The sequence below is a fragment of the Streptomyces shaanxiensis genome, from assembly GCF_039537145.1.
Lineage (GTDB): Bacteria > Actinomycetota > Actinomycetes > Streptomycetales > Streptomycetaceae > Streptomyces > Streptomyces shaanxiensis.
Genome location: NZ_BAAAZY010000010.1, coordinates 113,400 through 225,682, shown reverse-complemented (window position 1 = coordinate 225,682; position 112,283 = coordinate 113,400). Strand labels below are relative to the sequence as shown.

General features: G+C 71.3%; 103 protein-coding genes, 2 pseudogenes and 1 riboswitch (2 of these 106 cut by a window edge). Of the genes and pseudogenes, 47 read left to right on the top strand and 58 right to left on the bottom strand.

Features of this window, described 5'->3' with window-relative positions; all coding sequences use genetic code 11:
• The 3 genes from ABD932_RS15080 to ABD932_RS15070 form a co-directional block, all read right to left on the bottom strand.
• Window positions 1-197 carry the beginning of a sensor histidine kinase gene (locus tag ABD932_RS15080; protein WP_345012773.1) on the bottom strand. It extends 916 nt beyond the left edge of the window, so only the first 197 of its 1,113 coding nucleotides appear in the window; it begins with the start codon at window positions 195-197; its stop codon lies off the left edge, out of view.
• Entirely contained in the window at window positions 194-889 is a 696-nt protein-coding gene (locus ABD932_RS15075; RefSeq protein ID WP_030043109.1) for a response regulator, read from the bottom strand. The genes ABD932_RS15080 and ABD932_RS15075 overlap by 4 nt, the downstream gene beginning before the upstream one ends.
• 529 nt (window positions 890-1,418) lie before the next feature.
• Window positions 1,419-2,930 carry a short-chain fatty acyl-CoA regulator family protein gene (locus ABD932_RS15070; RefSeq protein WP_345012769.1) on the bottom strand — a complete coding sequence of 504 codons (1,512 nt, stop codon included), beginning with the start codon at window positions 2,928-2,930 and terminating at the stop codon, window positions 1,419-1,421.
• Between the two features lie 269 nt (window positions 2,931-3,199).
• Here ABD932_RS15070 and aceA point away from each other — a divergent pair, with 269 nt between their 5' ends.
• From aceA to metE, 4 genes are all read left to right on the top strand, one after another.
• Window positions 3,200-4,483 (top strand): isocitrate lyase, encoded by a 1,284-nt coding sequence (gene aceA / locus ABD932_RS15065; RefSeq protein ID WP_345012767.1) that lies wholly within the window; start codon window positions 3,200-3,202, stop codon window positions 4,481-4,483.
• A gap of 123 nt (window positions 4,484-4,606) precedes the next feature.
• Window positions 4,607-6,205: a malate synthase A gene (gene aceB / locus ABD932_RS15060; protein ID WP_345012765.1), complete on the top strand. Its 1,599-nt coding sequence runs from the start codon at window positions 4,607-4,609 to the stop codon at window positions 6,203-6,205.
• Window positions 6,202-7,074, top strand: coding sequence for a 3-hydroxybutyryl-CoA dehydrogenase (locus tag ABD932_RS15055; protein WP_345012763.1), 873 nt, complete (start codon window positions 6,202-6,204; stop codon window positions 7,072-7,074). The genes aceB and ABD932_RS15055 overlap by 4 nt, the downstream gene beginning before the upstream one ends.
• Window positions 7,073-7,311: riboswitch (cobalamin riboswitch) on the top strand. (Overlaps the previous gene by 2 nt.)
• Window positions 7,312-7,463: 152 nt before the next feature.
• Window positions 7,464-9,788, top strand: a complete 2,325-nt coding sequence (gene metE, locus ABD932_RS15050; RefSeq protein ID WP_345012761.1) for a 5-methyltetrahydropteroyltriglutamate--homocysteine S-methyltransferase — start codon at window positions 7,464-7,466, stop codon at window positions 9,786-9,788.
• Window positions 9,789-9,838: 50 nt separating this feature from the next.
• On the opposite strand, the gene ABD932_RS15045 is transcribed toward metE, so the two are convergent.
• Both ABD932_RS15045 and ABD932_RS15040 read right to left on the bottom strand, forming a co-directional pair.
• Window positions 9,839-10,042, bottom strand: coding sequence for a hypothetical protein (locus ABD932_RS15045; RefSeq protein WP_345012759.1), 204 nt, complete (start codon window positions 10,040-10,042; stop codon window positions 9,839-9,841).
• Between the two features lie 141 nt (window positions 10,043-10,183).
• Window positions 10,184-11,212: a heme/hemin ABC transporter substrate-binding protein gene (locus ABD932_RS15040; RefSeq protein ID WP_345012757.1), complete on the bottom strand. Its 1,029-nt coding sequence runs from the start codon at window positions 11,210-11,212 to the stop codon at window positions 10,184-10,186.
• Window positions 11,213-11,297: 85 nt separating this feature from the next.
• On the opposite strand from ABD932_RS15040, the gene ABD932_RS15035 reads away from it, so the two are divergent.
• From ABD932_RS15035 to ABD932_RS15020, 4 genes are all read left to right on the top strand, one after another.
• Complete coding sequence (locus ABD932_RS15035; RefSeq protein ID WP_345012755.1) at window positions 11,298-12,083, top strand: hypothetical protein; 786 nt, start codon at window positions 11,298-11,300, stop codon at window positions 12,081-12,083.
• A 38-nt stretch (window positions 12,084-12,121) separates the two neighbouring features.
• On the top strand, window positions 12,122-13,069 hold the full coding sequence (locus ABD932_RS15030) for a hypothetical protein (RefSeq protein WP_345012753.1): 948 nt from the start codon (window positions 12,122-12,124) through the stop codon (window positions 13,067-13,069).
• A gap of 193 nt (window positions 13,070-13,262) precedes the next feature.
• Complete coding sequence (locus tag ABD932_RS15025) at window positions 13,263-13,802, top strand: neocarzinostatin apoprotein domain-containing protein (RefSeq protein ID WP_345012751.1); 540 nt, start codon at window positions 13,263-13,265, stop codon at window positions 13,800-13,802.
• 86 nt (window positions 13,803-13,888) lie between these two features.
• Complete coding sequence (locus ABD932_RS15020; RefSeq protein ID WP_345012749.1) at window positions 13,889-16,480, top strand: immunoglobulin I-set domain protein; 2,592 nt, start codon at window positions 13,889-13,891, stop codon at window positions 16,478-16,480.
• A gap of 60 nt (window positions 16,481-16,540) precedes the next feature.
• Here the strand turns inward: ABD932_RS15020 and ABD932_RS15015 are convergent, their stop codons facing one another.
• The 4 genes from ABD932_RS15015 to ABD932_RS15000 all read right to left on the bottom strand — a co-directional run bounded on the left by ABD932_RS15015 (window position 16,541) and on the right by ABD932_RS15000 (window position 23,012).
• Window positions 16,541-17,266, bottom strand: a complete 726-nt coding sequence (locus ABD932_RS15015; RefSeq protein ID WP_345012747.1) for a class I SAM-dependent methyltransferase — start codon at window positions 17,264-17,266, stop codon at window positions 16,541-16,543.
• 153 nt (window positions 17,267-17,419) lie between these two features.
• Window positions 17,420-19,861: an ATP-binding SpoIIE family protein phosphatase gene (locus tag ABD932_RS15010; RefSeq protein ID WP_345012745.1), complete on the bottom strand. Its 2,442-nt coding sequence runs from the start codon at window positions 19,859-19,861 to the stop codon at window positions 17,420-17,422.
• 176 nt (window positions 19,862-20,037) lie between these two features.
• Window positions 20,038-22,422 carry an MFS transporter gene (locus ABD932_RS15005; RefSeq protein ID WP_345012742.1) on the bottom strand — a complete coding sequence of 795 codons (2,385 nt, stop codon included), beginning with the start codon at window positions 22,420-22,422 and terminating at the stop codon, window positions 20,038-20,040.
• Window positions 22,423-22,568: 146 nt separating this feature from the next.
• On the bottom strand, window positions 22,569-23,012 hold the full coding sequence (locus tag ABD932_RS15000) for an SRPBCC family protein (protein ID WP_345012740.1): 444 nt from the start codon (window positions 23,010-23,012) through the stop codon (window positions 22,569-22,571).
• 192 nt (window positions 23,013-23,204) lie between these two features.
• Here ABD932_RS15000 and ABD932_RS14995 point away from each other — a divergent pair, with 192 nt between their 5' ends.
• From ABD932_RS14995 to ABD932_RS14980, 4 genes are all read left to right on the top strand, one after another.
• On the top strand, window positions 23,205-24,242 hold the full coding sequence (locus ABD932_RS14995; RefSeq protein ID WP_345012738.1) for an Rv2578c family radical SAM protein: 1,038 nt from the start codon (window positions 23,205-23,207) through the stop codon (window positions 24,240-24,242).
• Window positions 24,243-24,377: 135 nt separating this feature from the next.
• Window positions 24,378-25,955 carry an alpha/beta hydrolase gene (locus ABD932_RS14990; RefSeq protein ID WP_345012736.1) on the top strand — a complete coding sequence of 526 codons (1,578 nt, stop codon included), beginning with the start codon at window positions 24,378-24,380 and terminating at the stop codon, window positions 25,953-25,955.
• Window positions 25,956-26,008: 53 nt separating this feature from the next.
• Complete coding sequence (locus ABD932_RS14985; RefSeq protein ID WP_345012734.1) at window positions 26,009-26,425, top strand: RidA family protein; 417 nt, start codon at window positions 26,009-26,011, stop codon at window positions 26,423-26,425.
• Window positions 26,426-26,465: 40 nt separating this feature from the next.
• Complete coding sequence (locus tag ABD932_RS14980) at window positions 26,466-26,999, top strand: GNAT family N-acetyltransferase (RefSeq protein WP_345012732.1); 534 nt, start codon at window positions 26,466-26,468, stop codon at window positions 26,997-26,999.
• 4 nt (window positions 27,000-27,003) lie between these two features.
• Here the strand turns inward: ABD932_RS14980 and ABD932_RS14975 are convergent, their stop codons facing one another.
• Complete coding sequence (locus ABD932_RS14975; protein ID WP_345012730.1) at window positions 27,004-27,579, bottom strand: adenylosuccinate lyase; 576 nt, start codon at window positions 27,577-27,579, stop codon at window positions 27,004-27,006.
• Window positions 27,580-27,979: 400 nt separating this feature from the next.
• On the opposite strand from ABD932_RS14975, the gene ABD932_RS14970 reads away from it, so the two are divergent.
• The 11 genes from ABD932_RS14970 (at window position 27,980) to pssA (ending at window position 40,157) form a co-directional block, all read left to right on the top strand.
• The gene (locus ABD932_RS14970; RefSeq protein WP_345012728.1) at window positions 27,980-29,785 is read left to right on the top strand and encodes a 3-hydroxyacyl-CoA dehydrogenase family protein; all 1,806 of its coding nucleotides are present in this window, start codon (window positions 27,980-27,982) and stop codon (window positions 29,783-29,785) included.
• A 136-nt stretch (window positions 29,786-29,921) separates the two neighbouring features.
• Complete coding sequence (locus ABD932_RS14965; RefSeq protein WP_345012726.1) at window positions 29,922-30,734, top strand: TetR family transcriptional regulator; 813 nt, start codon at window positions 29,922-29,924, stop codon at window positions 30,732-30,734.
• Window positions 30,735-30,833: 99 nt separating this feature from the next.
• Window positions 30,834-31,052, top strand: coding sequence for a hypothetical protein (locus ABD932_RS14960; RefSeq protein ID WP_126396297.1), 219 nt, complete (start codon window positions 30,834-30,836; stop codon window positions 31,050-31,052).
• A gap of 772 nt (window positions 31,053-31,824) precedes the next feature.
• Entirely contained in the window at window positions 31,825-32,028 is a 204-nt protein-coding gene (locus ABD932_RS14955) for a helix-turn-helix domain-containing protein (RefSeq protein WP_345012724.1), read from the top strand.
• Between the two features lie 331 nt (window positions 32,029-32,359).
• The gene (gene ccrA / locus ABD932_RS14950) at window positions 32,360-33,703 is read left to right on the top strand and encodes a crotonyl-CoA carboxylase/reductase (RefSeq protein WP_126396296.1); all 1,344 of its coding nucleotides are present in this window, start codon (window positions 32,360-32,362) and stop codon (window positions 33,701-33,703) included.
• 31 nt (window positions 33,704-33,734) lie between these two features.
• Complete coding sequence (locus ABD932_RS14945) at window positions 33,735-35,783, top strand: protein meaA (RefSeq protein ID WP_345012722.1); 2,049 nt, start codon at window positions 33,735-33,737, stop codon at window positions 35,781-35,783.
• Window positions 35,780-36,745 (top strand): HpcH/HpaI aldolase/citrate lyase family protein, encoded by a 966-nt coding sequence (locus ABD932_RS14940; RefSeq protein WP_099932428.1) that lies wholly within the window; start codon window positions 35,780-35,782, stop codon window positions 36,743-36,745. The genes ABD932_RS14945 and ABD932_RS14940 overlap by 4 nt, the downstream gene beginning before the upstream one ends.
• Before the next feature lie 4 nt (window positions 36,746-36,749).
• Window positions 36,750-37,277, top strand: coding sequence for a MaoC family dehydratase (locus tag ABD932_RS14935; RefSeq protein WP_345012718.1), 528 nt, complete (start codon window positions 36,750-36,752; stop codon window positions 37,275-37,277).
• Window positions 37,278-37,280: 3 nt separating this feature from the next.
• Window positions 37,281-38,486, top strand: a complete 1,206-nt coding sequence (locus ABD932_RS14930; protein ID WP_345012716.1) for an acyl-CoA dehydrogenase family protein — start codon at window positions 37,281-37,283, stop codon at window positions 38,484-38,486.
• A gap of 170 nt (window positions 38,487-38,656) precedes the next feature.
• A complete protein-coding gene (locus ABD932_RS14925) occupies window positions 38,657-39,316 on the top strand; it encodes a phosphatidylserine decarboxylase (protein ID WP_003996602.1) in 660 nt (219 codons plus the stop codon).
• 22 nt (window positions 39,317-39,338) lie between these two features.
• Window positions 39,339-40,157: a CDP-diacylglycerol--serine O-phosphatidyltransferase gene (gene pssA / locus ABD932_RS14920; protein ID WP_345014403.1), complete on the top strand. Its 819-nt coding sequence runs from the start codon at window positions 39,339-39,341 to the stop codon at window positions 40,155-40,157.
• Between the two features lie 280 nt (window positions 40,158-40,437).
• Here the strand turns inward: pssA and ABD932_RS14915 are convergent, their stop codons facing one another.
• The gene (locus ABD932_RS14915) at window positions 40,438-41,589 is read right to left on the bottom strand and encodes a glycerate kinase (RefSeq protein WP_345012711.1); all 1,152 of its coding nucleotides are present in this window, start codon (window positions 41,587-41,589) and stop codon (window positions 40,438-40,440) included.
• 211 nt (window positions 41,590-41,800) lie between these two features.
• On the opposite strand from ABD932_RS14915, the gene ABD932_RS14910 reads away from it, so the two are divergent.
• The 3 genes from ABD932_RS14910 (at window position 41,801) to ABD932_RS14900 (ending at window position 44,397) form a co-directional block, all read left to right on the top strand.
• Window positions 41,801-42,880: an ADP-ribosylglycohydrolase family protein gene (locus ABD932_RS14910; RefSeq protein ID WP_345012710.1), complete on the top strand. Its 1,080-nt coding sequence runs from the start codon at window positions 41,801-41,803 to the stop codon at window positions 42,878-42,880.
• Between the two features lie 224 nt (window positions 42,881-43,104).
• Window positions 43,105-43,599, top strand: a complete 495-nt coding sequence (locus ABD932_RS14905; RefSeq protein WP_345012709.1) for an NUDIX domain-containing protein — start codon at window positions 43,105-43,107, stop codon at window positions 43,597-43,599.
• 54 nt (window positions 43,600-43,653) lie between these two features.
• Entirely contained in the window at window positions 43,654-44,397 is a 744-nt protein-coding gene (locus ABD932_RS14900) for an SIR2 family NAD-dependent protein deacylase (protein ID WP_345012708.1), read from the top strand.
• A gap of 12 nt (window positions 44,398-44,409) precedes the next feature.
• Here the strand turns inward: ABD932_RS14900 and ABD932_RS14895 are convergent, their stop codons facing one another.
• The 4 genes from ABD932_RS14895 to ABD932_RS14880 form a co-directional block, all read right to left on the bottom strand.
• Window positions 44,410-45,648 (bottom strand): cytochrome P450, encoded by a 1,239-nt coding sequence (locus ABD932_RS14895; protein ID WP_345012707.1) that lies wholly within the window; start codon window positions 45,646-45,648, stop codon window positions 44,410-44,412.
• A gap of 32 nt (window positions 45,649-45,680) precedes the next feature.
• Complete coding sequence (locus ABD932_RS14890; protein ID WP_345012706.1) at window positions 45,681-47,072, bottom strand: NAD(P)/FAD-dependent oxidoreductase; 1,392 nt, start codon at window positions 47,070-47,072, stop codon at window positions 45,681-45,683.
• Window positions 47,062-47,289: a ferredoxin gene (locus tag ABD932_RS14885; RefSeq protein WP_126396279.1), complete on the bottom strand. Its 228-nt coding sequence runs from the start codon at window positions 47,287-47,289 to the stop codon at window positions 47,062-47,064. The genes ABD932_RS14890 and ABD932_RS14885 overlap by 11 nt, the downstream gene beginning before the upstream one ends.
• Window positions 47,290-47,397: 108 nt before the next feature.
• Window positions 47,398-48,036, bottom strand: coding sequence for a hypothetical protein (locus ABD932_RS14880; RefSeq protein ID WP_345012703.1), 639 nt, complete (start codon window positions 48,034-48,036; stop codon window positions 47,398-47,400).
• Between the two features lie 157 nt (window positions 48,037-48,193).
• Here ABD932_RS14880 and ABD932_RS14875 point away from each other — a divergent pair, with 157 nt between their 5' ends.
• The gene (locus tag ABD932_RS14875; protein WP_345012701.1) at window positions 48,194-48,565 is read left to right on the top strand and encodes a VOC family protein; all 372 of its coding nucleotides are present in this window, start codon (window positions 48,194-48,196) and stop codon (window positions 48,563-48,565) included.
• Window positions 48,566-48,629: 64 nt separating this feature from the next.
• Here ABD932_RS14875 and ABD932_RS14870 read toward each other — a convergent pair whose 3' ends face one another.
• Both ABD932_RS14870 and ABD932_RS14865 read right to left on the bottom strand, forming a co-directional pair.
• Window positions 48,630-49,112, bottom strand: a complete 483-nt coding sequence (locus ABD932_RS14870; RefSeq protein WP_345012699.1) for a methylated-DNA--[protein]-cysteine S-methyltransferase — start codon at window positions 49,110-49,112, stop codon at window positions 48,630-48,632.
• A gap of 9 nt (window positions 49,113-49,121) precedes the next feature.
• On the bottom strand, window positions 49,122-50,591 hold the full coding sequence (locus tag ABD932_RS14865) for an AlkA N-terminal domain-containing protein (RefSeq protein ID WP_345014401.1): 1,470 nt from the start codon (window positions 50,589-50,591) through the stop codon (window positions 49,122-49,124).
• Window positions 50,592-50,759: 168 nt separating this feature from the next.
• Here ABD932_RS14865 and ABD932_RS14860 point away from each other — a divergent pair, with 168 nt between their 5' ends.
• Window positions 50,760-51,122 (top strand): ArsR/SmtB family transcription factor, encoded by a 363-nt coding sequence (locus tag ABD932_RS14860; protein ID WP_345012697.1) that lies wholly within the window; start codon window positions 50,760-50,762, stop codon window positions 51,120-51,122.
• Window positions 51,123-51,161: 39 nt separating this feature from the next.
• Here the strand turns inward: ABD932_RS14860 and ABD932_RS14855 are convergent, their stop codons facing one another.
• The 3 genes from ABD932_RS14855 to ABD932_RS14845 all read right to left on the bottom strand — a co-directional run bounded on the left by ABD932_RS14855 (window position 51,162) and on the right by ABD932_RS14845 (window position 53,851).
• Window positions 51,162-51,623 carry a hypothetical protein gene (locus ABD932_RS14855; protein WP_345012695.1) on the bottom strand — a complete coding sequence of 154 codons (462 nt, stop codon included), beginning with the start codon at window positions 51,621-51,623 and terminating at the stop codon, window positions 51,162-51,164.
• A gap of 88 nt (window positions 51,624-51,711) precedes the next feature.
• Window positions 51,712-53,241 carry an FAD-dependent monooxygenase gene (locus ABD932_RS14850; RefSeq protein WP_345012693.1) on the bottom strand — a complete coding sequence of 510 codons (1,530 nt, stop codon included), beginning with the start codon at window positions 53,239-53,241 and terminating at the stop codon, window positions 51,712-51,714.
• A 166-nt stretch (window positions 53,242-53,407) separates the two neighbouring features.
• Window positions 53,408-53,851, bottom strand: a complete 444-nt coding sequence (locus ABD932_RS14845; RefSeq protein WP_345012691.1) for a DUF6223 family protein — start codon at window positions 53,849-53,851, stop codon at window positions 53,408-53,410.
• Window positions 53,852-54,140: 289 nt separating this feature from the next.
• Here ABD932_RS14845 and ABD932_RS14840 point away from each other — a divergent pair, with 289 nt between their 5' ends.
• Entirely contained in the window at window positions 54,141-55,280 is a 1,140-nt protein-coding gene (locus ABD932_RS14840; RefSeq protein WP_425587463.1) for a sensor histidine kinase, read from the top strand.
• Window positions 55,277-55,945 carry a response regulator gene (locus ABD932_RS14835; protein WP_345012689.1) on the top strand — a complete coding sequence of 223 codons (669 nt, stop codon included), beginning with the start codon at window positions 55,277-55,279 and terminating at the stop codon, window positions 55,943-55,945. Before ABD932_RS14840 ends, ABD932_RS14835 begins: the two co-directional genes overlap by 4 nt.
• Here ABD932_RS14835 and ABD932_RS14830 read toward each other — a convergent pair.
• On the bottom strand, window positions 55,909-57,063 hold the full coding sequence (locus ABD932_RS14830; RefSeq protein ID WP_345012687.1) for an acyltransferase family protein: 1,155 nt from the start codon (window positions 57,061-57,063) through the stop codon (window positions 55,909-55,911). The genes ABD932_RS14835 and ABD932_RS14830 overlap by 37 nt on opposite strands.
• A 181-nt stretch (window positions 57,064-57,244) precedes the next feature.
• Between ABD932_RS14830 and ABD932_RS14825 the strand changes: the two genes are divergently transcribed.
• Window positions 57,245-57,700 (top strand): tellurite resistance TerB family protein, encoded by a 456-nt coding sequence (locus tag ABD932_RS14825; RefSeq protein ID WP_345012685.1) that lies wholly within the window; start codon window positions 57,245-57,247, stop codon window positions 57,698-57,700.
• A gap of 37 nt (window positions 57,701-57,737) precedes the next feature.
• Here the strand turns inward: ABD932_RS14825 and ABD932_RS14820 are convergent, their stop codons facing one another.
• Together ABD932_RS14820 and ABD932_RS14815 are read right to left on the bottom strand one after the other, a co-directional pair.
• Entirely contained in the window at window positions 57,738-58,670 is a 933-nt protein-coding gene (locus ABD932_RS14820) for a M56 family metallopeptidase (protein ID WP_345012683.1), read from the bottom strand.
• A 6-nt stretch (window positions 58,671-58,676) separates the two neighbouring features.
• Window positions 58,677-59,066 carry a BlaI/MecI/CopY family transcriptional regulator gene (locus ABD932_RS14815; protein WP_345012681.1) on the bottom strand — a complete coding sequence of 130 codons (390 nt, stop codon included), beginning with the start codon at window positions 59,064-59,066 and terminating at the stop codon, window positions 58,677-58,679.
• Between the two features lie 112 nt (window positions 59,067-59,178).
• Between ABD932_RS14815 and ABD932_RS14810 the strand changes: the two genes are divergently transcribed.
• From ABD932_RS14810 to ABD932_RS14800, 3 genes are all read left to right on the top strand, one after another.
• Window positions 59,179-59,409, top strand: a complete 231-nt coding sequence (locus tag ABD932_RS14810) for a twin-arginine translocase TatA/TatE family subunit (RefSeq protein WP_345012679.1) — start codon at window positions 59,179-59,181, stop codon at window positions 59,407-59,409.
• Between the two features lie 70 nt (window positions 59,410-59,479).
• Window positions 59,480-60,091, top strand: a complete 612-nt coding sequence (locus ABD932_RS14805) for an HAD family hydrolase (RefSeq protein ID WP_345012677.1) — start codon at window positions 59,480-59,482, stop codon at window positions 60,089-60,091.
• A 144-nt stretch (window positions 60,092-60,235) separates the two neighbouring features.
• Complete coding sequence (locus tag ABD932_RS14800) at window positions 60,236-61,141, top strand: amidohydrolase family protein (protein WP_345012674.1); 906 nt, start codon at window positions 60,236-60,238, stop codon at window positions 61,139-61,141.
• A gap of 56 nt (window positions 61,142-61,197) precedes the next feature.
• Here ABD932_RS14800 and ABD932_RS14795 read toward each other — a convergent pair whose 3' ends face one another.
• The 9 genes from ABD932_RS14795 to ABD932_RS14755 form a co-directional block, all read right to left on the bottom strand.
• Complete coding sequence (locus tag ABD932_RS14795; RefSeq protein ID WP_345012672.1) at window positions 61,198-61,707, bottom strand: O-acetyl-ADP-ribose deacetylase; 510 nt, start codon at window positions 61,705-61,707, stop codon at window positions 61,198-61,200.
• Between the two features lie 77 nt (window positions 61,708-61,784).
• Window positions 61,785-62,972, bottom strand: a complete 1,188-nt coding sequence (locus tag ABD932_RS14790) for a cytochrome P450 (RefSeq protein WP_345012670.1) — start codon at window positions 62,970-62,972, stop codon at window positions 61,785-61,787.
• Window positions 62,969-64,357: an alkaline phosphatase family protein gene (locus ABD932_RS14785; protein WP_345012668.1), complete on the bottom strand. Its 1,389-nt coding sequence runs from the start codon at window positions 64,355-64,357 to the stop codon at window positions 62,969-62,971. The genes ABD932_RS14790 and ABD932_RS14785 overlap by 4 nt, the downstream gene beginning before the upstream one ends.
• Entirely contained in the window at window positions 64,354-65,511 is a 1,158-nt protein-coding gene (gene eboE, locus ABD932_RS14780) for a metabolite traffic protein EboE (protein ID WP_345012666.1), read from the bottom strand. Before eboE ends, ABD932_RS14785 begins: the two co-directional genes overlap by 4 nt.
• Window positions 65,512-65,518: 7 nt before the next feature.
• Window positions 65,519-66,373: a TatD family hydrolase gene (locus ABD932_RS14775; RefSeq protein ID WP_345012664.1), complete on the bottom strand. Its 855-nt coding sequence runs from the start codon at window positions 66,371-66,373 to the stop codon at window positions 65,519-65,521.
• 2 nt (window positions 66,374-66,375) lie between these two features.
• Window positions 66,376-67,065: an EboA domain-containing protein gene (locus ABD932_RS14770; RefSeq protein WP_345012662.1), complete on the bottom strand. Its 690-nt coding sequence runs from the start codon at window positions 67,063-67,065 to the stop codon at window positions 66,376-66,378.
• 95 nt (window positions 67,066-67,160) lie between these two features.
• Window positions 67,161-68,057 carry a sugar phosphate isomerase/epimerase family protein gene (locus ABD932_RS14765; protein WP_345012660.1) on the bottom strand — a complete coding sequence of 299 codons (897 nt, stop codon included), beginning with the start codon at window positions 68,055-68,057 and terminating at the stop codon, window positions 67,161-67,163.
• Between the two features lie 32 nt (window positions 68,058-68,089).
• Complete coding sequence (locus tag ABD932_RS14760; protein WP_345012658.1) at window positions 68,090-69,154, bottom strand: SCO3242 family prenyltransferase; 1,065 nt, start codon at window positions 69,152-69,154, stop codon at window positions 68,090-68,092.
• 130 nt (window positions 69,155-69,284) lie between these two features.
• Window positions 69,285-70,697, bottom strand: coding sequence for a phytoene desaturase family protein (locus tag ABD932_RS14755; RefSeq protein ID WP_345012656.1), 1,413 nt, complete (start codon window positions 70,695-70,697; stop codon window positions 69,285-69,287).
• 97 nt (window positions 70,698-70,794) lie between these two features.
• Between ABD932_RS14755 and ABD932_RS14750 the strand changes: the two genes are divergently transcribed.
• The gene (locus ABD932_RS14750) at window positions 70,795-71,397 is read left to right on the top strand and encodes a hypothetical protein (protein ID WP_345012654.1); all 603 of its coding nucleotides are present in this window, start codon (window positions 70,795-70,797) and stop codon (window positions 71,395-71,397) included.
• Here the strand turns inward: ABD932_RS14750 and ABD932_RS14745 are convergent.
• The 6 genes and pseudogenes from ABD932_RS14745 to ABD932_RS14715 form a co-directional block, all read right to left on the bottom strand.
• Window positions 71,333-72,178 (bottom strand): inositol monophosphatase family protein, encoded by an 846-nt coding sequence (locus ABD932_RS14745; protein ID WP_345012652.1) that lies wholly within the window; start codon window positions 72,176-72,178, stop codon window positions 71,333-71,335. The genes ABD932_RS14750 and ABD932_RS14745 overlap by 65 nt on opposite strands.
• 117 nt (window positions 72,179-72,295) lie before the next feature.
• A complete protein-coding gene (locus ABD932_RS14740) occupies window positions 72,296-74,122 on the bottom strand; it encodes a gamma-glutamyltransferase family protein (RefSeq protein ID WP_345012650.1) in 1,827 nt (608 codons plus the stop codon).
• Between the two features lie 49 nt (window positions 74,123-74,171).
• Window positions 74,172-74,429 (bottom strand): annotated as a pseudogene (locus ABD932_RS14735) (site-specific integrase); the annotation flags it as partial.
• Between the two features lie 184 nt (window positions 74,430-74,613).
• A complete protein-coding gene (locus ABD932_RS14730) occupies window positions 74,614-74,904 on the bottom strand; it encodes a hypothetical protein (RefSeq protein ID WP_345012646.1) in 291 nt (96 codons plus the stop codon).
• An 80-nt stretch (window positions 74,905-74,984) separates the two neighbouring features.
• Window positions 74,985-75,455 carry a class I SAM-dependent methyltransferase gene (locus ABD932_RS14725; RefSeq protein WP_345012644.1) on the bottom strand — a complete coding sequence of 157 codons (471 nt, stop codon included), beginning with the start codon at window positions 75,453-75,455 and terminating at the stop codon, window positions 74,985-74,987.
• A 605-nt stretch (window positions 75,456-76,060) separates the two neighbouring features.
• A complete protein-coding gene (locus tag ABD932_RS14715; RefSeq protein ID WP_345012642.1) occupies window positions 76,061-76,873 on the bottom strand; it encodes an SDR family NAD(P)-dependent oxidoreductase in 813 nt (270 codons plus the stop codon).
• Between the two features lie 226 nt (window positions 76,874-77,099).
• Between ABD932_RS14715 and ABD932_RS14710 the strand changes: the two genes are divergently transcribed.
• The 3 genes from ABD932_RS14710 (at window position 77,100) to ABD932_RS14700 (ending at window position 79,321) form a co-directional block, all read left to right on the top strand.
• Window positions 77,100-77,384 (top strand): hypothetical protein, encoded by a 285-nt coding sequence (locus ABD932_RS14710; protein WP_345012640.1) that lies wholly within the window; start codon window positions 77,100-77,102, stop codon window positions 77,382-77,384.
• A gap of 994 nt (window positions 77,385-78,378) precedes the next feature.
• Window positions 78,379-78,951, top strand: a complete 573-nt coding sequence (locus tag ABD932_RS14705) for a YceI family protein (protein ID WP_345012638.1) — start codon at window positions 78,379-78,381, stop codon at window positions 78,949-78,951.
• Window positions 78,952-79,039: 88 nt separating this feature from the next.
• Window positions 79,040-79,321 carry a hypothetical protein gene (locus ABD932_RS14700; RefSeq protein ID WP_345012636.1) on the top strand — a complete coding sequence of 94 codons (282 nt, stop codon included), beginning with the start codon at window positions 79,040-79,042 and terminating at the stop codon, window positions 79,319-79,321.
• Between the two features lie 443 nt (window positions 79,322-79,764).
• Here ABD932_RS14700 and ABD932_RS14695 read toward each other — a convergent pair whose 3' ends face one another.
• A complete protein-coding gene (locus ABD932_RS14695) occupies window positions 79,765-80,004 on the bottom strand; it encodes a hypothetical protein (protein WP_345012634.1) in 240 nt (79 codons plus the stop codon).
• Window positions 80,005-80,053: 49 nt separating this feature from the next.
• A pseudogene (locus tag ABD932_RS14690) lies at window positions 80,054-80,230 on the bottom strand (dsRBD fold-containing protein); the annotation flags it as partial.
• A 177-nt stretch (window positions 80,231-80,407) separates the two neighbouring features.
• Here ABD932_RS14690 and ABD932_RS14685 point away from each other — a divergent pair.
• Window positions 80,408-81,433 (top strand): 6-phosphofructokinase, encoded by a 1,026-nt coding sequence (locus tag ABD932_RS14685; RefSeq protein ID WP_345012632.1) that lies wholly within the window; start codon window positions 80,408-80,410, stop codon window positions 81,431-81,433.
• 512 nt (window positions 81,434-81,945) lie between these two features.
• On the opposite strand, the gene ABD932_RS14680 is transcribed toward ABD932_RS14685, so the two are convergent.
• The 4 genes from ABD932_RS14680 to ABD932_RS14665 all read right to left on the bottom strand — a co-directional run bounded on the left by ABD932_RS14680 (window position 81,946) and on the right by ABD932_RS14665 (window position 84,895).
• Window positions 81,946-82,671, bottom strand: coding sequence for a GntR family transcriptional regulator (locus tag ABD932_RS14680; RefSeq protein WP_345012630.1), 726 nt, complete (start codon window positions 82,669-82,671; stop codon window positions 81,946-81,948).
• Window positions 82,672-82,724: 53 nt separating this feature from the next.
• The gene (locus ABD932_RS14675) at window positions 82,725-82,886 is read right to left on the bottom strand and encodes a hypothetical protein (protein WP_345012628.1); all 162 of its coding nucleotides are present in this window, start codon (window positions 82,884-82,886) and stop codon (window positions 82,725-82,727) included.
• Window positions 82,887-83,009: 123 nt separating this feature from the next.
• Window positions 83,010-83,699 carry a response regulator gene (locus ABD932_RS14670; protein WP_345012626.1) on the bottom strand — a complete coding sequence of 230 codons (690 nt, stop codon included), beginning with the start codon at window positions 83,697-83,699 and terminating at the stop codon, window positions 83,010-83,012.
• A 53-nt stretch (window positions 83,700-83,752) separates the two neighbouring features.
• Window positions 83,753-84,895, bottom strand: coding sequence for a sensor histidine kinase (locus tag ABD932_RS14665; protein ID WP_345012624.1), 1,143 nt, complete (start codon window positions 84,893-84,895; stop codon window positions 83,753-83,755).
• A gap of 167 nt (window positions 84,896-85,062) precedes the next feature.
• Between ABD932_RS14665 and ABD932_RS14660 the strand changes: the two genes are divergently transcribed.
• Both ABD932_RS14660 and ABD932_RS14655 read left to right on the top strand, forming a co-directional pair.
• On the top strand, window positions 85,063-86,070 hold the full coding sequence (locus ABD932_RS14660; RefSeq protein WP_345012622.1) for a carboxymuconolactone decarboxylase family protein: 1,008 nt from the start codon (window positions 85,063-85,065) through the stop codon (window positions 86,068-86,070).
• A gap of 150 nt (window positions 86,071-86,220) precedes the next feature.
• Window positions 86,221-86,889: a hypothetical protein gene (locus tag ABD932_RS14655; RefSeq protein ID WP_345012620.1), complete on the top strand. Its 669-nt coding sequence runs from the start codon at window positions 86,221-86,223 to the stop codon at window positions 86,887-86,889.
• A gap of 31 nt (window positions 86,890-86,920) precedes the next feature.
• Here ABD932_RS14655 and ABD932_RS14650 read toward each other — a convergent pair whose 3' ends face one another.
• The 9 genes from ABD932_RS14650 to ABD932_RS14610 all read right to left on the bottom strand — a co-directional run bounded on the left by ABD932_RS14650 (window position 86,921) and on the right by ABD932_RS14610 (window position 98,062).
• A complete protein-coding gene (locus tag ABD932_RS14650) occupies window positions 86,921-88,468 on the bottom strand; it encodes an NCS1 family nucleobase:cation symporter-1 (RefSeq protein WP_345012618.1) in 1,548 nt (515 codons plus the stop codon).
• Window positions 88,469-88,604: 136 nt separating this feature from the next.
• Window positions 88,605-89,627, bottom strand: a complete 1,023-nt coding sequence (locus ABD932_RS14645; RefSeq protein ID WP_345012616.1) for a TIGR03842 family LLM class F420-dependent oxidoreductase — start codon at window positions 89,625-89,627, stop codon at window positions 88,605-88,607.
• 11 nt (window positions 89,628-89,638) lie between these two features.
• Window positions 89,639-91,042, bottom strand: coding sequence for a dihydropyrimidinase (gene hydA, locus ABD932_RS14640; RefSeq protein WP_345012614.1), 1,404 nt, complete (start codon window positions 91,040-91,042; stop codon window positions 89,639-89,641).
• 96 nt (window positions 91,043-91,138) lie between these two features.
• Window positions 91,139-91,981: a nitrilase-related carbon-nitrogen hydrolase gene (locus tag ABD932_RS14635; protein WP_345012612.1), complete on the bottom strand. Its 843-nt coding sequence runs from the start codon at window positions 91,979-91,981 to the stop codon at window positions 91,139-91,141.
• A gap of 155 nt (window positions 91,982-92,136) precedes the next feature.
• Window positions 92,137-93,729, bottom strand: coding sequence for a PucR family transcriptional regulator (locus tag ABD932_RS14630; RefSeq protein ID WP_345012610.1), 1,593 nt, complete (start codon window positions 93,727-93,729; stop codon window positions 92,137-92,139).
• A 30-nt stretch (window positions 93,730-93,759) separates the two neighbouring features.
• Window positions 93,760-95,043: an aspartate aminotransferase family protein gene (locus ABD932_RS14625; protein ID WP_345012608.1), complete on the bottom strand. Its 1,284-nt coding sequence runs from the start codon at window positions 95,041-95,043 to the stop codon at window positions 93,760-93,762.
• Window positions 95,040-95,882 carry a nitrilase-related carbon-nitrogen hydrolase gene (locus ABD932_RS14620; RefSeq protein ID WP_345012606.1) on the bottom strand — a complete coding sequence of 281 codons (843 nt, stop codon included), beginning with the start codon at window positions 95,880-95,882 and terminating at the stop codon, window positions 95,040-95,042. Before ABD932_RS14620 ends, ABD932_RS14625 begins: the two co-directional genes overlap by 4 nt.
• A 191-nt stretch (window positions 95,883-96,073) precedes the next feature.
• Window positions 96,074-97,669, bottom strand: a complete 1,596-nt coding sequence (locus ABD932_RS14615; protein WP_345012604.1) for a hypothetical protein — start codon at window positions 97,667-97,669, stop codon at window positions 96,074-96,076.
• 132 nt (window positions 97,670-97,801) lie between these two features.
• On the bottom strand, window positions 97,802-98,062 hold the full coding sequence (locus tag ABD932_RS14610) for a helix-turn-helix domain-containing protein (protein WP_345012602.1): 261 nt from the start codon (window positions 98,060-98,062) through the stop codon (window positions 97,802-97,804).
• 32 nt (window positions 98,063-98,094) lie between these two features.
• Between ABD932_RS14610 and map the strand changes: the two genes are divergently transcribed.
• The 3 genes from map to ABD932_RS14595 all read left to right on the top strand — a co-directional run bounded on the left by map (window position 98,095) and on the right by ABD932_RS14595 (window position 102,429).
• On the top strand, window positions 98,095-98,862 hold the full coding sequence (map, locus tag ABD932_RS14605) for a type I methionyl aminopeptidase (RefSeq protein WP_345012600.1): 768 nt from the start codon (window positions 98,095-98,097) through the stop codon (window positions 98,860-98,862).
• Window positions 98,863-98,919: 57 nt separating this feature from the next.
• Window positions 98,920-99,699, top strand: coding sequence for a sporulation protein (locus tag ABD932_RS14600; RefSeq protein WP_345012598.1), 780 nt, complete (start codon window positions 98,920-98,922; stop codon window positions 99,697-99,699).
• 174 nt (window positions 99,700-99,873) lie between these two features.
• Window positions 99,874-102,429 carry an ATP-dependent Clp protease ATP-binding subunit gene (locus ABD932_RS14595; RefSeq protein WP_345012596.1) on the top strand — a complete coding sequence of 852 codons (2,556 nt, stop codon included), beginning with the start codon at window positions 99,874-99,876 and terminating at the stop codon, window positions 102,427-102,429.
• Window positions 102,430-102,447: 18 nt separating this feature from the next.
• Here ABD932_RS14595 and ggt read toward each other — a convergent pair whose 3' ends face one another.
• Window positions 102,448-104,247, bottom strand: coding sequence for a gamma-glutamyltransferase (gene ggt, locus ABD932_RS14590; RefSeq protein WP_345012594.1), 1,800 nt, complete (start codon window positions 104,245-104,247; stop codon window positions 102,448-102,450).
• A gap of 142 nt (window positions 104,248-104,389) precedes the next feature.
• Between ggt and ABD932_RS14585 the strand changes: the two genes are divergently transcribed.
• Window positions 104,390-105,148, top strand: coding sequence for a hypothetical protein (locus tag ABD932_RS14585; protein ID WP_345012592.1), 759 nt, complete (start codon window positions 104,390-104,392; stop codon window positions 105,146-105,148).
• A gap of 116 nt (window positions 105,149-105,264) precedes the next feature.
• On the top strand, window positions 105,265-106,833 hold the full coding sequence (locus ABD932_RS14580) for a CocE/NonD family hydrolase (RefSeq protein WP_345012590.1): 1,569 nt from the start codon (window positions 105,265-105,267) through the stop codon (window positions 106,831-106,833).
• Window positions 106,834-107,173: 340 nt separating this feature from the next.
• Here ABD932_RS14580 and ABD932_RS14575 read toward each other — a convergent pair whose 3' ends face one another.
• Window positions 107,174-107,581, bottom strand: coding sequence for a DUF6278 family protein (locus ABD932_RS14575; protein WP_345012588.1), 408 nt, complete (start codon window positions 107,579-107,581; stop codon window positions 107,174-107,176).
• 282 nt (window positions 107,582-107,863) lie between these two features.
• On the opposite strand from ABD932_RS14575, the gene ABD932_RS14570 reads away from it, so the two are divergent.
• Complete coding sequence (locus ABD932_RS14570; protein ID WP_345012586.1) at window positions 107,864-109,630, top strand: SGNH/GDSL hydrolase family protein; 1,767 nt, start codon at window positions 107,864-107,866, stop codon at window positions 109,628-109,630.
• Between the two features lie 103 nt (window positions 109,631-109,733).
• On the opposite strand, the gene ABD932_RS14565 is transcribed toward ABD932_RS14570, so the two are convergent.
• The 3 genes in view from ABD932_RS14565 to pcaDC are tightly spaced (at most 56 nt apart) and all read right to left on the bottom strand, a layout consistent with a single transcriptional unit that may run on beyond the window.
• Complete coding sequence (locus tag ABD932_RS14565) at window positions 109,734-110,513, bottom strand: exodeoxyribonuclease III (RefSeq protein ID WP_345012584.1); 780 nt, start codon at window positions 110,511-110,513, stop codon at window positions 109,734-109,736.
• Window positions 110,514-110,569: 56 nt separating this feature from the next.
• Window positions 110,570-111,205: an MBL fold metallo-hydrolase gene (locus ABD932_RS14560; protein ID WP_345012582.1), complete on the bottom strand. Its 636-nt coding sequence runs from the start codon at window positions 111,203-111,205 to the stop codon at window positions 110,570-110,572.
• A 44-nt stretch (window positions 111,206-111,249) separates the two neighbouring features.
• Window positions 111,250-112,283 carry the 3' portion of a bifunctional 3-oxoadipate enol-lactonase/4-carboxymuconolactone decarboxylase PcaDC gene (gene pcaDC / locus ABD932_RS14555; RefSeq protein ID WP_345012580.1) on the bottom strand. 268 nt of this gene lie beyond the right edge of the window, so only the last 1,034 of its 1,302 coding nucleotides appear in the window; its start codon lies off the right edge, out of view; its stop codon occupies window positions 111,250-111,252.

The window sequence follows — 112,283 nt, the reverse complement described above, 5'->3', positions numbered from 1 at the left end:
AGGGTGAGCAGGAAGACGCCGAGTGGGAACCTGCGCCGGAACGCCAACGCGGCGCAGCCGACCGCGGCCAGCGTGACCTCAAGACGCGTGTGCTCCCACATGTCCACCACCAGCACATCCACGGCCGCCACCGCCACCAGGACGATGTCGACGACCGGCGCGGGAACCCGCTGCCACACGGCACGTGCACGGCTCATCGGCCGGCCTCCGACCGCGGGCGCTCGTCGAGCAGCCCGGCCCGCTGCGCCAGCAGCGCGGCCTGCACCCGGCTCGTCACCCGCAGCTTCGTGAGGATCGCGCTGACGTGGTCCTTCACCGTGCCCGCCCCCAGATGGATGCGCGCCCCGATGTCGGCGTTCGACAGTCCCTCCGCCACCAGGACGAGGACGTCGCGCTCCCGCGCGGTGAGCAGCCGGACCCGCGCGGCCTCCTCGTCGACGGCCGCCTCGGTGCCGGGGTGGCTGTGCAGCAGCGTCCGCGACGCCTTGGGCGACAGCACCACACCGCCCGCGACCAGGGTCCGCACCAGGTGGGCAAGCTGCTCCGGCTCCGTGTCCTTGAGCAGGAAGCCGGCCGCGCCGGAGTTCAGCGCGGTCAGGATGTACTCGTCGGCGTCGAACGTGGTCAGCATCGCCACCACCGGCGGATCCGGCATCGTCCGCAGCTCGCGCAGGACGGTGAGCCCGTCGACGTCCGGCATCCGGATGTCCAGCAGCACCACGTCCGGCCGCTCCCGCCGGACGGCCTCCACCGCGTGGCCGCCGCTCGCGGTCGCGACGACCTCGATGTCCTCGGACGCGCCCAGAATGAGTTCGAAGCCCGAGCGGACCAGTGCCTCGTCGTCGACCACCACTACCCGGATCACGCGCTCCGCCTCACCTTCGTTCATGCCGTCCGGCCCATGTCGACTAGACCCTAAAGCCACGTAGAGCTCTTGCGGCCCGGCGAGCGGCAGCTCCAGCCACACGGCGGGGTAGCACCCACCACTCGGCAGGGACACGGCAGCCTTCTGCCGGATAGTCCATGATCGGCCCGACGGGCAGGGATCGGCGGCGGGCGAGCATGCCTCTCTTGAGGGGTGTGCGGCCGCCGCCGAGCCCTGCCGGTTCTGGTGCCAGGTCCCGTCGGTAGAACCAAGCCCGCCCGCTCGTGCACACCGGATCACGTCACGCATGACCCGCCCAGTCCGGACCGTCCCGCCATGTCTGTCGGTCCTTTCCGGACCGTATCCGGTACGGGCCGTTTTCGCGTCCCAGCTCGGACCGCACCCCATTCGGGCGGCCCCCGTACCCAGCGGCCGACCGGGCAGAGCCGCCTACTCGAAGGTCCCTGGGCAGCACTTCTGAATCCTCGCGTCCAACCAGCGTCCAGAATCCGGCCCAAGGACTCGTACACGCCACCCGCGGGAACCTGCCCGGTCATCCGGGCCCGTCGTGCTCCACCGGATAGGGCACGAACGTACTGCTGTTCTGGTCGATCCGCAGTGGACGCCCGAGCGGTGGTGCGGCCCGCTGGGGGCAGTCGAGGCGCTCGCAGACCCGGCAGCCCATGCCGATCGGGGTGGCCGCGGAGGCGTTGGCGAGGTCCAGGCCCTCGGAGTAGACGAGGCGATGGGCGTGGCGGACCTCGCAGCCCAGCCCGATGGCGTACGTCCGGCCGGGCTCGCCCCAGCCGCCGCGGTGCCGGGTGACCGCGCGGGCCGTCCACAAGTACCGCTGCCCGTCCGGCATTTCGGCGATCTGGACGTGGATCCGGCCGGGCGCCGCGAACGCCTCGTAGACGTTCCACAGCGGGCAGGTGCCGCCCGCCCGGGAGAAGTGGAACCCGGTGGCCGACTGCCGCTTGGACATGTTCCCGGCCCGGTCCACCCGCACGAAGGAGAAGGGCACACCGCGCAGCCGGGGCCGCTGCAGGGTGCTCAGGCGGTGGCAGACGGTCTCGTAGCCGAGGCCGTAGCGGTCGGTGAGGCGGTCGATGTCGTAGCGCACCTCCTCGGCCGCCGTGTGGAAGGCGGTGTACGGCAGGATCAGCGCGGCGGCGAAGTAGTGGGCGATGCCGATGCGGGCCAGGGCGTGGGCGGTCGAGCCGGGCGGGAAGTCCTCGGCGGCCTGGCGGTCGAGGTCGTCGCCGTATTCGAGCAGGGCCAGTTGGGTCGCCATGCGGAAGGCTCTCTGGCCGGGGCGCAGGCGGGTGGACAGGTGGAGGGTGCGGGTCGTCGCGTCGTAGTGGTGGAGGCGGGCGTCGGCGTCCTGGGGGTGCGGGCGGGCGCCGGTGTCGTGGGGGTCGGGTCGGGCGCCCGCGTCGCGGGGGTGCGGTCGGAGTCCGGCGGGGTGGAGGTGGTCGCCGGTTCCGGTGGCGAGGCGGACGTCGTGGGCGTCGGCCAGTCTCGTCGCGAGGGCGCCGACGACCTCGCCCGGGCGGATGCCGATCTCGCCGGCGAGGCGTTCGGCCGCGAGGTCGGTCTCGTGCAGGTAGTTCTGGCGACGGTAGAAGAAGTCCCGGATCTCCTCGTGCGGTGAGGACGCGGAGCCCGGATCGCCTTCGCGGCCGTCCGCCGCTCCGGCGAGCCGCTCGGACAACCGCTGGTTACGGCGGCCCAGTTCGAGCAGGACCTGTGCCACGGCGGGCATACGCGAGGCCAGTTCGGCCAGGTCGGACAGCGCCACCCGGGATTCGGCGAGCTCCCCCGCGAGCGCCTCGCGCAGGTCGGCGACCAGGCGCGTCGTGTCGCGCTCGGAGAAGAAGCCGGGGTCGACGCCGAAGGCCTCGGTCAGGCGCAGCAGGACCGGGACGGTGAGCGGGCGGGAGTCGTGCTCCATCTGGTTCAGATAGCTGGGCGAGATGCCGAGGACGCGGGCCAGCTCGGCCTGGCTCATCCGGCGTTCCTCGCGCAGCCGCCGCAGGCGGGGCCCCGCGTACGTCTTGCTCACCGCGTGCTCCTCCTGTCCGGGTGCCGATCAGCGTACGCGAACCGATCCGCCGCGCACCCTTCGCAAAGTTGGCAAAAGGCGGGCGGAAGATTCGCAGAAGTTGGCAAGCGGCCATGGTTGATGGCACTCAGTGCCAGTGCCAGAGTTTCGGTGCAGCCCGCCGAACACCGGCGATTACCGGCAAACACCGCCACGCTCCCCCTGGGTGGCGGGCGGGCCGCGCCCACAGGCAGACACGCAGTGCCATCTCTGAGGAGACGATGACAGTCATGGCAGAAGCGAGCACGCAGGCGGCCGAGGAACTCGCCCGGCGCTGGGCCACCGACCCGCGCTGGCAGGGCATCGAGCGCACGTACACCGCCGAGGACGTCGTACGGCTCTCCGGCAGCGTCCGCGAGGAGCACACCCTGGCCCGGCGCGGCGCCGAGCGGCTGTGGCGGCAACTCCATGAGCGGGACTACGTCCACGCCCTCGGGGCGCTCACCGGCGGCCAGGCCGTCCAGCAGGTCAAGGCCGGGCTCCAGGCCATCTACCTGTCCGGCTGGCAGGTCGCCGCCGACGCCAACCAGGCCGGGCACACCTACCCCGACCAGAGCCTGTACCCGGCCAACTCCGTTCCCCAGGTGGTCCGTCGGATCAACAACGCGCTGCTGCGCGCCGACCAGATCGCCACCGCCGAGGGCGCGGGTGACACCACGGACTGGCTCGCGCCGATCGTCGCCGACGCCGAGGCCGGGTTCGGCGGCCCGCTGAACGCCTTCGAGCTGACCAAGGCGATGATCGCGGCGGGGGCCGCCGGCATCCACTACGAGGACCAGCTCGCCTCGGAGAAGAAGTGCGGTCACCTCGGCGGCAAGGTCCTGGTGCCGACCTCGCAGCACATCCGGACCCTCAACGCGGCCCGGCTCGCGGCCGACATCGCCGATGTGCCGACGGTGGTCATCGCCCGTACGGACGCCCTCGCCGCCAACCTGCTGACCAGTGATGTCGACGAGCGCGACGCCGAGTTCGTCACCGGCGAGCGGACGGCCGAGGGCTTCTACCGGGTGCGGAACGGGATGGCGCCGGTGATCGCCCGGGGCCTTGCGTACGCGCCCTACGCCGACCTCATCTGGGTCGAGACCGGGACGCCGGATCTCGCGCAGGCGCGGGAGTTCGCCGAGGCGATCCATGCCGAGCATCCGGACCAGATGCTGGCGTACAACTGCTCGCCGTCCTTCAACTGGAAGGCCGCGCTGGACGACGACCAGATCGCCAAGTTCCAGCGGGAGTTGGGGGCGATGGGGTATCGGTTCCAGTTCATCACGCTGGCCGGGTTCCACTCCCTGAACCACGGCATGTTCGACCTTGCGCGTGGCTATGCCGAGCACGGGATGACCGCGTATGTCGATCTGCAGGAGCGGGAGTTCGCCGCGCAGGCGCAGGGGTTCACTGCGGTGCGGCATCAGCGGGAGGTTGGTACAGGGTACTTCGACCTGGTGTCGACCGCTGTCAACCCCGCCTCCTCGACGACCGCGCTCGCCGGGTCCACCGAGGAAGAGCAGTTCCACTAGGTCCGGTTCGTTGTCTGCGGGTGCGTGGGGGCTGATCGCGACCACCCGGCGGTGGCCGAACATTCGACACAGCCCCGCGCCCCTTGAGGGCGATGCCCTGAACGTCCCAGTCAGGAGAAGCCGATGTCCACCACTGCTCTGACCCACCACGTCCGCGTCCTCGCCGCCCCCGGGCACCGGCACGACGAGATCCTCACCTCCGCTGCCCTGGACTTCGTCGGCCGACTGGCCGCCGCCTTCGGGGAACGTCGTCGGGAACTCCTCAAGGAGCGTCGCCGACAGGCCCTGCGCCTGGCCAGTGGCTCCCCGCTCGACTTCCCCATGGTCACCTCGGCCATGCGCGCCGACCCGACGTGGCGAGTGGCGCCGCCGGCGCCCGGTCTCGCCGACCGGCGGGTGGAGATCACCGGCCCGCCCGAGCGCCGTATGACCGTCAACGCCCTCAACTCGGGCGCCAAGGTCTGGCTGGCGGACTTCGAGGACGCCACCGCGCCCACTTGGGACAACATCGTCTCCGGTCAGCTCAATCTGCTCGACGCCATCGAGCGCCGGATCGACTTCACCACCCCCGAAGGCAAGGAGTACCGGCTCGGTGACCCCGACCGGCTCGCGACCGTCGTCGTCCGCCCCCGCGGCTGGCATCTCGACGAGGAGCACCTGGAGTTCGACGGGCGGCCCGTGCCCGCCGCCCTCGTCGACTTCGGGCTGTACTTCTTCCACTGTGCCCGGCGCCAGATCGACGCCGGCCGCGGCCCGTACTTCTACCTGCCGAAGCTGGAGAACCGCTACGAGGCCCGGCTGTGGAACGACATCTTCGTCACCGCGCAGGAACTCCTCGGCCTCCCGCGCGGCACGGTCCGCGCGACCGTCCTCATCGAGACGATCACCGCCGCGTTCGAGATGGAGGAGATCCTCTACGAGCTGCGCGAGCACAGCTCCGGTCTCAACGCGGGCCGCTGGGACTACCTGTTCAGCCTGATCAAGACCTTCGGCCACCGCACCGACTTCCTGCTGCCGGACCGGGCGAAGGTGACGATGACCGCCCCCTTCATGCGGGCGTACACCGAACTGCTCGTCCGTACCTGCCACAAGCGGGGCGCCCACGCGATCGGCGGTATGGCCGCGCAGGTGCCGAGCCGGGAGCCGGACGCGCAGGAGGCGGCGCTGGCCAAGGTGCGGCTGGACAAGGAGCGGGAGGCGGAGGACGGCTTCGACGGATCGTGGGTGGCCCACCCCGGGCTGGTGCCCGTGTGCCGCGAGGTGTTCGACGGTGTCCTCGGCGAGCGACCGCACCAGATCGACCGTACGCGCGACGACGTGGACGTCAGCGCCGCCGACCTGCTGTCGGTGCGCCGGATCGGCGGTCCGCCGTCGCCCGAGGGCGTGCGCGCCGGCATCGCCGTCGCCCTGCGCTACTTCGCGGCATGGCTGCGCGGGCAGGGCGCCGTGGCTCTGTACGGCCTGATGGAGGACGCGGCCACCGCCGAGATCGCCCGGGTGCAGCTCTGGCAGTGGCTGCGGCACCGGGTGATCGACCGGGAGACGGTGCTGCGGCTGCTCGACGACGAACTCGTGGCGCTGGGCGCCGAGTACCCGTGGGCGCCCCTCGATGACATCCGTGCGCTCTTCGAACGCAACGCCCTGGTGGGCGAGTTGCCGCTGTTCTTCACGCCGGACGCGTACACCCGGCACCTCGTGCGGCGGACGGAGGCCGGGGCATGAGCGGGGGCATCAGGCGGGTGGGGGTCGTCGGAGGCGGGCAGATGGGCGCCGGCATCGCCGAGGTCTGTGCGCGGGCCGGGCTCGACACGGTCGTGTGCGAGGCCGACGCCACCGCCGCCCGCGCCGCCGGTGAGCGCGTGGCCGCCTCGCTGGACCGTGCCGTGCGGCGGGGCAAGCTGGAAGCGGCCGCAGCGCGGGACGCCTTGGAACGGCTGGTCTTCACGGGTGAGTTGGCGGATCTGGCCGACCGGCAGCTGGTCGTCGAGGCCGTCATCGAGAACGCCGACGCCAAGCTGGAGGTGTTCGCCACGCTGGACAAGATCGTCGAGGATCCGGCGGCCGTGCTGGCGACGAACACCTCCTCCCTTCCCGTGATGCGGCTCGGCATGGCCACGAACCGCGCCGACCGGGTCGTGGGCCTGCACTTCTTCAACCCGGTGCCCGTGCTGCCGCTGGTGGAGGTGGTGACCACCCTCCACACGGCGACGGAGACGGTCACCGCCGTGGAGGCCTTCGCCACCGGGGTACTCGGCAAGACGGTCGTCCGCTCCCGGGACCGCGCGGGTTTCGTCGTCAACGCGCTGCTCGTCCCGTATCTGCTGGCGGCGATCCGCATGGCTGAGTCCGGCTTCGCCACCGCCGCCGACATCGACGCCGGCATGGAGCTGGGCTGCGCCCACCCCATGGGGCCGCTGAAGCTGGCGGACCTGATCGGCCTCGACACCGTCGCCTCGATCGCCGAGTCGCTCTACGACGAGTTCCGGGAACCCCTCTACGCCCCTCCCCCGCTGCTCCAGCGGATGGTGGAGGCAGGGCTGCTGGGCCGTAAGACCGGGCGGGGGTTTCACATGTACAGCCGGGACACTTAGAGTTGCCGGTGCAGCTGGTTCGCCCCGTCAGCCAGGCGGGACGCGTCGTAAGAGGGAACCCGGTGGGAATCCGGGACTGCCCCGCAGCGGTGAGTGGGAACGACCGCCGTCATACGCACTGGGTCCGATGTACCGGGCCTGGGAAGCGACGGCCAGTAGGTGTCCGTGTCCCGTACGAGTTCGTACGCCATGGATGTGCCCGCGAGTCCGAAGACCTGCCAACTGCCCGTGCGCGGACGGATCCGCGCGCGGAATCCCGGTGACCTCGAGGGCGGGTCGGCGTGCGCACCGAACGGGCGGCCATGGGTCGTTGCCGTCCGGTCCGGCACCCTTCGCGCTCTCGTCCCGTCCCCGGGATCTCAGGGATTCATCTCGCGAAGGAGATCTCCGTGACCAGCAAGTCCGCAGCCGCGGCAGCACGGACCACCGTGTACGGCTACCCCCGCCAGGGCCCGAACCGGGAACTGAAGAAGGCGATCGAGGGCTACTGGAAGGGCCGCGTCACCGCCGACGGGCTCCGGTCCACCGCTGCCGGCCTGCGCCGGGCCAACTGGCGGCAGCTGGCCGAGGCCGGCATCGACGAGGTCCCCACCGGTGACTTCTCGTACTACGACCACGTCCTCGACACGACCGTCATGGTCGGCGCCGTCCCCGACCGGCACCGGGACGCCGTCGCCGCCGACCCGATCGACGGGTACTTCGCGATGGCACGCGGCACCAGGGACGTCGCGCCGCTGGAGATGACGAAGTGGTTCGACACCAATTATCACTATCTGGTGCCGGAGTTGGGCCCGGAGACGGTGTTCGCGGCCGACTCCGCCAAGCAGGTCGCCGAGTTCGAGGAGGCCGCGGGTCTGGGGCTGGGGCTGACCGCCCGGCCGGTCCTGGTCGGGCCGGTTACCTACCTGCTGCTCGCCAAGCCCGCACCCGGCGTCGCCGCGGACTTCGAGCCGCTCACTCTGCTGGACCGCCTCCTGCCGGTGTACGCCGAGGTCCTCGCCGACCTGCGCGCGGCCGGCGCCGAGTGGGTGCAGCTCGACGAGCCCGCCCTGGTCCAGGACCGCACCCCGGCCGAGCTGAACGCCGCCGCCCGCGCCTACCGTGAGCTCGGCGACCTCACCGACCGGCCGAAGCTGCTGGTCGCCTCGTACTTCGACCGGCTCGGCGAGGCGCCGCCGGTGCTGGCCAAGGCTCCGGTCGAGGGGCTGGCGCTGGACTTCACGGAGTCCGCGGCCGCCAATCTGGAGGCGCTCGCGGCCGTCGGCGGACTGCCCGGCAAGCGGCTGGTCGCCGGTGTGGTGTCCGGCCGCAACATCTGGGTCAACGACCTGTCGAAGTCGCTCGCCACCCTCGGCACCCTGCTGGGCCTGGCCGACCGGGTCGACGTGTCGGCGTCCTGCTCGCTGCTCCATGTGCCGCTCGACGCGTCCGCCGAGCGGGACATCGAACCGCAGATCCTGCGCTGGCTCGCCTTCGCGAAGCAGAAGACGCGGGAGGTCGCGACCCTCGCCAAGGGCCTCGCCCAGGGCACCGACACCATCGCGGCCGAACTCGCCGCCAACCGCGCCGACCTGGCCTCCCGCGCGGGCTCTCCGGTCACCCGCAATCCGGACGTCCGGGCTCGCGCCACCGCCGTCACCGGGGCCGACGCGCGCCGCTCCCAGCCGTACGCCGAGCGGGCCGCCGCGCAGCGCGCCCACCTCGGTCTGCCGCTGCTGCCGACCACCACCATCGGCTCCTTCCCGCAGACCGGCGAACTGCGCACCGCACGGGCGGACCTGAGGGCGGGGCGCATCGACACGGCCGGCTACGAGGAGCGGATCAAGGCCGAGATCCGCGAGGTGATCGCCTTCCAGGAGAAGGCCGGGCTCGACGTCCTGGTGCATGGCGAGGCCGAACGCAACGACATGGTCCAGTACTTCGCCGAGCAGCTGACCGGCTACCTCGCCACCCAGCACGGCTGGGTGCAGTCCTACGGCACCCGTTACGTGCGCCCGCCGATCCTGGCCGGCGACATCTCCCGGCCCGCGCCGATGACCGTGCGCTGGACGTCGTACGCCCAGTCCCTGACCTCCCGCCCGGTCAAGGGCATGCTCACCGGCCCGGTCACCATGCTCGCCTGGTCGTTCGTCCGCGACGACCAGCCGCTCGCCGACACCGCCCGCCAGGTCGCGCTCGCGCTCCGGGACGAGGTCAACGACCTTGAGGCGGCCGGGACCTCGGTCATCCAGGTCGACGAGCCCGCCCTGCGGGAGACCCTGCCCCTGCGCGCCGCGGACCGTCCGGGCTATCTGGCCTGGGCCACCGAGGCGTTCCGGCTCACGACCGGCGGGGTACGCCCGGACACCCAGGTCCACACGCACATGTGCTACGCCGAGTTCGGCGACATCGTCCGGGCCATCGACGATCTCGACGCCGACGTCATCAGCCTGGAGGCCGCCCGCTCCCATATGCAGGTCGCCCGCGAGCTGGCCGCCCACGGCTATCCGCGCGAGGCGGGGCCGGGTGTCTACGACATCCACTCGCCGCGCGTGCCGGGCCGGGAGGAGGCGGCCGAGCTGCTGCGCACCGGGCTGAGGGCCATCCCCGCCGAGCGGCTGTGGGTCAACCCCGACTGCGGTCTGAAGACCCGTGGCTGGCCCGAGACCCGCGCCTCGCTGGAGAACCTGGTCGCCGCGGCCCGTACGGTGCGCGGCGAGCTGTCCCCGTCCTGACCGACGGCCGGCCGGGGGGCGGGCCGAAGTGCGGGCCGCCCCCGGCCGGTTCAGGTCGCCGTCGCGGCTGCCGCCGCCTTCCCGGCCACGCGGCCGGAGAAGAGGCAGCCACCGAGGAAGGTGCCCTCCAGGGAGCGGTAGCCGTGGACGCCGCCTCCGCCGAACCCGGCGACCTCGCCGGCCGCGAGCACGCCGCCGGCGACGGTCAGGGCACGGCGGCGGGTGATCGCGTCCGGGGGCGACGGGTTCTCCATGGGCTGCCTTCCGGGGAAATGCGCTCCGGGGTTGGTGCGCAAGGGACGGGAGACGCAAGAGTTGCCGCTGCGAGAGCGGGGGTTACCGACGGTAGCCCAGGGGGAGTCGGGGTCGCCAGATGCTGCAACTGTGAACTTTTCTCACGTTTGATGGATGCGATCCACCAGGATGTCGATCACCAACGACGTCCGCGGCCCGTACCCCAGCAGCACCCCGTCCTCCATGTCGACGACCCGGCGGTTCATCCCCGCCGGCGTCTGACCGATCCCGGGAATGCCGACCAGGCCGTCGACACCGCCGACCGACTCCAGCCCCTTGGTCATCATCAGGATCACGTCCGGCTGCGCCCGCACCAGGGCCTCACTGGTGATCGGCGTGAACGGCTTGTCCAGCCCGGCCTCCTTGCCCGCGTCCACCGCCCCCGCGGCCTCGATGAGCGAGTCGGCGCCCGAGCCCTTGCCGCCGATCAGATAGACGGCCGCGCTGCCGCGCATGTACAGGAAGGCGACCTTGGGCTTGCTGCCCTTGGGCACGGCGGCGCGGGCGGCGGCGAGTTCGTCGTTCATGCGCTCGTTGAGGGCCTTGCCCGCCTCGGGGACGCCGAGCGCCTCGGCGATGCGCGTGGTGCGGGTGGTGACATCGGCGAGTTCGGCGGCCGGGTCGAGGACGACGACGGGGACGCCGGCGTCACGGATCTGGTCGATGGCCTCCTTGGGCCCGGTGTCGGTGTCGGCCAGGACGACCGTCGGACGCAGCGAGAGCACGCTCTCCGCGCTCACGTCGTGCGCCTTGGTGACCTGCGGTAGCTTCTCCGCCTCGGCGAAGGTGGCGGTGATGTCCCGGCCGACGACATGGTCGCCGAGGCCCAGCGTGAACACGATCTCGGCGACACCGCCGTTGAGCGGCAGGATGCGGGAGGCGTCCTCGACGGTCACCTCGCGGCCGTCGGAGGAGTCGACGGTGACCGGCAACTCCGGGGTGGGCGACTCGCCTTGGAGCGGCACGAGGGTGTTCTTCGCGAGCTGCTTCTCGGCCGCGGCGGCGCGTTGGCTCGCGGAGGCGGCGGCCGGGGCCGAGCCGTCCGACGCGCTCCCGCCCCCACCACAGGCGCCCGTGAGCAGCGCGAGCGTCAGACCAAGGACGGCGAGGCGTCTCCGGGATACGCGCATGGGTTTCCTTTCGTCTCTCCTGGCATACAGCTGGGGCAATACTTTAGGTTAGGCTTCCCTTAGTTGCTTCTGGTGGGGGTGTTCCATGGCGTGGGCAAGTGGCCTGCACCGTAAGGGAGTTGGACCGATACTCGGGTTCGCGGGCGCGGCAGCCCTGCTGCTTTCGGCCGCCGGCCCCGCCTCGGCGGCGGGCGGCTCGGCGACGGGCCCCGAGGGCCAGAAACTCACCGTCTCCAAGTCCTCGGGACTCGACGCGGGCGGCGAGACGGTGACCGTGACCGGCTCGGGCTACAACACCGAGAAGGGCATCTACGTCGCCTTCTGCGTGGACAACGGTGCCGGAAAGACCCCCACGCCCTGCGTGGGCGGAGTGGACATGTCCGGCGAGTCCGGGGCGTCCGCGTGGATCTCCTCCAACCCGCCGTCGTACGGCGAGGGGTTGGCGAAACCGTACAAGGGCAGCGGCCACAAGGGCTCGTTCAGCGTGCGGCTCACCGTGCGCGCCAAGGACGCGAACACCGACTGCACCAAGTCCGGCGTGAAATGCGCCGTCATCACCCGCAACGACCACACCCGGGGCGGCGACCAGAGCCAGACCGTCAGGATCCCGGTGACCTTCGGCGGCAGCGGCGCGGGCACGTCGAGCGGCGACGGCGCCACGGCCACGCCTGCCGCGACGGCCGGCGCGAGCACGACCGGCGGTGGCGGCACGGGCAGTTCGGGCGACGGCACCGAGAAGGCGTCCGACGGGCCGCTCGCCACCACCGGCTCCATCGCCCTGACGGCCGGAGCGACGGCGGCGGGACTGGTCGCGGCCGGAACCGGAGCCTGGCTGTGGGCCCGCAGGCGGCGAGCGGCGAACGCGGCCTGACCCGCACCCGACCTCACACTCCGGAAGGAGACCTGAAGATGGCGAAGAGACCCGGCGCCGCCTCCGTGACGGGCGGCGCGCTCCTCGCGCTGCTGTGTCCGGGCGTCGCGACCGCACAGGACGGGGACGCGTTCGCGCGCGAGGTGTCCGGCGGATACGCGAGCTGGAACATCGCGTCCGCCGAGCTCGACGACCGGGGCGTCGCGCTCGACCTGGCCGAACCCGCCGTACGAGGTTCCGCGGACCGCGCCTGGTTCCCGGCGACCGGCGGCGGCGCGGCCCCCGAAACCGGCGACGCGGACGTCGAGTTGGGCGGCTCGGCCTTGTTGGCCTCCTCCGCCGCCACCCGGCCACTGCCCCTCGGCGGGCTGCGGCTGCACCTCGACGGCGACGCGGGCGCCCTCTACGCACGTACGGCCGTCGACGGCAGGTCCCGCGAACTCGCCCTGGCCGACGTACGGTCCGGCGCCGCACCCGTCGTACGGACGAGTGGTGTGACCTGGACCGGCCTGCGGGCATCGCTCACACAGGACGGGGCGGCACTGCTGTCCGAGTGGAGCGGAGCGGATTTCACGGCAGGGGACGCGTTCGGGGTGCTGGACCTGACGGTGGGGACCGGCGGCGAAACGGCCGAAGCCGCACCGGAAGAGACACCGCGCCCGACCCCCACCGCCCCGAAGGAGAAACCCGCGGCGGCCACGCCCCGACAGGCGTCGACGCCCCCTTCCGCCGCCGTCACTCGCACCACCCTCGCCCCCGGCACCGAACAGCGGGTCACCGGCGCGGGATTCGAGCCCGGCGAGGTCGTCCTGGTCGCGATCGACGACGACACCCGGTACCAGGCAGTGGCCGACGAGGCGGGGCGGATCTCCCGCACGTTCCCGGTGTACGACACCGCCACCGAGGGCGCGCACACCGTCGAGCTCTCCACGGTGACCGGGGAACGCAGGGCTGTCGCGGACTTCGGCGTGCGAGCGCGGGCGTAGCACATGCGTAACGAGGAGCGGGCGGCACGGCCCGCTCCTCGGCATGCCCAAATCCCTTGCGACGTACGGATGTTGGGCCTTTGCGCTCCGTTGACAAACACTCGAAGTTCGTACTTAGGTTTGCCTTACCTAACCCCCCGCTGGCGTCTCGCCCACATCGAGACGCCACACCGAGAAAGGTGAACAGCTCACCATGAGACCCGTTCCCTCCGCCCGTACCGCCGCCCGCGCCGCTCTCGCCGTGACCGCCTCCGCCGCCCTGACCCTGGGCCTGGCCACCTCGGCCTCCGCAGCCACCTCGACCCGCACGGTCACCGACGGCGGCACGACCTACAACCTGTCGCTGACCTCCCCCGCCACGGCCACCGCAGCGGGCCAGGTCGTCACCGTCTCCGGCTCCGGCTACAACACCGGCCAGGGCATCTACGTCGGCCTGTGCGTGGTCGACGGGGCGCAGGGCGCCAACAAGCCCACCCCGTGTCTGGGCGGCCAGGACGAGGACGGCTCCACCGGTGCCTCGCACTGGGTCAACAACACCTTCGGCGGCCTGTTCGCCAACAGCTCCAAGTTCGGCACGGGCGGCACCTTCAGCGTGCAGATCTACGTCAAGGCCACCCTCGACGACGGCAGCGTCTGCGGCCAGACCGTCGAGTGCGCCGTGGTGACGCGGGCGGACCACTTCGACAGCGAGGACCGCAAGTACGACGTCCACGTCCCGATCGCCTTCCAGTAAGCGCCCGTCAGGCCGGGCCCACACCGTCGGGCCCGGCCCTCGGTATCCCCGGGGTGCCGGGCGCACCCGACCAGTGAGGACCCCCCATGACCGACGAACCCAGACCGCCGTCCGAGGCCCGACGCCGGCTCGGACGCCCCGCGGCACTCCTCGGCGCCGCCGCGCTCGTGGCCGCGGCCGTCACGCTCGGCTCCACCGCGCAGGCCTCCGACACACCGAAGACGGCCCTCGGCAAGGACGGCCAGAAGCTCACGGTCTCCGCCTCCGCGAACCTCGACCCGGACGGCGAGACCCTCCGCGTCACCGGCGAGGGCTACGACGACACCAAGGGCATCTACGTCGCCGTCTGCAAGGACAACGGCGACAACCGCATCCCCACCCCGTGCCTCGGCGGTGCCGACCAGAGCGGCAGCAGCGGCTCCTCGGTGTGGATCATCCCCAAGGACGCGCCGGACGAGGGCGCGGGGACGGTCGCGATCCCGTGGGGCGACGGAGGTACCTTCGACGTCGAGCTGAAGGTCAAGGCGAAGGACACCGGGCTCGACTGCTTCCAGGTCGCCTGCTCGGTCGTCACCCGCGTCGACCACAACGGCACCGGCGACCGCTCCCAGGACGTCCGGATCCCGATCACCTTCGAGGGCCAGGACCCCGGTGACGGGGGCGGCGACGGCGTGGACGTCCCGCCGGGCACCGTCAGCTATGTGCGGTCGGCCGAGTTCAGCACCGCCGGCCGCCCCCTGGATCTCTTGCTGCACCCCGGCTCCGGGAAGCTGTACGTCGGTTCGGACAACATCGTCGACACCGCGGACATCGCCGAGCAGGGCCTGTACGCCCTCGACCCGAAGGACGGCAGGCTCCTCAGCCACATCGCCCAGGCCCCCGGGGCCGGCGGCACCATGGCCAACCGGGTGGTCCGGCAGATCGTCGCGCCCCTGTCCGGCGACGGGGTCGTCTTCCACTTCCCGCTGCGCGGCATCGGCACCGCCAAGGACGGCGACAGCGCCGCCGGCGGCGTGTGGCTCACGGGCGCCACGGTCACCGGCACCGGGCCTGGCACCCAGGCCTCCACCACCCTGGTCGCCCAGGGCGCCGCCCTCTCCGAGATCGAGACGGCCACCGGCACCGTCCGGCGCACCACCACCGTCGAGGGCGGCAGCCTGCTCGCCGTGGACTCCGCACGCGGCGCCGCCTGGTCCGTCGGCACCGCCGAGGGCAAGAAGGTGCTGCGCCGGATCGACACCGGCTCCTTCCAGGTCACCGCCACGGCCGAACTCCCCGCCGACGGCTCGGTCTTCTTCGTGGAGGCGGACCCGGCCACCGGCAACGTCTGGCTGAGCAGCGGGGACACGGTGCTCGTCTTCGACAAGGACGCCAAGCCGGTGGCCACCCTGACGGGTAAGGACCGGCCTCAGGCTGCGGCCTTCGACAAGACCTCCGGGCGGGCCTTCGTCCTCCGCGAGGACTACGGCACCGCCGACGAGGGCGCGGACAACAACGGCTCCCTGCAGATCCTCGACAGCGCGACCTTCGAGCAGACGGCCGAGCCCGTCGCGCTGCCCGGCAGTCGCGCGGTCAACGGCTACGCGGGCATCGCCGTCGCACCGGGCGCCGGCTCCGTGTACGTCACCAAGCAGGCGGAGAGCAAGGTCCTCAAGCTCGACGTCCGGGTCTCCCCCAAGGTCACCCAGTCCCCCACCGACCGGACCGCGGCCCCGGGCGACGAGGTCACCTTCGTCGCGGCCGCCGAGGGCACCCCGGAGCCGACCGTGCGCTGGCAGGTCAGCCCGGACGGCGGCCAGACCTGGTCAGCCGTCGAGGGCGCGACGAAGAACGCGTACACCTTCACCGCGAAGGCGGGCCAGGACGGTTACGAGTACCGCGCCGAGTTCACCAACTCCGCGGGCACGACCCGGACTTCACCGATCACGCTGACCGTGAAGGCGGCCTCCGGTGACGGCGGCAACGAGGGCGGCGACGGCGAGGACACCGAGCCGTCCGGCTCCAAGACCGTCACCGGCCCGAACGGCCAGAAACTCACCGTCACCCCGGTCAACAACCTCGCCACCGCGGACCAGGCCCTGAAGATCACCGGCTCCGGCTACGACACGAAGAAGGGCGTCTACGTCGCTCTCTGCGTCGACAACGGCGCCGGTGAACTGCCCACGCCGTGCATCGGCGGCGTCGACATGACCGGCGGCTCGCACTCCTCGGCGTGGATCTCCTCCAACCCGCCCGACTACGGCGAGGACCTGGCGATCCCGTACGGCGACGGCGGCACCTTCGAGGTCGAGCTGACCGTCGACGCCAAGGACGAGTACACCGACTGCTTCAAGGCCAAGTGCGTCCTGGCCACCCGCAACGACCACACCCTCTCCGGCGACCGCTCCCAGGACGTCAAGGTCCCGGTCAGCTTCGTCGGCCAGGACCCGGTGGACACGGACGACGGCACCGGCGGCACGGGCGGGAACGGCGACTCCGCCGGTACGGGCACCACGGGCGGCAGCACCGGCGGCACCGGGACAGGGTCCACCACGGGCGGATCCGGCGACACCGGCACGTCCACCGCGGGCGGCAGCCTCGCCTCCACCGGCGTCACCGTGTTCTCCGTCGCCGCGATCGCGGCGGCGCTGCTCGCCACCGGCTGGGTGGCGTACCGCAGGGGCCGTACCGTCAACTGATCGCGGCACAGAGCGAGTTCACTCTCCGGCGCGCACGGACGCGCCGGAGGGCAGCCGCGATCAGGCCGTCCGGCCCGCCACCACCCATTTCGACGGCAGCTCGATCCGCGCACCGTCCGGCCCGTACTCCGTGGTGATCAGCGGCAGTTCGCCGCTCGCGAGGACGGTGAGCCCGGCCGCGCGCAGATACTCGGGCACCGCCGCGTCGGCCACCTCGCCGGGGGCGATGCCGTGCCGGAAGATGGGCGCGAGCTTGGGCGGCGGGCCCGCCGGGCTCTGGGCGAGGCCGACGAGGACGGGCTTGGCGGACTCGGAGAGTTCGACGAGGAAGGCCCGGCCGCGCTCACCGACCAGCGTGGCGATCCCGTTCACCATCTGCTGCCGGTCGTCGGGCTCGGCCTGGTGCAGCACGCCCCGCATATAGACGTTGGCGTCGCCTAGTTCGGCGTGCAGCGTCTCGGCCTCGGTCTTCTCCACGGCGTCGAACAGCCGGTACGCCGCCTGCCCGGCCGGGTCGGCGCGCCGGGCGTGGTCGAGGGCCGCGGCGGACAGGTCGGCGCCGACGACGCGCGTGAAGTGGTCGGCGAGGAAGCGGGTCTGGGTGCCGTTGCCGCAGCCCAGGTCCACCATCGGCAGGCCCGGCTCGGTCAGGTGCGCCTCGAAGAGGGTGAGATGGCGGCCCGCGGTCAGGTCCGGTGCCGCGTCCCAGAACACCGCCCCCTGTTCGTCGGAGGCTTCACGCCAGAAGCCCTCCCAGGCCTCCCGGTACCGACTCGTCACGCTCATGACCGACTCCCCAGGGTACGACGCCGACCCGCCGCGAAGTGACGGGCGAGTACGGTTTATCGCGGGCCGGTGACGGCTACAAGCGCGCGGCGCATTCCTTCACTCCGCATTCGAGACCCGTGCGCCGTCGTACCCCCTCGGGGGCACCAGGGATCAGCGTCGCGGGAGCGTGAGTTCGAACCGGACGGTCTTCCCGGCGCTCGTACGACTGGTGCCCCACTCGCGCGCGAGCGTGCTCACCACCCGCAGCCCACGCCCGGACTCGTCGCCGGGGCCGGCGTTCAGCAGGGTCGGCAGGTCGTGATCGTCGTCGTCCACCTCGCACAACAGCGTGTCACCGCGGATGAGGCGCAGTTCGACGGGACGGCTGTGGGAGTGCCGCACGGCGTTGGTGACGAGTTCGCTGACCATCAGCTCCACGCTGTCGGCCAGCTTCCCCAGGCCCCAGTCGCGGAGCTGTTCGCGGACGACAGCACGGGCCCGGGGCACCTCCACCGGGTCGAGGGAGAGCCGCCATTCGGCCACGTCCTCAGGTGCGATGCCGTTGAGACGGGACATCAGCAGGGCGACGTCGTCCTTGCGGCCGCCACGTGTGTTGAGGGCGCGGATGATGGTGTCGCAGGCGTCGTCCATGGACGCGGCCGGGTGGGCGGCGGACTCGCACAGCGTCGCGAGGCCGACACCGATGTCCTCGCCGCGCACCTCGACCAGGCCGTCGGTGCACATCACGATCCGGTCGCCGGGCTCCACGCGCACGCGTACCGCCTCGAAGGGCACTCCGCCGACGCCGATCGGCGCGCCCGTGGGCAGGTCGAGCAGCTCGCTGCGTCCGTCGTCGGCGCGGACCAGGACGGGCGGGATATGACCGGCGTTGGCGATGTGGAGTTCGCTCGCGATCGGATCGTAGACGGCGTAGAGGCAGGTCGCGAGGTAGGTGTCGCCGAGGCGCTGGGCGAGGTCGTCGAGGTTGCGCAGCAGCTGGGCGGGCGGCAGGTCGAGGGCGGCCATGGTCTGCACGGCCGTACGCAACTGGCCCATCATGGCGGCCGAGTTGAGGCCGTGCCCCATCACGTCGCCGACGACGAGGGCGGTGCGGGCACCGGGCAGTTTCACCGAGTCGAACCAGTCGCCGCCGACCCGCCCCAGCAACGTACCCGGCAGATAGCGGGTGGCGATGTCGCAGCCCGCCATGCGCGGCGGGATGTGCGGCAGCATGCTGTCCTGGAGGGTCTCGGCGACGGACTCCTGGTAGGTGTACATGCGGGCGTTGTCGAGCACGAGGCCCGCGCGGGCGGCGAGTTCGGCGCCGGTGACACGGTCCATGTCGTTGAAGACGGGCCGCTCCGGGTGGCGCAGCAGGATCATGAAGCCGAGCACCACATTGCGGGCCTTGAGCGGTACGACCAGCATGGAGCGGCCCGTGATGAGCGGCCGGATGTCGCGCTTCTCGAACTGCGAGGCGATGGCGTGGCCCATCTCCTCGCTGATGCGCGGCACGAGGACGGGCTCACCGCTGGTCATGCACTGGAAGAACGGCGTGTGCGCCGGGAAGGGCATGGCCTCGCCGACCGGCACGACGTCGTCCCAGCGGCCGGGTTCGTCGGTGTGCTCGACGGCGACCCGGTGCCACATGGTGGTCGTGTCCGGCACTCCGTCGGGGAACCCCTCACCGGCGACGACCTGTTCGCGCAGATAGGTGCCGGCGACGTCGGTGAAGCGTGGGACGACGGCCTTGCTGACCTCGATGATGGTCCGCGACAGGTCGAGGGAGGTGCCGATGCGGCCGCTGACCTCGTTGAGGAACTCCAGGCGTTCGCGTACGGCGGCGTACTCGAGGTCCTCGCCGTCGTCGGCGTACTCCTGAGGTAACGGCAGGCCCTCGGCGGCGGCCCGGGCGGCGCGCTCGCGGCGGGCCTTGCGCTCCACGCGCCGGGGCACGCCCCAGTCGGGGGTGACGGGCACCCGGTCGTTCTGGCTGAACTCCAGGACGGGATAGCCCAGTTCGAGGATCTGGCCGACGATGCGGGCACCCTCCTGCACGCTCATGCTGGGCAGGATCTCGGGGAGGCCGCGGGCGAGTTCCTCGGCGCCGGGGAAGTCGGTGTGCAGGGCGAAGCCGGGTGCGACGCGGTCGAAGCCGGGGTCCTCGCCGTCGTCGTCATCGTCCTGCTGGAGCCGGCCCACGTCGGCGCCGAGCACGAGGAGCCGCTCCGGTCCGGGGCCCACCAGCGGGTACGCCCACCACAGCACGTCGACCCGGTCTCGCTCGGGCACGGTGAGGCGGGCGCGGCCCGCCGCCGGGTAGAACAGCCGCCCGTCGAGGGACGATTCGAGGTCGTGGCCGAGTCCGTCGTACGCCGCGTAGGCCCCGTACGGCGAGATGTCCTCGTCCTCGGGCAGTGCTCCGGAGACGGGCAGCAGGTCGACGGCCGGGCGTCCGATCGCCTCGTCCTTGGCGGCGCCGAACAGACGGCGTGCGCCGGAGCTCCAGTGGGAGACGAGGCCCTCGCGGTCCACCACGACCACGGCCAGCGGGATGCGGCCGGCCGCGGCGTGCTCGGTCACCGCGCCGTCCCTCTCGGTGCCACGGTCCATGGCCCAGGCCCTCTCTCCCCACGGCTCCGCAAGATCTGCCGCCTACTCCACCGTACGGCTCCGGGTGAAGGCGATGTGCGGCAATACGGGAATTGGTGAGCCGGGAGCGCACGGGCCCGTGCGGATGCCGTACGCGCCGTGTCCTCGCAGGACAGCCGCGCGTACCGGTCCCCTGTTCAGTCCTCGTACCCGAGCTGAAGGTCGCGTTCCGTTCGGCCTCCTCCGGCGACCTGGAGCACGGTGGCGACCGGCGGGTAACCGGTGGCGATGACGGTGTACTCGCCGGTGGCGAGGTCGACGAACCGGAAGGTGCCGTCAGGGCCGGTGGTGAGCGTGTCCATGACGTTGCCGACCGCGTCGAGCAGGGTCACGCGCGCGTCCTCGACGGGCCGCCCGCCGCCCGCCCGCACGGTGCCGCGCAGGAGGGCGCCGCCGGCGAGTTCGATGTCCTGGCGGGTATCGCGGGCCGCCTTCACGGTGGCGGGGACGGCGGCCGGGCGGAAGGCGGGCGAGCTCGCGGCGAGGGTGTACTCGCCGGCGACCAACTCGGTGATGACGTAGCCGCCTTCGCGGGCACTGCGGGTGGTGGCGACGACCTCGCCGTGGACGTTGGTGAGGGTGACGGTGGCGTCCACGGGGGTGCCGTCCGGGGTGAGCACCCGCCCGGCGAGGCGTCCGGCGCCGCCGAGGACGATGTCCAGGTCCACCGGGCGCTCGCCGACGGTCACGGACACGGCCTGCGGTTGGTGGCCGCCCGCCGCGGCGATCAGCACGTATGCCCCGGGTCCCGGCGTCGCCAGCGTGTACCGCCCGTCGTCGCCGCTCGTGCCCCGCCCGATCTGCTGCCCGGCGACGTCGATGAGCGTGAGCGCCGCGCGCGGCACGAAGGTGCCGTCGGGGTGCTGCACCGAGCCTCGGACGGGAACCGCGGTGGCGTGCGGCGAACGGGACGGCGGGATCGGGGCGTTCACCGGCGCCGGGTCCGTCTCCAGGGCCGGGACGTCATGGGACAACAAGGGCTTCTCCTTGAGGAAAAGGGCGATCAGCAGGCCGAGGACGAGCACCGGCACCAGGTAGAGGAAGATGCGCGGCATGGCCTCGGCGTAGGCCCGGATGTAGCCGTCGCGCAGGTCCGGCGGCAGGGCGTGGACGAGCTGCGGGGTGATGGACTCGGGGTCGGGCAGCTCGGCCCCCGCGCGCGTGGGCAGGTGTACGGCCAGGGCGTCGGCGAGTCGGTCGGCGAAGAGGGTGCCGAAGATCGCGGCGCCGACGCTGCCGCCGATCTGCCGGAAGTAGTTGTTGGCGCTGGTGGCGGTGCCGAGGTCGGCGGGGCGCACGGAGTTCTGCACGGCGAGGATCAGGACCGGCATCACCATGCCGATTCCGGCGCCGAGAACGGCCATCCAGATGCTGTAGTGCAGCCGGGGCGTGTCGGCGTCGAGGCGGGACAGGAGCCACATGCCGGCGACCGAGAGGGCGCTGCCGAGCACGGGGTGGAGCTTGTAGCGGCCGGTGCGGCTGATGAGCTGGCCGGAGATGATCGACGCGCCGACGATGCCGCCCATCATCGGCAGCATGAGCAGGCCCGACTCGGTGGCCGTGGCCCCGTCGACCATCTGCAGGAAGGTCGGCAGATAGCTGGCCGCGCCGAACAGGGCGACGCCGATCACGAGGCCGACCAGTCCGGTGACGTTGAAGACGGAGTCCCTGAACAGCCGCAGCGGGATGAGGGGTTCGACGGCGAAGTGCTCGACGACGAGGAAGAGGACGGTGGCGACGACCGCTCCCGCGCCGAGGCCGAGGACGATCCGGGAGTCCCAGGCGTACTCGGTGCCGCCCCAACTGGTCAGCAGGACCAGACAGGTCGAGGCGGCGGCGAGCAGCAGGGAGCCGAGGATGTCGAGCCGGCGCCTGCCCCGCGGCTTCGGCAGTTTCAGTACGACGGCGACGACGGCCAGCGTGACGAGGCCGAAGGGGACGTTGATGTAGAAGCACCACCGCCAGGACAGGTGGTCCGTGAAGTAGCCGCCCAGCAGGGGCCCGGCGACCGAGGCGAGACCGAACGCGGCGCCGATCAGGCCCATGAAGCGCCCGCGCTCCCGGGCCGGCACGATGTCGGCGATGATCGCCTGGACGCCGATCATGAGGCCGCCCGCGCCCACGCCCTGGACGGCACGGTAGGCGATCAGCTGGTCCATGGTCTCGGCCCGTCCGGCGAGCGCGGAGCCGATGACGAAGACGACGATCGCGAACTGGAAGACGCCCTTGCGGCCGAGGAGATCGCCGAGCTTGCCGTAGATCGGCAGGCCGATGGTGGCGGTGAGCAGGTAGGCGGTGATCGCCCAGGACATCCTGTCCAGGCCGTGCAGCTCGCCGACGATCTTCGGCAGCGCGGTGGCGACGATCATCTGCTCCAGCGCGGCCAGCAGCAGCGCGAGCATCAGCGCGAAGAAGACCAACCGCACCCGGCGCGGGCTCAGTCGGTTCTCGGCGCCCTGGGGCGGAGCCTGCGGAGGAGGTGCGGTGACGGTTTCGTCCTGCACCAGAGTCGTGCCGCCCACGTACCGTTCCCCTCGCCGTACCTGCTCACATTTCCCGCATTAGGCGACAACTACGAGCAAGCACGGCGAGTTACGGCGCCGTCCCGGACACGACACAGTTCCACTCGATCCGGTGAGGAGGCCAAGGGCCCCCGGTCACCGGGGACTTACTTCTCGACCTCGGCGGCCAGCTTGTCGAGCACCGAGTCGTAGATCCGGCCGAGCCCCTTGGGCGCGAAGGTCTTCTCGAAGAAGCCGCCGATGCCGCCGGCGCCCTGCCAGGTGGTGGTGACGACAACCCGGGACTTGCCCTCGCCGGCCGGGGTGACCCGCCAGGTGGTGACCATGGAGGAGTTGCGGTCCTTCTCGACGAGCTCGCCGTCGGTGGGCTCGCTGACCTCCAGGAGGCAGTCCCGGACGCGCTTGCTGGTGGCCTGGAGCCTCCAGTGGACGAGGGTGCCCTCGCCGTCGCCACCCTCGCGCACCTCGTACTCGCTGAAGTGCTCGGGCAGCAGATTCTGCCGGGTACCGCTGTAGTCGGCGAGGGCGTCGAACACCTTCTCCGCGTCCGCCGCGACGACCCGCTCCGTAGTGGCCTCGACCTGCGCCATTGACTTCCTCCAGGACCTGATTTCTCGGGGGTTGGAGCAAGCCAACCACCCCGCTCCCGGACCACCCAAATCGGGGTCCCGATCAGCTTCCCGAAGCGGTCGCACAGTGATCGAAAACGGAACGGGGATTTAGGTCGCACGATCAAGGGAACATGTGTTCTATTCTGGGGGCAGTGCTACCGAGGAGGCACCATGCGCTGGGAGAACCTCACCCTGGAGTCCGATCACAGCCGGGCCGACACCGCGCTGTTCGGCGCGGACGCCGTCGTCACCCGCACCTTCGACACGCCCGAGTTCGCCGGGATCACGTTCCACGAGATCCGGGCCCGCTCGATCATCAACCGGGTGCCGGGCGCCTCGCGCATGCCCTTCGAGTGGACGGTCAACCCCTATCGGGGCTGCTCGCACGCGTGCGTGTACTGCTTCGCCCGCAAGACCCACAGCTATCTGGACCTCGACACGGGCCTGGGCTTCGACTCTCAGATCGTCGTCAAGGTGAACGCCCCGGAGCTGCTGCGCCGCCAGCTCTCCTCACGCCGCTGGCTGGGCGATCACATAGCGATGGGCACGAACGTCGACTGCTACCAGCGCGCCGAGGGCCGCTACCGCCTGATGCCGGGCATCCTCGCCGCCCTGCGCGATCACGCCAACCCCTACTCGATCCTGACCAAGGGCACGCTGATCCTGCGCGACCTCGACCTGCTGAAGCAGTCCTCCGAGGTGACGGACGTCGGCATCTCGGTCTCGGTCGGCTTCGTCGACCCCGAGCTGTGGCGCACCGTGGAGCCGGGCACACCCGCCCCCGAGCGGCGCCTGGACGTCGTACGCACGCTCACCGAGCACGGCCTCGGGTGCGGGGTGCTGATGGCGCCGGTGATCCCCTTCCTGAGCGACCATCCGGCCCAACTGCGGGCCACCGTGCGGGCGATCGCCGCCTCCGGGGCCACCTCCGTCACGCCGCTGGTGCTGCATCTGCGGCCCGGGGCCCGCGAGTGGTTCATGGCCTGGCTCGGCAGCCACCACCCGCATCTGGTGCGCCGCTACGAGCGGCTGTACGCGGACGGCGCCTACGCGCCGAAGTGGTACCAGCGCCGGATCACCCGTCAGGTGCACGACCTGGCACAGGAGTACGGCATCGGCCCCACGCGCGCGGGAATGACCCGGCGGATCAGCGAGCCCGCGCCGACCGAGCCCGCGATGACCGAACCGACCCAACTTACGCTTATTTGAGCGCATTGGAGCGCATCCCTCGACGCAATCGGGTCAAGTCTTGCCCGATCGAGTTCTTCCGGGCGTCCACGCCGGGACGATGCGGCCGGGACCGTGACACTCGCGGTCCGCGACCCTCCGTCCTGGGAGGACTTCATGCGAAAACGCGCAGCCGTGCTGTGCGGGGCCGCCGCCCTCGTGGCCGGGACCGTGACGGCCGTCCCCGCCGAGGCGCGCACCCCGCACACCACGGGAACCGCTCACGCCGCACCCCTCAGCTGGAAGAACTGCGGCACCAAGAACTATCCGACACTGCAGTGCGCATCCCTCGAGGTGCCGCTCGACCACGCACGCCCGCAGGGCCGGCAGATCACGCTCGCGCTGTCCCGCGTCCCGCACACCGCGAAGAAGTACCAGGGCCCGCTGCTGGTCAACCCCGGCGGCCCCGGCGGCAGCGGTCTCGCCCTCGCCGGGTTCGTCGCCTCGGGGCTGCCCAAGGCGGTGGCGGCACAGTACGACGTCATCGGCTTCGACCCGCGCGGCGTCGGCAGGAGCACACCCGCCCTCGACTGCAGACCCGGCCACTTCGACGCGGTACGCCCGGACTCCGTGCCGCGCACACCGCGGATCGAGCGGGCCAACCTCCAGCGCGCCGAGGCATTCGCCCGGGCCTGCGGCCAGAAGTACGCGGACGTGCTGCCGTACCTCGACACGGTCAGCGCCGCGCGCGACATGGACAGGATCCGCGCGGCACTCGGCGCGAAGCGGATCAACTACTTCGGCTACTCGTACGGCACCTACCTCGGCGCGGTCTACGCCAAGCTCTTCCCCCTGCGGGTGCGGCGCGCGGCCCTGGACTCGGTCGTCGACCCGACCGGCGTCTGGTACGAGGCCAACATCGCGCAGGACCACGCCTTCAACGACCGCCACCGCGCGTTCCTGGCGTGGGTCGCCAAGTACGACGCCACCTACAAGCTCGGGACCGACCCCTCGAAGATCGAGGCCAAGTGGTACGCGATGCGGGCGGCCCTGGCCAGGAAGCCGGCCGAGGGCAAGGTGGGCGCCTCCGAGCTGGAGGACACCTTCATCCCCGGCGGCTACTACAACGGCTACTGGCCCCACCTCGCCGAGGCGTTCGCTGCGTATGTGAACGACAAGAACGCCGACCCGCTGGTCGAGGTCTACGAGAGGTTCGGCGCCGCGGACGCGTCCGACGACAACAGCTACAGCATCTACGCCGCGGTGCAGTGCCGCGACGCCGCCTGGTCGCGCGACTGGTTGCGGTGGCGGGCGGACAACTGGGCCGCGTACGCGAAATCGCCGTTCATGACCTGGAGCAACGCCTGGTACAACGCGCCGTGCGCGTTCTGGCCGACGACCTCGCTCCCGAAGGTGGACGTCGACAACCGCAGGCTGCCGCCGATGCTGCTGTTCCAGGCGACCGACGACGCGGCCACCCCCTACCAGGGCGGCGTCACGCTGCACCGGAAGCTTGCCCGGTCCAGCCTGGTGGTCGAGCAGGGCGGCGGCAACCACGCCATCACGCTGGTCGGGAACACCTGCCTGGACAAGCACCTCGCGGCCTACCTGACCGATGGCACGGTGCCGCGCGGCACGGGCGAGGTCGACGCGGTGTGCGAGGCGCGGCCCGATCCGAAGCCGCTGAGCTCCAAGGTCACGTCGGCGTCGTCGCGGGGCGAGGAGCTGCACGAGCTGGTCGGCTTCCGCCACTGAGTGCCTGACGGTCCGTCGGGGGCGTTGTCAGACCCATGGTCCACCATGGACGCATGAGTGAGCTGACCCGGATTTCCGCCCCCGACGGCGTCGCCCCCGCCGCCCAGTACACGCATGTCGTGCTCGGCACGGGCCGTTTCGTCGCCGTCTCCGGCCAGCTCGCCCTGGACGAGGACGGCAGGCTCGTCGGCGAGGCTGATCCGGCGGCCCAGGCACGCCAGGTCTTCGAGAACCTGAGACGCTGCCTGGCCGCGGCCGGGGCGACCTTCGACGACGTCGTCAAACTCACCTACTTCGTCACGGACATGGCGCACATGCCCGCAGTCCGCGCGGCCCGCGCCGAGCACATACCCGACGACCGGCTGCCGGCCGCGTCGGCGGTGCAGGTCGCCGGGCTGGTGCGACCGGAGTTCCTGATGGAGGTCGAGGCGTTCGCCGTGGTGCCGAGTGAGCCGGGGTCGCCGAGTTAATGGCAGGCCGACGGCGGCGACCGATGTCTAGGGTGCCGCCATGGACGACGACCGCATCAGCATCCGCCCCATGACCCTGGCCGACTGCGACCGCGTCGCCGAGATCCGCGTCGGCGGCTGGCAGAGCGCCTACCAGGGCCTGATCCCGCAGTCGTACCTGGACGCCATGGACGTGGCACAGGAGGCCGACCGCCGCCGCGCCCATTTCTCTCAGGCCGACGGCAGTGTGGTGAACCTGGTCGCCGAGACGGCCGGTGACGTCGTCGGCTGGGCCTGCCACGGCCCTTACCGCGACGGCGAAGTGCGCACCGAGGACGCCGAGTTGTACGCCATCTACGTGGACCCCGGTCGGTACGGCGCCGGCGTGGGCCACGCCCTGCTGCAGGAGTCGCTGCGCCGCTGCACGTCCGCCGGGCACGCCCGCATGCTCCTGTGGGTCCTCAAGGACAACGCCCGCGCCCGCGGCTTCTACGAGCGCGCGGGCTTCCTTCCGGACGGCACCGAGGAACCTTTCGAGGTGGTCGGGGTCGGGGTGCCCGAGGTGCGGTACGCGCGCGAGCTGCCCGTCGCCTGACGGCTCACCGCTGGCTCGGGATCCGCGCCAGCGCCTGTACGGCCGCCTCCGCGAGGGTCGGATGGGCCAGCGCCTCGTTCAGGACACGTCTGGCCCGGGTGTCACCCAGTGTGCCGAGGCCTTCGACGCAGGCGAGGGCCACCCGGCGGTAGGGGTCGTGCGGGCGCAGCCTGCGCTCCAGGGTGGTGATCAGGGCGGGCACGGCCTCGGGGGCGCGCAGCTCGACGAGGAGCTGCACCGGGTGCAGGGCATAGGCGACGCGGAGTTCGTTGGTGGCGAGGGCGGCGGCCGCGCGGGCCGTGCGCGGGTCCCCGAGGCGGGCGAGGGCATGGGCGGCGGAGGCACAGCGCTGCGGGTCACGGTGGTTCAGGAGCAGGACGAGGGACTCGAAGGCGCGGCGGTCCCCGGCGAGGCCCAGCCGGAACGCGGCCAGCTCCCTGGCCCACAGCGGCTGTCCGGGCGCGGTGAGCAGGCCGGCCAGTTCGTCCGGGTCCTCGATCGCGACGAGGCGGTCGTACGCCGCCGGCGCCCCGGACTCCTGCCGTAAGCGCTCCGTGAGCGATCGCAACTCTTCGTCCATGAAGGCGAGCCTAGAGCGGTCCGTCGGCGATCGGGACCTACATCACAAACTCGAGGACTAGCGCGCTCGTTACCCACTGGTTAAGCTCATACGAGCGAGTTACCCACTCGCGAACTCCTTGCGGCGGCCTGGTGACGCAGTTGCCGCGAGAAGCAGTCGGTTCGGTACATCGAGTACCGCAGTACGACTCGGCCACGGGACAGGGCCGGTCGGTCATCACCGCTCCTCGGACGTGTGCACGTCCGCAGCGACGGCACCGGGCGTGTGCGCTTGCAGCCCGGCAACACCCGCATTTCTTCCGCACCCGGTGCGCTCATGGTTCGGCTTCGACTCCGGTCGGGCCCCCTTCGGCGCACCCGGGCGCATTTCCAGTCGTCACCCTCATTCCTGGAGTCCCGCGATGGCCGCTCCCCTGTCCGACACCCCTCTGTCCCCGCTCCAGACCGTTGCCGTCGTCGGCCTCGGCACCATGGGCACCGGTATCACCGAGGTCCTGGCCAAGGCCGGCCGCGAGGTCATCGGCATCGACATCAGCGAGGCCGCGGCCGCCCGGTCCGTCGCCGTCCTGGAGGCCTCGACCGCCCGCGCCGTGGAGCGCGGCCGGCTGACCGAGGAGGAGCGCGCGGAGGCCCTCGCCCGCGTCCGCACCTCCACCGACCTGCGGGCCGCGGCCGACGCGGACCTGGTCATCGAGGTGGCGCCGGAGTCGTACGAGATCAAGCACCAGATCTTCCGCGAGCTGGACGGGATCGTGCGCCCCGAGACGATCCTGGCGACCGGCACCAACGCCCTGTCGGTCACGCGGCTGGCCGCCGACTCGGCCCGCCCCGAGCGCGTGCTGGGCCTGCACTTCTTCAACCCGGCGCCGGCGATGCGGCTGGTCGAGGTCGTCTCCTCGGTGCTGACCGCGCCCCAGGCCGTCGCCGCGGTCACGGACCTCGCCCTCGCGCTGGGCAAGGAGCCCGTCGCGGTCGGCGACCGGCCCGGGTTCGTCGCCGACGGGCTGCTGTTCGGCTACCTCAACCAGGCGGCCGCGATGTACGAGGCGAAGTACGCCTCCCGCGAGGACATCGACGCCGCGATGCGGCTGGGCTGCGGTCTCCCGATGGGCCCGCTGGCCCTGCTGGACCTGATCGGCATCGACACCGCGCGCACCGTCCTGGAGGCCATGTACGCGGAGTCCCGCGACCGGCTGCACGCCCCCGCCCCGATCCTCAAGCAGCTCAGCGAGGCGGGCCTGACGGGCCGTAAGTCGGGCCGTGGCTTCTACACGTACGAGGCTCCCGGCAGCGCCACCGTCGTGCGGGACGCGCTGACGCCGCTGGAGGGCGCGACCCTCACGCCGGGCCGCGAGGTCCGCTCGGTCGGTGTCGCGGGCTCGGGCACCATGGCGTCCGGCATCGCGGAGGTCTTCGCCAAGGCCGGGTACGAGGTCGTGCTCGCCGCCCGCAGCGAGGAGAAGGCGCAGGCCGCGAAGGCCCGTATCGGCAAGTCTCTTTCCCGCTCTGTCGACAAGGGCCGGATGACCGCCGAGGCCGCCGCGCAGACCCTGGACCTGATCACGGCGGCGGGTTCGTACGACGCGTTCGCCGACGTCGACCTGGCCGTCGAGGCGGTCGCCGAGGACCTGGAGATCAAGCGGCAGCTGTTCGCGACGCTGGACAAGGTCTGCAAGCCGGGTGCGGTGCTGGCCACCACCACCTCCTCGCTTCCGGTCGTCGCCTGTGCCCGTGCCACCTCGCGTCCGCAGGACGTGATCGGCATGCACTTCTTCAACCCGGCGCCGGCGATGAAGCTGGTCGAGGTCGTCCGTACGGTGCTGACCGGCGACGACGTGCACGCGACGGTCCGCGAGGTCTGCGGCAGGATCAGGAAGCACGCCGTGGACTGCGGTGACCGTGCCGGATTCATCGTCAACGCGCTGCTGTTCCCGTACCTGAACAACGCGATCAAGATGGTGCAGGAGCACTACGCGTCGCTCGACGACATCGACGCGGCGATGAAGCTGGGCGGCGGCTACCCGATGGGACCGTTCGAACTGCTGGACGTCGTCGGGCTCGATGTCTCCCTCGCGATCGAGAAGGTCCTGCACCGCGAGTTCCGCGACCCGGGCCTGGCTCCGGCGCCGCTCCTGGAGCACCTGGTGGCCGCGGGCTGCCTCGGCCGCAAGACGGGCCGCGGCTTCCGCGAATATGCCCGGCGCTGACGGCGTCGGCGACTGGTTCAGAGGCGACCGGGACTGGGGCGGACTGCTCGACCCGGCCGGAGGGCCCCCGCCCGCCCAGGGCGGGGGAACCCCCGTGCATGCGCATCAAGCTGCGGACATGCAGTACGTTCGGGTCATGTCCCAGCCCGCCAAGTCCTCACGTACACCAGCTACGCCCGACACGCCGGAAAGTGCCGCAGGCAGTCGCGCGGCGGCCCAGCGGCTCAAGATGCGCCGCGAACTGGCGGCCGCGGCGATGGAGCTGTTCGCGACCAAGGGGTACGAGGCGACCACCGTCGACGAGATCGCGGCCGCGGCCGGGGTCGCCCGCCGCACGTTCTTCCGCCACTTCCGCTCCAAGGAAGAGGCGATCTTCCCGGACCACGACGACACGCTGATCCGGGCGGAGGCGGTGCTCAACGCGGCCCCCGCGCACGAGCACCCGCTCGACACCGTGTGCCGTGGCATCAAGGAAGTCATGAAGATGTACGCGGCCCGGCCGGAGATCTCGGTCGCCCGCTACAAGCTCACGCGCGAGGTGCCCACCCTGCGTGAGGCGGAGATCGCGTCGGTGGCTCGCTACGAGCGCCTCTTCACCCGCTATCTCCTCGGCCACTTCGACGAGCACGCGCACGACGACGACGCCAACGACGACCCGCTGCTGGCCGAGGTCGCCGCGTCCGCGGTGGTCACCGCGCACAACCACGTCCTGCGGCGCTGGCTGCGCGCGGGCGGCCAGGGCGACGTGGAGACGCAGCTCGACCATGCCTTCGCGATCGTACGGAGGACGTTCGGGACGGGCATCGGGGCCGGGCGGGACACCGCACCGCGTACGACGCCGGCCTCCGTGGCCACGCAGGGGGAGGTGCTGGTGACGGTGGCCAGGACCGACGCGCCGCTCGACGAGGTCATGCGGACGATCGAACAGGCCCTGAAGGAGCGGGCCTAGGACGTCATCGCGGGTCTGCCGGCGGGAACCATCGCGTCGGCCCATCCGTCCTCCATGTCGAAGGTGGATCTTCACGGTGTGCGACGGAAGCGAGTTGCCATGCAGGCGAACGACCCGACCAAGCTCGAAGCCACGCTGGCCGACGGGCGGCGCATGACGCTGTCCCTCCCCGCGACGGACGCCAAGTGGGCCGCCGACGGTATACGCGGGCTGCGCGCCGTCCCGCCCACGCACACGGGCCGCGGCGAGGAGCCTCCGGCGCTGCCCGAAGAGCCCGCGCTGCCGCTGCAGGTGGCTCTGCTGGGGCTGGGGGTCTGAGCGGGCGTCGCCTCCGGGGGGAGTGGGAGCGGCCGGCCGGCGGCTGCGGCCCCGTTGTGGCTGGTCGTGCGGACCTAGCCCTACGCCGAACCGTCCGGCCCGGCGCGAACCTCGCCGCCGGCCCCAGGCCCGCCTCCCCCCTCACCAGCCCGGCCACCAGCCGTCCTGTCGCCGGGGCCAGCATGTTGTGGCCGGTGGCCCGTAGGACACGGGCGCTGCCCGGGCACCAGTCCGATCAGGGGCAGCCCGTCCGGGGTCATCTGGCGCGGACCCATCCACTCCTGCTCCCGCCGCTCCCAGTCGGCACCCGACAGATACGGCCGCGCGGCCGCCACCAGCGCCTCCACCCGGCCCTGCCGGAAGCGGGTACGGCTCCCGATCGCACTCCGTCGTCCCGGCGACCCGCACCCCCTTGCCGCCTTCGCCGCCCCAGGCGCACGAGCCGTCGCGGCAGCGACTCGGCCGACACGGCGAAGCTGTAGCCCTTCCCGGCGGCGACCTCGATCCCCCCGGACGAAGCGCACACGTCCCGGGTCCAGACGCCCGCGGCGATCACCACCACGTCCCCAGTCGTACGGACCTCGACGCGCTCCACGCCGTCCCGCACCGCCGCAGCCGCTCGGCCAATGAGGCGACGAACTGCCCGGGATCCACGGCCCATTGACCCACCACCAGGAACCCGGCCCGGGCAGCCGGCCCGAGACCGGAGAGCGCGCCTCGGCGAGCGGCACGGTGCCGAGGCTCGAGCCGGTCCGGGGCGTTGCCGGGCCGCGTGTTCGCCGTGGCCGATCCGCGCGTCCACCGCAACACCCCGCTCCACCGGCTGACGAAGATCGAGGAGCTGAGCGGGCGCAGGGTGCGGGAGCCGCCTACCGCGATGGCCCTGTACCTGGCATGTCTGGCCGATGCCCTCCAGGCGACCGGCAGGCGACAACTGGTGACCGATAGCGCCCGATTAGCACCTACTCGCCGGTAGCTTTGATCGATCATCGCTCATTTGTTACGTAAAGATTTCATCTGAGGGCAAGTTCTGGCACTCAGTGCCTTGTCAGGTGACACGCGGTGTCATACGTTGAAGGAGTCCGGGCGGCCGGCGTGCAGAGACCTTTCGTACGCCGGCTGTCCCCGCAAGCCCCTCCCGGGGCCTGCGCGCCCGGCGCCTGCGTCACAGGCAACCTCCCGCGCCACAAAGCGCTGCCGAACAGCTCCACAACGCCGAACCGACGGCACATCCACAAAACCCTCAGCAGCACCGACGTAACCCTCAGCACCCCTCCCTCAGGGTGCGCATCGCCGGAGGCAACACCGTGACCGTGAAGGACATCCTGGACGCGATCCAGTCGCCGGACTCGACGCCGGACGACTTCGCCGCTCTGCCGCTCCCCGAGTCGTACCGCGCGATCACCGTGCACAAGGACGAGACGGAGATGTTCGCGGGTCTGGAGACCCGCGACAAGGACCCGCGCAAGTCGATCCACCTGGACGACGTCCCGCTGCCGGAGCTCGGCCCGGGCGAGGCCCTGGTGGCCGTCATGGCATCGAGCGTCAACTACAACTCCGTGTGGACCTCGATCTTCGAGCCGCTGTCCACCTTCGGATTCCTGGAGCGCTACGGCCGCACCAGCGAGCTGGCCAAGCGCCACGACCTGCCGTACCACATCATCGGCTCCGACCTCGCGGGCGTCGTCCTGCGCACCGGCCCGGGCGTGAACTCCTGGAAGCCGGGCGACGAGGTCGTCGCGCACTGCCTGTCGGTCGAGCTGGAGTCCTCGGACGGCCACAACGACACGATGCTCGACCCCGAGCAGCGCATCTGGGGCTTCGAGACCAACTTCGGCGGCCTGGCGGAGATCGCGCTGGTGAAGTCCAACCAGCTGATGCCGAAGCCGGACCACCTCTCCTGGGAGGAGGCCGCCTCCCCCGGACTGGTCAACTCCACCGCCTACCGCCAGCTGGTCTCCCGCAACGGCGCCGGCATGAAGCAGGGCGACAACGTCCTCATCTGGGGCGCGTCCGGCGGACTCGGCTCCTACGCCACGCAGTTCGCGCTGGCCGGTGGCGCCAACCCGATCTGTGTCGTCTCCAGCCCCCAGAAGGCCGACATCTGCCGGGCGATGGGCGCCGAGGCGGTCATCGACCGCAACGCCGAGGGCTACAAGTTCTGGAAGAACGAGCACGAGCAGGACCCGCGCGAGTGGAAGCGCTTCGGCAAGCGCATCCGTGAGCTCACCGGCGGCGAGGACGTCGACATCGTCTTCGAGCACCCCGGCCGCGAGACCTTCGGCGCCTCGGTCTACGTCACGCGCAAGGGCGGCACCATCGTCACCTGCGCCTCCACCTCGGGCTACAACCACGAGTACGACAACCGCTACCTGTGGATGTCGCTGAAGCGGATCATCGGCTCGCACTTCGCCAACTACCGCGAGGCCTGGGAGGCCAACCGGCTCATCGCGAAGGGCAAGATCCACCCGACGCTGTCGAAGGTCTACTCCCTGGAGGAGACCGGCCAGGCCGCGTTCGACGTGCACCGCAACCTCCACCAGGGCAAGGTCGGCGTGCTGTGCCTGGCCCCCGAGGAGGGCCTCGGCGTGCGCGACGAGGAGATGCGCGCCAAGCACATCGACGCCATCAACCGCTTCCGCAACATCTGATCCGCACCATCTGAGACAGCCGAGGTCATAGATGACTGAGCGTCAGCCCGCCGAAGGCAAGCGGGAGAAGGACCGGCCGTGGCTCATGCGGACCTACGCCGGTCACTCCACGGCCGAGGCGTCCAACGAGCTGTACCGGCGCAACCTCGCCAAGGGGCAGACCGGCCTGTCGGTCGCGTTCGACCTGCCCACGCAGACCGGCTACGACTCCGACCACATCCTCGCCCGCGGCGAGGTCGGCCGGGTCGGCGTGCCCGTCGCGCACCTCGGTGACATGCGCCGGCTGTTCCAGGACATCCCCCTGGAACAGATGAACACCTCGATGACGATCAACGCCACCGCCATGTGGCTGCTGGCGCTCTACCAGGTCGTCGCCGAGGAGCAGGGCGCGGACATCACCAAGCTCCAGGGCACGACCCAGAACGACATCGTCAAGGAATACCTGTCGCGTGGAACCCATGTCTTTCCGCCGGGGCCCTCACTCCGGCTGACGACGGACATGATCGCGTACACGGTCTCCCACATCCCGAAGTGGAACCCGATCAACATCTGCAGCTACCACCTGCAGGAGGCGGGCGCCACGCCGGTCCAGGAGATCGCGTACGCGATGTCCACCGCGATCGCGGTTCTCGATGCCGTACGCGACTCAGGGCAGGTCCCCGCCGAGAAGTTCGGGGACGTCGTGGCACGTATCTCCTTCTTCGTGAACGCGGGCGTCCGCTTCATCGAGGAGATGTGCAAGATGCGGGCGTTCGGGCGGATCTGGGACCAGGTCACGCGTGAGCGATACGGCATCGAGAACCCCAAGCAGCGCCGCTTCCGGTACGGCGTCCAGGTCAACTCCCTCGGTCTGACCGAGGCGCAGCCGGAGAACAACGTCCAGCGGATCGTGCTGGAAATGCTGGCCGTGACGCTGTCGAAGGACGCACGCGCGCGTGCCGTGCAGTTGCCCGCCTGGAACGAGGCGCTGGGTCTCCCCCGGCCCTGGGACCAGCAGTGGTCGCTGCGCATCCAGCAGGTGCTGGCTCATGAGAGCGACCTGCTGGAGTACGAGGACATCTTCGAGGGCTCGCACGTCATCGAGGCGAAGGTGAGCAAGCTGGTCGAGGAGTCGCTCGCCGAGATCGAGCGGATCCAGGAGATGGGCGGCGCGATGGCCGCCGTCGAGTCCGGCTACCTCAAGTCGCAGCTGGTCTCCTCGCACGCCGAGCGCCGGGCTCGTATCGAGTCCGGGCAGGAGAAGATCATCGGCGTCAACATCTTCGAGACGACCGAGCCGAATCCGCTGACCGCCGACCTGGACACGGCGATCCAGACGGTCGACCCGGCGGTCGAGGCCCGGGTCGTCGCGGGGCTGCAGCACTGGCGCGACACCCGCTACCAACCGCCCTTCAACCACCCGCGCCCGTGCAAGGCGCTGGAGAAGCTGAAGGAGGCCGCCAAGGGCACCGCCAACCTCATGGAGGCCACCCTGGAGTGCGCCCGCGCCGGGGTCACGACCGGCGAGTGGGCCGGGGCCCTGCGCGAGGTGTTCGGGGAGTTCCGGGCGCCGACCGGTGTCTCGTCGGCGCCGGTGGCGGTCCCCGCCGAGGAGGGCTCGGCCATGTCCGAGGTCCGCCGCAAGGTCGACCTGACGGCGAAGGACCTGGGCGTCGGCAAGCTCCGCTTCCTGGTCGGCAAGCCCGGCCTGGACGGGCACTCCAACGGCGCCGAGCAGATCGCCGTGCGCGCGCGTGACGCCGGCTTCGAGGTGGTCTACCAGGGAATCCGGCTCACCCCGGAGCAGATCGTGGACGCGGCCCTCGCCGAGGACGTGCACGCGGTCGGCCTGTCGATCCTCTCCGGCTCGCACGCCCAGCTGGTGCCGGACGTGCTGGACCGGCTCCGTGTGGCCGGTGCCACAGATATACCCGTGATCGCCGGTGGCATCATCCCGAATGGTGACGCCGAGCAGCTCCGGGCCGCCGGAGTGGCCGCCGTCTTCACCCCGAAGGACTTCGACATCACCGGAATCATCGGCCGCATCGTCGACGAGATCCGGAAAGCGAACAAGCTCGACCCCCTGGAGGTCCCCGCATGACCACGCCCGTCAACCGTCTGCGTCCGCGACGCTCCTGCCTCGCGGTCCCCGGAAGCAACCCCCGCTTCCTGGAGAAGGCGCAGGGCCTCCCGGCCGACCAGGTCTTCCTCGACCTCGAGGACGCGTGCGCCCCGCTCGCCAAGCCCGAGGCGCGGCACACCATCGTCAAGTTCCTCAACGAGGGTGACTGGACGGGCAAGACGAGGGTCGTGCGCGTCAACGACTGGACGACCGAGTGGACGTACCGCGATGTCGTCACGGTCGTCGAGGGTGCCGGCCAGAACCTCGACTGCATCATGCTGCCGAAGGTGCAGACCGCCCAGCAGGTCGTCGCCCTCGACCTCCTGCTGACGCAGATCGAGAAGACGATGGGCTTCGAGGTCGGCAAGATCGGCATCGAGGCGCAGATCGAGAACGCCCAGGGCCTGAACAACGTCAACGAGATCGCGACGGCGTCCCAGCGCGTCGAGACGATCATCTTCGGCCCGGCCGACTTCATGGCGTCGATCAACATGAAGTCGCTGGTCGTGGGCGAGCAGCCGCCCGGCTACCCGGCGGACGCCTACCACTACATCCTGATGAAGATCCTGATGGCCGCCCGCGCCAACAACCTCCAGGCGATCGACGGCCCCTACCTCCAGATCCGCAACATCGACGGCTACCGCGAGGTCGCCCAGCGCGCCGCCGCGCTCGGCTTCGACGGCAAGTGGGTGCTGCACCCGGGCCAGGTCGAGGCGTCCAACGAGATCTTCTCGCCCTCGCAGGAGGACTACGACCACGCCGAGCTGATCCTGGACGCGTACGACTACTACACGTCCGAGGCGGGCGGCAAGAAGGGCTCCGCGATGCTCGGCGACGAGATGATCGACGAGGCCAGCCGCAAGATGGCCCTGGTCATCTCCGGCAAGGGCCGCGCCGCCGGCATGCAGCGCACCAGCAAGTTCGAGATCCCGGAGGCGTAAGGCCATGCAGTTCGGACGCACCTACGAGGAGTTCGAGGTCGGGGCGACGTACAAGCACTGGCCGGGCAAGACGGTCACGGAGTACGACGACCACCTGTTCTGTCTCCTCACCATGAACCACCACCCGCTCCACATGGACACGAACTATGCGGAGAAGACGACGGACTTCGGCAAGAACGTCGTCGTCGGCAACTACATCTACTCGCTGCTGCTCGGCATGAGCGTCCCCGACATCTCCGGCAAGGCCATCGCCAACCTGGAGATCGAGTCGCTCAAGCACGTGGCGCCGACCTTCCACGGCGACACGATCTACGGCCAGACGACCGTGCTCGACAAGTGGCCGTCGAAGTCGAAGAACGACCGCGGCATCGTCTATGTCGAGACCAAGGGCTACAAGCAGGACGGCACGCTGGTCTGCGTGTTCCGCCGCAAGGTCATGGTCCCCACCGAGACGTACATCAAGGAGCGCGGCGGCGAGCAGCCGGGCCGCCCAGAGCTCTCCGCACCTGCGGAAAAGAAGTCGGAGAAGTAAGCCATGGCCCGTCTCGCCCAGACCGCCGGTCTGACCGACATCCAGCAGGAGATCCTCTCCACCGTCCGCGACTTCGTGGACAAGGAGATCATCCCGGTCGCGACCGAGCTGGAGCACCGTGACGAGTACCCGCAGCAGATCGTCGACGGCCTCAAGGAACTGGGCCTGTTCGGCCTGATGATCCCCGAGGAGTACGGCGGTCTGGGCGAGTCGCTCCTGACGTACGCCCTCTGCGTCGAGGAGATCGCCCGCGGCTGGATGTCGGTCTCCGGCATCATCAACACGCACTTCATCGTGGCGTACATGCTCAAGCAGCACGGTACGCAGGAGCAGAAGGACCACTTCCTGCCGCGCATGGCGGCCGGCGACATCCGCGGCGCGTTCTCGATGTCGGAACCGGGCCTCGGCTCCGATGTGTCGGCCATCACGTCGAAGGCGGTGAAGGACGGCGAGGAGTACGTCCTGAACGGCCAGAAGATGTGGCTGACGAACGGCGGAACGTCCTCTCTGGTCGCCGTCCTCGTCCGAAGTGACGAAGGACACCCCGAGGGCACCGCGCCCCACAAGTCGATGACGACCTTCCTCGTCGAGAAGGAGCCCGGCTTCGGCGAGGTCCGCCCCGGCCTCACCATCCCCGGCAAGATCGACAAGATGGGCTACAAGGGCGTCGACACGACCGAGCTCATCATGGACGGCCTGCGAGTTCCGGCCAATCGCGTGCTCGGCGGCGTCACCGGCCGAGGGTTTTACCAGATGATGGACGGCGTCGAGGTCGGGCGCGTCAATGTGGCTGCGCGTGGCTGCGGTGTGGCTCAGCGTGCTTTCGAACTGGGTGTCCAGTACGCCCAGCAGCGGCACACTTTCGGCAAGCCGATCGCCCAGCACCAGGCCATCCAGTTCAAGCTGGCCGAGATGGCTACCAAGGTTGAGGCCGCCCATGCCATGATGGTGAACGCGGCACGCAAAAAGGACTCCGGAGAACGAAACGACCTCGAGGCAGGGATGGCGAAGTACCTCGCCTCCGAGTACTGCAAGGAGGTCGTCGAGGACGCCTTCCGGATCCACGGCGGCTACGGCTTCTCCAAGGAGTACGAGATCGAGCGCCTCTACCGTGAGGCTCCGATGCTGCTGATCGGTGAAGGTACTGCCGAGATCCAAAAAATGATCATCGGTCGCCGGTTGCTCGAAGAGTATCGGTTCCAGGGCTGATTGTCCGGGTTCGGGGTGTTTTCTTGGAGAAGAAGATCACACCCCGTCAACACTCTTCGGCGGCCGACTCGGCTTCCTGGCTTGCCCAGTTGTGGCCCGCGACCGGTACGATCCCGGGAAAGCCGCCGTCCCCTGATACCGCGCGGCATCATCCGCTACGAAGGTCATCCATGCCCCACAGCCAAACCTCTGCACCACGCGACAGCCAGGTCGGCGGCGTACGCCTCGCGCGCGGAGCATCGCCGTGGCTTCTCCCGACCGTCGCCACCGCAGCCGTCAGCCTGCTGCGCGCACGCCGCTCCGGCGTCGCCAAGGCCGTCGCCGTGCCCGCCACCGCTCTCGCGGCGGGCATGCTGTGGTTCTTCCGCGACCCCGAGCGCGAGATCGCCCAGGGCCGGGTCATCTCGCCCGCCGACGGTGTGGTGCAGAGCATCATGCCGTGGAAGGACGGCCGGACCCGCGTCGCGATCTTCATGAGCCCGCTGAACGTCCACGTGAACCGCGCGCCGCTCTCCGGCACGGTCACCTCCGTGGAGCACATCCCGGGCGGGTTCGTTCCGGCGTTCAACAAGGAGAGCGAGAACAACGAGCGCGTTGTCTGGCACTTCGACACCGAACTCGGCGACATCGAGATGATCCAGATCGCGGGTGCGGTGGCCCGCCGGATCGTCCCCTACATCCCGCAGGGCACGAAGGTCGAGCAGGGCGACCGTATCGGTCTGATCCGCTTCGGCTCGCGTGTCGACATCTACCTGCCCGAGGGCGTGGAGGTCGCGGTCGAGGTCGGGCAGAAGACCGTGGCTGGGGTGACTCGCATTGACCGTGATTGATCCTGAGACTCAGCAGGGCTGGGTGCCGGACGCCGACGAGGCGGACGAAGAGGAGGAGATGCCCCTCTCTCTGCGCCTGTCGATAGCGGACACCCTCACTCTCGGCAACGCCACGTGCGGCTTCATGGCGGTGTACTTCACCACCACCGGCATCCTGATCCCGCACCTCACCGGTAGCGAGGAGACCGGCATGGCCCGCCACAGCGCGGCCACGGCGGTCATCCTGATGCTCTGCGCGGCGGTCTTCGACCTGTTCGACGGCTTGGTCGCGAGGAAGCTCCGTTCCTCCCCGATGGGCGCGGAGCTGGACAACCTCTCCGACCTGATCAGCTTCGGCCTGGCCCCGGCGTACTTCGTCCTGGTCTACGGCATGGTCGCCAACGACGCGCACCAGCGGGTGGCGGCGGTCGGCGCGATCGTCGTTCTGCTCGCGGTGGTGCTGCGCCTGGCGAGATTCTCGTGCGTGCCGGTGCCGAACGGCATGTTCCAGGGCATGCCCTCGCCGTTCGGCGCGCTGACGGTGGTCTCGATCGTCCTGCTGGAGCTGCCCTTCGTGGCGACTCTGCTGGCGATCCTCGGCACCGCCTGGCTGATGGTGAGCCGGGTCGAGTACCCGAAGCCGCGGGGGCGCCTCGCGGTGGCGATGCTCACCTGGATCGTCGTCAGCATGGGGCTGCTCGCCGCCTGGGCCTTCGACGCCCCCAGCGGCCAGCTGCTCCTTCAGACCGGTTGTGCACTGCAGCTGGTGACGGGCGCGGTGATCCCGCTGTTCGCCACGGCGCGCCGGGTGAACAACTTCCGCGACAACCGGCGTGAGGCGCGGGCGGCGCAGCTGCCGTAGCGGTTCTACGTCACTGAAGGGGCCCCGAGCTGATTGGCTCGGGGCCCCTTCTGTCTGTGTTTTCTCGCCCCCGCCGCCCCTACCCTTCCCGTCCTTCTGGGGCTCCGCCCCAGACCCCGCTCCTCAAACGCCGGAGGGGCTGGATTTCGCCGGACCAGGCAAATTCAGCCCGTCCGGCGTTTGAGGACGAGGCCCAGCGGGCCGAAGCGGGGGTCTGGGGGCCGCAGGCCCCCAGGGACGGGACGGGTAGGGGCGGCGGGGGCGAAAGAAAACCCCGGCCTCAGCCCAGGAAGTCCTCCGCGATGCGCTCCGCCACCCGCTCCAGGATCGGTCCGGCCTCCGCGATGCACTTCGCCACGTCCGGCTCGACCTCCGTCAGCGGGTACGCCCGCCGGATCCCGGCCCGTCCGAGGGCCTCCGGCGCCAGCGCGAGGCGGCCGCACACGGCGACGACCTCCTTGTCCGCCGCGCGGGCCGCCGCTGCGACGCCGGCCGGGGCCTTGCCGTGCAGTGTCTGCTCGTCCAGGGAACCCTCACCGGTGATGACCAGCGTCGCCCGCTCCAGCGCGGGCGCGAAGCCCAGGACGTCGAGCATGACCTCGATGCCGGGGCGGAAGCGGGCGCCGAGGAGGAGGGCGCCGTAACCGATGCCGCCCGCGGCGCCGGCACCGGGCGCGGCGGCGTGTTCGGCGGCTTCGGGGCCGACGGACTCTCCCAGCACCTTCGCGAAGTGCGCGAGCGCGACGTCGAGCGCCTCCACGTCGTCAGGCGAGGCGCCCTTCTGCGGGCCGTAGACCGCCGGGGCGCCCTTCGGGCCGGTCAGCGGGTTGTCGACGTCGCTGGCGAGCACCAGCTCGACGGAGTCGAGGCGCGGATCCAGGCTCGACAGATCGGCGGTGGCCAGGTCGCCCAGGCTCCCGCCCCCCGGCGCCACCGGCTCCCCGTCCGCGTCGAGGAAGCGCGCGCCCAGCGCGGTCAGCATCCCGGCGCCGCCGTCGGTCGTGGCGCTGCCGCCGACGCCGAACACGATCGTGCGGGCACCGGCGTCCAGCGCGGCCCGCAGGAGTTCCCCGGAGCCGTAGGTGGACGCCGTGAGCGGCGCGAAGACGCCTGCTGGCAGCCGTTGCAGGCCGCTCGCCTCCGCCATCTCCACGACCGCCGTGTCGCCGCTCAGCGCGAACGCCGCCGCCACCTCGTCCCCGAGGGGCCCGGCGACCCGTACCTCGCGGCGCTCGAAACCGGCCGCGACCGCGGCGTCCACGGTCCCGTCGCCGCCGTCGGCCACGGGCATGGCCTCGACCTCGAGGCCGGGCACGACCCGGCGCAGGCCGGCCGTCACCCGCTCGGCGACCTGCACGGCCGTGAGCGAGCCCTTGAACTTGTCCGCGGCGATGAGCACCCTGTGGGCACCGTTCACTGCAGCGTCCGCCACCTTGTCTTCCCCTTGCTCTCCGGGCCCGCGCATGTCGGGCCAGTCGCGCCGCTGCGACCATAACCGGAGTTCACCCCCGCCGTCATGCGCTGACCGGAGCTTGAGAACCCCGTGGGAACCACGCAGGAAGGGCATGGGAGCGCGCTGCGAACTCCCTGTGTCGGGGTCCCGAACCCGAGCGGACGCGTCCGGAATTGGGTAAACCGGTCCTATGACCCCTGTGGGCACTGAGCCAGAGCTCGCCGACCGCATCCTCGGAGGCTGGCTGGGCCGGATCGCGGGCAACATGCTCGGCAAGCCGGTCGAGCAGGGCGACCTGTGGACGCGGGACCGTATCGACCGCTATCTGCGGCAGGCCGCGGCCCTGCCGCTCACCGACTACCTGCCCGAGCCGGTCAGCGAGGACGACGGCTTCGAGCTGCGCCCCGAATGGCGCCAGTGCGTACGCGGCCGTATCCACGGCAGCTGCCGCGACGACGACGTCGACTACGCCATCCTCGGCCTCGACCTGCTGGAAACCCACGGCTTCGGGTTCAGCACCGAGCAGGTCGGCGAGCTGTGGCTGCTGCGGCTGCCGTATCTGCAGACCTTCACGGCGGAGCGGGCGGCGTACCGCAACCTCGCGAACGGTCTGAAGCCGCCGGTCACCGCCACGTACGACAACCCGTACCAGGAGTGGATCGGCGCCCTCATCCGGGCCGACATCTACGGCTGGACCTGCCCGGGCGACCCACGCCGCGCGTCCTCCCTCGCCCGCCGGGACGCGGTGCTGTCGCACACCGGCAACGGCGTGTACGGCGCGATGTGGGCGGCGGCGCTGATCGCGGCGGCGTTCACGGCGCCGACGGTCCGCAAGGCGGTCGACGAGGCACTCACCGTCATCCCGGCGAGCAGTCGGCTCGCCCGCACCGTACGCCGGGTCGTCTCGCTCCACGACACGCGGATGACCTGGGAGGACACGCTCACCACGGTCGCCGAGGAGACCGCCGGGCTCGGCTGGATCCACACCGTCCCGAACGCGGCCGTACTCACCGCCGGCCTGCTCTACGGCGACGGCGACTTCACCCGCACCATCACCCTCACCGTGCGCGGCGGCCTGGACACCGACTCCAACGGGGCGACGGCAGGTTCGGTGGCCGGTGTGCTGACCGGCGCGGAGACGATCCCGGACCAGTGGACCGCGCCGCTGGAGGACACCGTGCGCAGTGCGGTGTTCGGGTTCGACGGGGTGCGGATCAGCGAGCTGGCGGAGCGGACCGTGCGGCTGGCGGAGGCGGAGACGGAGGACTAGCCGACGACGGGGAGCGGCGCGTGCGCTTACCGGGGCGGGGCGGCTTCTCGGACGGGGCCCGTGTATCCCCGAGCGGAGGGATCGACTTCCCCGAGCGGGGGGCTCCCCCGAGCGGCGCGTGCGCTTTCCCCGAGCGGGGATCAGCTTCTCCGAGCGGGGCCTGTGCTTCCCCGAGCGGGTCGGCCGTCGGTGGCGTGGTGGCGGAGGCTGGTTAGTCTTCCTCAATGACGACGACGCCAGACTTCGCCGCGTACATCGCCTCCCTCCCCCGCGTTCTCGCCGGTGCCGCCGCCCTCTTCCGTGACGCCGAGGGCCGAGTCCTGCTCGTGGAGCCCAACTACCGTGAGGGCTGGGCGCTTCCGGGCGGCACGATCGAGTCCGACGGCGGCGAGACACCCCGCCAGGGCGCGCGCCGCGAGACGGCCGAGGAGATCGGCCTGGACCGGGAGTTGGGCCGGCTGCTCGCGGTGGACTGGGCGCACGGTACGGGACGCCCGCCGCTGGTGGCGTACCTCTACGACGGCGGAGTCCTCGGCGAGGACGACCTCAAGGCGATCCGGTTGCAGGAGGAGGAACTGCTGTCCTGGCGGCTCGTGGAGCCGCGGGATGTCCCGGAGTACCTGCCCGGCGCCCTGGGCCGTCGAGTCCTGGCCGCGCTGGAGGTGCTGGCGGACGGCACGGGCACGGTGGAGCTGGAGAACGGTGAGCGGGTGGGCTGACCCGGTCGGATATCCGTTCGCAGCCGCCCCGGCGCCCGGCCTACCCTCGGCACCATGACCAAGCCCTTCGTCGCCCTCCTGACCGGCGCCGGTATCTCCACCGACTCCGGTATCCCCGACTATCGCGGGCCGAACGGACTGTGGCGGCGGGATCCCGAGGCCGAGAAGCTCGTGACGTACGAGTACTACATGGGCGATCCGGAGATCCGGCGGCGCTCGTGGCAGATGCGGCGCAAGAACCGGACGCTGCAGGCCGAGCCCAACGCGGCGCACCGGGCCGTGGCCGAACTGGAGAGGTCCGGCGTGCCGGTCAGGGTCATCACGCAGAACGTCGACGGGCTGCACCAGCTCGCCGGGATGCCCGCACGCAAAGTCCTCGAACTGCACGGCAGCGCACGCAGTGTCGTGTGCACCAAGTGCCATGCGCGCGGGCCCATGGAGGACGCCCTCGCGCGGGTCGAGGCCGGTGAGGACGACCCGCCGTGCCTGGAGTGCGGCGGGATCCTGAAGTCGGCGACCGTGATGTTCGGCGAACGGCTCGACCCGGTCGTCCTCGGTGAGGCCGTCGCCATCACCAAGGCATGCACGGTGTTCATCGCCGTCGGCAGCAGTCTGCAGGTGCAGCCCGCCGCCGGCCTCGCGGGCGTCGCCGCCGACCACGGGGCACGGCTGATCATCGTCAACGCCGAACCCACGCCGTACGACGACCGCGCCGAGGAAGTCGTACGGGAGCCCATCGGCGCCGCCCTGCCGACGCTCCTGCGCCGGCTCGGCACGACAAGCGGCCAAGTGAACTGAGGCGTTGAAGCACTACTGCGGACGGATCCCGTCGCAGGAGATGTGCAGCTGCCGCGGCCCGCGCAGCACGGCGTTCTGTCGGTACGGGGGCGGGTCCTCCAGCAGGCGTGGGTTTTCCAGTCTTCGGGCCAGCTCCGAGAGGGCGAGCTGGGTCTCCAGTCGGGCGAGGGGTGCGCCGAAGCAGCTGTGGATGCCGCTGCCGAGGCCGAGGTGCTGGATGTCCGGGCGGTCGGGGTCGAAGCGGTTCGGGTCGTCGAAGCGTCGGGGGTCGCGGTTGCCGGATGCCAGGACCAGCCAGAGGGAGGCGCCCTTGGGGATGGTGACTCCGCGGACCTCGATGTCGGCGAGGGTGGTGCGCTGCGGCACCAGTTGCACCGGCGGCTCGAAGCGCAGCAGCTCCTCGACGAGGGGCACGGCCAGCCGCGGCTCCTCGCGCAGGCGCCGGAGGACGTCGGGATGGCGCAGCAGGGTCAGCATTCCGTTGGTGATGAGGTTGACGGTGGTCTCGTGCCCCGCGATCAGCAGCAGGGCCGCGGTGCTGAGGAGTTCCATCGTGGTCATCGGGCCGTCCTCGCCCTTGGCCGTCGCCAGCTGGGAGAGCATGTCGTCGCCGGGGTTCTTGCGGCGTTCCTCGATCAGGCCGGCCAGGTACATGCCCAGCTGCATACGGGCGTCGTGGGCGCCCTTGCCTCGCTCGGCGGGATCGGCGTCCGGGTCGGGGTCCAGGCTCGCGGCGAGGGTGTCGGCCCAGGTGTGGAAGCGCGCCTCGTCCTCGCGCGGCACGCCGAGCAGCCGGCAGATCACCGTCACCGGGAAGGGGTAGGAGAACTGCTCCACGAGGTCGATCCGGCCCGGATCGCCGATGCCGTCGATGAGGCCGGTGACGATGTCGTGGAGCTCCCCGCGCATTCCGTCGACCCGGTGGGGGGAGTGCGGCGGTCCGAAGGGCCGGTTCGTCATGCGGCGCAGCCGGTCGTGTTCCGGCGGGTCGAGCCGCAGGAAGCCCGGTGGCAGGGCGCTCTCCTCGTGGGCCGGCTCGGCCAGCGGGTCGGCGGCGTTCGCGGCCAGGTTGCGGGCGTCGGAGCTGATCCGGGGATCGTGCAGGAGGCTGCGGATCTCGTGGTAGGTGCTGATGACGTACGGCCCGTCGTCCTCGTGGTGCACCGGCGTCTTGCGCAGCTCCTCGTAGATCGGGTAGGGGTCGGCGCGGTTGGCGTAGTCCAGGATCTGGTGCAGCAGGGATTGCGTCATGGCGGGTCCTAGAGTCCTCGTGGCCGTGCGAGTCAGTGCGCCGGGGTGAACGTCATCCGGCGGTCGGCCGGCGAGTATCCGCTGAGGGTCACGGTGGGCCCGTGGGTGGGGACCGACGGGTCGGGGAAGTCCGCGTCGAGCGGCCGCTGTCCGTCCGGGCGCCGGTCGACCGTGGTGAACGGCGGCGGGAACGGCGCGGTCGTCTCGATCAGCTCCTGGTAGAACGGCAGCCACCGGGCGTGGTCGAAGGCGACGGCGCCGATGACGCGCCCTTGGTACCCGTACACGCCGGTGAACCGGTGGTCCTTGAGCGAGCCCTGCGAGATGAGGATCTCGGTCCCCATCGACGGCACTCCGACCGACTTGATGTTGACCCCGAACTGGGAGGACCAGAAGGCCGGCACTTCCATGTGGGGGATGCGGTCGGTGCTCTCGCTGAGCATGTTGTGCGCCGCGACCCCGGCTTGGGTGACGGCGTTGCCCCAGTGCTCCAGGGACAGGAACTGGTAGCCGAAGAGGGGGTGCGGGCAGCGGGCGACGTCGCCCGCCGCGTAGATGTCGTCGGTGACGATTCCGCGGATGTCGAAGGCGCGGCAGCCTGCGTCGCAGGCGATGCCGCGGGGGCCGGCCCCCAGTCCGGACCCGGCGAGCCATTCGGTGTTGCGGGTGGCGCCGAGCGAGACGATCACCACGTCGGTCTCCACGGTGGAGCCGTCGGACAGATGCGCCGCGCGCACCCGTCCCGAGGCGTCGCCCTCCAGAGCGGTCACCATGACCCCGCACCGAAGGTCCACCCCGTGCTCGCGCTGCATCTCGGCGGCGACCGCGCCGACCGCCCCGCCGAGCGCGCCGACCAGGGGCGCCGCACCGCGTTCGGCGACGGTGACGGCCAGACCGCGTTCGCGGCAGGCCGAGGCGATCTCCGAGCCGGTGAACCCGGCCCCGATGACGAGGACGCGCTTGGGTCCCGCCTCCAGCCGCCGCGCGAGTGCGGCGCTGTCCTCGCAGGTCCGCAGCACGAAGACGCCGTCGAGTTCCGCCTCGGCCTCGCGCGGCCATGGCCTCGCCCGTACGCCGGTGGCGATCAGCAGCCGGTCGTACGGCACCTCGTCGCCGTCGGCGAGCCGCACCCGCCTGGCGGCCATGTCCAGCCCGGTGGCCGGGACGCCGAGCCGCCAGATCGCGTCGACAGCTCGGCTCCTGGGCAACGCGGTGCGGTCGGCGGCCGCCCTGCCCAGCAGCACCTGCTTGGACAGCGGGGGCCGGTCGTACGGCTCGTGGGGCTCGTCGCCGATCATCGTCAGGGTGCCCGCGAAGCCCTTTTCACGCAGGGTTTCCGCGGCCCGCAGGCCCGCGAGCGAGGCGCCGACGACGACGATGCGGCCCTCGCGCTTGAGCTGTTCCAGGGATCCGTCACCGGGCACCGGACACCGCCTCGGCCGGTGCGTCCACCGCGTCGACCAGGATGGCCTGGACGGGGCAGGCCGCGGCGGCCTGCGCCAGCTTCTCGCGCTGTGCCTCGTCGGCGTCCGGGTTGTACAGCAGCGCCTCCTCGCCGTGCATGGCGAAGATTTCGGGGGCGAGGAACGCGCACTGGGCGTACCCCTGACAGCGGTTCAGATCGACGGCGATCCTTACCAAGGCATCGGTCCTCTCCAATGACGCGGTCACCCCCTGCGACCAGCCTCGGCGACCGGAGGGGACGCGGCGACGAGGAGCGGACCGTCCGGGTGAGCGGGTACGGCCGGCTCAGGTCGGGGCGGCGGGCCGTGGCCCCGCGGTCCGCCGGCCCCACAGGATGTTCAGGCTGACGACCAGTGCCCAGGCCGGGAAGACCAGTTCGGACCAGGGCACGTCCGCTCCCACCACGAGCAGCGTCAGGCCCGCCAGGTAGCCGAGGACGACGAGCGGGCGCGGGAGGGCACCGAGTCGGCGGCCGATGGTCGAGGTCGTGATGACGAACACCGCGGCCATCCGCATGGCGTACGTCGTGAGCAGGGTGTAAGCGAAGTCGCGGCCGAAAGGAGACCCCTGCTGACTCTCCTCGAGCACGGTCCCGGCCGCCGCGGCCGTGCCGAACAGGGTGGCGACGAAGACCAGGCCGCTGCCCAGGAACACGGTGGAGACGAACCGGTCCTCGCCCTCGCGGGCCTGCTCGCGCAGGGCGCCCATGAACCACAGGAAGGCGATCCCGGCGAACGGGAGCAGCTCCAGCGCCGTCCGTACGGCACTGCGCTGCGCGGCGTCGAGTGTGACGTCGTCCCCGTCGGCCCCGTCCGGCAGGGCGATGCGCACCAGGACGATGGCCACGGCCATCAGGATCGCGAACACGACCCCGGCCACCCCGGCGGCCCGGGGGGTCGCGAGGCGCTCGTGCTTCCGCTCCATGGTCTCCCGCCTTCTGCCTGCCCCTCCTTCGTACAGACAGCAGAGATCCAGCGGCTCGCGCCACCGGGGTCACTCGGGAGGAAGGCCGCAATACGCCGTACAGGTCATGGCGGAAAAGGCGCTGCGCGGGCTCGGGGCGTGGATCAGAATCCGTGTCATGACCTCAAAGATCCGCCATGTGACGATCGACACCGCCGACGCCTACGGCCTGGCCGGCTTCTGGTCCCAAGTGCTGGGCCTGCCCGTGCACGAGGACGACAAGCCGGGGGACGAGGACGTGCTGATCGAGGGGGCGGGGCTGCTGTTCGTCACCGTCCCGGAGCCCAAGACCGTCAAGAACCGGGTGCACCTGGACCTTCAGCCGGACGATCGCACCCGGGACGAGGAGGTCGAGCGGGTTCTCGCCCTCGGTGCCACGCTCGTCGACGACCGCCGCAACCCGGACGGCACGGGCTGGGCGGTCCTCGCCGATCCGGAGGGCAACGAGTTCTGTGTGGAGCGCAGCGCGGCGGAGCGGGCGACCGGCTGAGCCGGGGCGCCTGAGAACGGCGCCTTCCGGACCGCCTGAGAGCCGTGCGCCCTTCCGGACCGGCTCAGAACAGCGCCGTCCCGCCCTCGAAGTCCAGCAGCCGCTTCTTGCGGTCCAGGCCGCCGCCGTATCCGGTGAGGCTGCCGTTGGCGCCGACGACGCGGTGGCAGGGGACGATGATGCCGATCGGGTTCTTGCCGTTGGCGAGGCCGACCGCGCGGGAGGCGCCGGTGTTGCCGAGGGCGTCGGCGAGGTCGCCGTACGAGCGGGTCTCGCCGTAGGGGATCCGGCGCAGCTGGTCCCAGACGCGGCGCTGGAACTCGGTTCCGTTCAGTCGCAGTTCGAGGGTGAACTCCTTCAGCTCGCCCGCGAAATAGGCCTCCAGTTGGTCGATCGCCGCGTCGAACGGCGTCTCGTCGCGCTCGCCGAAGGTCTCCTCGGGTGGGCGGTGGCGTTGGTCGGTCATGTAGAGGCCGCACAGGACGCCGTCCTCGGCGACGAGGGTGAGCGGGCCGTACGGGCTGTCGGTCACGGTGTGCTGTTTCACTGGCTTTCCTTACACGGGGAGGAAGTTGATCGGGTGGCTGTCCGTCGCCCACAGGTACTGGACGGCGTACGCCCGCCAGGGGCGCCAGGCCGCCGCCCGGGCCGTGAGCGCCGCCGGAGTGGACGGCAGGCCCAACTCCTGTGCGGCGCGGCGGATTCCGAGGTCGGTGGGGAGGAAGGCGTCGGGGTCGCCGAGGGCGCGCATCGCGATGACGTCGACCGTCCAGGGGCCGAAGCCGGGAAGGGCCAGGAGCCTGGCCCGGGTCTCCGGCCAGTCGCTGTCCGGGCCCAGGCGCACCTCGCCGTCGGCGAGTTGGCGTACCAGTGTGGTGAAGGTCGTGCGGCGGGTGCGGGGCATCGCCAGTGACTCCGGGTCCAGCGCCGCCAGCGCCTCGGGGGTCGGGAAGAGGTGGGTGAGGCCGCCCTCGGGGTCGTCGACCGGCTCGCCGTGGGCGGTGACGAGGCGGGCCGCGTGGGTGCGGGCGGCAGCCGTGGAGACCTGCTGGCCCAGGACGGCCCGTACGGCGAACTCCGCCTCGTCGGACGTGCGTGGCACACGGCGGCCGGGCGCCTTGTCCACCAGGGATGCCAGGAGCGGATCCGTGCGCAACTGGTCGTCGATCGCCACCGGATCGGCGTCCAGGTCGAGCATCCGGCGGCACCGGCTGATCGCGACGGTCAGGTCGCGCAGGTCGCTGAGGGTGAGGCGACAGGCGATGTGGTCGGGCCGCGGGGTCAGGGCCACGATGCCGTGGCCGTACGGCAGCCTGAGCGTGCGGCGGTACGCGCCGTCCCGCCACTCCTCGACTCCCGGTACGGCGGTGGCTGCGAGGTGGCCGAAGAGGTTGTCGGGGTTGAGCGGGGCTCGGAACGGCAGGCGCAGGGTCAGGGCGCCCGGGGTGTTCCCCGGGGTGCTGCGGGGTGCGCGGGCGCGCAGGTCGGTCGGGGAGAGGGCGAAGACCTCGCGGACGGTGTCGTTGAAGGTGCGGATGGAGGCGAAGCCGGCCGCGAAGGCGATGTCCGCCATGGGCAGCGGCGTCGTCTCGATGAGGAGGCGGGCCGCCTGGGCGCGCTGGGCGCGGGCCAGGGCGAGCGGGCCGGCGCCGAGTTCGGCGAGGAGCTGGCGTTCGATCTGCCGGGTGCTGTAGCCGAGCCGGGCGGCCAGGCCGGGCACGCCCTCGCGGTCCACGACGCCGTCGGAGATCAGCCGCATCGCGCGGGCCACGAGGTCGGCGCGCTGGTTCCACTCCGGGGAACCGGGGCTGGTGTCCGGGCGGCAGCGCTTGCACGCCCGGAACCCGGCCTGCTGGCAGGCGGCCGCGCTCGGGAAGAACCGCATGTTCTCCGGCTTGGGCGGGACCACCGGGCAGCTGGGCCGGCAGTAGATCCCGGTCGTCACGACCGCCGTGAAGAACCAGCCGTCGAAGCGGGCGTCCTTGGACTGGACGGCGCGCACGCAGCGCTCCGTGTGGGTGTGCATCCCCTTCTGCATACGTCCAGCATCGGCCACGGGGGACGACGAGAGCTGGCGAGAATCCGACATCAACCTCTGCTGTCCTGGGATCCGCCGGATCACCCCGGCGCCCAGACCACTCCGGAACATGAATAATCATTCATGTGTTCTGGTGTGGTGGGTAGGATGCCCCTCATGGGTCATGGAGCCGTCACCGCCGCGAAGGACGCCGTTGAGCGCGTACGCCTGGACGCGGCCAACGTGGCCAAGGTGGCGACCACCCTCCAGGCCCTGTCCACCCCCTCCCGCCTGCTGATCCTGGCGCGTCTGCGCGAGGGGCCGCTGCCTGCCACGGAGTTGGCGGCGGAGGTGGGCATGGAGCAGTCCGCCTGCTCGCATCAGCTGCGGCTGCTGCGCAATCTCGGCCTGGTGGTCGGTGAGCGGCGCGGCCGGTCGGTCGTGTACGCGCTGCACGACCACCATGTCGCCGAGCTGCTCGACCAGGCCGTGTACCACGTGGAGCATCTGCGTCTGGGGATCAGCGACACGGCCGAGTGAGGCACTCCCCGCACTCCCCCGCCCGTATCGGGCGGGTTGTCACGACGTGGTCGGGGCCGGGCCCACGCCCCGCAACTGCTGGATGTTTCCGCCCAGTCGGGGACGGAGCTGCTCGAGCAGCTTCGGCTTGGCGCTGACCACCCAGCGGGTGCCGACCAGGTACTTGCCGCCGTACACCGCGGCCGCGTCCAGCCAGGTCAGCTTGTACTTCTCCGCGGGGAACGTCGTGATGAGGTAGTCGCCCTTCTCCGTCCGGCAGACGCCCTCGCGCAGTTCGTCCGCCTCGGTCCGGATCTTGACCTTGCAGCCCGTCAGGTCGGCGATCACCTCGACCTTCGCCGGGGCCACGACGCCGGCCACGGTCGTGGCCGCGACGTTCGTCGGGCTGCTCTTCGACGCGGCCCCCTTGTCCTCACCCCCGCTGCACGCGGTGGACAGGAGCAGGAGCACCAGACTGCCGGCCGTGGCGACGCGGCCGATGCTTCCTCGCTGTGACTGCACGAAGCTGCTTCCTCTGCTTCCTCGGTGTGACGGCACGAAGAGGGGTACGGATCAACGCCCCGAGCCGTTCACCCCGTGTGCCCGTGCGTCACATGGGCTCCGTCGGCAGCCAGCGGGCGACGTAGTCCCGCAGCCCCTCCGGCTCGGCACCGCCCGCGACGTAGCCGAGGTGGCCGTCGGGCCGTACGAGTGCCTGGGCGACGCCCGGCCAGGGACTCCGGTCGCCGAGGCGGTGCACGGTGATCAGGTCCTCCCGGCCGGCCAGAACCGGGGCGAGCCGCCGGTCCGGCCACAGGTGCGGCGGTCCGGTCAGGAGCAGATGCCAGCCGGGGGCGGCGGTCCGGGCCTGAAGGCCTTGCGGGCGGTCCGGCAGCCGGTCGCCGGCTCGCGGGCCGCGGCGGGGCTGTCGCGGGCCCGTGGTCGAGGCGGGGCTGCGGCGGTAGTGGATGCCGAGCTCGGAGACGGTGCGGAAGACCCACGCGCGTGGTGCCCTCGCCCGCATCACCAACGGGGCGAGGCGCGGGACGAGTTGGGAGCGCGCGAACCGGAGAACGGGATGCGGGCTGGTGCCGATGGTGAAGGCACGGTCGGTGAAGCGCCGTACCTCACGGCCGACCGGGGAACGTTCGGTCCCGTACGTCTCCAGCAGCTCCCGGGGTGCGGCGCCCCGGCACACCAGGGCGAGCTTCCAGCCCAGGTTGAGGGCGTCCTGGATGCCGGTGTTCATGCCCTGCGCCCCGGCCGGGCTGTGGATGTGGGCCGCGTCGCCGGCCAGGAAGCAGGACCCGGACCGGTAGCGGGCGGCACCGCGGTTGTGGAGCCGGAAGTCGGTCATCCAGACCGGATCCCGCAGGACCAGCCCCTGCGCGCCGTACCGGTCGGCGATCCCTTGCAGAAGCGGCAGCGTCACCTTGCCGTCCGGGGCGTCGGACGGCCGCACGGCGAGCAACCGCCAGGGTGCCGGCGAACCGAGCGGGAAGAAGAACAGCATCCCGCCCCCGGTCATGAACGAGTGCACGGCGCCCGACTCCAGCCCGTCGACGTCCAGGTCGGCGAGCAGATAGGTGTGCGGATAGGCGTAGCCCTCGAAGTCGATGCCCGCCCGGTCGCGCACGGTGCTGTGGGCGCCGTCGCAGCCGACGACGTAGCGCGCCGTCACGGTCTCTTCCGTGCCGTCGCGACCGCGCAGCCGGCAGACGACGTGCGGGCCCTGCTGCTCCAGCGCGATCAGCTCGGTGCCGCGTTCGACCGCCACGTCCCGTGCTGCCAGGTGCTCACCGAGGACGTTCTCCGTCTCGGCCTGCGCGAGGAACAGCAGGAAGGGGTACGGGGTGTCGGGCAGCCCGATGTCGAAGAGCGGGAGCGACACGGTGCGCCGGGTCAGGTGCAGGTGCAGCCGCATCGCGGGGTTGCCGCGGGCCACGAGCGCATCGGTCACTCCGAAGCCCGCCAGTGCCTCCAGGGTGCGGGGCTGGATGCCGAGTGCCCGGGACTCGCGCACGCGGTCCAGGGAGCGGTCGACGATACGGAACCCGGCCCCGTAGGCGCGCAGTTGCGCGGCGAGCGCGAGGCCTGTCGGTCCCGCGCCGACCACCAGTACGTCCAGCGGTGCCGTCATGGGTCCACGGTAAGCAGGGCCGCGCATCCGGTGTCCATGCGGGTGTCATGTCGTGCGGAGCCTCGGCACGGCGCCGTCGCCGCAGTCGGGCCGCGGCGGCGCTGTTGAGGAGGGCTGGTGCAAGGCCGGTCCGATGAAGAGCCGCCCCGGTCGGCGAGCAGCGCGGTCACCCGGTCCGACGGCCGTCCGGTGCGACCAGACGGCGGGACCGGGACCGGGCCAGTCCGCCGAGGACTACTCCGATCAGTCCCAGCACCATGGCCACGACACCCCCGCCCAGCCCGTTGCCGGTGCCGAGCCCGCCGTCGGCCGTGGCCACGACCAGCCCTCCGAGGGCCAGGGCGGTCAGCCCCGCCGCGGGCGGCACGACGGTGCCGAGTCGCCCGGAGGCGCTGAACCGGCCGGCGGGGCGGGCCAGCGCCACCACGCCGACGGCCGCACCGACCAGGCCCAGCACACCGGCCACGATGGCCACGACCCGCCCGGCGCTCAGGTCGGTGACACCGGCGGCGGACGGCTGGGCCGCAGCCTGCGCGACCGCCGGTGCGGCAAGCCAGAACCCTCCGAGCAGGGCGGCCGCGGTCGCGGTCAGCACACGCCGGACCGACATCGGGGCTCCTGATGCGCTCATGTCCCTCGCCTCTTTCCGTACGTCTCTCATGCGCGGCCTGCGTGGGCTTCTCGCTCACGCCCCGCGTTCGCGGTTCGGTCGTCACCCAGCGTGTCCTGCGGGCCCACCCCCGGTCGTCCCCCGCACGCAGGCACTTCGCGCTGCCACCGGCACCGTGCCCGTCTACCGCCGACGCCGCAGCCGCCTCGTCCGTACTGCGTGCGCGGTAGGCGACCGCTCATCCGCAGGCCGGATTCGCCCGCGTCGGGAACCCGGCTACGGTGCGCGCATGAGGACAGGCATGAGGACAGGTCTGTCCGGTCTCCCGCCCGGTGTCGGAGACTGGGTGATCGCCGGCTGCGTGGCGGCCGTGCTGCTGGTCACCGGGCTGTCCGAGCAGCACTCCGGCACGAGCCCCGAGGTGCTCGGGTACGCGTTGCTGGTGGCCGGCGGCCTGGCGCTGGCTGCGCGCCGCCGGGCTCCGGTTCCGGTGCTCGCGGTCACCGGAGCGTGCGCGGTGGGTTACCAGGCGGCCGGTTTCGACGTGCCCGCCGTCGCGTACCTGTTCGCGGTGTACGCGGCCGTACGGGCGGGGCACCGCACGGTCACGGTGGCGGCGAGCGTGCTCATGCTGGCCGCCCTGCCCGTCGCGGCCCTGGCCTCGGGTCTGCACGACACGGGCGAGGCGTTCGCGCAGGCCAGGGGCGCCCTGGAGGTGGCCTGGCTGATCGCTGCCGGTGCCGCGGGGGAAGCGCTGCGCCAGGCCGAGCGCCGGGCGGACGAGGCCGAGCGCACGCGGGAGGAGACCGCGCGCCGTCGCGCCGACGAGGAGCGGCTGCACATCGCCCGGGAACTGCACGACTCGCTCACCCACCAGATCTCGGTCGTCAAGCTGCAGTCCGAGGTCGCCGTCCACGCGGCCCGCAAGCGCGGCGAACCGGTACCGGAGGCGCTGCTGGCGATCCGGGAGGCCGGCCGGGAGGCGAGCCGGGAGCTGCGCGCGACCTTGGAGGCGCTGCGCGACGACGGCACGGCTCCGCCGCGCGGGCTGGACCACGTCCCGGAACTGGTCGAACGGGCCCGGGCCGGCGGCCTCGACGCGACGCTGACGATCGAGGGCCGGCGGCACGACGTGCCGGCCGCGGTGGACCGTACCGTCTACCGGATCGTCCAGGAGTCGCTCACCAACATCGCCCGGCACGCGGACGCCGCCACGGCGTCGGTCCGGGTCGACTACCGCCCGAACGCCCTCGCGGTGCGCGTCGACGACGACGGCCGGGCCACGCCGGGCACCGCCCCGACGCCCGGCGTCGGACTGCTCGGCATGCGCGAGCGGGTCACCGCCCTCGGCGGCCGGCTGCGTGCCGAACCGCGAGGCGAGGGCGGCTTCACCGTCCAGGCCGAACTCCCCGTGGACCGAACGTCATGATCCGTGTCCTGCTGGTCGACGACCAGTCGCTGATCCGCAGCGGATTCCGCGCGCTCCTCGACCTCGAGGACGACATCGAGGTGGTCGCCGAGGCCGCCGACGGCGAGGAGGGGCTGGCGCTGGCCCGGGAACACCTGCCCGACATCGCCCTGATCGACGTCCAGATGCCGGTCGTCGACGGCATCGAGGCGACCCGGCGCATCGCGGCGGACCCCGCCCTGAGCGGGGTGCACGTCGTCATCCTGACCAACTACGGCTTCGACGAGTACGTCTTCGACGCGCTGCGCGCCGGCGCGGCCGGATTCCTCGTCAAGGACATCGTGCCGGAGGACTTCGTCCACGCGGTGCGCGTCGCGGCGCGCGGCGACGCCCTGCTCGCGCCGTCGATCACCCGCAGGCTCATCGACCAGTACGTCACGCAGCCGCGCCACACCGGCCCCGCCGCCGGCGCCGGGCTGACGGAGCTGACCGGCCGCGAGCGGGAGGCCGTCGCCCTCGTCGCGCAGGGCCTGTCCAACGACGAGATCGCGGACCGCATGGTGATCAGCGCCCTGACCGCGAAGACCCACGTCAACCGCGCCATGGCCAAGCTCCACGCGCGCGACCGCGCCCAGCTCGTGGTCCTGGCCTACGAGTCCGGCCTGGTGGCCCCGCGTAACCGCTGAAGGGCGGCCGGCGGGAACCGGCGTGCCCGCCCGAGGAGGGCATGGGCGGACCGTGGGTCCGTCACCCGGCGGAAGACTCGCTGCACGGCGGGGGCGCACAGCGCGGTCATGACCGCCGCCGCGATCAGCGTGACGGTGACCTCGCCGGCCGGCTGCCGGACCCAGGCACCGTCGTACCAGCCCCAGAACTCCGCGCCCTGGGCGACGAAGCCGTGCAGCAGATAGCCGCACAGCGTGCCCGCGCCCAGCACGGTGAACCAGGTCCGGCGCCCCGGCACCCAGGCGAGGAAGCAGGCCACGAGCACGGCCGAGCAGCCGAAGGTGGCCAGGGTCATCACAGGCCCGCACCAGGCCGGGACGGCCAGTTCCTGCGCGCTGTCGCTGTGGAAGAACCAGGCGTAGTTCATCCGCGGGACCGCCCAGTACGCCACGGCGAGCGCGCAGAACAGGACCGGCACGGCCAGAAGGCGCACCTCGCGGCGGCGCACCAGCTCGAAGTGCTCCGGCTTCAGGGAGAGGCCCAGCACGAAGAACGGCAGGAACTGCAGCACGCGCTGGAGGTCGAGGTCGTCACCGATGGACGGTGAGACGGTCGCCAGCATGGCGAGACCGAGCGCGACCGGCATGGGCCACCGCACGAGGCGCCAGACGGGCGAGGTCAGCCGCCAGATGAACAGCGCCGCCAGGTACCAGGTCAGGTACAGCGGATCCAGCAGGCTGATCGACCGGTCGGGGTCGTGGGAGGTCCATCGGGTGAAACAGGTGTAGGCCACCTCGAAGACGACATACGGGACGACGAGCCCCGTCACCAGCCGCCTGATCTGCTCCGGGCGCGTGTCGAAGCCGCGCGAGAAGTAGCCGGAGAGCGTGCTGAACACCGGCATGTGGAAGGCGTAGACGAGCATGTACAGCGCGGTGACGGACCGGCTGCCCTCACGCAACGGCTCCCATGCGTGCCCCGTCGCCACCAGCAGGATCGCCAGGTACTTGGCGTTGTCGAGGTAGGGGTCCCGCACCTCGGCGCGTCTCGCTCCCGCCCCTGCGGACGACAGCGGCTGCCGCCGTCGTTCCGGTACGGCGGTGGCGTCAGTGACCGGTGTGGCGTCAGCGCGGAACATTGCCAGCACCCTAGCCATACACCTGAGCCCGCGTACAACCCCGCCGCCGCCCTCACGGAACCTCGATCCGGCCCCGGACGGGAACCCTCGCAAACCCTCCTGCTAACTTCTACATCACTGTAGAAGAAGCGGCCGCCCGGCACGGGCTGCCGCCGAAACCCCGTACCCGTTTGGAGTTCTCATGGCCCTGTGGGACCGCGTCAGGGAATCCGCATCGACGATGCAGACCCAGCTGCTGGCGAAGAAGAACGACCTCAAGAGCGGCGCCTTCCGCGACGCGAGCATGGCCATGTGCGCGCTCGTCGCCGCGGCCGACGGCACCGTCGACCCCTCCGAGCGACAGCGCGTGGCCCAACTGATCGCCGGCAACGAGGTGTTGGGGAACTTCCCCGCCGACGACCTGCGCCGGCGCTTCGAGGAGAACCTCGACCGGCTCGTCGCCGACTTCGAGTTCGGCAAGGTGAGCGTGCTGCAGGAGATCGCCAAGGCGCGCAAGAAGCCGGCCGAGGCGCGGGCCGTCGTCCAGATCGGCATCGTCATCGGCGGCGCCGACGGCCACTTCGACCAGGACGAGCGGGCCGTGGTGCGCGAGGCGTGCTACGCGCTCGACCTGCCGCCGCACGAGTTCGACCTCTGACCTGCCGAGACCCGCGCCGCTCGTGGGCGCCCCTCGCTCAGAGGGGTGTCGCCGCGCGCAGGATGAGGACCATCGTCACCGCCGAGTTCGCGGACGACATCGCCGATACGGCCGTCCCGGCGGCCGCGCCCCAGGCCGCGAGGCCCGCCGACGTGAACAGCGACGGCCAGCGCCGCACCGGCGGAGCCGGCCCGAGCAGCGCGGCCACCCGGCGTGGCACCGGCCCCGGCGCCGCGAACCCGGCCAGCGCCGTCGGCGGACCGCCGCGGGACACCAGTGCCGCCTTGCCGATCGCGCCGGCCACCGTCCGACGGCTACCGACCACCCGGGCCGCCTCTTCGTCCGCCCAGCGTTCCGCTGCGTACGCCACCGCCGTACGCAACGGGCGCAGGAACGGATTGGCACGCGCCGCCAGTTGGACGGTGAGCAGGAAGCGGTGGTGCCGGGCGGCCAGATGGGCCCGCTCGTGGGCGAACAGGGCCCGTCGTTCGGCGGGTTCGAGGCAGTCCAGCAGCGCGGTGGTCACCACCACGCGCCCCTGGCGACCGCCCGGCAGCGCGTAGGCGTACGGCACCTCGTCGGGGAGTACGGCGACTCCCGTCCCGGGCAGCCCGGCGAGCGCCCGGTGGGCGCGGCGACGGACCCGGCGGTGCCGCCACAGCGTCCGGCCGCAGGCCACGACCACCGCGCACAGTGCCGGGATCGCCGCCTTGCCGACGACCTCGTCGTACGGCACCGCCGCCCGCACCTCGGGGTCCGACCAGCCGTCGGGCAGCGGGTTGCCGGGCAGTTGGGCGGTGCCCACGACCATCACCAGGGCCAGGCACACCGTGCTGCACAGCGCCATCACCGCGGCGACGCCGGTGAGCAGCCTCGCGGCGGTACGGGGATGCAGATGCTGCTCGGCCAGGCGTGCGATCGGCCACGCCGTGAGCGGCAGGACGAGCGGCAGAAAGGCGAAGACCCCCATGAGGCGTCAGTCTTCCCCTTCGCTCCGGGAGTGCCCCAGCAGCTCACGCAGCAGCCGCTCGTCGTCCTGCCCCAAGCCGGTGACGAAGCTGGCCAGGACGGCCTCCCGGTCGCTCTCGGCATCCAGCACCTTGCGCATCCGGTGTGCCGCGAGGCCCGCCTCGTCCGAGGCCGGCGTCCAGGCGAAGGACCGGCCCGCCCGCTCCCGGGTCACCGCACCCTTGGCCAGCAGACGGGTCAGGATCGTGATCACCGTCGTGTAGGCGAGGTCCCCGCCGAGCCGCTCCTGCACCCAGCCGGCCGTCGCCGGCCCGTCCGCCTCCCGCAGCACCGACAGGACCAGCACCTCCAGCTCGCCCTGCCCCCGGCGCCGGGGGCGCTGCCGGCGATCCGTCATGCCCTGTCTCCTTTCCACCGAAAGACATTCTACAGTACTGTAGATTTCAAGGGTATGCTGTCCTGGCCGCGCCGGCGCACATCACCCGGCTCACCAGAAGGACAGGACCCTCATGTTCGGACTGAGCGAACTCGCGATCATCCTCCTCGTCGTCATAGCCGTCCTCTGCGCGAAGAAGCTCCCCGAACTGGCCCGCTCGGCGGGCAAGTCGGCACGCATCCTGAAGGCCGAGGCCAGGGCGATGAAGGACGAGGACGATCCGGCCACGCCCCAGGTGATCCAGGGGGAGACCGTCACCCCGGACGAGCCGAAGCCCCAGGGGACGCAGCAGCCCCGGCCATGAGGTGCTGCGCCGGCCGTCGGAGACCGGATCCGCCGGCAGCAACACCCTCCGCGACGACGGGAGACCGGCCGTGAGCCGAACCGAGCGCGTCGACGCGTTCGTCCTCGACCTCTTCGGCGTGATCATCGGGTTCGACAACGACATCGTGCCCGCGCGACTGGCCAGGCACTGCGCCGACCCCGACGACGCCCTCCGACGCCTCGACGGACTCATGGCCCGCCGCGAGATCATCACCGGCGAGGTGAGCCTGCGGCAGGTGCATCGCCGGCTCGTCCAGGCACACGGACTCGCCTTGACGTACCGGCAGTTCGAGGACGCCTGGCTCGAGCCCTACTCCTGGCCGATGCCCGGCATGGCCGGCCTCGTCGAAGCGCTGGCCGAGAATCACCGCCTCGTGCTGCTGTCCAATGTCGACCGCGCCTACTGGCAGGTCGTTCGGGCCATGCATCCGGAGCTGGGGTGCTTCACCGAGCTACTGGTGTCCTGCGACCTCGGGTACGCGAAGCCGGACTCGGAGGCCTTTCTGCACGCGAGCAGGGCGGCGAAGGCCGACCCGGCACGCTGCCTCTTCGTCGACGACACCCGGGCGAACGTGGACGCGGCTCGGCTACTGGGCTTCCGGACGCACTGGTTTCACGACGCCTCCGGGCTTCGGCGGGCGCTGCGGGGCTCGACGTCGTAGGAGGGACGGAAACCGGCGTCGAACGGCGCCCTCCTGCGCTGCGGGGAAAGATGTCGCTCCGTGGGCTCCGAAGTGACGGATCCCTCAAGGATCTCTTCCGCGAGAGGGTGGACCGCCGACTCACCGGGGACGATCGTGGGCGACGTGAACGATCACCGCGAGGATGTGCCCGTGGACGGGGATGCCGGCGAGGTCCGCCGTTTCTGGGAGCGACTCGGTCTTCCCGGGCTGGTCGACGTCCACACGCACTTCATGCCCGAGCGCGTCCTGCGCAAGGTGTGGGGCTACTTCGACACGCTCGGACCACTGACCGGTGGAGTCGAATGGCCGATCACCTACCGCAAGCAGGAAGCGGAACGCACGGCCCTGCTCAGGGAGTTCGGCGTACGGGCCTTCACCGCGATGCTCTACCCGCACAAGCCCGGCATGGCCCGGTGGCTGAACGCCTGGGCGGCCGACTTCGCCCGCCGCACCCCCGACTGTCTGCACACCGCCACCCTCTTCCCCGAGCCGGACGTCGAGGCATACGTCCGGGAGGCCGTCGAGGCGGGCGCGCGCGTCTTCAAGGCGCATGTGCAGGTGGGAGCGTACGACCCGGCCGATCAACTCCTCGACCCCGCTTGGGGGCTGCTGGCCGAGGCCCGGATCCCCGTGGTGATCCACTGCGGCTCCGGGCCCGCGCCCGGCAAGCACACCGGCCCCGAGCCGATCAACGGGGTTCTGGCGCGGCATCCCCGGCTGCGGCTGATCGTCGCGCATCTGGGCATGCCCGAGTACGAGGAGTTCCTCGGCCTCGCCGAGCGGTACGGCGAGGTACGACTGGACACGACGATGGCGTGCACCGACTTCACCGAGGGGTTCATGCCGTTTCCCCGCCGGGCCCTGCCCAGACTGTCCGCGCTCGGCGACCGCGTCCTGCTCGGCTCCGACTTCCCCAACATCCCCTATCCGTACGTGCACCAGCTGCACGCCCTGGAACGCCTGGGGCTCGGAGAGGAGTGGCTGCGGGCTGTGTGCCACGACAACGCGGCGGAGCTGTTCCGGGTGTGAGCCCCGTCGTGTGAGTTCGTGTGAGTACGTGTGAGTTCGTGCGAGCTTCGTCGCGGTCAGCTGACGTGCCGGGCGAACGCGTCGTACGCCTTCTCGTCGAACAGGACGAACCTGACCTCCTCGACCGCCGTCTCCGTCGCCCGCACCGTCTCCACGGCGATCCGGGCGGCGTCCTCCATCGGCCACCCGTAGATGCCCGCCGAGACGGCCGGGAAGGCTACGGTTCGGGCACCCAGCTCGTCCGCCACCCGCAACGACTCCCGGTAGCAGGACGCAAGCAGCTCCGACCGGTCCTCCTCGGGGGTGAAGCGCGGGCCCACCGTGTGGATCACCCACCGCGCGTCCAGCTTCCCCGCCGTCGTGGCGACCGCCTGCCCCACCCGCAGGCCCTTGCCGTAGTGGGAGGCTCGCAGCTTGCGGCACTCGGCGAGGATCTCGGGGCCGCCGCGACGGTGGATCGCGCCGTCGACTCCTCCCCCGCCGAGGAGGGAGGAGTTCGCGGCGTTCACGATCGCGTCGACGCTCTCGCGCGTGATGTCCCCTTGGACGAGCCTGATGGTGGTCATGACTGCCTCTATATCAGCCGTATCAGGCCATGAGCCGGACCGACCGGCCGTATCGGTGCGGTCGGCCCGGCCCGGGTTCACCGCCAGGCGACCGGCAGCGCGCGCACCCCGTGGACCGTGCTGGCGGAGAGGGCCAACGACTCCTCAGGGGCCGTCATCCGCAGGCTCGGGAGCCTGCGGAACAGGGTGGACAGGCCCAGGCGGAGTTCGGCGCGGGCGAGCGACTGGCCGAGGCACTGGTGCAGGCCGTGGCCGAAGGCGAGGTGGCCGGCCGCGTCGCGGTGGACGTCGAGGGCGTCGGGGGTGGAGTAGAGGGACGGGTCGCGGTTGGCGGCCTGCAACGCCACCACCACACCCTCCCCCGCACCGATGCGGACCCCGGACAGCTCGACGTCCTCCGTGGCGACCCGCCGTATCCCGGAGTGGATGACCGTCAGATGGCGCAGGAGCTCCTCCACCGCCCCCGGCCACAGGGAGTCGTCGGCGCGCAGGGCGTCCAGTTGGGCCGGGTTCCGCAGCAGGGCGATCACGGCCAGCGGGAACATGTTCGCCGTCGTCTCGTGGCCGGCCAGCAGGAGCAGGGAGACCATGCCCGTGGCCTCGTCGAGCGTGGCCTCGCCGGTGGCCACGCGCTCGGTGGCCAGGCGGGAGACGAGGTCGTCGGCGGGGTCCTGCGTGCGCCGTTCGATGAGGGCGCGCAGGTAACCGTAGAGCGCCATGCGCGCGGCCATCGCCTCGGCCGGGTCACCGGCCACGCTGGTGAGGGCGTTGGACTTCTCGCGGAAGAAACCGTGGTCCTCGTACGGGACGCCGAGCAGTTCGCAGATGGCCAGGGTCGGGAGGGGCAGCGCGTACGACGCCACCAGGTCCGCTTCCGTCGCACCGCCGTCCGTCATCGCGTCCAGCAGGTCGTCGCAGATCCGCCGGATCGCGCCCTCCATCTGCTCGATGCGCCGGAAGGTGAAGTCGGGGATCAGCATGCGGCGCAGCCGGGTGTGGTCCGGCGGGTCCATCTGGTGGAAGAGGCCGGGGGCCTGCGGCGGTGCTCCGGGGCGGGTGTGGGGGAACTTCGGGTGGTTGGCGTCGGCGCTGAAGCGCGGGTCCGCGAGGACCGTACGGGCGTCCTCGTGGCCGGTGACGAGCCAGGGGCTGTTGTCGCCCCAGATCGTCACCCGGCGGACCGGCTCCTCGGACTGCCACTTGGCGTATTCGGGGGCCGGGTCGAGCAGGGGGCGGATCGTGGGGAGGGGCGGATGGGTCGTCATTTCTCCGTACCTTCCGTGTGCAGGCCTGCGAGGCCCAGCAGCAGGGACTTGACCTCCGTGGCGGCGTACGCCTCCCGCGCCCGGTCCGGCTCCGAACACAGCAGTACGGGGCCGTAGGCGGGGTCGGCGGGCAGGCGGCCGTGGCTGCCGCGGACGCCGGACGGGTCGAGCGGGACCGTCTTGAGTCGGTAGCGGAAGCCGAGCTTCTTGCGGGCCACCTGGCCGACGGCGCGCAGCTTCACCGCGGGGACGGTCTCGTCGTAGAGGAGCTCGGCGGGGTCGTAGCCGGGCTTGCGGTGGATCTCGACCTGGCGGGCGAAGTCGGGGGCGCGCTCGTCGTCCAGCCAGTAGTAGTACGTGAACCAGGCGTCGGGGTCGGCGAGTGCGACGAGTTCGCCCGAGCGCTCGTGGTCCAGGCCGTGGGCCGCCTTGCCCTCGGCGCCCAACACCCGCTCCACGCCGTCCAGTTCGGCGACCATCTTCGACACCGCCTCGATGTCGGCGGGGTCGCGGACGTAGACGTGGGCGACCTGGTGGTCGGCGACCGCGAACGCGCGCGACGTCCACGGGTCGAGGTACTCCATGCCGTCCTGCGTGTACACCTCCAGCAGCCCGGCCCGGCGCAGGGCGCGGTTGATGTCGACCGGACGGGACGCGGGCGTGATGCCGTACTCGCTGAGCACGACGACCGTGGCGCCCTCGCGTCGGAAATGGTCGAGCAACGGGCGCAGGGAGTCGTCGAGTTGACGGGCGGCGCGGATGGTGGCGGGCGAGTCCGGGCCGGAGCGCTGGGGCTCGTAGTCCATCTGCGGGATGTAGACGAGCGTGAGGTCGGGGCGCTTCTCGTCGAAGACCTGGCGGGCCGCGGCCAGGATCCACTGGGTGGAGGGTATGCCCGCGTTCGGGCCCCAGTAGGTGAACAGGGGGAACGGGCCGAGCCGGTCGGTGAGTTCGTCGTGCAGGGACGGCGGCCAGGTGTAGCAGTCGGGTTCCTTGGCGCCGTCCGAGTAGTAGATGGGGCGCGGGGTGACCGTCCAGTCGACGTCGGCGCCCATCGCGTACCACCAGCAGATGTTGGCGACCTTGTAGTCGGGGTTGGTCCTCCGGGCCGTCTCCCAGATCTTCTCGCCGCCGACGAGGGCGTTGTGCTGGCGCCACAGCATGACTTCGCCGAGGTCGCGGAAGTACCAGCCGTTGGCCACCGCGCCGTGTGTGGACGGGGGTTCGCCGGTGAGGAGGGTGGACTGGACGGTGCAGGTCACGGCCGGGAGCACGGTGTCGAGCCGGGCCTGGAAGCCGCGTTCGCCGAGGGCGGCGACGGCCGGCATGTGCTCCAGGAGTTTCGGGGTGAGGCCGACGATGTCGAGTACGACCACGCGGTTCATGAGGGGTCCTCCTTGAGGCCGAGGCCGGTCAACCGGTCACGGGCCCAGGCGAGTTCGGCGGCGATGCCGCCGGGCAGATCGGCGGGCGGTTCGGGGAGGACGGACCAGGTGTAGGTCTCGACCTCGATGTGGTCGCAGTCGGCCGAGGCGCCGCCCAGCAGTCCGGCGAAGACCTGGTCGAGCTGGTCGGCGGTGGTACGGAGTGGGGGTTCGGGTCGCGAGTGCAGCGGGGCGTGGAAGTGGACCCGCCAGGGGCCGCCGTCCGCGGGAAGCCCGCCGTCGAGGGCGTCCGGGAGGTCGTCCACGCCCAGCACCTCCCCGTCGGCCGCCGTGCGGGTCTGGTGCAGGAACCGGGGTTCGGCGAGCCGGTGCAGGGCCGCGCGGGCGGCGGGGTCGGCGGGGTCCGCGGCCTCCACGGCGCAGGACGCCTGGAGCTTGACCACGGGCATGCCGGCGTCCGCGAGCCTCCGCAGCGCCTCCCCCGGCTGCTCGAACTGGACGGCGAGATGGCAGGCGTCGAGGCAGATGCCGAGCCGGTCGGGGTCCAGTCCGCCCAGTTCCCGTACCGCCTGGGTGGTGGTCTCGACGACGCACCCGGGTTCCGGCTCGAAGCCGACGCGGATACGGCGCCCCGTCCACGCCTCCAGCGCCGCGAGCCCGGTGGTCAGCCGCTCCAGGGCGTGCCGGGCCTCCTCCGCGCAGGCGGGCGTCCACGGGGTGCGCCAGGCCAGCGGCAGGGTGGAGACGCTGCCGTGGCCGACGTCGTCGGGGAGGAGGGCGGCGAGGACGCGGGCGCAGTCCAGGGTGTACTTCAGCCGGGCCTCGTCGGCCCAGTCGGGCAGGTACACGTCCTTCTTGACGACCTCGCGGTGGAATCCGGTGTATGGGAAGGCGTTGAGGGTGACGGTCTCCAGGCCGCGCGCCCGCAGTTCGCTCTTCAGCCGCCCCAACGCGGCCTCGTCGTCGGCGAGTTCGGTGACGACCGGGCGGGCCAGCCACAGCCCGATGCCGAGCCGGCCGGCGCCGAGGCGTTCCCGTACGGGCTCGGCGTACTCGGCGAGCTGGGCGATGACGCCCTGGAGGTCCTCCGCCTGGTGGACGTTGCTGCAGTAGCCGAGGTGGACGGTGGTGCCGTCCGGATGCAGGAAGCGCATCGGATGCTCACGCTCCCCCGCGACGTATGGAGTTGCCCTGGAAGGTGGCCTCCTCGTCCGGCTTGGGCTCGTCCAGCTCCAGCCGCCCGCTCTGGCCGTAGAAGGCGACCGGGTTGCGCCACAGCACCTCGTCGACGACGTCGTCGCCGAATCCGGCGGCGAGCATGGCGTCCGCGGTCTTCCGGGTCTTCAGCGGATCGGAACGACCCCAGTCCGCGGCCGAGTTGACCAGCACCCGCCCGGTCCCGTGCTCCTTGAGGATCTCGACCATCCGGTCCTCGCTCATCTTGGTCTTCGGGTAGATCGAGAACCCGGCCCAGCAGCCGCTGTCGAGGACCATGCCGACGGTGAGCTCGTTGAGGTGGTCGAGGACGACGAGTTCGGGGGCGATGCCCGACTCCCGTACGACGTCCAGGGTGCGCCGGGTGCCGGCCGCCTTGTCGCGGTGCGGGGTGTGCACGAGGGCGGGCAGCTCGTGCGCGATGGCGAGCTGGAGCTGGCGGGCGAGCGCCTCGTCCTCCTCCGGGGTCATCGAGTCGTAGCCGATCTCGCCGACGGCGACGACCCGGTCCTTGGCGAGGTAGCGGTCCAGTTCGTCGAGGACCGGCACGCAGCGGGGGTCGTTCGCCTCCTTCGGGTTGAGCGCGATCGTGCAGAAGTGCTGGATGCCGAACTGGGCGGCGCGGTACGGCTCCCAGCCCAGCAGCCCGTCGAAGTAGTCGTAGAAGCTCTCGGGCGAGGTACGCGGCTGGCCCAGCCAGAAGGCGGGCTCGACGACGGCGCGCACTCCGGCGGCGTACATCGCCTCGTAGTCGTCGGTCGTCCGGGAGGTCATGTGGATATGGGGGTCGAAGATGCGCACGGTCAGCCCTCTTCCTTGAGTACGTCCGTGAGTGCGTGCTGGAGTTCTGCGCGGCCGCCGACGACGTCCGGGAAGGCCTGGACGACGGGCAGGATGTCCTGGGGTACGGCCCGTCCCGCGACGACCCGCTCGTGGGCGAAGTCGGCGAGCATACGGGCCAGTTCGCGATCGGCCCGGGTGTCGAGGCCGGTGACGCGGTCGAGCGGGATCTCGCAGAAGACGCACTTCAGTACGGCTTGGCGGTACTCGGCGTCCGGGAGGTGCGCGGCGGCGTACGGGCCGAGGGCGGCCTCGATCAGGGTGGTGTCGTTGCCGCGCAGGGCCTCCCGTACGAGGGGCAGGGCGAGGTCGCCCAGGTCGAGCAGCGGCAGGGCGCGCAGGACGGCGCGCTGCTCGGCCGGGTCACCGTGCCGGTGGAGGCGGGCGACCTCGTCGGCGAGGGCCTGGCCGCGCAGGGGCAGCGCGGTGAGCAGGACGGCCCGGGCGGCCTCGTCGACGGACCAGTGCTCGTCGAGATGCCCGTGCCCGCAGCGCCTTCGGACGGCCGGGAAGAGACGCCGCACGGCGACGGGATCGGCGGCGACCTGGGCGGCGCTCTCGTCCAGCCAGGTGCGGGCCGTGTCGTCCAGTACGGCGATCAGGGCGGGGTGGGGATCCGGCGGGGCCGTGGGGGACGCGGTCGGGACAGCCATGGGACGACAACCTCCTGGGAGGTGGGAGGGGTTGGGCCGGAGGGAGAAAGGTGGCGGAGGGGGTGCTTCTACGGCGTCCACGCGACCGTGGCGGTCTAAGCGGACGCGCCGGCCTGCTCGACCGCGGCCCGCTGTTCGGCCGCGGCACTCTGTTCGGCCGCGCGCAGGAACTCGATCGAGCGGCGGGCGACGTCGGGTGCGTCGAGCGAGCCGCCCTGGATCTCCACGGAGACCAGACCGCGGTTTCCGAGCTCACGGAGGGCGGCCAGGACGGGCGGGAAGTCGATCTCGCCGGTGCCGAATTCGAGGTGCTGGTGGACGCCGCGCCGCATGTCCTCGATCTGCACGTTGCGCAGGAGCGGCGCCGCCTGCCGCACGCAGTCCAGCACGGGCCGTTCCTCCACGCAGTGCGCGTGGCCGATGTCCAGGGTGATCCCGAACAGCTCGTGCCCGTCCACCAGTTGGGCCAGGTGCAGGCAGCGTTCCACGGTGTCGACGAACATGTACGGCTCCGGCTCGAAGGCCAGCGCCACTCCGTACTTCTCCGCGCTCTCCAGCACGGCCTCCACACCCGCCGCGAGCCGCTGCCACGCGTGCTGCTCCGGCAGCCCGTCCGGCACCGGGCCGCTGCACAGGTGAACGGTGGGCGAGCCGAGGTCGGCCGCGATGCGCAGCGCGCGGCACAGCAGGTCGATCCTGCTCTCGGAGCCCTCCGACATCAGCGTCGGCAGATGCTTGCCCCACGGGTCGAGGAAGTAGGGCGCGCCCGTCTCCACCGTGACATCGAGGCCGTGCCGCCCGAGCTGCCGGGCGAGGGTGGTGACGCGCCGGGGCAGGTCGTCGGCGTAGGGGTCGAGGTGGTTGTGGTCGAGGGTGAGGGCGACGCCGTCGTAGCCGAGATCGGCGAGGACGACCAGGACGTCGGTCAGCCGGTGATGCGTGAAGCCGTTGGTGCCGTAGCCGAACTTGAGGGAGGTGGGGGGAGGTCTCATGGTGCCGGTTCCTGACACGGAGGTGGTGGGTCTCAGGTGGGGGATATGCGCCGGGCCAGCCGTCGCGCGAGGGGGTGGACGACGCCGAGCGCCGCGGCGACGACAGGCGCTCCACCGCGCGCGGTCAGCGCCGCCTGAAGGGGCATCAGCCCGAGGATCCCGGCCCCGACGGCACTCCGTACGTTCTCGGCCGAGGGCGCCTGCACGGCGCGGGCCTGGGCGGTGCCGTAGGTACCGAGGTAGGCGAGGGCGCCCGCAGCGGTGAGGGCAGTCCGGAGCTTCTTGGAACGGGCGGCAACGGCAACGCCCTTAAGGGGCGCGGGGCTGTGCCGACTTGCGGCTCCGCCGCGGGGCGCGACAAGCCACGACGGCGCAGCAGACGGCAGGCGACTTTTCCCGGCACTGCCGGCATCCGCTCCGGCAATCGGAACGGCCGTGGCAACCGCAGTCGCCGTCGACACAGCAAGGGTCCTGATCGGAATCCGCACCGGCGCACCGGAGATCTCATGTCGACTGAGCGCCATCAACGTGCCGGTATGCGCACCGATCAGCGCGGCAGGCACGGCGGCACGACGCAGCGCGGCACCAACCGATCCGGCACCGGGCCCAGGAACGACCGCTCCCGCCAGAACATCCAGAACCCGAGCCCCCGCCATGGCGAAGCCCCCCGCCGGGGTGGACTTGAGCTTCAGGTCATACGCCCACACCAGCCCCGCCAAAGGCAGCGCAGCGCCCACGCTGCGGCGCCCTCCCGCCGCCGCGGCCAGCCCGATCCCCGCCGCCGTGAGCCCACCGGCCACGGCGAGAGCGGTGCGGCGCGGGACACGCCCCGACGGCACCGGTCGTTCGGGCCGCTCGACGGAGTCGACCGTGGCGTCGACGTAGTCGTTGAGGGCCATTCCGGCCCAGTAGAGACACACGGAGGAACCGATCACTCCGAGGGTACGGACACCCAGGGGGCGTCCGGCGGCGGCCGCTCCCGCGATCACGTCACCGGGGACACTCAGCGCGGCCGGCGCTCTGACCAGCAGCGCGAGGTCGGCGAGGCGCACGGCAGACCGGGATCCGCAGCGGACAACCGCTTTCCGATCTTTCATGGCCGCACCTTACTCGCAGCCGTTGACCATTCAGGTACCTACCCCCCGGTAAGAGAAGTGACAAAGAAGACACGGAATTTGCTTACCCTGAGGCAAGAACTGGCGGTAAACGTGGGTCGTTTGACCGGTCTCACGGCTGCTGCCTCAGCCGACGCCACACCGCCTTGGCCGCGTTGTGCCCCGACATGCCGTGCACACCCGGTCCGGGCGGGGTCGCCGACGAGCAGATGTAGACCGCCGGGTGCGGAGTGCTGTAAGGGGAGAGCGACAGCTTGGGGCGCAGCAGGAGCTGGAGCCCGGAGGCCGCGCCGGAGGCGATGTCGCCGCCGACGTAATTGGCGTTGCGGGCGGCGAGTTCGGCCGGCCCCGCCGTCGCGCGGGCGAGGACGCGGTCACGGAACCCCGGTGCGAAGCGCTCCAGTTGACGCTCCAGCGCGTCCGTGAGGTCTCCGGTCCAACCGTTCGGCACGTGGCCGTACGCCCAGAAGACGTGCTTGCCCTCGGGCGCCCGGGTGGGGTCGACGACACTGGGCTGCACCGTGATCATGAACGGTTTGTCGGGCGCCCGGCCCTCCCGGGACGCGGCGCGCAGCGCGGCGCCGATCTCCGCGCTGCTCCCGCCGATCTGCACGGTCCCCGCGCGCCGGGCCTCGGGCGCGGTCCAGGGCACCGGGCCGTCCAGCGCGTAGTCGATCTTGAAGGCGGCGGCGCCGTAGCGATAGCCCTCGTAGTACCGGCCGAAGCCGGCGATGCGGGCCAGGGCGGTGGGTGAGGTGTCGAAGACGTACGCCCGGGCGGGCGGCAGGTCGTCGAGCCGCTTGACCTCGTAGTCGGTGTGGACGGCGCCGCCGAGGTCCTCGAGATACGCGGTGAGGGCGTCGGAGATGGACTGGGAGCCGCCGCGAGCCAGGGGCCAGCCGCGGGCGTGGGCGGAGAGGGCGAAGACCAGGCCGATGGCGCCGGTGGCGAAGCCGCCGAGCGGCCCCATGACGTGGGCGACGAGGCCGGAGAACAGGGTCCTGGCCCGCTCGTCCCGGAAGCGGCGCATCAGCCAGGTCGCCGGGGGCAGGCCGACGAGGCCGAAGCGGGCGAGGGTGACCGGGTCGCGCGGGAGCGCGGTGAGAGGCAGGGACATGAAGTCACGGGCCAGCGTGTCCCACTTGGGCAGGAACGGCTCGACCAGCCTGCGGTACGTGCCCGCGTCGCGCGGTCCGAAGGAGGCGGCGGTCTCGGCGACGGACCGGGACAGCACGGCGGCGCTGCCGTCGGTGAAGGGGTGCGCCATCGGCAGCTCGGCGTGCAGCCACTGAAGGCCGTAGCGGTCGAGCGGCATCGCCCGGAACGCGGGTGAGTTGATGCCGAGGGGGTGTGCGGCGGAGCACGGGTCGTGCCGGAAGCCGGGGAGGGTCAGCTCCTCCGTGCGGGCTCCCCCGCCCACGGTGTCACGCGCCTCGAACACGGCCACGGAGAAGCCCCGGCGGGCCAGCTCCACGGCAGCGGTCAGTCCGTTCGGCCCCGCACCCACCACGACCGCATCGAGCATCGACGGCACCTTCGGACCCCTTCGTCAGCCGATGGCCTTGAAGGATCAGGATATGCCGGGTCACTGACAGCGCCGGGGCGTGGGTAAGGTCCGCCGGGTGACGCGCCGCTTCCGCTTCCCTGCACCCGAGGACGACTCGTGGCACTGGTTCGAGGTGGGGGCAGCCGGGCAGGTGCTGCGGCAGATCACCTTCCGGGGGCCTGATTCCGTGCCCGTGGTGGCGGCCGAACCGGTCGAGGTGGCGCAGACACGGCAGGCGTGCGGGGAGTGGGGCGTGCGGCTGTACGAGGTCGTGTACGGCGTGCCGGTGCGGGAGCCGGTCGTGGAGCCGCCGGGCGCCCGGTCGGTCGACCCGCGGGAGTTCGATGTGGCCTGGGGCCGCGCCCGGTCCTTCCGCCAGTGCCACGTCCGCCACGACACCGGTCCCCTGCCGGTCGGCACGCGCCTGACCGGGACGTTCACCGCCTCCCCCTGGGGTCCCGGTGTCACGGGAGTGTTCGTCGACGTCGGTCTGCCCGCCGCCGGCTTCGTGGACGCCTCGGTGCTGCTGCGGGCGGAATGCGCGTGGCCCGCGGACGGCACTCCCGCCGAGTTCGAGGTGGTCGACCTGCGCGTCGGCGTGGGCCGTCCCCAGATCAGGCTGCGCCCGACAGCAGTTCCCGCACCCGGCGAGCCGTGGCCGCGTCACGGGCCGTGGTGAACGGCAGGACGTTGCCGCCGGTGATGCGGAAGGGCTCCCCCGCGCGGGTCAGGTGGGCGCCGCCGGCCTCCTCGACCAGGAGCAGGCCCGCCGCATGGTCCCAGGCGGCCTCCCAGGAGAACGCGGTCGCGTCCAACTCGCCCCGGGCGACGGCGAGATACTCCAGCCCCGCGGAACCGCAGGCGCGAGGCCGCACGCCGTCGGTCCACAGGCCCAGCAGGGCGTGCTTCTGCTCGTCGGTCGTGTAGTCCGGGTGGGACGTGGCGACTTCGAGGTCCCGGCCGGGCTCCGGCGCGCCGGAGTGCAGCCGCTCGCCGTCGAGGTAGGCCCCCTGGCCCCGTATCGCCGTGGCCAGTTGGTCGAGGGCGGGGGCGTAGGTCCAGGAGGCGAGCAGGACGCCGCGGTGCGCGAGCGCGACCAGTGTGCAGAAGCCGGTGTCTCCGTGCACGAACTGGCGGGTGCCGTCGACAGGGTCGATGATCCAGACCGGGGCGTCGCCGCGTATCGCGTCGTACGACGCCGGATTGGCGTGCACCGCCTCCTCGCCGACCACGACCGAGCCGGGCAGCAGGGGACCGAGCGCCTCGGTGAGGTACTGCTCGGCGAGCCGGTCGGCGTCGGTGACCAGGTCGTGCGGTCCGTTCTTCTGGTCGACCTCGTCCTCGGCGAGCTGCCGGAAGCGGGGCATGATCTCGGCCGCGGCCGCCTTGCGGACCGCTTCCTCCACGTCGGCCGAGTGCTGTGCGAGAAACTCTTCGATGGTTTCGTTGTATCCGATCACCCCTCCATGAGAGCACGCCCCACTGACAATCCCCGCCCGCCCGGTGGCCGCCGGATGGCATCGACGTGAACATGAGGGGCACGTATCGGCAGGTCAGAGGGCATGTCCGGCGAGCGCTCAGCGCCCGACCGCGTACCCCTGCATCCCCCGCGGATTCGCCGCCGCCGACAGCACACCCGTCTCCGGGTCCCGCGCGACCGCACACAGCCGCCCCTCCGACCAGGCGTCACCGACGGTCACCTCATGACCACGCCGCCGCAGCTCCTCCACCACGTCCGCGTCCGTACGGGACTCCACGGTGACGCTGCCCGGCCGCATCCCGCGCGGGTAGAAGGAGCCGGGGAAGCTGTCGTTGTGCCAGTTCGGGGCGTCGATCGCGCCCTGGAGGTCGAGGCCGCCGCGGAACTGGGCCCGCAGGGCCACGGCCAGGAAGAAGTGCAGCTGCCACTGGTCCTGCTGGTCGCCGCCGGGTGTGCCGAAGGCCATGACGGGCACTCCGTCGCGCAGGGCGATGGAGGGCGTGAGGGTGGTGCGGGGGCGCCGCCCCGGCGTCAGGGAGTTCGGCAGGCCCTCCTCCAGCCAGGCCATCTGGAGCCGGGTGCCGAGCGGGAAGCCCAGTTCAGGTACCACGGGGTTGGACTGCAGCCAGCCGCCGCTGGGCGTGGCCGCGATCATGTTGCCCCAGCGGTCGACGACGTCGAGGTGGCAGGTGTCGCCGCGGGTGGTGCCGTCGGCTGCGATGTCCGGCTCGCCCGGCACCAGGGAGGTGGGGCGCTTCGCGACCGTCGGTTCCCCGACGCCCAGCACGTCGAAGCCGGGTTCGTCGGAGGCCACCACGCGCGCGTGGGCGCACAGCCGCGGGGCGCGTCCGCCCGGGCTGCCGGGCCGAAGCTCGTGGGAGGCCTTCTCGCCGACCAGTTCCCGCCGGGCGGCGTTGTACGGCTCCGACAGCAGCTCGGCGAGCGGTACCTCCGCCGCGTCGCCGTACCAGGCCTCCCGGTCGGCCATGGCCAGCTTGCAGCCCTCGATCAGCAGATGGACGTACTCGGCGGACCCGTACCGCGGCAGCTCGGGCGGGAGCAGCGCGAGCTGCTGGAGGAGGACCGGGCCCTGGCTCCAGGGGCCGGCCTTGCAGACGGTCCAGCCGTTCCAGTCGTACGTCGCCGGCGCCTCGTAGGTGGCGGACCAGCCGGCGAGGTCGGCGGCCGTGAGCGTGCCGGAGTGCCGCTCACCGCTGGTGTCCATGGTGGGCCGCCGGGCCTGCCGTACGAGCGCCTCGGCGATGAAGCCGGCGCGCCACACCTCCCGCGCCGCCTCGATCCGGGCGACCCGGTCCCCGGCCCCGGCGATCTCGTCGAGCAGTCGCTTCCAGGTGGCGGCGAGGGCGGGGTTGCGGAACAGTTCGCCGGGCCGGGGCGCCTTGCCGCCCGGCAGATACATCTCGGCCGACGACGTCCACTCGGTCTCGAACAGCTCCCGCACGGTCTCGACTGTCTCGCCGACGCGCTCCACGGGCGCGTGCCCGTGTTCCGCGTATCCGATGGCGTACTTGAGCACGTCGGCCGGCGTCCTGGTGCCGTGGTCCCGCAGCAGCAGCATCCAGGCGTCGAAGGCGCCGGGGACGGCGGCGGCCAGCGGCCCGGTCCCCGGTACGAGGTCCAGGCCGAGTCCCCGGTAGTGCGCGACCGTGGCCCCCGCCGGGGCGACGCCCTGCCCGCACAGCACCCGCACCTCGCCGCCCGCGGGGGCGAGCAGGATCGGCACCTCGCCGGCGGGGCCGTTGAGGTGCGGCTCGACGACGTGCAGCACGAAGGCGCCCGCCACGGCCGCGTCGTAGGCGTTGCCGCCGTCCTCCAGCACGGCCATCGCCGACTGCGAGGCGAGCCAGTGGGTGGAGGACACCATGCCGAAGGTGCCCTGGAGGGTGGGGCGGGTCGTGAACATGTGGGCTCTCACCTCACTGTTTGCGCGCGTCGGCCGGTCGAATCTGCGCTCAGGACCGGACGTGGGGAGAATCTGGCCAGTTCGGGCCGGAGCTCTCCTCCGCCCGTTCCCCCAGCAGGCTATCGATCGCCCTGCGCCCCTTCTTCCCCGCCTCGGGCATGAAGTACGCGTAGTGGTCGAGAGTGATGGTCGGCGACGAATGCCCCAGCCACTTGGCGAGGATGACGACCGACTCTCCTGCCTCCAGCACGAGGGATGCGTACCTGTGCCTCAGCACTCGGAACCCGTCCTTCGGTGCCGCTTGCCACTGCCAAGGCTTCGCCCCCTGCGCAACTTCCCGGGAATCCAGACGCCTTCCTGGGCTACTCCCCGCAGAGCACGCCACCAGTCGGGTCAGTCGGGTTCGACGGTCACCCGGCACACCTCCGCGAGTGATGGGGGCACGTTCACGTGCGCATCAGGCACGGTCTGAGCGGAGAGTGGCGCCTGACTCACCGGGCGCAGCCGACGTCCAGCACTTCGATCACATCGCCATGGGTGGTGTACACAAGCCAGCACCATTCACCGAACGCCGCGCCCAGGCCCGTGACCTGGGCTTCCGGGGTCCGCGCCACGGCGCTGATGAGCGTGATGATCTCCTTGTGCATGTCGTCCGGTACGTCGGACAGCACGTTGGCGGCCGGTGGGATCAGTTCGATCTTCATTTCGCCCCCAAGGGCGGCAAGGACACCTGTGCGGACGGAGTGATGCTCTCCGCTGGACATGCCGATGACGACGACCAACCTCTCCCCAACACGATAAGTCCACCGTTGCTGGAGCTGACACCCGGTAGGTCCTGCGCGATTTCGCCGACCGCGGCCTGCTACGCCTGGCCCGCGGCCGCATCACCGTCCTGGGCCCCGCCCGCCTGCTCGGCGAGGCCGGGAAGCCCCGGGGCGGCATCGACCGTCTCGAAGGTCACACGGTCGCCGACACCCGCCTTCTCCGCGTTCGCCCGGGCGCGTTCCACCTGGCCCGGGAAGTTGTCGAACCCCGTGAAACGCGAGCGGGGAAACCTCTTGGCGAGCACGATCAGGGCACGGCCCGCGCCGCATCCCACGTCCGCGACGTCGATGCCGCGCTCCAGCCTTTCGACGACGTGAGGAAAGGTGCTCAGCCAGTCATCGACCATTACGCTCTCGAACCAGCTCCCTGTGAAGCGGCTCATGCCGTCCCACAGGATGTCCGGGTAGTCGCTCTGCCGTACCCCTCCCCCGCTCCTGAACGCCTCGATCAGTCGTTCGTACGGCGCCAAGGCGGCGGGCATCATCTGATACACGCCTCCGAGGAACATGGGCCCTGTTTCCTCGGCCAGAGCGGGGGCGTGCTCGGCGGGCAGGGTGAAGCGCCAATTCGCGCTGTGCCGCCACCCTGTTCCTCCTGGCCGAGCACGATCGCTCGGTGCGACCGGCCCGGAAAGCCAAGCATCGGACTGCTCCCTCGCGTCGCCGCCACGACGGACAGAGGCGCTCGGTCCGGCTGGCCTCACCCGATCCGGGTATCGGACGCACAGGGGGAGCGAGGCCTGCGGCCGCGCCGAAGCGACCGTCCACTCGTCCCGCCGGACGACTGGATTGGGTTCCGATGCTGTCAGCGTAGAGAAACACGCCTCTGCCAGCAGGTGAGCGCGTATCCGACGGTGAGGAAGGCCTCGTGGATGTCCTCCCGTATCTCCCAGCGGATCGGCAGGCGCGGAACCAGTGGAGGTGAGCGAACGCGCGCTCCACGAAACTGCGTTGGGCACCGAGGCCGGAACGACCGCCACGACATCCGCGCCCGCCATCCACGAAGCCGGACACCACGGGGAGCGCGCACCGACAAAGCTTCACCAGAATTCCGTGCCTTCCGGCATGGCTCGCCACTGGTTAAGCGGGGGGCCCCGCGGCTCAGCAGCGGGCCCTATGCGATCAGGCTGTGCGTCAGCTTCATCAGGCGCTCACGTGCCTCGGTGTCGTAGGCCTGCTCATGGGCGCGCGTATCCGTGAACTGGTCGAAGTAGCGGCCCGTGGCGGTGGCGAGTTCCGGATCGAGCAGTAGGCGCACCGTCGGCCGGACACCCTCGTCCGTGCTGGTCACGGGGGTAAGGCCGTACGCGCGGACGCCGTTCGTGTCCATCAGGTGGGCAGGATGGAGGGTGTTCACCGTGACTCCGGTGCCTTGCAGTTCGGCGGCCAGCTCGAAGGTCGCCATGATCATGGCCAGCTTGCTTCTGCAGTAGGCGCGCAGCCCCTCGTAGTCCCGCTCCAACATGACGTTGTCGAAGTCGATGGTCTCCTGACCGATCGAGGCGACGTTGATCACTCGGGCGGGAGCCGAGGCGGTGAGCAGGGGCAGCAGGTCGCGGGTGAGCGCGTAGGGGGCGAGGTGGTTCACGGCGAAGCGGAGTTCATGGCCCTGGCGGCTCAATTCGCGGGTGAGCGGTTCGGCGCCGCCGCCCGCCACCGCATTGTTGATGAGGCCGTCGAGGTACGGCTCCGCGCTACGGATCCGGTCGGCCATCGCGTGCACCTGGTCCAGGTCGGACAAGTCGGCGAGGTACGTGCGGATGGTGGTACCGGGGGCGGCGGCCCGTGCTTCGGTGGCCACGGCCTCCAGGCGAGTGCGGTCCCGGCCGTGCAACAGGACGGTGCCGCCGCGCATGGCCAGGTCGAGTGCGAGAGCACGGCCCATGCCCTGGGTGGCGCCGGTGATCAAAGTGGTGCGCTGGGTCATGCCGGCCACCCTCGCAGTGCCGGCGGAGCGGCGGGGAGTGTGCAGCGAGCCTGGTGCCGTCACCACCAGGCTCGGCACGTCTCGACCGACCCGCACCGGATCATGCCGGACGACGTGGACTTCATGCATCCGGCGTCATCCCGCAGAGGGTAGGACGCGTCCCGGTCGCTGCCACCCCTGGCGAGCTGCGGCGCGTGGCGCTCATCGAAGTGGAAGGATCGATTCCATGGGCACCGAGAAGGGCTGGGTGTACCGGATCGACGAGCCGCACGGTTCGCAGGGCTGGGGCCCCTACGGCGGCCATCCCGAGCGGTGGCGCGGGACCATCGTCACCGAAGGGCCCGCCGAGTACGTCGCCGCCCTCGTCATCACCGACCTGGTGACCGAGTGGAAGGTGCGCGGCACCGGGCAGAGGCACGTGCGCGTGATCGTCTGGAAGGACCAGGAAGGCGACGACCCCGAGGACGCGACCTTCACCGTTGAGATCCGGCCCGACATCGAAGCAGAGTGACCGATCCGGCCACGGAGGACGGGCTTGGCGCTCTTCGGGGCGCGGCAAGGCCTTCACACCGCGGGCAGGCCCGCGCGAAGGCTCCGAGGACAAAAAACAGTCCCCGGTAGTGCTGCGCGTGTCCTGAAGCTTCAGTCGTCACCGTTGCCTCGGTGTCGCGCCGGCTTGCCGGGGGCCTGAACCACATCCTGTCCAAGTCACTCCGCCGACTAGACGTCCTCACCGGCTTCGTGGCTCTTTCGGTGTCGTGGTCTAGTAATCACCTTGCCTAAGATGTGCCGCGAGTCAATAGGGTTTAGGTAAATTTTTCACCACCGCCTCCGACGACCGTGCGCTACGCCTCGAAACGGCAGCCACCGCCCGGGGCGAGAGCCCCGCCCACGACTGCCACTCGACGACCACCCCGATCCGCGGCGTCCCGCTCTCGCTCTCCCACCACTACGCCCGGGCCGACTGGCCCTCCTATACCCACCTGACCCGCGCCCTCGGCTACACCACCGCGCCGGCCCTCCCCCCTGCGTGCCCAGGGCGAGACCCCCGGCACCCTCACCCTCCTGCTCGCCCGCCCTGGACCCCCGCTCCCCCAACAGATCCAGATGGGCCAGCTCCTGACCGACAGCGCCGCCCTCGCCATGACGAAGCCGAAGGACTGGCAGGACCCTCAGGCACAGGACGACCGCTGACACATTGCCCTTCACACCGATATGCCAATATTCCCCAGCCAGCCACCCTCGGCGGAGCCGTTCACCTCGTTCATCCCACTCGGGATCGCCGCCCACTGGCGCAGCGTGGACGGAGGGACACTGATCGGCAGGCAGAGGTGACCAGCCCGGCCGCGCCGCCCCGACTGTGGGGTCTCGCGGTACGTCGGCGCGGTGCGCCGGGACCAGGACCCGGCCATCCGGCTCTGTTGCGACACGCCTCGCCCCATAGGGGACACGCCGACCGGGCCGCGTCGACGACCCCGGCGGTGGCCGCCCGTACCCTCGGCGCTGTGACGCTGACGGACGGAACGTACCGGCTCGGACCTTCGACCGGCCGCCTCTTGATCAAGACCGGCCGCGCCGGGCTGGGCCGCCGGGCGGGACACGATCTCACTATCGAGGCCACCGGCTGGTTCGGGGAGGCCGTGGTGGCCGTCGGTGCCCCGGACGGGGCGTCGGTGAGCGTGACGGTCGAGGCAGGCTCACTGGAGGTCCGGGAGGGAACGGGCGGTCTGAAGGCGCTCACCGACGCCGACCGGGGCGAGATCAAAAGGACGCTGGCGGGCACGGGCCAACTGAACATCGCCGAGCACGCCACGATCACCTTCCGTTCCACCCGCGTCACGGGAACCCCGCAGTCCTTCGAGATCACCGGGGAGCTCACCATCAAAGGCCGGACCCACCCGGTGACGGTGCACGGGAAGAGCGACGACAGCGGGCTGGTGCGCGGCTGGGCGACCGTCACTCAGTCCGCCTGGGGAATCAAGCCCTACACCGCGTTCCTGGGCGCGTTGCGGCTGGCCGACGAAGTCCGGGTGGAGTTCGAGGTGGCCGGGCTGGACCCGGTGGACAGCCCCGGGTAGCCGCCGTGCGCGGGCCAGGCGCGACAGCCGATCGCAGCCACCCGGCTCAAGGCTGTGGGTGGATCTGCCCGCGGCCTACGGTAGGGGCATGAGCGACATCGTCGTCGTGTACGAGCTCGACAAGCCGGTGGCCACACGCTCCTCCCCCGGTTCACCGGGAGAGGAAGAACGGCCCGTCCGCAGGGTGCACGCGGCGCCCACCGCTCCAGGAACGCCCACCACGACCGGACCACGAACTCTCTGCGGCAAGGACACGTTCGCTATGGAGACCGCCCGCCGCAGGCCCTCCGACCAGCGTGGGACGCCGTGGTACCCCGACGAGTGCGCATCCGTGGTCTGCCCCGACTGCGATGCCGTGATGGAGATCTGACCGGCACACGCGCCAACAGCGCCGCCGCCGCTCCGGACTTCTCGCTGGACCGCTTCAGGGCCTCCCTGGCGACTTCGCGCATGTGCACGCTGCCGCGCTCCTCGTCGCTCGCACTCACGCCCCCCGGCCCCTCCATGCCCGCATCCAGCCCTGGCCCCGACCCTCAGCACGAGCCCCGCCGACGACGCCCGCGTGAAGGACCGGGATGACTGCCGATCCGGCCGTGCCGCGCGGGGCCGACCAGACTCTTCCACGAGCGAAGCCGCTGTCCAGTTGCGGACCTCGGATCCATGTGAAGCGGCTGCACATCGCTGCCAGGGCGGCCGACACCACGTACCCGAGGCCCCGAAGGGCTCAACTCAAATGCAGCGCCAAGCTGTCGAGCGCGCCCCGCCATGGTGTGCAGCCCACCATGATCTCTCGCTTGCGTCCGCCCTGCCCGTCTACAGGCCCCGGGACAGCAGGATCTCGTGGGCCAGGCGGGCACCGCGTGCACCGCGGCCGCCGTCGTCCGCCCCGTTGCTCGGTGACAGTTCGAGGCCCTCGGCCAGGGCCCGTACGGCCGCGGTCAGCGTCTCCACGCGCTGTTCCAGGTTCCGCACCCGCTGCTCCAGCGTGTCGTGGGTCTCCTGGGTACCGCCGGCGCCCGTGGTGTCGACGGCCTGTTCTTCGGCGTTCCGCATGATCGCCTCCGGCATGGTCTTGTTCTCTGAACACATCGGGGACCGTCGGTCACATGGGCCAGCCGGCCGTAGGCCGAGTACCCCGCCCGCTCGGGGACGCGCCCATGCCCTCGATGTCGCGCTCGGCGGCGTCGACCAATTGCTGGGCAAGGTCGTGCATGGCCCAGCCCGCCGCGAGTTCGTCACCGATCTCCGGCACATCCGTGTCCGCGGGGTTACAGAGCGCGACGCGGGCCTTTCAATTCATGGTGTGCGGCATCGCTTCCTCTGCTCCTGGTCGTCTCGGTACGGATCCGAGTACGGGGTCTCCCTCCAGGATGTAACGCCAGCCCCCCGGTGGAGTGGTCAGTACGGATCGAATGGAGGGACGCTGGAGAGAGATGATCCAGGAAGGGAGGAAGCCGTGAAGGTCGGAGTGCTGACCGGTGGCGGTGACTGTCCCGGCCTCAACGCCGTGATCCGCAGCGTCGTCCGCAAGGGCGTCCAGGAGTACGGCTTCGACTTCGTCGGATTGCGAGACGGCTGGCGCGGTGCGCTCCAGGGCAAGGTCGTGCCGCTGGGCATCCCCAGCGTGCGCGGAATCCTCCCCCGCGGCGGAACCATCCTCGGCTCTTCCCGCACCAACCCGTTCAAGGACGAGGACGGGGTGCGACGCGTGCAGGACACCCTTGCCGCGCACGGCGTGGACGCGCTCATCGTGATCGGCGGCGAGGACACACTCGGTGTGGCCACCGAGCTGAGCCGTCAGGGGATCCCTCTGGTCGGCGTGCCGAAGACCATCGACAACGACGTGTTCGGCACCGACTACACCTTCGGCTTCGATACCGCCGTCGGCGTGGCGACAGAGGCCATCGACCGTCTCCACACCACTGCCGAGTCGCACATGCGAGCACTGGTGGTGGAGGTGATGGGTCGGCACTCCGGGTGGATCGCGCTGCACGCCGGCATCGCGGGCGGTGCCAACGTGATCCTCATCCCGGAGCGGCCGTTCGACATCCATCAGGTCTGTGCCTGGGTGCAGAGCCGATTCGAGATCAACTATGCGCCGATCGTCGTGGCAGCCGAAGGGGCCGTTCCGAAAGGAGGGCAGATGATCCTCAAGGACCAGACGCAGGACGAGTTCGGCCATGTGCGTCTGTCCGGCATCGGCGAGTGGCTGGCCCAGGAGATCTCGGAACGCACGGGCGCGGATGCCCGCACCACGGTCCTTGGCCACATCCAGCGTGGCGGCACCCCGAGTGCCTTCGACCGGTGGCTGGCCACCCGCTTCGGGCTGCACGCCGTCGACGCGGTCAAGGACGGTGACTTCGGCAAGATGGTGGCCTTGCGCGGTAACCGGATCATCCGTCTCCCCCTCGCCGATGCCACGGCTCAGACCAAGCTGGTCGAGCCGTCGTTGTACGACGAGTTCGAGGTGTTCTTCGGCTGAATGCCCTGGACGTCCGGTCAGCGACGACCGTGGCTGCCGCGACTGGCGGGCCTGGTTCACGCCCCTCACCGGCACGACCGCGCGGCGACCGCGGCATTCTGGTAACCGCCGTCGGCCCAGACCACCCGGGCTGCCGTACCGGGTCCCGTGCGTCTGCCTCGCCAGGCGGTGAAGACCGGTTCACTGAAAAACTCGTTTCCGCAGTTCATGGACTCGACGGATGCCACTGTTCGCGCACTACGGCCGGTCGATCATCCTGCGCCCCCTAGTTCCCCCGCCTCTGGTCCCGCGAACCTCATACGTCCAGGCCATCGCGCCGGACGAGCCGGATCGCGATGACGTTGTGCTGGAACTCGTCGGTGCCCTCGCCGACGATCATCTGGTGGCCTGCGAAGCGCCGTACGCCTGCCACGGTGAAGGTGGGCTTCGCTGAAGCGTGCCGGGTCGGAGACCTCCCCGTATCCCGCTCTGTATACAGAACGGGGGAGCCGCCGCCAGCGCGAGGCGTCGGCTCAGCGGACCACATCCACCTGCACGTTCGCGCCGATCGCCAGGTCGTGGCCGGTCAGGCTGTCGATGAGGGCCTGCAGAGTCTGCGCCAGATGGTGTCGGCAAGCCGCCTCCGCCGCCTGGGCGTCGCCCTGCGTGATCGCCTTCAGCATCGCGCGGTGCTCCTCCAGCGAGGTGAGCATGCGCCGCGGCCCGCTGTGCGAGAGGTGCCGCAGGCGCACGGTCTGGCTGCGCAGGTCGCCGATCGTGCGGGCGAGGTACGGATTGCGGCAGGCGGCGATGACCGCCCGGTCGAAGCCCTCGGCGATGTCGTAGAACTCCTGGTAGGACCGCGCCTGAGCGGCGGCGTCCAGCGCGCGGAAGGACTCGTCGAACTCCCCCAGCCGCTCCAGCAGTTCACCGAACGGCAGCAGTACCCGCCCGTCGGCCGCCCCCGCTCCCGCCACCGACGCGACGGCCTCCGGCTCCAGCAGCATCCGGAACTCGAACAGCGCCCGCACCCCGCCCAGCGAGATCGCGGCCACCCTGGCCACCTCGCCCGGCACGAAGTCGACCAGGCCCTCCCGGGCCAGCCGCCGGATCGCCTCCCGCACCGGCGTGCGCGAAGCGCCCAGCTCCTCCCCCAGCTGGACCTCGCTCAGCCTGGCTCCCGGACGCAGCCGCAGCGACTCGATGTCACCCTTGAGCCGCTCGTAGACCGCTTCGCTCTTACCAGTCGCCCGGGTCATGGAACTCCTCGCCGATCCTGCCGCACCCACCCTTGTATACAGAGGTATACAGGCTATCCGGGCAGCGCATCGGGCGAGGTGGAGTGGTGACGCCGGATGTTCGACCACATGATCCAGCCGGCGCCGATGATGAGGCCGAAGCCGATGATCCGGTAGAGCACCACGGCGGCGATAGCGGTGCCCATGGCGACGCCGCCGGTGACTGCATGCGCCATACAACTGCACATCGCCGGGCAATTACGCCATCGGTGCAATGCGAGCCCCCAGGGAACGCCGGTTCCGCCCGGTGGGGTCCTGTAGATCAGGTTTCCGCGTTGAGGGCACGCAGCCCTGCGGTGTCACGGCGCCGAAGAATCCGCACTCCGAGGAGCCACCAGCCCCGACTCATAGGCGAACACGACGAGTTGGGCCCTGTCCCGCGCCCCCAGCTTCGTCATCGCCCGGCTGATGTGGGTCTTCGCCGTGAACGGGCTGATCACCATGTGCTCGGCGATCTCCTCGTTCGTCAGCCCCCGCGCCGCCAACGCCGTCACCTCGCGTTCGCGGCGCGTCAGGCCCTCCAGGCCGGGAGCGGTGGCCCGGTCCGGTGGTCTGGACACGAACTCGCCGATCAGGGTGCGGGTCACCGACGGGGACAGCAGCGCCTCCCCGCCCGCCACCACGTCGATCGCCTGGAGCAGGTCGGCCGGTTCGGTGTCCTTCAGGAGGAAACCGCTCGCACCGGCGCGCAGGGCCTCGAAGACGTACTCGTCGTGGCCGTAGTTCGTCAGGATCACCACGCGGACGGACGCCAGCGCCGGGTCCGCGGCGATGCGGCGGGTCGCCTCGATGCCCGTCATCACCGGCATCTGTACGTCGATCAGCGCGATGTCGGGAACCTGGGCGCGGATCAGCTCCAGGCCCCGCTCCCCGTCCGCCGCCTCGCCGACCACCTCGATACCGTCCTCGGCGTCCAGCAGGGCCCGGAAGCCCGCCCGCATCAGTGCCTGGTCGTCGACGAGCGCCACTCTGATCACGCCGTCCCCCATTCCGTCGTCACCCCGCCCCACAACCCATCGTCACCCCGTCGCCCGGACCGCAGTCACCCCGCCCTCGTCCCGACTCCCTCATCTCGTCCCGCCTCCCCCGCCTCCCCCAGCGGCAGCCGCGCCCGCACCGCGAATCCGCCCTCCGCGCGCGGGCCCGCGTCCAGCGTGCCGCCGAGGGCCGTGACGCGTTCGCGCATACCGGTGAGACCGATGCCGGGGGTGGGCGGGCCGGCCGGGTCGGCGGTGCCGTCGTCCTCGACGCGGATCGTCAAGTCACCTTCCCCGTAGTCCAGTTGGACGTTCACCTTCGCCGGGCCCGCGTGCCGCGCCGCGTTCGTCAGGGCCTCCTGGACGATGCGGTACGTGGCCCGGTCGACGGTCGCCGCCAGCGGCCGCTCCTCCCCCGTCACCGTCAGCTCGACCGCGAGCCCGGCCGCCCGCGCCCGCTCCACGAGCAGCGCGGGTGTGCCGGTCGGCTCGTCCGTGCGCAGCACTTCCAGCGTGGCGCGCAGCTCACGCATCGCCTCGCCGCTCGCCTCCTGGATGGCGAGCAGCGCGGGCGGTATCTCCTCGCCGCGCTTGCGGGCCAGGTGCACGGCGACGCCCGCCTGGAGCTTGACGATCGAGATGCTGTGGGTGAGCGAGTCGTGCAACTCGCGGGCTATGCGCAGGCGTTCCTCGCCCGCCCGGCGCAACGCCGCCTCCTCCCGGGTACGCTCGGCCTCCATGGCGCGCTGCTCGGTCTGCCGCAGATATGCCTGCCAGTTGCTGTCGGCCAGCCCTGTCACGACCGCGCACAGGAACCAGCCGGCGAGGAGCAGTGCCTCCCGGGCGACCTCCGCGCTCGCCGAGCCCACCGCGACGTAGCCGCCGAGGAAGACGGCCGCGGCCGCGGCGGCGGTCCCCCGGTGCCCGGTCCGTGCCGCTGTGTGCACCGCGCCCACTACGGGAAGGGCCATGATGGCCGAGGGTCCGGCGTGGACGACTTCGGCGAGCAGGCAGCCGGTGGTGATCGCGAGCACCACGCGCGCAGCCGTGCGGTGCGCGGCCAGGGCCAGCGAACCGACCGCGATCAGCGCGAGGTCGAGCGGCCCCGCACGGTCGTCCGCCCGGGCGACGAGCACGACGATCACGCCGACCACGACCGCGACCGCCGCGTCGACGAGCCGCTCGCGCTTGATCCGATTCCCCCTCATGCCCGCACAGTAGACCGCCCCACCGACAGTGACGTCACCCCTGTGGACGGCCTCCCGACTACTCCCCACGCAGTAGTGCCCGGCACCGGCCGACCCCGCTGTCGCAGCCCCAACTCCCTTCGGCCGTACGACGCCCCGGACGGCCCTGCCGGGGCAAGCTGCTGCCCATGTCCACACCCTTCCGTCACACCGAGCCCCTCCCGCCCAGGTCGGCCACCGGCACCGTCGCCGAGGTGTACGCGCAGATCGCCCTCGACTTCGGCATCGCGGCGCCCGCCACCTTCATGGTCCTGTCCTCCGCACCCGAACTCCTGGCCCCCACCTGGGCGTTGATGCGCGAGTCGCTCATCGCGGGGGCCGGCGACCGCACCGGCAAGGAGTTGGTGGCCCTCGGGGTGTCGCTCGCCAACAAGTGCCCGTTCTGCGTGGACGCCCACACCGTGCTGCTGCACGCCACCGGCGACCACGCGCTGGCGGAGCGGCTGGCGCGGGGAGAGGCCCCGGAAAACGAGGAGCACGCACGCGTGCTGGACTGGGGACGGCACACGCGCGTACCCGGCGCCGCCCTGGTGCCGTACCCCTTCCCCCGCGCGCACGCCCCCGCCTACCTCGGCACCGCGCTCACCTTCCACTTCATCAACCGGATCGCGTCGGCCCTGCTGACCGAGAACCTGCTGCCGGCCGGCGCCCAGCGCTTCCGCGCGGTACGCAGCCTCGCGGGCCGCACGCTCGCCCGGACCGTACGCCGCCCGGCCCGTCCCGGCACCGCCCTCGCGCTCCTCGACCACGCCGACCCCGGCGAAGCCCCCGCATGGGCGGGCGGGACCCCCGTCGGCCTCGCGTACGCGGCACTGCTCAGGGCGGCCCTCTCGGGCGCCGCCCTTCTCGACACCGACGACCAGGACCTGGTGGAAGACGTCATCCAGGACTGGGACGGGGCACATCCCCCGCTCGACCTGAGGGGCTTCCCGGACCGACGGGAGCGTCCCGGGGCGCGCCTCGCCCTGCTGGCCGCCCTCGCGCCGTACCGCATCACGGACGAGGACGTCGCGGCCTGGCGCCGGCCGGAGCACACCGACCACTGCCTGGTGCACCTGGTCGCGTATGGGGCGTTCGTCGCCGTTGACCGCATCGAAAGCGCACTTTCCGCCCAAATCATCCAACAGGCCATGTAACTCGCCCAGGACACCACGTAATTACGGCCCTCCCGTAACGGCGTCAGCACGGAGCGAGTTCGCCCTTCCGCCTCACAGGGAGTCATGTGACACTGGCGTCCCGTCCGCTGTGCGGACTCCCTCCGCACCGTCCCCCACGAAAAGTGCGCCGTGCGTTCTCTTTCCTTGCCGCTCGCCCTCACCGCACGTCTGTCGCCCGTCGTCGTGCTCGCCGCGGCGGGCTGGGCGCTGTCGTCCGGCCCGTTCGCCGCGACACCGGCCGCCGATGACGGGGGGACGCGGAAGAGCGAGGGCGAGTCGCCCACGGCGCCCGCGACGGCGGCGGTGTCGAAGACGTACGCCACCGCTCCCGCGCCGTGCGACAGCCTGGGCACGAAGACGATCAAGTCGCTGGTGCCGGGCGCCAAGACGGCCGGCAAGGAGATCCAGTCCACCGACTCGAAGCTGCGCCGCACCTGCTCGTGGAACGCGCTCAAGGGCTACGACTACCGCTGGCTGGACGTGTCCTTCGAGATCACGGAGTCGGACGACGCGGCGCTGAAGTCCTTCAAGGACCGCGTCGCGGACAAGAGCGGCGGTGGCGACGTCCCCGGCATCGGTGACGCCGGCTACTCCGTCGTGAACCTCACCACCGAGGACAAGCAGCAGACACGTGAGGGCGTGGTGCTGGTCCGCACATCCAACGCGCTGGTCTCCATCACGTACAGCGGCAGCGACTTCGAGTCGAAGAAGGCGCCCGACACGGACGAGATCAACAAGGGCGCGATCAAGGCGGCCAAGGAGGCGGTGGCCGCCTTGGAGGACGGCCAGAAGGGCTGACCGCCCTCCACGACCGCCCTCCCTCGCGGGATCAGGCTTCGGCGCGTTCCTTGCGACCGCCCATGAGCACCACGTACAGCAGCAGCGAGGCGCCCAGACCCACCGCCCAGCCGTAGTCGGCGAGCGGCTTGAGGAACGGGATCAGTCCGTCGGTCGGGAACGGGCCGGTCTTCGTGCCGTCGGCGCCGACGCCCGAGTACGAGCCGCCGACCGCGAGGACGCCGCCGACCAGGAAGGCGACGATCGCCCGCCAGTTCCAGCCGGACGAGTACCAGTAACGCCCGCCGGGCGTGTACAGGTCGGCGAGGTGCAGGACCGTGCGGCGGACGATCCAGTAGTCGGCGATCAGGATGCCCGCGACCGTGCCGAGCAGACCGCCGACCACGCCGAGCCAGGTGAAGATGTAGAACTCCGGGGTGGAGATCAGCTTCCACGGGAAGATCAGGATGCCGACGACACCGGTGATCAGGGCGCCGGTACGGAAGTTGATGAGCTTCGGGGCCAGGTTCGCCAGGTCGTACGCCGGGGAGACCACGTTCGCCGCGATGTTCACGGAGATGGTGGCGACCAACACGATGATCAGCGCGAAGAGCAGGCCGAAGGCGTTGTCCGTCTTGGCGGCCAGTGCGACCGGGTCCCAGATCGCCTCGCCGTAGACGACCTCGGAGCCGGAGGTGACCAGCACGGCGAGCACGGCGAAGAGCGTCATGGTCGTAGGAAGGCCGAGAGCCTGGCCCCAGGTCTGCGCCTTCTGGCTGGCGCCGAAGCGGGTGAAGTCGGGGATGTTGAGGGACAGCGTCGCCCAGAAGCCGATCATGCCCATGAGGGACGGGAAGAAGACCGGCCAGAAGTCGGGGCCCCAGCCCAGCTTCGAGGGCTGGTCGAGCAGCGCGCCGAACCCGTCCGCCTTGACCGCGATCCAGATCAGCAGCACGAGGGCACCGACGATCACGAAGGGCGCGGCCCAGTTCTCGAAGTGCCGCAGGAAGTCCATGCCGCGATAGATGATGGCGATCTGCAGCGCCCAGAAGAGCAGGAAGCAGAGCCACAGCGGCCAGGGGTTGCCCGCGACCTTCGCCGCGTTCTCCCAGCCTCCGCCGGTGAGCTTGGAGCCGAGGGCGAAGATGCCGCTGCCGCCGATCCAGGTCTGGATGCCGAACCAGCCGCAGGCCACCGCCGCCCGGATCAGCGCCGGGATGTTGGCGCCGCGCAGCCCGAACGACGCCCGCGCCAGCACCGGGAACGGTATGCCGTACTTGGGCCCGGCATGCCCGGTGGCCAGCATCGGCAGCAGCACGATGATGTTGGCCAGGGCGATGGTGAAGACGGCCTGCTTCCAGTCCATGCCGAGGGCGACCAGGCCGGAGGCCAGGGTCCAGCTGGGGATGCAGTGGGCCATGGAGATCCACAGGGCCGCGAAGTTGTACGTCGTCCACTTGCGCTCGGCGACCGGGACGGGACGCAGGTCCTCGTTGGCGAAGGGGCTGTCGGCGGGGTACGCCTCAGGAGCGAGTTCGATCCGGCCGTCGGCACCGGCGAACTGGGATATCGGTGACCCCGTGGGGACTGTTTCGGTCATGAGCAGGCCAATCGACAGAGCGGGACGGGATGGAGACAGGCCGTGCGGGGGCCTTGGGCCCTCCCCGGGACGGCGGGGAGGGGGACAAGGTGTGGGGGGTCGGGTGGTGTCGGATCTGTGAACTCGCTGATTTCCGCTAGGAGTTGACCGCGGGAATGACCTCCGAGCCGTACGCGTCGATGACGGCTTCCTGCGCGTCGTGCATGTCGTACACGGCGAACTGGTCGACGCCCAGCTCCCGCAGCGCGTTCAGCTTCTCGATGTGCTTCTCGACCGGTCCGATGAGGCAGAACCGGTCGACGATCTCGTCGGGCACGAACGCGGTGTCGGGGTTGTCGGCGCGTCCGTGATGGGAGTAGTCGTACCCCTCGCGGGCCTTGATGTAGTCGGTGAGTTCTTCGGGTACGGCGGCGGAGTGCTCGCCGTACTTGCTGACCAGGTCGGCGACATGGTTGCCGACCATCCCGCCGAACCAGCGGCACTGCTCGCGCGCATGGGCGAGCTTCTCGGGCGAGTCGTCCTCGGTGACGTACGCGGGGGCCGCGACGCAGATCTTCACCTCGGACGGGTCACGGCCGGCCGCGACCGCAGCGTCCTTGACGGCCTTGACCATGTACTCGGTCAGGTACAGGTCGGCGAGCTGCAGGATGAACCCGTCGGCCTCCTCGCCGGTCATCTTCAGCGCCTTGGGCCCGTACGCCGCCATCCATACGGGGAGTTCGGCGCCCGGCTTGATCCACGGGAACCTGACGACCGTACCGCCGCCGAGGTCGGCCTCCTGACCGCTGCCGAGCGCCCGGATGACCTTCATGGCCTCACTGATGCGGGCCAGCGTGTTGGGCTTGCGGCCGGCGACGCGCATCGCGGAGTCGCCCCGGCCGATGCCGCAGACGGTGCGGTTGCCGAACATGTCGTTGAGGGTGGCGAACGTGGAGGCGGTGACCTCCCAGGTGCGGGTGCCCGGGTTGGTCACCATCGGGCCGACCGTCAGCTTCTGGGTGTTCGCCAAGATCTGGCTGTAGATGACGAACGGCTCCTGCCACAGCACGGCGGAGTCGAAGGTCCAGCCGTAGGTGAAGCCGCTGCGCTCGGCGCGCTTCATCAGGCTGACGACCCGCGAGGCCGGCGGGTCGGTCTGCAGGACGAGTCCGAAGTCCATGTGCTCCGCTCCTAGTTGAGGTACTGACAGGTGGAGCGGGGGGTGTAGACGCCGTGCCCGGCGCGCCCGGTGTACTCCCGCTCGGTGATGACGAGTTCGCCGCGCGAGAGGACCGTCTCGACCCGGCCGACGGTCTGCTTGCCCTCGTACGCCGAGTAGTCGACGTTCATGTGGTGCGTGACGGCGGACATGACCTGCTCGGCCTGCGGGTCGTAGATCACGACGTCGGCGTCGGCGCCCGGCGCGATGGTGCCCTTCTTCGGGTACATGCCGAACATCCGGGCCGGGGTCGCGCAGGCGATCTCGATCCAGCGGCGGCGGGAGATGCGGCCCTCGACGACGGCCTGGTGGAGCAGGTCCATCCGGTTCTCCACACCGGGAAGGCCGTTGGGGATCTTCGAGAAGTCCCCGCGTCCCAGCTCCTTCTGGCCCACGAAGCAGAACGGGCAGTGGTCGGTGGAGACGACCTGGAGGTCGTTCGTCCGGAGCCCCTTCCACAGGTGGGCCTGGTGCTCCTTGGGCCGCAGCGGCGTCGAGCACACGTACTTCGCGCCCTCGAAGTCCGGCTCGGCGAGGTTGTCGGTGGACAGGAACAGGTACTGCGGGCAGGTCTCGCCGAAGACGTTCAGCCCCTCGTCGCGTGCCTTGGCCAGCTCGGCGACTGCCTCCATCGCCGAGACGTGCACGACGTACAGCGGGGCGCCCGCGACCTGGGCCAGCCGGATGGCGCGGTGGGTGGCCTCGGCTTCCAGGAGCGCCTTGCGGACCTCGCCGTGGTAGCGCGGGTCGGTCTCCCCGCGGGCGAGTGCCTGCTCGACCAGGACGTCGATCGCGATGCCGTTCTCCGCGTGCATCATGATCAGGCCGCCGTTCTCGGCGGAGCGCTGCATGGCGCGCAGGATCTGGCCGTCGTCCGAGTAGAAGACGCCGGGGTAGGCCATGAACTGCTTGAAGGAGGTCACGCCCTCCTCCACCAGCAGGTCCATCTCCTTCAAGGTCTCCTGGTTCACATCGGAGACGATCATGTGGAAGCCGTAGTCGATCGCGCAGTTGCCCTCGGCCTTGGCGTGCCAGGCGTCGAGGCCCTCACGCAGCGAGTGGCCCACGCTCTGCACGGCGAAGTCGACGATCGTGGTCGTTCCGCCCCAGGCGGCGGCCCGGGTGCCGGTCTCGAAGGTGTCGGAGGCGAAGGTGCCGCCGAACGGCAACTCCATGTGGGTGTGGGCGTCGACGCCGCCGGGGATGACGTACTTCCCGGTGGCGTCGATGGTCTGGTCGGCCGTCCAGGCCTCGGCGGCCGGGGTGCCGCTCGCGGCGAGGGCGGCGATACGGCCGTCCTCGATCAGGACGTCGGCGTGCATCTCGTCGGACGCGGTGATGACGAGACCACCGCGGATGACGGTACGGCTGCTCATACTCCCTCTCCTACCGTGGTCAACACTGGTGTCCAGTACGTCGATGGGTCCCGCGGGCCCGGCCCCGTGCGCCGGGCCCGCGAAGACACGGGACGGTCAGGGAGCGGTGAGCGGGCTGTACGCCTCGGGACGGCGGTCGCGGTAGAACTGCCAGCGGTCGCGGACCTCGCGCAGCTTGGCCAGGTCCAGGTCCCGGACGACGAGTTCGGTCTCCTTGTCGCTCGCCACCTCGCCGACGAACTGCGCCTCCGGGTCGACGAAGTAGCTCGTCCCGTAGAAGTCGTTGTCGCCGAGGTCCTCGACGCCGACCCGGTTGATCGCGCCGATGAAGTACTCGTTGGCGACGGCCGCCGCCGGCTGCTCCAGCTGCCACAGGTAGCGGGAGAGGCCGCGCGAGGTGGCCGACGGGTTGAACACGATCTCGGCGCCCTCGAGGCCCAACGCCCGCCAGCCCTCCGGGAAGTGGCGGTCGTAGCAGATGTACACGCCGATCTTCCCGACCGCCGTGTCGAAGACGGGCCAGCCCACGTTCCCGGGGCGGAAGTAGAACTTCTCCCAGAATCCGGGCACTTGAGGGATGTGGTGCTTGCGGTACTTGCCGAGGTACGAGCCGTCCGCGTCGATCACGGCGGCCGTGTTGTAGAGGACGCCGGGCTGCTCCTCCTCGTACATCGGCAGCACGAGGACCAGGCCGAGCTCCTTGGCCAGCGCCTGGAAGCGCCTGACGATCGGGCCCTCGGGGATCTGTTCGGCGTACTCGTAGAACGCCTTGTCCTGGACCTGGCAGAAGTACGGCCCGTAGAACAGCTCCTGGAAGCACAGGACCTGGGCGCCCTGCGCGGCCGCGTCGCGCGCCGCCTGCTCGTGCACCTGGATCATCGATTCCTTGTCGCCCGTCCAGGCGGTCTGGAAGATCGCGGCACGGATCACTCTGCTCATCGGGACCTCCGGTCGCTCGGTGTGCGAGGAGCCTAGGAAGTCCGAAAGCCTGCTTTGAGTTGCACGGTGTCACGTCTGCGGGCGCGCGGCGTGTCACGGTGTCACCCTGTCGTGGGCCCATGTTTCACCGCCGTTTTCCCAGGTCGCCGCATGTTTCACCCCTGTTGCGCGTCGTGCGCGAGGAGCGCGATGTGTACGGAGGCAGCCTGCTCGAAGTCGTCGAGGTCGACGCCCAGGCGCGCCTGTATCGCCTCCAGTCGGCGGTAGAGCGCGGGCCGCGAGACGTGGTGGAGCTGGGCGGTGCGGGACTTGTTGCGGCCGGTGGCGAGATAGGTCCGCAGCACGGCCAGCAGGGCGCCCGTCTCGTCGTCCGGTCCGCACAGCAGCCCGTCCAGCTCGCGCTCCGCGAACGACTGCACCTGCGGGTCGTCCCGCAGCAGCCGGACCAGGCCGCGCAGATGGACGTCCTTGAGGCGTACGACGGCCGGGAGGTCGAGGGCGGTGGAGGAGTCGGCGACGGCATCGGCGACGTGCTGGGCCTCGCGCACCCCGGCGGGTACGTCGTCCCAGGCGGTACGCGCGTCGGCGGCCGCCACGACGGTCCGCGCGTCCCCCGACTCCGAGCGCACCCGGGCGGCGAAGTTCGCGGCGAGCACGGCGTCGTCCTGGTCCCTGGCGAGGCTCAGCAGGACCGCGGTGGCCCCGTCGGCGAGCTCGGCGACGATCCCGGGCAGCCCCAGCATCCGCAGCACGCGCTCCAGTTGGGCCGGTTCGCCGTCCCGCACGACCAGCGGCACGAAGGTGCGCCGGTTGACCGGCAGCCCGGCGGCACGCGCGCGTGGCAGCAGTTGCCTGGCCGGTACGACTCCGCTGACCAGGTCGGTCAGCAGGCTCTGCGCGGACTGCTCCTCCCAGGTGTGCGCGGAGGTGCCGCCGAGCATGCGGTGCAGGACGAGGGCCTCGGCGGCGCGGTCGGCGAGCAGCCGTCCGCCGGCGGTGTCGCCGCGGTGGCCGCACAGCACGATCTGCCCCCACCGCTCACCGCGCCCGCCCAGTTCGGCGCGGATCCAGCCGTCGCCCTCGCTGCCCCCGGCCTGCCGGGCGATGCGCTCCCAGTCGCGCAGCACGTCGTCCACCGCCGACCGCTCCCCCGCCGTGGCGAGGACGCGGTGGGCGAGGTTGGTGACGACGACGGGGCAGGCGCTGTGCGCGGCGACCTCGTCGAGGAGGCGTTGCAACGGGGCGCCCGCCGTGATGAGTCCGGTGAGCGCGGTCCGTACGGCCTCGGAGAGACTGACGGCGGCGAACTTGCGCCGCACGAGCCGGGACTGGACCTCCTCGGTCAGCTCGGCGAAGGGGAAGGGCCGGTGCAGGACGACCATGGGCAGCCCGCACCGCTCGGCCGCCCGGCGCATCACCTCGGGCGGCGCGGGAAAGGCCCGGCCGAGGCCCAGCACGACGGCCGCCGCCTCGGCCCGGTGCAGGGAGCGGATGTACTCGGCCTGCTTGTCCTCGTCCCCGGCGAGCAGGACCCCGGTGGTGAGCACCATCTCGCCGCCGCTGAGCATCACCCCGACGTCGGGCGCCTCGGCGACATGCACCCAGCGCACCGGCCGGTCGAGCTGACCGGCGCCGGCCACCACCTCGGGCTCCCCGGCGAGCACCCGCTCCAGGTTGAGGACCTGCCTCACCGACAGGGCGGGTTCCAGGGGTTCCGTAGGCTCCAAGGACTCCAAGGTGGTGGTCATGGCGGCGTTCCCTTACTCAGGTGAGTCCTGCTAGATGCTCCTCAGAGCGTTCTCGAGGATCGCGGCGCCCTCCTCGGCCTCCGCGACCGTGAGGGACAGCGGCGGAGCGATCCGCAGGGAGCTGGTGTTGTGGCCGCCGCCCTTGCCGATGAGGAGGCCGCCCTCGCGGGCCGCCTCCAGCACGGCGGACGCGGCCGCCGGGTCGGCGTCGTCCGTGCCGGGCTTGGTGAGTTCGATGCCCAGCATCAGGCCCCGGCCGCGCACCTCCCGTACGTGCGGCACGTGCGCCGCGACGGCCCGCAGCCGCTCGACGAGCAGCCCGCCGACCCGCCGGGCGTTGCCCTGGAGGTCGTGTTCCAGCAGGTACGACAGGTTGGCGAGGCCGGCCGCCATGGTGATCTGGGTGCCGCCGAAGGTGGAGATGCTGTTGGAGTCGAGGCAGTTCATGATGTCGGCGCGGGCGACGACACCGCCGATGGAGCTGCCGTTGCCGATGCCCTTGGCGAAGGTCAGCATGTCCGGCGGACCGGACTGCCCGTGGGCCTGCCAGCCCCAGAAGTGGTCGCCGGTGCGGCCCCAGCCGGTCTGCACCTCGTCGGCGATCCACAGGATGCCGCGCTCGGCGAGGACGTCCCGGAAGGCGGCGTACAGCCCGTCCGGGCCCGAGGTGAAGCCGCCGACGCCCTGGATGGGCTCGGCGATGAGGGCCGCGGGCGGACGGGTGTGGCCGAGGAGGTCCTTCAGGTCCTCGACGCAGGCGGCGATGAAGTCCTCGTCGCCGAGTTCGGCGTACGGACCACGCGTGCGCACCCCGCCGTGGACGTACAGCGTCTGCAGCGGCGACAGCGAGGTCGGCGACCAGCCGCGGTTGCCGGTGATGCCGACCGCGCTGAACGAACGACCGTGGTAGCTGTTGCGCATCGCGAGGATCGTGTTGCTCTGCCGGTAGGCCGTCGCGAGCAGCAGGGCGGTGTCGTTGGCCTCGGTGCCGGAGGTGGTGAAGAAGACGCGGGCGTCCGGGATGCCGCTCAACTGGGCGATGCGCTCGGCGAGTTCGACCATGGGCCGGTTGAGGTACAGGGTCGAGGAGTGGATGATCCGCCCGGCCTGCTCGCTCACCGCCTTGGTGACCTCGGGCAGCGCGTGCGCGGTCATCGTGGTGAGGATGCCGCCGAAGAAGTCGAGGTAGCGGTTGCCCTGCGCGTCCCAGACGTGCCGGCCCTCGCCGTGGGTGATCTCCAGCGGGTCCTCGTAGTAGAGGGCGAGCCAGTCCGGCATGACGGCTCGGTGGCGTCCCAGCAGGTCCTTCGTCACGGCTGTACCAGTCCTTCGTAGGCGTCGGGGCGGCGGTCACGGTAGAAGGCCCACTGCTGCCGCACTTCTTCGATGAGGTCGAAGTCGAGGTCGCGTACGACGAGTTCCTCGCTCTTGTCGCCGGCGACCTCGCCGACGAACTGCCCACGGGGGTCGACGAAGTAGCTCGTCCCGTAGAAGTCGTTGTCGCCGTACGGCTCCTGCCCGACGCGGTTGATCGCGGCGACGAAGTACTCGTTGGCGACGGCCGCCGCCGGCTGCTCCAGCTGCCAGAGGTAGGCGGACAGGCCACGCGAGGTGGCCGACGGGTTGTACACCAACTGGGCGCCGTTGAGCCCGAGTTGCCGCCAGCCCTCGGGGAAGTGCCGGTCGTAGCAGATGTAGACACCCACCTTCCCGACGGAGGTGTCGAAGACCGGCCACCCCACATTGCCCGGCTTGAAGTAGTACTTCTCCCAGAAGCCCTTGACCTGCGGGATGTGGTGCTTGCGGTACTTGCCGAGGAAGGTGCCGTCGGCGTCGATCACGGCCGCGGTGTTGTAGTAGAAGCCCGACTGCTCGACCTCGAAGACCGGCACCACGATCACCATGCCGGTCTCGCGGGCGAGCTCCTGCATACGACGCACGGTCGGCCCGTCGGGGACCGGCTCGGCCCAGCGGTAGTGCTCCGGCTCCTGGACCTGACAGAAGTAGGGAGCGTTGAAGACCTCCTGGAAGCCGATGATCTTCGCGCCCTGCCGGGCCGCCTCCCGGGCGTGCTCCTCGTGTTTCGCCACCATGGACTCGGTGTCGCCGGTCCAGGTGGCCTGGACCAGAGCGGCACGAACGACGTTGGCCATGAGCTGCTCCTTCGACGGGACGTCAGAGCCTCTACGCCCGTAGAGGGGGCGGTAGAGGCTTGAAAGTAAGCCCCTGGAACAGCCTTGCCAAGACCATCGTCGTTAACCCGCTGAGTCGATCACGTTTCACACTCCTGTGGGGGATGGATGGGGCCGGTGGGACGGGTGGGCCCGGTGGTGTGACCGACGGGTCAGGCCGCGAAGCCCGCCACCCGCAGGGCGTGGACGAGATCCCAGTGGCGCTCGTCCGAGATGCCCTGGGCGGCCTCCAGCAGCAGCGGTACGAGCGTCCGCGGCTCCGGTGCGGCGCTGCGGGCGGCCTCCTCCGGGGTGCGGACCCGGACGTACGCGTCCAGCAGTGCGCGGACCTCGCGGTGCCGCCCCTCGCCGACCAGCGCCACCACGGCCTGCCCGATCTCGTGCGCGGGCCGCGCCACGCCCTGCCGCAGGATCTGCTCCCCGTCACCGGCCCGACCCGCCGCGGTCAGCGCGTCGGCGGCGGCGACGAGCCGCTCGGCCGGCAGTGAGGCGGTCTCCCACAGCAGGGTCGCCCAGTCGGCGCCGAGCCCGGCGCGCTCCATCCCGGCCGCGAGCGCCGGAAGGCGGACGGCGGGCCAGTACGCGGCCTCCACGAGCAGTGCGTGCGCCTCGCCGCTACGGCCCTCCGCGCGCAGCCGCACGATCGCCTCCACGGTCCGGGAGACCTCCCGCCGGTCCGCCGCGTCCATGGGCTCGGCCTGTGTCCGCTCCGGGCTCACGGGCGCCTCGTCGGCCGCCCCGGCGAACCGGGCACCGCGCGGAGTGCGGCGCGTGGTGTCGGGCTGGGCGGCGAGGGTCGGGAGGGTGGGGAGGACGGGTTCCGCGGTGGGCGGTACGACGACGGGGGCGGCCTCCTCCTCGACCATCCCGGCGAAGCGGGCACTGCCGCGGCGGCGTTTGCGCTGCTTGGGGGTGGGGGCGGGATCGAGGGCGGGGTCCGGGGCGGGGTCGGGCGACGGGGCCTGGGGGTGGTCGCCGGGTGTGGTGGGGGCGGGTGCGGTGGGGGCGGAGGTGTGCTGGGCTTCCGGCCAGTCGGGCCGGGCGGGGGCTCCGACCGGGGCGGTTCGGGCATCGTGGTGCTGGTGCTGGTGCTGGTGCTCGGGATGCCCGGTCGGGCGGTCCAGGGCCTGCGGATGCTCCCGAGGAGCCGCCCCTCCGCCCCCGAACCGATCATCCAGGCGGAACACGGACCCCTCCCCCACCCGGTCCCGGCGTATCGCCTCGGCCCGCCCGCTGGCGGCCCGTCGGTCCAAGTCGGCCATCCGGGCCCGGAGTTCCGCGCACCGGGCGGTGGCGCGCTCATGGTCGTCGCGGGCCCAGGCGAGGTCGAGGCGGACGTTGTCGGCCTCCTCGCGGCTGCCGGCCGAGGCCAGCAACCGTCCCAGTTCCGCCTGCCGTTCGGCGGCGTACCGCTGCTCGCGGAGCATGACGTCGAGCCGGTCACCGAGGGCGTCACGGCCACCGGGCCGGAGGTCGTACGCGGCGAGGGCGGCGGCGTGCAGGGCGCGGGCGCGCTCCGTCTCGGGGCCGGCGCCGCCGGGGCCGTACTGGGCGGCGAGGTCGTGCAGGAGTGACTCCACCACGTCCCAGGGCGGCACCTCGCGTCCGTCGAGGCAGGCCTGCATGCCCTCCGGGTCACGCTGCCAGAACACCCCGCACCAGCCGTCGCCCTGATCCAGGCGCGCCAGAAGACCGTCCAGGTAGTTCACGAACTCCCGTACCCGGGCCGGGAGTTGTTCCACTGACATCGCCCAACTCCCGCCAGACCGGAGTACTCCGGTCCGTTAGGCAACACCAGCCATGTTACGAACGCGCTACGAGAGAATTTCGGACTGAACGCAGAGTACGCCGGAGCTGTCGGAACGTGACGTGCGAACCCGTCAGGCGGCGGCCTCGACGACCGGCGTGCAGCGCCCGGCCAGCTCGTCCATGGACAGCCCGAGGGCCTGCGCCAGCGCGGCCACGGTGAAGAAGGCCGGCGTCGGAGCGCGCCCCGTCTCGATCTTGCGGAGCGTCTCGGCGGAGATGCCGGCGCTCGCCGCGACCTCGGTCATGCTGCGGCCGCCGCGTGCCTGGCGGAGGAACCGGCCGAGCCGCTCGCCGCGTTCGCGTTCTTCGGGGGTGAGAGGGGTGCGCACCATGCCGTCATTCTAATACCGGTATAGTAATTGGCATGGTGGAGCTGAAGACGGACAAGTCGATCGATGCGATGTACGCGGCCGGGCAGGTCGTCGGCCAGGCCCTCACGGCCGTACGCAAGGCCGCTGACGTGGGGGTTTCCCTGCTGGAGCTGGACGAGGTGGCGCGCGAGGTGCTGCGCGCGGCCGGGGCGACGTCCCCCTTCCTCGGCTACCGCCCCTCCTTCGCCCCCACCCCCTTCCCCGCCGTCATCTGCGCATCGGTGAACGACGCGATCGTGCACGGCATCCCGACCGCCTACCGCCTGCGCGACGGCGACCTGGTGTCCATCGACTGCGGTGCGGAACTGGGCGGCTGGGCGGGCGACTCGGCGATCAGCTTCACGGTCGGCAGGGCGCGCCCGGCGGACGTACGGCTGATCGAGACGGCGGAACGCGCGCTGGCGGCGGGTATCGAGGCGGCCGTGGTCGGCAATCGCATCGGCGACATCGCCCACGCGATCGGCTCGGTCTGCCGGACGGCCGGGTACGGCATCCCGGACGGGTTCGGCGGGCACGGGATCGGCCGCAAGATGCACGAGGATCCGTCGGTGCCGAACGAGGGCCGCCCGGGCCGGGGCATGCCGCTGCGGCAGGGCATGGTCCTCGCCATCGAGCCGATGCTCGTCGCGAGCGGCGAGGACGGTTACCACGCGGCCCCCGACGGCTGGACCCTGCGCACGAACGACGGCTCCCGCGCCGCCCACACGGAACACACGGTGGCGATCACGGAGGCGGGGCCACGGATCCTGACGGCCCGCTGAGGAGCGGCGCTGCCAACCTGCACGCCTGATCGGCGCGGGGCTCGGGGAGGGGCGCACGTGGGGTTCAAGCGGCTGTTCGGGTTGGGGCACCCGGACGGGGCGATCGAGGTGGACACGCAGATCCTGGGGCCGGTGCGGCCCGGCGGGGACCTGCGGGCCGTGGTCCTCGTCAAGGGTGGCGATCGCGACGCACAGATCGACGAGGTGGCCCTGCGCGTCGACGTCCGGCGCACGGGCCACGACGGCGAGGAGCGGGAACACCAGGTCGGGACGCACTACGCCGAGCCCAGCCACTTCACCCTCCGCAAGGGCGAGGAGCAGCGCCTGACGGTCTCGCAACCGTTGTCGTGGGAGACGCCCGTGAGCGAGCTCGGGGGACGGGCCCTCGGAGTCGTCCTGTCCGTCCGGACCGAGCTCGTGCTCGGCGGCAAGCGTGCCGGAGTCGACGTCGACGACGACCTGCTCCATGTCACCGCGCTGCCGCTGCACGAAGCCGTGCTCGACGCGTTCGCCGACGAGGGGTACCTCTGCGACTCGGCGGAGGTCGTCGAGGGTGATGTGCCGCGCACCGAGCAGCGTGTGGGCATCTACCAGACCCTCCTGCTCACGGGGCACGCTCCCGGGCCGGGCCGGCCCGAGCGGCTGGAGGTCACGTTCCAGCCGAACGCCGTCGGCGCGCTGGTCCATGTCCCGCGTGCCGCGCCCCATGGCCGTTACTGGGAGGACAAGCCCCCCGCCCGGCGCTTCCCCGCCGCCCACCACGAGGTCGGCCAGGTGGACTGGCGGCCGCAGGTCAGCAAGACACTTCAGGAGCTGGCCCTGCTCGACGACCGCTGACCGTACAGGGCCTCTTCCTCGCGTTCCCTGAAGGTGCCCCCGGCCACCGTTCGTGCGAAGGTGTTCTACGAACGCGCGGCCAGGTGTAACCGGCTTCCGCCAGGGTTACCCGATTCCGGCACGTCGATCAGCGAGGGCGACCCTGCCCGCGCAGGGACGCCGGATGGGAACGCCATGACCAGCGGCTTCAACGGTGGTCCGGAGGACTACGACCCCTTCGGAGAATTCCTCGCCCGCTTCTTCGGCGGACCGCGCCCCGGCCCCCGCCAGATCGACATCGGACGCCTGCTCAGTCAGCCGGCCCGGGAGCTGGTGCGGGGCGCCGCCCAGTACGCCGCCGAGCACGGCAGCCGCGACCTGGACACCCAGCACCTGCTGCGCGCCGCGCTGTCCGCCGAGCCGACCCGCAGTCTGCTCACCCGGGCCGGCGCGGACCCCGACTCGCTGGCGACGGAGATCGACGAGCGCTCGGGCCCGGTCCAGCACCCGCCGGGCGAGGCCCCGCCGCCGACCTCGCTCTCCCTCACCCCGGCCGCCAAACGCGCCCTTCTGGACGCGCACGACCTGGCCCGCGCGCGGGGCGCCGGCTACATCGGACCGGAGCACGTGCTCAGCGCCCTCGCCGCGAACCCCGACTCGGCTGCCGGGCACATCCTCAACGCGGCCCGTTTCGCCCCCTCCGGCATGCCGCCCGAGGCCCCCGACGCCGCCGATTCCCGGCCCCGCATCGATCAACGGCCGCGCGTCGACACCGGGACCCCCACCCTCGACAAGTACGGCCGCGACCTCACCGACCTCGCCCGCCGGGGCCGTATCGACCCGGTGATCGGCCGGGACGAGGAAATCGAGCAGACCATCGAGGTGCTCTCCCGGCGCGGCAAGAACAACCCGGTGCTGATCGGCGACGCGGGCGTCGGCAAGACCGCGATCGTGGAGGGCCTGGCCCAGCGGATCGCCGACGTCGACGTGCCCGACGTGCTCAGCGGCCGCCGGGTGGTCGCCCTGGACCTGACGGGTGTGGTCGCGGGCACCCGCTACCGGGGCGACTTCGAGGAGCGGCTCAACAACATCGTGGGCGAGATCCGCTCCCACTCCGACCAACTGATCGTCTTCATCGACGAGTTGCACACCGTCGTGGGCGCCGGAGGCGGCGGCGAGGGCGGCTCCATGGACGCCGGGAACATCCTCAAGCCGGCGCTCGCGCGCGGCGAACTGCATGTCGTGGGCGCCACCACGCTTGAGGAGTACCGCAGGATCGAGAAGGACGCAGCGCTCTCCCGCCGCTTCCAGCCGATCCTCGTCCCCGAGCCGACCACCGCGGACGCGATCGAGATCCTGCGCGGCCTGCGCGACCGCTACGAGGCCCACCACCAGGTCCGCTACACCGACGAGGCGCTCGTCGCCGCCGTCGAGCTGTCCGACCGCTATCTCACCGACCGCCGCCTGCCCGACAAAGCCATCGACCTGATCGACCAGGCGGGTGCGCGGGTACGGCTGCGCGCGCGGACCAAGGGCACGGACGTACGGACCATGGAACGCGAGGTCGAGCAGCTGACCCGGGACAAGGACCAGGCGGTAGCCGACGAGAGTTACGAGCAGGCGACGCAACTGCGCGACCGCATCGTCGAGTTGAAGCAGCGCATCGCGGACGCGTCCGACAGCGAGGAGGTCGACGAGGGCCAGCACCTCGAAGTCACCACCGAGGCCATCGCGGAGGTCGTGTCCCGGCAGACCGGCATCCCGGTGAGCAGCCTCACCGAGGAGGAGAAGGACCGGCTGCTCGGCCTGGAGGAGCATCTGCACGAGCGGGTCATCGGCCAGGACGAGGCGGTGCGCGTGGTCTCCGACGCGGTGCTGCGCTCCCGCGCCGGACTCGCCAGCCCCGACCGTCCGATCGGCAGCTTCCTCTTCCTCGGCCCGACCGGCGTCGGCAAGACCGAGCTGGCCCGGGCGCTCGCCGAGGCGCTGTTCGGCAGCGAGGAGCGCATGGTCCGGCTGGACATGAGCGAGTACCAGGAGCGGCACACCGTCAGCCGCCTGGTCGGCGCCCCGCCCGGCTATGTCGGGCACGAGGAGGCCGGTCAGCTCACGGAGGTCGTCCGCCGGCACCCGTACTCGCTGCTCCTGCTCGACGAGGTCGAGAAGGCCCACCCGGACGTCTTCAACATCCTGCTCCAGGTCCTGGACGACGGTCGGCTGACCGACTCCCAGGGCCGGACCGTCGACTTCACCAACACGGTCATCGTGATGACCAGCAACCTGGGTTCCGAGGCGATCAGCCGGGGCGGCTCGGGGATCGGGTTCGGCGCGGGTGACGTGGAGGCCGACGAGGAGGCGCGGCGCGAGCGGATCCTACGGCCGCTGCGCGAGCACTTCCGGCCCGAGTTCCTCAACCGCATCGACGAGATCGTGGTCTTCCGCCAACTGACCCCGGACCAGTTGGAGCGGATCACCAACCTGCTCCTCGACAAGACCCGCCGTCTGCTGCACGCGCAGGGCGTCGCGGTCGACTTCACCGGCGCGGCCGTCGACTGGCTCTCCGAGCGCGGCTACCAGCCCGAGTACGGCGCCCGCCCGCTGCGCCGCACCATCCAGAAGGAGGTCGACAACCAGCTCTCCCGGCTCCTCCTGGACGGCCGGATCGGCGAGGGCGGCCGGGTGACGGTGGACGTGGAGGACGGGCGGCTCGCCTTCCGTACGGAAGATCTGCCGCCCGCCCCGGAGCTGTGAACCGGATGCAGTGAGGCGTTACGGCGCCGGGTGTACCACCATTGCCGAGCCGCCGCCCCGCCGTACCTTCTCGGCGGCGGCCAGCCACTTGCCGTTCGGCAGCCGCTGTACACCGGTCGCCGCGCCGATCTCGGGGTTCTGCCGGAAGCCGTGGCCGATCGCTTCCAGCTGAGCCCTCAACGGGCTGTTCCACAGGCCCGGTTCGAGCTCGGTGGTGGTCTGGTTGCGCTGGCTGGCGCGCGGCGCGGCGATCGCGTCGACCAACGGCAGACCGCGGTCGAGGAACCCGGTCAGGGTCTGCAGCACGGTGGTGATGATCGTGGCCCCGCCGGGCGAACCGAGCGCCACGACCGGCTTGTTGTGCTGGTCGAGCACGATCGTCGGGGACATCGAGGAGCGCGGCCGCTTGCCCGGCCCCGGCAGGTTCGGGTCATGGACGGCCGGGCTGGCCGGGGTGAAGGAGAAGTCCGTCAGCTCGTTGTTGAGGATGAACCCTCGGCCCGGGACCGTGATGCCGCTGCCGCCGGTCTGCTCGATGGTCAGCGTGTACGAGACGACGTTGCCCCACTTGTCGGCGACCGTGAGGTGGGTCGTGCTGTCCCCCTCGTACGTGGTCGGAGCCGCCGTACCGCTCGCGTCGCAGTCCGCCGGATCGCGCGGGTCGCCCGGCGCGACCGGGCTCGTCAGCACCGCGTCGTCCTTGATCAGGCACTCCCGCGAGTCGGCGTACCGCTGCGACAGCAGTTCCTTGGTCGGTACGTCCTCGAAGGCGGGGTCACCGACCCAGCGCCCGCGGTCCGCGAACGCGATGCGGCTGGCCTCGATGTAGCGGTGCAGGTACTGGACGTCGCTCGCCTTCGACAGGTCCGTGTTCTCCAGGATGTTGAGCGCCTCGCCGACGGTCGTGCCGCCGGAGGAGGAGGGCGCCATGGAGTAGACGCCGAGACCCTCGTACGAGGTCCTGGTGGGCGCCTGGGACTTGGTGCGGTAGCTGGCCAGGTCCTTGGCGGACAGGTCGCCGGGGCGGGCCTTCCAGCCGGAACTCGGGTCCACCGGCGGATGGTTGACCGTGTCGACGATGTCCTCGGCGAGGTCGCCCCGGTACAGCGTGCCGACGCCGTTCCTCGCCAACTCCGCGTAGGTGCGGGCGAGATCGGGGTTCTTGAAGGTGGAGCCGACGACGGGGAGCGCCCCGTTCGGCAGGAACAGCTTGGCGGTGTCCGGGAAGTAGCGGAACCGGGTCTCGTTCGAGGCGGTCTGCGCGCGGAAGGTGTCGTCGACGGTGAAGCCGTCCCGGGCGAGCCGCTCCGCGGGCTTCAGCAGGGTGCCGAGCCCTCTGCTCCCCCACTTGTCCAGCGCCTTCTGCCAGGTGGCGGGCGTGCCCGGGGTTCCGACGCTCAGGCCGCTGCTGACGGCCTCGGCGAAGGGGATCGCCGTGCCGTTCTCCACGAAGAGGCCGGAGTCGGCGGTGAGCGGCGCGGTCTCGCGGCCGTCGATGGTCTGCACCGTACGGGACTTGGCGTCGTAGTAGACGAAGTAGCCGCCTCCGCCGATGCCGGCGGAGTAGGGCTCGGTGACGCCGAGCGCGGCGGCCGTGGCCACGGCGGCGTCGACGGCGTTGCCGCCCTTGCGCAGGACCTCGATGCCGGCCGCGGAGGCGTCCGCGTCGACGCTGGAGACCGCGCCCCCGTACCCGACGGCGACCGGGACCTTCTCGACTGCCGTGCGCTCGGCGCCGGGTGGCGCTGCCGCCCCCACCGAGACCACGGCGGCCGAGACCGCCAGGACCGACAGTTTTCGCGCGACAGGGCGACGCATCCCCACCTCCAGTCAGTACCGTCCGCGCAGCGTAACCGCATTGCCGGGGTCCCGACAGACCCACTCCGACAGCCGTTTCGCGAACGCCACAGGTCGAACACCGGTACGTACCGGCCACACGGGCCCGCTAGCATGCGCGCCCATGAATGACGACGTGCGCAACATCGTCCTGGGCGTGGTCGCGGTCGGTATCAGTGCCGCGCTCGGCTGGCTTGCCCGCACCTACTTGTGGAAGCGCAAGCTCCGCCGCAAGCAGGCGTTCTTCGGGCTGCCCGACAACGCGGAGTCCCTGCTGGTGGTCAACCGCGGGGCCGGCGGGCCCGAGCTGACGGTGATGCGGTACGACGTGTTCGCGCTCCTCGAACTCGCCGCCCTGATCAAGGACTGCAACGCCCACGCCCAGATAGTCCCGCACGACACGGCACGCCAGGGCTTCGGCGAACGCACCGAGTTCTGCGTCGGCGGCCCGGCCTCGAACCGCCGTATGACGGCGCACCTTGCCTCCCTGCTGCCCGGTGTGCGCGTGAACGTCGACGCCGAACCCGGCCCGGACCGGGGCGCCCTGCAGATCGGTTCCGAGCGCTACCGGGTGGAGGTCGGCAAGGAGGAGTACGCGCTGCTCGCCCGGCTCACCGTCGGGCAGAGCCAGGACACCCGCCCCGTCTTCCTGTTCTGCGGGCAGACCGCCATCACCAACCAGGCCGCCACCCGCTACCTCGCCCGCAACCACGAGCGGCTCTCCCGCAAGCACGGCAACAACTCCTTCATCCTGCTGCTGAAGGTGGTCAACTCGCAGGCGTACGGCCCGGATGTGGTGGAGCTGGTGGCGGACGTGACGCGGGCGGCGCAGGCGCCGCTGCCGACACCGGCGGCTCCTCGCAATACCCACCGGGCCTCCTGAGGTTCATCACATTCCGGTAATCGTTACTGCCACGTAACTTACCGACGGGTTACTTGCGGTAAGGGGACGAGGTTACCGTTCGGTCACTTTGCACTGACACGAGTGAGGAGTGACCCGTGGGACACCATCGCAAGGCCCTGCGCACGACCGCCGTGGGCGCCGTCTCCGCGACACTGATCGCCGGTAGCGCCCTCGGGCTCGCCCCCGCCGCCCAAGCGGCCCCGAACGGCGTCCGCTTCGTCGACATCACCGGCGACGGTGGCACCACCCTCAAGGCGAACGTCATCACACCGGCCGGCGCCGACGGCACGCGCCGCTACCCGCTGCTCGTGCTGCCCACGAGCTGGGGCCTGCCCCAGGTCGAGTACTTCGCCCAGGCCCAGAAGCTCGCGAACTCGGGCTATGTCGTGGTCAGTTACAACGTGCGCGGCTTCTGGCAGTCGGGCGGCGAGATAGAAGTGGCGGGCCCGCCCGACATAGCCGACGCGTCCAAGGTCATCGACTGGGCGCTCGCCAACACCCCGGCCGACGCGAAGCTCGTCGGCATGGCGGGCGTCTCGTACGGCGCCGGCATCAGCCTGCTGACGGCCGCGCACGACAAACGGGTCAAGGCGGTCGCCGCCCTCAGCGGCTGGGCCGACCTCATCGGCTCGATCTACTCCGGTCGCACCCAGCACGTCCAGGCGGCCGGACTGCTGGACGGGGCGAGCATCGTCACCGGCCGGCAGAGCGCCGAAGTCCGGCAGATCTTCAACGACTTCTACGCCTCCAACCTGTCCAAGGAACAGGACATGATCAACTGGGGGAAGAAACGTTCGGTCGCTACATACGTGGACCAACTGAACAAGAACGGCGCCGCGGTCATGCTGGCCAACGCCTGGGGCGACACGATCTTCCCGCCCAACCAGTACGCGGACTTCTACGAGAAGCTGACCGGCCCGAAGCGGCTGGAGTTCCGGCCGGGCGACCACGCCACCGCCGAACTGACGGGCCTGTTCGGCCTGCCCAACGACGTCTGGACGGACACCGAGCGCTGGTTCGACCACTACCTCAAGGGCGAGGACAACGGCATCAACCGCGAGCTGCCGGTCCAGCTCAAGTCCCGCTCCACGGGCGGCTACGAGGGCTACCCGGACTGGAAGTCGGTCGGCGCGACGAACAGGAAGATCGCCCTCGGGGGTACGACCACCATCCGCACGAACGTCAACTCGGGCGCCGACGGCGGGGTGGTCTTCCTGTCCAGCATCCTCGACCAGGTGGCCCAACTGCCCCCGGTGGCCTCGATCCCGCTGATCCCCCGGCTCTGGGCAGGCGTATGGCAGTCGGAGAAGTACGCCACGGCACAACGTGTGCGCGGTACGGCGAAGTTGCACACCACCGTCACGCCGACCAAGGAGAGCGGCACCCTCGTCGCCTACCTCTACGACGTGGGCCCGCTCGGCCTCGGCAAGCTGGTCAGCAACGCGCCCTACACCTTCCACGGACGTACGCCCGGAAAGCCGTTCACCGTGGACCTGGAGCTGTACTCCACGGCCTACGACGTCCCGGCAGGGCACCGGCTCGCCCTGGTCGTCGACACGGTCGACCCGCTCTACATCGAGCACAACCCGTCCGGCGCGCGGCTGACCTTCTCCTCGCCGGCGAACGACCCGTCATACGTGTCGATTCCACTGCGCGAACAGTGATCTCCGGCCGGCGCCGGACGGGTATGGCTCTATGACTGCTGCCCCCTGCTGCCCCTGGACCCAGGGGCCGTGGGGGGATCCCCACCCGGCAGCAGCGTCCCTGGTCGCGGCCGGAGCGATCGCCACAGCCTTGGGGACGGACGGAACATCGTAGTCGAGGTCGGACGTGGGCAGGATTCCGGTGCGGTGGATGGTGGCGCTCCCCCGGTCACGTTCAGCGATTGCCGCAAACTATCCGGGCAAAGGCTTACTTAATACTCGACACGCACTTTTCGGACATAAGCCGTATTTACTCCGCCTTTATGTCACGTACGACTATGCCGAGGCGCGGGACAGAGGCTCACGCCTCCGCCACCTCCGCGTACAACTGCGACAGTTCCGGCACCCCGTTCGCGGCCCACTCCTGCCCCGAGGTGACGACGTCGAACTCACGGCCGGAGGCGAGCCGGACGACCGGCTGACCGTCCGGCCAGATCCTCCAGGCGGCACCGGGCACGGTGCGCACGATGACGGTGCCGAGATACAGACCGGCGTCATTGCCCAGCCAGGGCAGGACCTCCTCGTCGTCCCGCCAGCGCGGCACCATCTGGTCGAGTGCCTCCAACGAGGCCGCGGTGTCGTCGAGTTGGATCCCCGCCCGGGACGCGTGGGAACGCAGGAGTTCGCACTCGGAGAGCAGTTCGGCGATGCCCTCGGGATCGAGGGCCCCGCGCTTCTCGGGCCGGTGGCCCAGAAAAGGGATCTTCATACGTCAAGCGTGTCATTCGTACTGCCGAACGCACCACAGGCGCGCGGGCCGCCGATTCCGGTCGAGTTCACGCCGACTTCGGGCATGGCTCGTTGACGGGTCACGGGTGCCTCTCTACTTTCTCGGTGCGTCTTGCGTCTCGACCGAGCGGCTCGTTCGAACGGTTCGACTGAACAGTTCGATCGAACGTCTCGACTGAAGGTCTCGCCTGAAGCCTCACCCGAACTTGTCATGTGCAGTCGTACGCAGTCCTGAGCGGTTCGTGAACGGGAGGAGTCGGAGTTGCGCCGATGCGTGTGGGGATCCACGGTCGTCCTAGCTCTCTTCGCGGCTCTGGTGCCGGGGGTCTCCGCGCAGGCGGCCACCGAGCACAGAGCCAAGCCGATCCCATTGGAGCGGCTCTTCGACAACGTGGCGGTCAGCGACGACGCCCGGCCCGCCGAGGCGGACTTCGACGGGGCGGGCGCCTCCCTGTCGGCACAGGACCTCTCGGCGGCGGGCTGGACACCCGGCCGCGCGCTCACCGTGCAAGGTGCCCGGCTGACCTGGCCGAGACGGCAGCCGGGCGAGCCTGACAACGTCCGCGCCAACGGCCAGGACGTGCGGGTGGGCGGCCGCGGCGACGCGCTCGCGTTCCTGGTGGCGGGCACGAACGGCACCATCGCCGGCGGAACGGGGACGGTTCTGTACACCGACGGCACCCGTTCCGCCTACCGCCTGACCGCGCCCGACTGGCGCACCGGCCCGCTCGCCACCAAGGCCGTGGCCCTGCCGCACATCAACACACGCGCCGGTCAACTCGCCGAGCGGGCCCGGCTGTACGTCATGACCGTGCCGCTGGTGGTGGGACGTCAGGTCGCCTCGGTACGGCTGCCGCAGGCGAGCGGGCTGCATGTGTTCGCGGTCTCCGTGCGGGCCCCCGCTCCGGGCTGGACGGGGAGTTGGGCGGCCGCGACGGGCGGCTACCCGACCGTGGGCCCGTGGACCGACCGGACGTTGCGGCTGGTCGTGCACACCTCGGCGGGCGGGCCGAGGGTGCGGCTGCGGTTCGACAACACCTTCGCGGCGGCGCCGGTGCGGATCGGCAGCGCCACGGTGGCGGTGCAGCAGGCGGGCGCGGCGGCGCGAGGCACGCCGGTCGCGGTGACCTTCCGGGGCACGGCGGGCGTCGAGATCCCGGCGGGGGCGCAGGCGTACAGCGATCCGCTCGCCTTCCAGGTGCCGGCGGACACCAATCTGCTGGTCAGCTTCCATCTGCCGGGGACCGTGCCGGCGGCACCGGTGCACCGGCTCGCGCAGCAACGGTCGTATGTGAGCGGGCCGGGCGACCATACGGCGGACGGCTCCGCGGCGCCGTACGGCACCGTCCTGACCAGTTGGCCGCTGCTGACCGGCGTCGACGTGGGCGGCGGGCCCGGGTCCGTGGTGCTGCTGGGGGACTCGATCACCGACGGAGACAAGTCCACGACGGACGCGAACCGGCGGTGGCCCAATGTGCTGGCCACACGTCTGCTGAACCAGAGTGTGGTCCCGCACTATGGGGTGCTCAACCAGGGGATCTCCGGCAACCGTGTGGTCAGCGACCGCTATCCCGGTGACGGGGTGTCGACGGACACGGCCGGGGTGAGCGCCCTCTACCGGTTCGACCGGGATGTGCTGGCCCAGACGTCGGCGCGTACGGCTGTGGTGTTCGAGGGCATCAACGATGTGCGCTGGCAGACCACGGCCGAGCAGGTCATCGCGGGACTGCGTGAGATCGCCGACCGGGGGCACGCGCGGGGGCTGCGGATGCTGGTGGCGACGATCCTGCCCTGCGAGGGGGAGGTGCGGTGCACGGCGGCAGTTGACGCGGAGCGCGTCAAGGTGAACCAGTGGATCCGCACGAGCGCCGGGTTCGATGGGGTGCTCGACTTCGACGCCGTGATCCGGGACCCGGCGCGGCCCTCCCGGATGCTTCCCGCGTACGACAGCGGGGACCATCTGCATCCGGGGGACGCGGGGCTCGCCGCGCTGGCCGAGTCGATCGACCTGCGGGGGTTGGTGCCGTGACCGGCGCCTCGGTCGCCGTCCGGGGGCTCTGCCCCCGGACCCCCGTACCGGACTGAACGGCCTCGTCCTCGAACGCCGGACGAGCTGGTTCCGCCGGCCTTGCCTACACGTCCAGGTCGACCACGACAGGCGCATGGTCCGACGCGCCCTTGCCCTTGCGCTCCTCGCGGTCCACGTAGGAGTCGGTGACCGCCTTCGCGAACGGCTCGTTGCCGTACACCAGGTCGATGCGCATGCCGCGGTTCTTGGGGAAGCAGAGCTGGCGGTAGTCCCAGTAGGTGTACGGGTGGTCGTACTTGAGGGGGCGCGGGACCACGTCGGACAGGCCGGACTCGCGCAGGGATGCGAGGGCGGCGCGCTCGGCGGGGGTGACGTGGGTGAGGCCCTCGAATGCGGCCACGTCGTAGACGTCGTCGTCCGTCGGCGCGACGTTGTAGTCGCCCAGCACGGCGAACGGGCGGCTGCCGCCCGCGTCGCCCGCGACGGCCGCCTTGAGGGCCTCGAACCACTGGAGCTTGTAGGCGTAGTGAGGGTGGTCCACCTCACGGCCGTTCGGCACGTACACCGACCAGACCCGGACCGGGCCGCAGGTCGCGGAGATGGCGCGAGGCTCCACCACACCGTCGTAGCCGGGGTCGCCGGGCACGCCCTTGACGACGTCCTTGAGGCCGACGCGGGAGAGCACCGCCACGCCGTTCCACCGGCCGGTGGCGTTGACCGCCGCCTCGTAGCCGAGGTCGCGCAGCGGGTCGAACGGGAACTGGTCCTCGGCGAGCTTGGCCTCCTGGAGGCACAGCACGTCGGTGCCGCTGCTCTCCAGCCAGGCCAGGAGCCTCGGCAGGCGAGCGGTGATCGAGTTCACGTTCCAGGTGGCGATGCGCATGCCTGACAACCTACCGGGCGGGACTGACAACCCGGCCCCGCCCGGGGTGGGACCGCTCACACCTGCGCCGAGTCCCCCGGCGTCAGGCGCAGATGCTCCGAGCCGCCCAAGCCGCCGATCTGTCGGTCGTAGATCGGGCGGGCCAGGTCGGTGAGCAGGGCGTCGTGGATGTCGTAGGCGCGCTGCGGCTTGACCTCGCGGACGTAGTCGATGACCTCCGAGATCTTGTTCCAGGGGGCCATGACCGGCAGCATCAGCGTCTCCACCGGATGGTCGGGGACGGTGAGGGCGTCGCCCGGGTGGAAGACCCGGCCGCCGTCGATGAGGTACCCGACGTTGGTGATGCGCGGGATGTCCGGGTGGATCACGGCGTGCAGCTCGCCGTGGACCTGGACGTCGAAGCCGGCGGCGGTGAAGGTGTCGCCGTGGCCGACGGTGTGCACCCGGCCCGGGAAGGCCGCGGAGACCTGCTCCGCCACGGACCTGAGCGTCCAGATCTCGGCGGCCGGGTCGGCCTCCATCGCCGCCCGCAGGCGCGCCTCGTCGAAGTGGTCGGGGTGCTCGTGCGTGACGAGGATCACGTCCGCGCCGACGGCGGCGTCGTCCTCGCTGAATCCTCCGGGGTCGACGACGAGCGTGCGTCCGTCCTTTTCGAGCCGGACGCAGGCGTGCGACTTCTTCGTGAGCTTCATGGCTCCATCCTGGCGCGCGCTCCCGGCGGATGCCCCGAGGACCCTCACTCCTGCGGAGTGGTCTCCTCCCGTATGACCTGCTGCGCCACCTTGAAGGCGCTGTTCGCCGCCGGGACGCCGCAGTAGACGGCCGCCTGCAGCAGCACTTCCTTGATCTCGCCCGGGGTGAGGCCGTTGCGCAGGGCGGCGCGGACGTGGAAGGCGAGTTCTTCCAGATGACCGCCCGCGACCAGGGCGGTGAGGGTGACACAGCTGCGGGAGCGCCGGTCGAGGCCGGGTCTGTCCCAGATCTCGCCCCACGCGTACCGGGTGATGAACTCCTGGAAGTCCCCCGAGAACTCGTCCGCCTGGGCCAGCGCCCGGTCGACGTGCGCGTCGCCGAGCACCTCGCGACGGACCTTGATCCCCGCGTCGTACGGGTCCGGCCGTCCCGCCGCCTGCGGCGCTACCACGGCCGGGGCGATCTCGGCGACGGGCGCGGGCTGCGGGGGCGCGGCGGCCAGGACCGGCTTGACGGGGGCGGCCTGGATGGCCGCCATCTGGCCGGTGGTGGAGTCGTAGGCGGGCTGCCAGGCGGTGGAGAAGTGCCGGACCAGCAGGTCGGTGACGGCGGCGGGCTGCTCGACCGGGACGAGGTGGGAGGCGCCGGGGACGACGGCGAGTCGGGCGTCCGGTATGCCGGCGACCAGCGTGCGGGCCTCGGCGGGGCCGGTGACCTGGTCGTCCGAGCCGACGAGGACCAGGGTGGGCACGGCGACGCCGCCGAGTTGCGACCGCACGTCGAAGGAGGCGAGTGCCTCGCAGGCCGCGATGTAGCAGCCGGGGTCGGTGGTACGCACCATCTGCACGGCCCACTCGGTTATGGCGGGCTGGGCGGCGGCGAAGCCGGAGGTGAACCAGCGGTCGGGTGAGGTGCGCGCGATGGGGTCGAGGCCGTTCGTGCGCACGATCACACCCCGCTGCCGGAACTCGTCGGCCGTGCCGAAGCGCGGCGAGGCGGCGATCAGGGCGAGCGAGGCGATGCGCTCCGGGTGGCGCAGGGCCAGTTCGATGCCGAGGGCGCCGCCCAGCGCGCAGC

Bases quoted from the DNA above. Each gene is read 5' to 3' on its own strand.
- ABD932_RS15075 (WP_030043109.1), bottom strand. From the start codon at position 889: ATGAACGAAGGTGAGGCGGAGCGCGTGATCCGGGTAGTGGTGGTCGAC.
- aceA (WP_345012767.1), top strand. From the start codon at position 3,200: ATGGCAGAAGCGAGCACGCAGGCGGCCGAGGAACTCGCCCGGCGCTGG.
- aceB (WP_345012765.1), top strand. From the start codon at position 4,607: ATGTCCACCACTGCTCTGACCCACCACGTCCGCGTCCTCGCCGCCCCC.
- ABD932_RS15055 (WP_345012763.1), top strand. From the start codon at position 6,202: ATGAGCGGGGGCATCAGGCGGGTGGGGGTCGTCGGAGGCGGGCAGATG.
- ABD932_RS15045 (WP_345012759.1), bottom strand. From the start codon at position 10,042: ATGGAGAACCCGTCGCCCCCGGACGCGATCACCCGCCGCCGTGCCCTG.
- ABD932_RS15040 (WP_345012757.1), bottom strand. From the start codon at position 11,212: ATGCGCGTATCCCGGAGACGCCTCGCCGTCCTTGGTCTGACGCTCGCG.
- ABD932_RS15035 (WP_345012755.1), top strand. From the start codon at position 11,298: ATGGCGTGGGCAAGTGGCCTGCACCGTAAGGGAGTTGGACCGATACTC.
- ABD932_RS15030 (WP_345012753.1), top strand. From the start codon at position 12,122: ATGGCGAAGAGACCCGGCGCCGCCTCCGTGACGGGCGGCGCGCTCCTC.
- ABD932_RS15025 (WP_345012751.1), top strand. From the start codon at position 13,263: ATGAGACCCGTTCCCTCCGCCCGTACCGCCGCCCGCGCCGCTCTCGCC.
- ABD932_RS15020 (WP_345012749.1), top strand. From the start codon at position 13,889: ATGACCGACGAACCCAGACCGCCGTCCGAGGCCCGACGCCGGCTCGGA.
- ABD932_RS15015 (WP_345012747.1), bottom strand. From the start codon at position 17,266: ATGAGCGTGACGAGTCGGTACCGGGAGGCCTGGGAGGGCTTCTGGCGT.
- ABD932_RS15010 (WP_345012745.1), bottom strand. From the start codon at position 19,861: ATGGACCGTGGCACCGAGAGGGACGGCGCGGTGACCGAGCACGCCGCG.
- ABD932_RS15000 (WP_345012740.1), bottom strand. From the start codon at position 23,012: ATGGCGCAGGTCGAGGCCACTACGGAGCGGGTCGTCGCGGCGGACGCG.
- ABD932_RS14995 (WP_345012738.1), top strand. From the start codon at position 23,205: ATGCGCTGGGAGAACCTCACCCTGGAGTCCGATCACAGCCGGGCCGAC.
- ABD932_RS14990 (WP_345012736.1), top strand. From the start codon at position 24,378: ATGCGAAAACGCGCAGCCGTGCTGTGCGGGGCCGCCGCCCTCGTGGCC.
- ABD932_RS14985 (WP_345012734.1), top strand. From the start codon at position 26,009: ATGAGTGAGCTGACCCGGATTTCCGCCCCCGACGGCGTCGCCCCCGCC.
- ABD932_RS14980 (WP_345012732.1), top strand. From the start codon at position 26,466: ATGGACGACGACCGCATCAGCATCCGCCCCATGACCCTGGCCGACTGC.
- ABD932_RS14975 (WP_345012730.1), bottom strand. From the start codon at position 27,579: ATGGACGAAGAGTTGCGATCGCTCACGGAGCGCTTACGGCAGGAGTCC.
- ABD932_RS14970 (WP_345012728.1), top strand. From the start codon at position 27,980: ATGGCCGCTCCCCTGTCCGACACCCCTCTGTCCCCGCTCCAGACCGTT.
- ABD932_RS14965 (WP_345012726.1), top strand. From the start codon at position 29,922: ATGTCCCAGCCCGCCAAGTCCTCACGTACACCAGCTACGCCCGACACG.
- ABD932_RS14960 (WP_126396297.1), top strand. From the start codon at position 30,834: ATGCAGGCGAACGACCCGACCAAGCTCGAAGCCACGCTGGCCGACGGG.
- ABD932_RS14945 (WP_345012722.1), top strand. From the start codon at position 33,735: ATGACTGAGCGTCAGCCCGCCGAAGGCAAGCGGGAGAAGGACCGGCCG.
- ABD932_RS14940 (WP_099932428.1), top strand. From the start codon at position 35,780: ATGACCACGCCCGTCAACCGTCTGCGTCCGCGACGCTCCTGCCTCGCG.
- ABD932_RS14935 (WP_345012718.1), top strand. From the start codon at position 36,750: ATGCAGTTCGGACGCACCTACGAGGAGTTCGAGGTCGGGGCGACGTAC.
- ABD932_RS14930 (WP_345012716.1), top strand. From the start codon at position 37,281: ATGGCCCGTCTCGCCCAGACCGCCGGTCTGACCGACATCCAGCAGGAG.
- ABD932_RS14925 (WP_003996602.1), top strand. From the start codon at position 38,657: ATGCCCCACAGCCAAACCTCTGCACCACGCGACAGCCAGGTCGGCGGC.
- ABD932_RS14910 (WP_345012710.1), top strand. From the start codon at position 41,801: ATGACCCCTGTGGGCACTGAGCCAGAGCTCGCCGACCGCATCCTCGGA.
- ABD932_RS14905 (WP_345012709.1), top strand. From the start codon at position 43,105: ATGACGACGACGCCAGACTTCGCCGCGTACATCGCCTCCCTCCCCCGC.
- ABD932_RS14900 (WP_345012708.1), top strand. From the start codon at position 43,654: ATGACCAAGCCCTTCGTCGCCCTCCTGACCGGCGCCGGTATCTCCACC.
- ABD932_RS14895 (WP_345012707.1), bottom strand. From the start codon at position 45,648: ATGACGCAATCCCTGCTGCACCAGATCCTGGACTACGCCAACCGCGCC.
- ABD932_RS14880 (WP_345012703.1), bottom strand. From the start codon at position 48,036: ATGGAGCGGAAGCACGAGCGCCTCGCGACCCCCCGGGCCGCCGGGGTG.
- ABD932_RS14875 (WP_345012701.1), top strand. From the start codon at position 48,194: ATGACCTCAAAGATCCGCCATGTGACGATCGACACCGCCGACGCCTAC.
- ABD932_RS14865 (WP_345014401.1), bottom strand. From the start codon at position 50,591: ATGCACACCCACACGGAGCGCTGCGTGCGCGCCGTCCAGTCCAAGGAC.
- ABD932_RS14860 (WP_345012697.1), top strand. From the start codon at position 50,760: ATGGGTCATGGAGCCGTCACCGCCGCGAAGGACGCCGTTGAGCGCGTA.
- ABD932_RS14850 (WP_345012693.1), bottom strand. From the start codon at position 53,241: ATGACGGCACCGCTGGACGTACTGGTGGTCGGCGCGGGACCGACAGGC.
- ABD932_RS14845 (WP_345012691.1), bottom strand. From the start codon at position 53,851: ATGTCGGTCCGGCGTGTGCTGACCGCGACCGCGGCCGCCCTGCTCGGA.
- ABD932_RS14840 (WP_425587463.1), top strand. From the start codon at position 54,141: ATGAGGACAGGCATGAGGACAGGTCTGTCCGGTCTCCCGCCCGGTGTC.
- ABD932_RS14835 (WP_345012689.1), top strand. From the start codon at position 55,277: ATGATCCGTGTCCTGCTGGTCGACGACCAGTCGCTGATCCGCAGCGGA.
- ABD932_RS14830 (WP_345012687.1), bottom strand. From the start codon at position 57,063: ATGTTCCGCGCTGACGCCACACCGGTCACTGACGCCACCGCCGTACCG.
- ABD932_RS14825 (WP_345012685.1), top strand. From the start codon at position 57,245: ATGGCCCTGTGGGACCGCGTCAGGGAATCCGCATCGACGATGCAGACC.
- ABD932_RS14820 (WP_345012683.1), bottom strand. From the start codon at position 58,670: ATGGGGGTCTTCGCCTTTCTGCCGCTCGTCCTGCCGCTCACGGCGTGG.
- ABD932_RS14815 (WP_345012681.1), bottom strand. From the start codon at position 59,066: ATGACGGATCGCCGGCAGCGCCCCCGGCGCCGGGGGCAGGGCGAGCTG.
- ABD932_RS14810 (WP_345012679.1), top strand. From the start codon at position 59,179: ATGTTCGGACTGAGCGAACTCGCGATCATCCTCCTCGTCGTCATAGCC.
- ABD932_RS14795 (WP_345012672.1), bottom strand. From the start codon at position 61,707: ATGACCACCATCAGGCTCGTCCAAGGGGACATCACGCGCGAGAGCGTC.
- ABD932_RS14790 (WP_345012670.1), bottom strand. From the start codon at position 62,972: ATGACGACCCATCCGCCCCTCCCCACGATCCGCCCCCTGCTCGACCCG.
- ABD932_RS14785 (WP_345012668.1), bottom strand. From the start codon at position 64,357: ATGAACCGCGTGGTCGTACTCGACATCGTCGGCCTCACCCCGAAACTC.
- eboE (WP_345012666.1), bottom strand. From the start codon at position 65,511: ATGCGCTTCCTGCATCCGGACGGCACCACCGTCCACCTCGGCTACTGC.
- ABD932_RS14770 (WP_345012662.1), bottom strand. From the start codon at position 67,065: ATGGCTGTCCCGACCGCGTCCCCCACGGCCCCGCCGGATCCCCACCCC.
- ABD932_RS14765 (WP_345012660.1), bottom strand. From the start codon at position 68,057: ATGAGACCTCCCCCCACCTCCCTCAAGTTCGGCTACGGCACCAACGGC.
- ABD932_RS14760 (WP_345012658.1), bottom strand. From the start codon at position 69,154: ATGAAAGATCGGAAAGCGGTTGTCCGCTGCGGATCCCGGTCTGCCGTG.
- ABD932_RS14755 (WP_345012656.1), bottom strand. From the start codon at position 70,697: ATGCTCGATGCGGTCGTGGTGGGTGCGGGGCCGAACGGACTGACCGCT.
- ABD932_RS14740 (WP_345012650.1), bottom strand. From the start codon at position 74,122: ATGTTCACGACCCGCCCCACCCTCCAGGGCACCTTCGGCATGGTGTCC.
- ABD932_RS14725 (WP_345012644.1), bottom strand. From the start codon at position 75,455: ATGTTCCTCGGAGGCGTGTATCAGATGATGCCCGCCGCCTTGGCGCCG.
- ABD932_RS14715 (WP_345012642.1), bottom strand. From the start codon at position 76,873: ATGACCCAGCGCACCACTTTGATCACCGGCGCCACCCAGGGCATGGGC.
- ABD932_RS14710 (WP_345012640.1), top strand. From the start codon at position 77,100: ATGGGCACCGAGAAGGGCTGGGTGTACCGGATCGACGAGCCGCACGGT.
- ABD932_RS14700 (WP_345012636.1), top strand. From the start codon at position 79,040: ATGAGCGACATCGTCGTCGTGTACGAGCTCGACAAGCCGGTGGCCACA.
- ABD932_RS14695 (WP_345012634.1), bottom strand. From the start codon at position 80,004: ATGCGGAACGCCGAAGAACAGGCCGTCGACACCACGGGCGCCGGCGGT.
- ABD932_RS14680 (WP_345012630.1), bottom strand. From the start codon at position 82,671: ATGACCCGGGCGACTGGTAAGAGCGAAGCGGTCTACGAGCGGCTCAAG.
- ABD932_RS14675 (WP_345012628.1), bottom strand. From the start codon at position 82,886: ATGGCGCATGCAGTCACCGGCGGCGTCGCCATGGGCACCGCTATCGCC.
- ABD932_RS14670 (WP_345012626.1), bottom strand. From the start codon at position 83,699: ATGGGGGACGGCGTGATCAGAGTGGCGCTCGTCGACGACCAGGCACTG.
- ABD932_RS14665 (WP_345012624.1), bottom strand. From the start codon at position 84,895: ATGAGGGGGAATCGGATCAAGCGCGAGCGGCTCGTCGACGCGGCGGTC.
- ABD932_RS14660 (WP_345012622.1), top strand. From the start codon at position 85,063: ATGTCCACACCCTTCCGTCACACCGAGCCCCTCCCGCCCAGGTCGGCC.
- ABD932_RS14650 (WP_345012618.1), bottom strand. From the start codon at position 88,468: ATGACCGAAACAGTCCCCACGGGGTCACCGATATCCCAGTTCGCCGGT.
- ABD932_RS14645 (WP_345012616.1), bottom strand. From the start codon at position 89,627: ATGGACTTCGGACTCGTCCTGCAGACCGACCCGCCGGCCTCGCGGGTC.
- hydA (WP_345012614.1), bottom strand. From the start codon at position 91,042: ATGAGCAGCCGTACCGTCATCCGCGGTGGTCTCGTCATCACCGCGTCC.
- ABD932_RS14635 (WP_345012612.1), bottom strand. From the start codon at position 91,981: ATGAGCAGAGTGATCCGTGCCGCGATCTTCCAGACCGCCTGGACGGGC.
- ABD932_RS14630 (WP_345012610.1), bottom strand. From the start codon at position 93,729: ATGACCACCACCTTGGAGTCCTTGGAGCCTACGGAACCCCTGGAACCC.
- ABD932_RS14620 (WP_345012606.1), bottom strand. From the start codon at position 95,882: ATGGCCAACGTCGTTCGTGCCGCTCTGGTCCAGGCCACCTGGACCGGC.
- ABD932_RS14615 (WP_345012604.1), bottom strand. From the start codon at position 97,669: ATGTCAGTGGAACAACTCCCGGCCCGGGTACGGGAGTTCGTGAACTAC.
- ABD932_RS14610 (WP_345012602.1), bottom strand. From the start codon at position 98,062: ATGGTGCGCACCCCTCTCACCCCCGAAGAACGCGAACGCGGCGAGCGG.
- map (WP_345012600.1), top strand. From the start codon at position 98,095: ATGGTGGAGCTGAAGACGGACAAGTCGATCGATGCGATGTACGCGGCC.
- ABD932_RS14595 (WP_345012596.1), top strand. From the start codon at position 99,874: ATGACCAGCGGCTTCAACGGTGGTCCGGAGGACTACGACCCCTTCGGA.
- ggt (WP_345012594.1), bottom strand. From the start codon at position 104,247: ATGCGTCGCCCTGTCGCGCGAAAACTGTCGGTCCTGGCGGTCTCGGCC.
- ABD932_RS14585 (WP_345012592.1), top strand. From the start codon at position 104,390: ATGAATGACGACGTGCGCAACATCGTCCTGGGCGTGGTCGCGGTCGGT.
- ABD932_RS14575 (WP_345012588.1), bottom strand. From the start codon at position 107,581: ATGAAGATCCCTTTTCTGGGCCACCGGCCCGAGAAGCGCGGGGCCCTC.
- ABD932_RS14565 (WP_345012584.1), bottom strand. From the start codon at position 110,513: ATGCGCATCGCCACCTGGAACGTGAACTCGATCACCGCTCGCCTGCCG.
- ABD932_RS14560 (WP_345012582.1), bottom strand. From the start codon at position 111,205: ATGAAGCTCACGAAGAAGTCGCACGCCTGCGTCCGGCTCGAAAAGGAC.